At 41.3% G+C, this 115343-nt stretch carries 124 protein-coding genes, 1 tRNA gene, 2 pseudogenes, 2 riboswitches and 1 other annotated feature (2 of these 130 cut by a window edge); of the genes and pseudogenes, 91 read left to right on the forward strand and 36 right to left on the reverse strand.

Annotated features, from left to right (window positions below; all coding sequences use genetic code 11):
- From CHH58_RS00815 to addA, 4 genes are all read left to right on the forward strand, one after another.
- Positions 1-258, forward strand: partial view of a TVP38/TMEM64 family protein gene (locus CHH58_RS00815; RefSeq protein ID WP_095233117.1) — the end only. 390 nt of this gene lie to the left of the window's left edge; the window shows 258 of its 648 coding nt (coding positions 391-648); its start codon lies beyond the left edge, outside the window; the stop codon is at positions 256-258.
- Positions 259-312: 54 nt separating this feature from the next.
- A complete protein-coding gene (gene lepB / locus CHH58_RS00820; protein WP_095229864.1) occupies positions 313-855 on the forward strand; it encodes a signal peptidase I in 543 nt (180 codons plus the stop codon).
- A gap of 128 nt (positions 856-983) precedes the next feature.
- Positions 984-4487, forward strand: coding sequence for a helicase-exonuclease AddAB subunit AddB (gene addB, locus CHH58_RS00825; protein ID WP_095234618.1), 3504 nt, complete (start codon positions 984-986; stop codon positions 4485-4487).
- A complete protein-coding gene (gene addA / locus CHH58_RS00830; RefSeq protein WP_095261843.1) occupies positions 4471-8196 on the forward strand; it encodes a helicase-exonuclease AddAB subunit AddA in 3726 nt (1241 codons plus the stop codon). The genes addB and addA overlap by 17 nt, the downstream gene beginning before the upstream one ends.
- Positions 8197-8227: 31 nt before the next feature.
- Here addA and CHH58_RS00835 read toward each other — a convergent pair whose 3' ends face one another.
- Positions 8228-9547, reverse strand: a complete 1320-nt coding sequence (locus tag CHH58_RS00835; RefSeq protein ID WP_170937468.1) for a DUF2254 domain-containing protein — start codon at positions 9545-9547, stop codon at positions 8228-8230.
- Between the two features lie 174 nt (positions 9548-9721).
- On the opposite strand from CHH58_RS00835, the gene CHH58_RS00840 reads away from it, so the two are divergent.
- Entirely contained in the window at positions 9722-9997 is a 276-nt protein-coding gene (locus tag CHH58_RS00840) for a GNAT family N-acetyltransferase (RefSeq protein ID WP_095233113.1), read from the forward strand.
- 36 nt (positions 9998-10033) lie between these two features.
- Here the strand turns inward: CHH58_RS00840 and CHH58_RS00845 are convergent, their stop codons facing one another.
- Positions 10034-10648 (reverse strand): PH domain-containing protein, encoded by a 615-nt coding sequence (locus tag CHH58_RS00845; protein WP_095229875.1) that lies wholly within the window; start codon positions 10646-10648, stop codon positions 10034-10036.
- Between the two features lie 115 nt (positions 10649-10763).
- Between CHH58_RS00845 and CHH58_RS00850 the strand changes: the two genes are divergently transcribed.
- The 4 genes from CHH58_RS00850 (at position 10764) to CHH58_RS00865 (ending at position 15372) form a co-directional block, all read left to right on the forward strand.
- On the forward strand, positions 10764-11969 hold the full coding sequence (locus CHH58_RS00850; RefSeq protein ID WP_095261845.1) for a DUF418 domain-containing protein: 1206 nt from the start codon (positions 10764-10766) through the stop codon (positions 11967-11969).
- A gap of 59 nt (positions 11970-12028) precedes the next feature.
- Positions 12029-12409: a DUF1516 family protein gene (locus CHH58_RS00855; RefSeq protein ID WP_245840377.1), complete on the forward strand. Its 381-nt coding sequence runs from the start codon at positions 12029-12031 to the stop codon at positions 12407-12409.
- 116 nt (positions 12410-12525) lie between these two features.
- A complete protein-coding gene (gene asnB, locus CHH58_RS00860; protein WP_095261846.1) occupies positions 12526-14373 on the forward strand; it encodes an asparagine synthase (glutamine-hydrolyzing) in 1848 nt (615 codons plus the stop codon).
- Positions 14374-14523: 150 nt separating this feature from the next.
- A complete protein-coding gene (locus CHH58_RS00865) occupies positions 14524-15372 on the forward strand; it encodes a YitT family protein (protein WP_038559323.1) in 849 nt (282 codons plus the stop codon).
- Positions 15373-15405: 33 nt separating this feature from the next.
- Here the strand turns inward: CHH58_RS00865 and CHH58_RS00870 are convergent, their stop codons facing one another.
- Positions 15406-15669, reverse strand: a complete 264-nt coding sequence (locus CHH58_RS00870) for a NifU N-terminal domain-containing protein (RefSeq protein WP_095261847.1) — start codon at positions 15667-15669, stop codon at positions 15406-15408.
- A gap of 129 nt (positions 15670-15798) precedes the next feature.
- Between CHH58_RS00870 and CHH58_RS00875 the strand changes: the two genes are divergently transcribed.
- The 5 genes and pseudogenes from CHH58_RS00875 to CHH58_RS00895 all read left to right on the forward strand — a co-directional run bounded on the left by CHH58_RS00875 (position 15799) and on the right by CHH58_RS00895 (position 21472).
- Positions 15799-16239 (forward strand): hypothetical protein, encoded by a 441-nt coding sequence (locus CHH58_RS00875; protein WP_095261848.1) that lies wholly within the window; start codon positions 15799-15801, stop codon positions 16237-16239.
- Between the two features lie 84 nt (positions 16240-16323).
- The gene (locus CHH58_RS00880) at positions 16324-17598 is read left to right on the forward strand and encodes a diguanylate cyclase (RefSeq protein ID WP_095261849.1); all 1275 of its coding nucleotides are present in this window, start codon (positions 16324-16326) and stop codon (positions 17596-17598) included.
- Positions 17599-17622: 24 nt separating this feature from the next.
- A pseudogene (locus CHH58_RS00885) lies at positions 17623-17892 on the forward strand (response regulator transcription factor); the annotation flags it as partial.
- Between the two features lie 15 nt (positions 17893-17907).
- Positions 17908-18270: a response regulator transcription factor gene (locus CHH58_RS00890; RefSeq protein WP_095229888.1), complete on the forward strand. Its 363-nt coding sequence runs from the start codon at positions 17908-17910 to the stop codon at positions 18268-18270.
- The gene (locus CHH58_RS00895) at positions 18263-21472 is read left to right on the forward strand and encodes an ATP-binding protein (RefSeq protein WP_095261851.1); all 3210 of its coding nucleotides are present in this window, start codon (positions 18263-18265) and stop codon (positions 21470-21472) included. Before CHH58_RS00890 ends, CHH58_RS00895 begins: the two co-directional genes overlap by 8 nt.
- Before the next feature lie 38 nt (positions 21473-21510).
- Here the strand turns inward: CHH58_RS00895 and CHH58_RS18125 are convergent, their stop codons facing one another.
- From CHH58_RS18125 to CHH58_RS00900, 3 genes are all read right to left on the reverse strand, one after another.
- On the reverse strand, positions 21511-21678 hold the full coding sequence (locus tag CHH58_RS18125; protein ID WP_141235010.1) for a DUF3813 family protein: 168 nt from the start codon (positions 21676-21678) through the stop codon (positions 21511-21513).
- Between the two features lies 1 nt (position 21679).
- On the reverse strand, positions 21680-21823 hold the full coding sequence (locus CHH58_RS18250; RefSeq protein WP_170937469.1) for a hypothetical protein: 144 nt from the start codon (positions 21821-21823) through the stop codon (positions 21680-21682).
- Positions 21824-21928: 105 nt separating this feature from the next.
- The gene (locus CHH58_RS00900) at positions 21929-22756 is read right to left on the reverse strand and encodes a Cof-type HAD-IIB family hydrolase (RefSeq protein WP_095229891.1); all 828 of its coding nucleotides are present in this window, start codon (positions 22754-22756) and stop codon (positions 21929-21931) included.
- Between the two features lie 155 nt (positions 22757-22911).
- Between CHH58_RS00900 and CHH58_RS00905 the strand changes: the two genes are divergently transcribed.
- The 3 genes from CHH58_RS00905 to CHH58_RS00915 all read left to right on the forward strand — a co-directional run bounded on the left by CHH58_RS00905 (position 22912) and on the right by CHH58_RS00915 (position 24485).
- Positions 22912-23676 carry a prolyl oligopeptidase family serine peptidase gene (locus tag CHH58_RS00905; protein ID WP_095229893.1) on the forward strand — a complete coding sequence of 255 codons (765 nt, stop codon included), beginning with the start codon at positions 22912-22914 and terminating at the stop codon, positions 23674-23676.
- Between the two features lie 83 nt (positions 23677-23759).
- Complete coding sequence (locus tag CHH58_RS00910; protein ID WP_038559343.1) at positions 23760-24071, forward strand: metal-sulfur cluster assembly factor; 312 nt, start codon at positions 23760-23762, stop codon at positions 24069-24071.
- A gap of 90 nt (positions 24072-24161) precedes the next feature.
- Complete coding sequence (locus CHH58_RS00915) at positions 24162-24485, forward strand: hypothetical protein (protein WP_249274995.1); 324 nt, start codon at positions 24162-24164, stop codon at positions 24483-24485.
- A gap of 29 nt (positions 24486-24514) precedes the next feature.
- Here the strand turns inward: CHH58_RS00915 and CHH58_RS00920 are convergent, their stop codons facing one another.
- The gene (locus tag CHH58_RS00920) at positions 24515-24694 is read right to left on the reverse strand and encodes a DUF2929 family protein (protein ID WP_095229894.1); all 180 of its coding nucleotides are present in this window, start codon (positions 24692-24694) and stop codon (positions 24515-24517) included.
- A 107-nt stretch (positions 24695-24801) separates the two neighbouring features.
- On the opposite strand from CHH58_RS00920, the gene CHH58_RS00925 reads away from it, so the two are divergent.
- Positions 24802-25395 carry a hypothetical protein gene (locus CHH58_RS00925; RefSeq protein WP_095261285.1) on the forward strand — a complete coding sequence of 198 codons (594 nt, stop codon included), beginning with the start codon at positions 24802-24804 and terminating at the stop codon, positions 25393-25395.
- Between the two features lie 23 nt (positions 25396-25418).
- Here CHH58_RS00925 and CHH58_RS00930 read toward each other — a convergent pair whose 3' ends face one another.
- Complete coding sequence (locus CHH58_RS00930) at positions 25419-25637, reverse strand: hypothetical protein (RefSeq protein ID WP_095229898.1); 219 nt, start codon at positions 25635-25637, stop codon at positions 25419-25421.
- A gap of 225 nt (positions 25638-25862) precedes the next feature.
- Between CHH58_RS00930 and fabF the strand changes: the two genes are divergently transcribed.
- Positions 25863-27101 carry a beta-ketoacyl-ACP synthase II gene (gene fabF / locus CHH58_RS00935; RefSeq protein WP_095229900.1) on the forward strand — a complete coding sequence of 413 codons (1239 nt, stop codon included), beginning with the start codon at positions 25863-25865 and terminating at the stop codon, positions 27099-27101.
- Between the two features lie 200 nt (positions 27102-27301).
- Positions 27302-28054 (forward strand): YjbA family protein, encoded by a 753-nt coding sequence (locus tag CHH58_RS00940; protein ID WP_095229902.1) that lies wholly within the window; start codon positions 27302-27304, stop codon positions 28052-28054.
- A 32-nt stretch (positions 28055-28086) separates the two neighbouring features.
- Here the strand turns inward: CHH58_RS00940 and trpS are convergent, their stop codons facing one another.
- Both trpS and CHH58_RS00950 read right to left on the reverse strand, forming a co-directional pair.
- Positions 28087-29073: a tryptophan--tRNA ligase gene (trpS, locus tag CHH58_RS00945; RefSeq protein WP_095261852.1), complete on the reverse strand. Its 987-nt coding sequence runs from the start codon at positions 29071-29073 to the stop codon at positions 28087-28089.
- 58 nt (positions 29074-29131) lie between these two features.
- Positions 29132-29337, reverse strand: a binding site (T-box leader).
- Between the two features lie 55 nt (positions 29338-29392).
- On the reverse strand, positions 29393-29749 hold the full coding sequence (locus CHH58_RS00950) for a DUF3899 domain-containing protein (RefSeq protein WP_170937470.1): 357 nt from the start codon (positions 29747-29749) through the stop codon (positions 29393-29395).
- A gap of 336 nt (positions 29750-30085) precedes the next feature.
- Between CHH58_RS00950 and CHH58_RS00955 the strand changes: the two genes are divergently transcribed.
- From CHH58_RS00955 to pepF, 11 genes are all read left to right on the forward strand, one after another.
- Positions 30086-31786, forward strand: a complete 1701-nt coding sequence (locus tag CHH58_RS00955; RefSeq protein ID WP_095261854.1) for a peptide ABC transporter substrate-binding protein — start codon at positions 30086-30088, stop codon at positions 31784-31786.
- Between the two features lie 137 nt (positions 31787-31923).
- Positions 31924-32850 carry an oligopeptide ABC transporter permease gene (gene opp3b, locus CHH58_RS00960; RefSeq protein WP_095261855.1) on the forward strand — a complete coding sequence of 309 codons (927 nt, stop codon included), beginning with the start codon at positions 31924-31926 and terminating at the stop codon, positions 32848-32850.
- Between the two features lie 4 nt (positions 32851-32854).
- The gene (gene opp3C, locus CHH58_RS00965) at positions 32855-34006 is read left to right on the forward strand and encodes an oligopeptide ABC transporter permease (RefSeq protein WP_095261938.1); all 1152 of its coding nucleotides are present in this window, start codon (positions 32855-32857) and stop codon (positions 34004-34006) included.
- Between the two features lie 18 nt (positions 34007-34024).
- Complete coding sequence (locus CHH58_RS00970) at positions 34025-35077, forward strand: ABC transporter ATP-binding protein (protein ID WP_095261856.1); 1053 nt, start codon at positions 34025-34027, stop codon at positions 35075-35077.
- Complete coding sequence (locus CHH58_RS00975; protein WP_095233104.1) at positions 35077-36021, forward strand: ABC transporter ATP-binding protein; 945 nt, start codon at positions 35077-35079, stop codon at positions 36019-36021. The genes CHH58_RS00970 and CHH58_RS00975 overlap by 1 nt, the downstream gene beginning before the upstream one ends.
- A gap of 198 nt (positions 36022-36219) precedes the next feature.
- Positions 36220-37419, forward strand: a complete 1200-nt coding sequence (locus CHH58_RS00980) for a putative glycoside hydrolase (protein WP_095229918.1) — start codon at positions 36220-36222, stop codon at positions 37417-37419.
- 92 nt (positions 37420-37511) lie between these two features.
- Complete coding sequence (locus tag CHH58_RS00985) at positions 37512-38102, forward strand: GNAT family N-acetyltransferase (protein WP_095261857.1); 591 nt, start codon at positions 37512-37514, stop codon at positions 38100-38102.
- 226 nt (positions 38103-38328) lie between these two features.
- Entirely contained in the window at positions 38329-38724 is a 396-nt protein-coding gene (spxA, locus tag CHH58_RS00990; protein WP_038559379.1) for a transcriptional regulator SpxA, read from the forward strand.
- Between the two features lie 284 nt (positions 38725-39008).
- The gene (mecA, locus tag CHH58_RS00995; RefSeq protein ID WP_095229922.1) at positions 39009-39680 is read left to right on the forward strand and encodes an adaptor protein MecA; all 672 of its coding nucleotides are present in this window, start codon (positions 39009-39011) and stop codon (positions 39678-39680) included.
- A 108-nt stretch (positions 39681-39788) separates the two neighbouring features.
- On the forward strand, positions 39789-40895 hold the full coding sequence (locus CHH58_RS01000; protein WP_095261858.1) for a competence protein CoiA: 1107 nt from the start codon (positions 39789-39791) through the stop codon (positions 40893-40895).
- A gap of 134 nt (positions 40896-41029) precedes the next feature.
- Complete coding sequence (gene pepF / locus CHH58_RS01005) at positions 41030-42847, forward strand: oligoendopeptidase F (protein ID WP_095261859.1); 1818 nt, start codon at positions 41030-41032, stop codon at positions 42845-42847.
- Between the two features lie 436 nt (positions 42848-43283).
- On the opposite strand, the gene CHH58_RS01015 is transcribed toward pepF, so the two are convergent.
- The 4 genes from CHH58_RS01015 to CHH58_RS01030 form a co-directional block, all read right to left on the reverse strand.
- A complete protein-coding gene (locus CHH58_RS01015; RefSeq protein WP_095229930.1) occupies positions 43284-44081 on the reverse strand; it encodes an alpha/beta fold hydrolase in 798 nt (265 codons plus the stop codon).
- Positions 44082-44183: 102 nt separating this feature from the next.
- Positions 44184-45062, reverse strand: coding sequence for a ClpXP adapter SpxH family protein (locus tag CHH58_RS01020; protein ID WP_095229932.1), 879 nt, complete (start codon positions 45060-45062; stop codon positions 44184-44186).
- Positions 45059-45460, reverse strand: a complete 402-nt coding sequence (locus tag CHH58_RS01025; protein ID WP_095229934.1) for a globin — start codon at positions 45458-45460, stop codon at positions 45059-45061. Before CHH58_RS01025 ends, CHH58_RS01020 begins: the two co-directional genes overlap by 4 nt.
- Positions 45461-45561: 101 nt before the next feature.
- Complete coding sequence (locus CHH58_RS01030) at positions 45562-46140, reverse strand: CYTH domain-containing protein (RefSeq protein WP_095229936.1); 579 nt, start codon at positions 46138-46140, stop codon at positions 45562-45564.
- 131 nt (positions 46141-46271) lie between these two features.
- On the opposite strand from CHH58_RS01030, the gene CHH58_RS01035 reads away from it, so the two are divergent.
- Genes CHH58_RS01035 through CHH58_RS01045 form a run of 3 tightly spaced genes read left to right on the forward strand, consistent with a single transcriptional unit; the run spans position 46272 to position 48582 of the window.
- Complete coding sequence (locus CHH58_RS01035; RefSeq protein ID WP_095229938.1) at positions 46272-46901, forward strand: GTP pyrophosphokinase; 630 nt, start codon at positions 46272-46274, stop codon at positions 46899-46901.
- A gap of 14 nt (positions 46902-46915) precedes the next feature.
- Positions 46916-47713 carry an NAD kinase gene (locus tag CHH58_RS01040; RefSeq protein WP_038559402.1) on the forward strand — a complete coding sequence of 266 codons (798 nt, stop codon included), beginning with the start codon at positions 46916-46918 and terminating at the stop codon, positions 47711-47713.
- 5 nt (positions 47714-47718) lie between these two features.
- The gene (locus CHH58_RS01045) at positions 47719-48582 is read left to right on the forward strand and encodes an RluA family pseudouridine synthase (RefSeq protein WP_170937471.1); all 864 of its coding nucleotides are present in this window, start codon (positions 47719-47721) and stop codon (positions 48580-48582) included.
- On the opposite strand, the gene prpE is transcribed toward CHH58_RS01045, so the two are convergent.
- The gene (gene prpE, locus CHH58_RS01050; protein ID WP_095229940.1) at positions 48571-49308 is read right to left on the reverse strand and encodes a bis(5'-nucleosyl)-tetraphosphatase PrpE; all 738 of its coding nucleotides are present in this window, start codon (positions 49306-49308) and stop codon (positions 48571-48573) included. The genes CHH58_RS01045 and prpE overlap by 12 nt on opposite strands.
- A gap of 62 nt (positions 49309-49370) precedes the next feature.
- Positions 49371-50549, reverse strand: coding sequence for an FtsW/RodA/SpoVE family cell cycle protein (locus tag CHH58_RS01055; RefSeq protein ID WP_095234605.1), 1179 nt, complete (start codon positions 50547-50549; stop codon positions 49371-49373).
- 229 nt (positions 50550-50778) lie between these two features.
- Here CHH58_RS01055 and mgtE point away from each other — a divergent pair, with 229 nt between their 5' ends.
- Positions 50779-52143, forward strand: coding sequence for a magnesium transporter (gene mgtE, locus CHH58_RS01060; RefSeq protein ID WP_095233100.1), 1365 nt, complete (start codon positions 50779-50781; stop codon positions 52141-52143).
- A gap of 123 nt (positions 52144-52266) precedes the next feature.
- Positions 52267-52725, forward strand: a complete 459-nt coding sequence (locus tag CHH58_RS01065; RefSeq protein ID WP_095229946.1) for a CotO family spore coat protein — start codon at positions 52267-52269, stop codon at positions 52723-52725.
- Positions 52726-52773: 48 nt separating this feature from the next.
- Here the strand turns inward: CHH58_RS01065 and CHH58_RS01070 are convergent, their stop codons facing one another.
- Positions 52774-53256, reverse strand: a complete 483-nt coding sequence (locus CHH58_RS01070) for a CotY/CotZ family spore coat protein (RefSeq protein WP_095229948.1) — start codon at positions 53254-53256, stop codon at positions 52774-52776.
- Positions 53257-53475: 219 nt separating this feature from the next.
- Between CHH58_RS01070 and CHH58_RS01075 the strand changes: the two genes are divergently transcribed.
- Both CHH58_RS01075 and CHH58_RS01080 read left to right on the forward strand, forming a co-directional pair.
- The gene (locus tag CHH58_RS01075) at positions 53476-53904 is read left to right on the forward strand and encodes a hypothetical protein (protein WP_095261860.1); all 429 of its coding nucleotides are present in this window, start codon (positions 53476-53478) and stop codon (positions 53902-53904) included.
- A gap of 88 nt (positions 53905-53992) precedes the next feature.
- On the forward strand, positions 53993-54271 hold the full coding sequence (locus tag CHH58_RS01080; protein ID WP_095229952.1) for a hypothetical protein: 279 nt from the start codon (positions 53993-53995) through the stop codon (positions 54269-54271).
- A gap of 1 nt (position 54272) precedes the next feature.
- On the opposite strand, the gene CHH58_RS01085 is transcribed toward CHH58_RS01080, so the two are convergent.
- The 9 genes from CHH58_RS01085 to CHH58_RS01125 all read right to left on the reverse strand — a co-directional run bounded on the left by CHH58_RS01085 (position 54273) and on the right by CHH58_RS01125 (position 60995).
- A complete protein-coding gene (locus CHH58_RS01085) occupies positions 54273-54950 on the reverse strand; it encodes a DUF421 domain-containing protein (RefSeq protein ID WP_249274996.1) in 678 nt (225 codons plus the stop codon).
- An 80-nt stretch (positions 54951-55030) separates the two neighbouring features.
- Entirely contained in the window at positions 55031-55453 is a 423-nt protein-coding gene (locus tag CHH58_RS01090; RefSeq protein ID WP_095261861.1) for a GNAT family N-acetyltransferase, read from the reverse strand.
- Between the two features lie 2 nt (positions 55454-55455).
- Positions 55456-55971, reverse strand: coding sequence for a 2'-5' RNA ligase family protein (locus tag CHH58_RS01095; RefSeq protein ID WP_095229958.1), 516 nt, complete (start codon positions 55969-55971; stop codon positions 55456-55458).
- Between the two features lie 96 nt (positions 55972-56067).
- Positions 56068-56793 (reverse strand): alpha/beta hydrolase, encoded by a 726-nt coding sequence (locus CHH58_RS01100; protein ID WP_095233097.1) that lies wholly within the window; start codon positions 56791-56793, stop codon positions 56068-56070.
- Positions 56794-57008: 215 nt separating this feature from the next.
- Entirely contained in the window at positions 57009-57392 is a 384-nt protein-coding gene (locus CHH58_RS01105) for a VOC family protein (protein WP_095261862.1), read from the reverse strand.
- A gap of 144 nt (positions 57393-57536) precedes the next feature.
- Positions 57537-58403, reverse strand: a complete 867-nt coding sequence (locus CHH58_RS01110; protein WP_095261863.1) for a metal ABC transporter permease — start codon at positions 58401-58403, stop codon at positions 57537-57539.
- Positions 58400-59308, reverse strand: a complete 909-nt coding sequence (locus CHH58_RS01115; RefSeq protein WP_095261864.1) for a metal ABC transporter permease — start codon at positions 59306-59308, stop codon at positions 58400-58402. Before CHH58_RS01115 ends, CHH58_RS01110 begins: the two co-directional genes overlap by 4 nt.
- Entirely contained in the window at positions 59305-60054 is a 750-nt protein-coding gene (locus CHH58_RS01120; RefSeq protein WP_095261865.1) for a metal ABC transporter ATP-binding protein, read from the reverse strand. The genes CHH58_RS01115 and CHH58_RS01120 overlap by 4 nt, the downstream gene beginning before the upstream one ends.
- An 11-nt stretch (positions 60055-60065) precedes the next feature.
- A complete protein-coding gene (locus tag CHH58_RS01125) occupies positions 60066-60995 on the reverse strand; it encodes a metal ABC transporter solute-binding protein, Zn/Mn family (protein ID WP_095233093.1) in 930 nt (309 codons plus the stop codon).
- A gap of 202 nt (positions 60996-61197) precedes the next feature.
- On the opposite strand from CHH58_RS01125, the gene CHH58_RS01130 reads away from it, so the two are divergent.
- Complete coding sequence (locus CHH58_RS01130; protein WP_095233092.1) at positions 61198-61809, forward strand: HD domain-containing protein; 612 nt, start codon at positions 61198-61200, stop codon at positions 61807-61809.
- Positions 61806-62216 carry a FosX/FosE/FosI family fosfomycin resistance hydrolase gene (gene fosX / locus CHH58_RS01135; RefSeq protein WP_095233091.1) on the forward strand — a complete coding sequence of 137 codons (411 nt, stop codon included), beginning with the start codon at positions 61806-61808 and terminating at the stop codon, positions 62214-62216. The genes CHH58_RS01130 and fosX overlap by 4 nt, the downstream gene beginning before the upstream one ends.
- 82 nt (positions 62217-62298) lie before the next feature.
- Here fosX and CHH58_RS18130 read toward each other — a convergent pair whose 3' ends face one another.
- Complete coding sequence (locus tag CHH58_RS18130) at positions 62299-62442, reverse strand: hypothetical protein (protein ID WP_249274997.1); 144 nt, start codon at positions 62440-62442, stop codon at positions 62299-62301.
- A gap of 491 nt (positions 62443-62933) precedes the next feature.
- Here CHH58_RS18130 and CHH58_RS01140 point away from each other — a divergent pair, with 491 nt between their 5' ends.
- The 9 genes from CHH58_RS01140 (at position 62934) to CHH58_RS01175 (ending at position 70510) form a co-directional block, all read left to right on the forward strand.
- Positions 62934-63134 carry a cold-shock protein gene (locus CHH58_RS01140; RefSeq protein WP_095219437.1) on the forward strand — a complete coding sequence of 67 codons (201 nt, stop codon included), beginning with the start codon at positions 62934-62936 and terminating at the stop codon, positions 63132-63134.
- A gap of 189 nt (positions 63135-63323) precedes the next feature.
- On the forward strand, positions 63324-63497 hold the full coding sequence (locus CHH58_RS18255) for a hypothetical protein (protein WP_170937472.1): 174 nt from the start codon (positions 63324-63326) through the stop codon (positions 63495-63497).
- 245 nt (positions 63498-63742) lie between these two features.
- Complete coding sequence (locus CHH58_RS01145; protein ID WP_170937473.1) at positions 63743-64153, forward strand: PTS sugar transporter subunit IIA; 411 nt, start codon at positions 63743-63745, stop codon at positions 64151-64153.
- A 15-nt stretch (positions 64154-64168) separates the two neighbouring features.
- Positions 64169-64639: a PTS sugar transporter subunit IIB gene (locus CHH58_RS01150; RefSeq protein WP_095219434.1), complete on the forward strand. Its 471-nt coding sequence runs from the start codon at positions 64169-64171 to the stop codon at positions 64637-64639.
- A gap of 18 nt (positions 64640-64657) precedes the next feature.
- Entirely contained in the window at positions 64658-65407 is a 750-nt protein-coding gene (locus tag CHH58_RS01155) for a PTS mannose/fructose/sorbose/N-acetylgalactosamine transporter subunit IIC (RefSeq protein ID WP_095261866.1), read from the forward strand.
- Positions 65407-66252, forward strand: a complete 846-nt coding sequence (locus CHH58_RS01160; RefSeq protein WP_095229982.1) for a PTS system mannose/fructose/sorbose family transporter subunit IID — start codon at positions 65407-65409, stop codon at positions 66250-66252. Before CHH58_RS01155 ends, CHH58_RS01160 begins: the two co-directional genes overlap by 1 nt.
- A gap of 27 nt (positions 66253-66279) precedes the next feature.
- Positions 66280-67347, forward strand: coding sequence for an SIS domain-containing protein (locus CHH58_RS01165; RefSeq protein WP_095229985.1), 1068 nt, complete (start codon positions 66280-66282; stop codon positions 67345-67347).
- An 81-nt stretch (positions 67348-67428) separates the two neighbouring features.
- Positions 67429-70206, forward strand: coding sequence for a sigma 54-interacting transcriptional regulator (locus CHH58_RS01170; protein WP_095261867.1), 2778 nt, complete (start codon positions 67429-67431; stop codon positions 70204-70206).
- A 19-nt stretch (positions 70207-70225) separates the two neighbouring features.
- Positions 70226-70510, forward strand: a complete 285-nt coding sequence (locus tag CHH58_RS01175; protein ID WP_095261868.1) for an HPr family phosphocarrier protein — start codon at positions 70226-70228, stop codon at positions 70508-70510.
- A gap of 38 nt (positions 70511-70548) precedes the next feature.
- Here CHH58_RS01175 and rpoN read toward each other — a convergent pair whose 3' ends face one another.
- Entirely contained in the window at positions 70549-71841 is a 1293-nt protein-coding gene (rpoN, locus tag CHH58_RS01180) for an RNA polymerase factor sigma-54 (protein WP_095261869.1), read from the reverse strand.
- A 275-nt stretch (positions 71842-72116) separates the two neighbouring features.
- On the opposite strand from rpoN, the gene CHH58_RS01185 reads away from it, so the two are divergent.
- The 8 genes and pseudogenes from CHH58_RS01185 (at position 72117) to CHH58_RS01225 (ending at position 78911) form a co-directional block, all read left to right on the forward strand.
- A tRNA-Val gene (locus CHH58_RS01185) sits at positions 72117-72189 on the forward strand.
- Positions 72190-73086: 897 nt separating this feature from the next.
- The gene (locus CHH58_RS01195) at positions 73087-73362 is read left to right on the forward strand and encodes a holin (RefSeq protein ID WP_095229998.1); all 276 of its coding nucleotides are present in this window, start codon (positions 73087-73089) and stop codon (positions 73360-73362) included.
- A 145-nt stretch (positions 73363-73507) separates the two neighbouring features.
- Positions 73508-74068 carry a peptidoglycan recognition protein family protein gene (locus tag CHH58_RS01200; RefSeq protein ID WP_095261871.1) on the forward strand — a complete coding sequence of 187 codons (561 nt, stop codon included), beginning with the start codon at positions 73508-73510 and terminating at the stop codon, positions 74066-74068.
- A gap of 52 nt (positions 74069-74120) precedes the next feature.
- Positions 74121-74629 (forward strand): annotated as a pseudogene (locus tag CHH58_RS01205) (SAR2788 family putative toxin); the annotation flags it as partial.
- Positions 74630-74632: 3 nt separating this feature from the next.
- Complete coding sequence (locus CHH58_RS01210) at positions 74633-75073, forward strand: hypothetical protein (RefSeq protein WP_095261872.1); 441 nt, start codon at positions 74633-74635, stop codon at positions 75071-75073.
- Between the two features lie 910 nt (positions 75074-75983).
- Positions 75984-76745 carry an MBL fold metallo-hydrolase gene (locus CHH58_RS01215; protein WP_095261873.1) on the forward strand — a complete coding sequence of 254 codons (762 nt, stop codon included), beginning with the start codon at positions 75984-75986 and terminating at the stop codon, positions 76743-76745.
- Between the two features lie 417 nt (positions 76746-77162).
- The gene (locus CHH58_RS01220; RefSeq protein ID WP_095261874.1) at positions 77163-77699 is read left to right on the forward strand and encodes a GNAT family N-acetyltransferase; all 537 of its coding nucleotides are present in this window, start codon (positions 77163-77165) and stop codon (positions 77697-77699) included.
- Positions 77700-77738: 39 nt separating this feature from the next.
- Positions 77739-78911, forward strand: coding sequence for an MFS transporter (locus CHH58_RS01225; RefSeq protein WP_095261875.1), 1173 nt, complete (start codon positions 77739-77741; stop codon positions 78909-78911).
- Positions 78912-78957: 46 nt separating this feature from the next.
- Here the strand turns inward: CHH58_RS01225 and CHH58_RS01230 are convergent, their stop codons facing one another.
- Positions 78958-79374 carry an Lrp/AsnC family transcriptional regulator gene (locus CHH58_RS01230; protein ID WP_095261876.1) on the reverse strand — a complete coding sequence of 139 codons (417 nt, stop codon included), beginning with the start codon at positions 79372-79374 and terminating at the stop codon, positions 78958-78960.
- A 446-nt stretch (positions 79375-79820) separates the two neighbouring features.
- Between CHH58_RS01230 and CHH58_RS01235 the strand changes: the two genes are divergently transcribed.
- The 3 genes from CHH58_RS01235 to CHH58_RS01245 all read left to right on the forward strand — a co-directional run bounded on the left by CHH58_RS01235 (position 79821) and on the right by CHH58_RS01245 (position 82404).
- Positions 79821-80273 carry a MarR family winged helix-turn-helix transcriptional regulator gene (locus CHH58_RS01235; protein WP_095231321.1) on the forward strand — a complete coding sequence of 151 codons (453 nt, stop codon included), beginning with the start codon at positions 79821-79823 and terminating at the stop codon, positions 80271-80273.
- Between the two features lie 23 nt (positions 80274-80296).
- Entirely contained in the window at positions 80297-80815 is a 519-nt protein-coding gene (locus CHH58_RS01240) for a GNAT family N-acetyltransferase (RefSeq protein ID WP_095261877.1), read from the forward strand.
- A 260-nt stretch (positions 80816-81075) separates the two neighbouring features.
- On the forward strand, positions 81076-82404 hold the full coding sequence (locus tag CHH58_RS01245; protein WP_095261878.1) for an LLM class flavin-dependent oxidoreductase: 1329 nt from the start codon (positions 81076-81078) through the stop codon (positions 82402-82404).
- Positions 82405-82460: 56 nt separating this feature from the next.
- Here the strand turns inward: CHH58_RS01245 and CHH58_RS01250 are convergent, their stop codons facing one another.
- On the reverse strand, positions 82461-83375 hold the full coding sequence (locus CHH58_RS01250; protein WP_095231295.1) for a LysR family transcriptional regulator: 915 nt from the start codon (positions 83373-83375) through the stop codon (positions 82461-82463).
- Positions 83376-83520: 145 nt separating this feature from the next.
- Here CHH58_RS01250 and ssuE point away from each other — a divergent pair, with 145 nt between their 5' ends.
- From ssuE to CHH58_RS01290, 8 genes are read left to right on the forward strand one after another with little or no spacing between them, the layout of a single operon-like run.
- Positions 83521-84081 (forward strand): NADPH-dependent FMN reductase, encoded by a 561-nt coding sequence (gene ssuE, locus CHH58_RS01255; RefSeq protein WP_095261879.1) that lies wholly within the window; start codon positions 83521-83523, stop codon positions 84079-84081.
- Positions 84056-85087: an LLM class flavin-dependent oxidoreductase gene (locus CHH58_RS01260; protein ID WP_095233061.1), complete on the forward strand. Its 1032-nt coding sequence runs from the start codon at positions 84056-84058 to the stop codon at positions 85085-85087. The genes ssuE and CHH58_RS01260 overlap by 26 nt, the downstream gene beginning before the upstream one ends.
- Complete coding sequence (locus tag CHH58_RS01265) at positions 85087-85341, forward strand: glutaredoxin family protein (RefSeq protein ID WP_095233060.1); 255 nt, start codon at positions 85087-85089, stop codon at positions 85339-85341. Before CHH58_RS01260 ends, CHH58_RS01265 begins: the two co-directional genes overlap by 1 nt.
- Positions 85342-85365: 24 nt before the next feature.
- Positions 85366-85932 carry a GNAT family N-acetyltransferase gene (locus CHH58_RS01270; protein ID WP_095234766.1) on the forward strand — a complete coding sequence of 189 codons (567 nt, stop codon included), beginning with the start codon at positions 85366-85368 and terminating at the stop codon, positions 85930-85932.
- 15 nt (positions 85933-85947) lie between these two features.
- A complete protein-coding gene (locus CHH58_RS01275) occupies positions 85948-86709 on the forward strand; it encodes an amino acid ABC transporter permease (RefSeq protein ID WP_095233058.1) in 762 nt (253 codons plus the stop codon).
- 23 nt (positions 86710-86732) lie between these two features.
- On the forward strand, positions 86733-87566 hold the full coding sequence (locus CHH58_RS01280; RefSeq protein WP_095234768.1) for a transporter substrate-binding domain-containing protein: 834 nt from the start codon (positions 86733-86735) through the stop codon (positions 87564-87566).
- 21 nt (positions 87567-87587) lie between these two features.
- Positions 87588-88298 (forward strand): amino acid ABC transporter permease, encoded by a 711-nt coding sequence (locus tag CHH58_RS01285; protein WP_095261880.1) that lies wholly within the window; start codon positions 87588-87590, stop codon positions 88296-88298.
- Complete coding sequence (locus CHH58_RS01290; protein ID WP_095261881.1) at positions 88295-89035, forward strand: amino acid ABC transporter ATP-binding protein; 741 nt, start codon at positions 88295-88297, stop codon at positions 89033-89035. Before CHH58_RS01285 ends, CHH58_RS01290 begins: the two co-directional genes overlap by 4 nt.
- Before the next feature lie 127 nt (positions 89036-89162).
- On the opposite strand, the gene CHH58_RS18260 is transcribed toward CHH58_RS01290, so the two are convergent.
- Positions 89163-89327 (reverse strand): hypothetical protein, encoded by a 165-nt coding sequence (locus CHH58_RS18260; RefSeq protein ID WP_170937474.1) that lies wholly within the window; start codon positions 89325-89327, stop codon positions 89163-89165.
- Between the two features lie 164 nt (positions 89328-89491).
- Here CHH58_RS18260 and CHH58_RS01295 point away from each other — a divergent pair, with 164 nt between their 5' ends.
- From CHH58_RS01295 to CHH58_RS01315, 5 genes are all read left to right on the forward strand, one after another.
- Positions 89492-90295, forward strand: coding sequence for an HAD-IIB family hydrolase (locus CHH58_RS01295; protein WP_095261254.1), 804 nt, complete (start codon positions 89492-89494; stop codon positions 90293-90295).
- A gap of 60 nt (positions 90296-90355) precedes the next feature.
- Positions 90356-90736 (forward strand): VOC family protein, encoded by a 381-nt coding sequence (locus tag CHH58_RS01300; protein ID WP_095261253.1) that lies wholly within the window; start codon positions 90356-90358, stop codon positions 90734-90736.
- Positions 90737-90752: 16 nt separating this feature from the next.
- Positions 90753-91316, forward strand: coding sequence for a maltose acetyltransferase domain-containing protein (locus tag CHH58_RS01305; RefSeq protein ID WP_095261882.1), 564 nt, complete (start codon positions 90753-90755; stop codon positions 91314-91316).
- A gap of 16 nt (positions 91317-91332) precedes the next feature.
- Positions 91333-92334: an ROK family transcriptional regulator gene (locus CHH58_RS01310; RefSeq protein WP_170937475.1), complete on the forward strand. Its 1002-nt coding sequence runs from the start codon at positions 91333-91335 to the stop codon at positions 92332-92334.
- 102 nt (positions 92335-92436) lie between these two features.
- Entirely contained in the window at positions 92437-92646 is a 210-nt protein-coding gene (locus CHH58_RS01315) for a TM2 domain-containing protein (RefSeq protein ID WP_095231307.1), read from the forward strand.
- Positions 92647-92719: 73 nt separating this feature from the next.
- Here the strand turns inward: CHH58_RS01315 and CHH58_RS01320 are convergent, their stop codons facing one another.
- Positions 92720-93064, reverse strand: a complete 345-nt coding sequence (locus CHH58_RS01320) for a winged helix-turn-helix transcriptional regulator (RefSeq protein WP_095231308.1) — start codon at positions 93062-93064, stop codon at positions 92720-92722.
- A 278-nt stretch (positions 93065-93342) separates the two neighbouring features.
- Between CHH58_RS01320 and CHH58_RS01325 the strand changes: the two genes are divergently transcribed.
- Together CHH58_RS01325 and CHH58_RS01330 are read left to right on the forward strand one after the other, a co-directional pair.
- Complete coding sequence (locus CHH58_RS01325; protein ID WP_095261884.1) at positions 93343-94185, forward strand: sulfurtransferase; 843 nt, start codon at positions 93343-93345, stop codon at positions 94183-94185.
- A 41-nt stretch (positions 94186-94226) separates the two neighbouring features.
- A complete protein-coding gene (locus CHH58_RS01330) occupies positions 94227-95204 on the forward strand; it encodes an aldo/keto reductase (protein WP_095234780.1) in 978 nt (325 codons plus the stop codon).
- A gap of 39 nt (positions 95205-95243) precedes the next feature.
- Here CHH58_RS01330 and CHH58_RS01335 read toward each other — a convergent pair whose 3' ends face one another.
- Positions 95244-96395 carry an acyl-CoA dehydrogenase family protein gene (locus CHH58_RS01335; RefSeq protein WP_249274998.1) on the reverse strand — a complete coding sequence of 384 codons (1152 nt, stop codon included), beginning with the start codon at positions 96393-96395 and terminating at the stop codon, positions 95244-95246.
- Positions 96396-96467: 72 nt separating this feature from the next.
- A riboswitch (SAM riboswitch) is annotated at positions 96468-96573 on the reverse strand.
- Between the two features lie 127 nt (positions 96574-96700).
- A riboswitch (SAM riboswitch) is annotated at positions 96701-96803 on the forward strand.
- A 92-nt stretch (positions 96804-96895) separates the two neighbouring features.
- Between CHH58_RS01335 and CHH58_RS01340 the strand changes: the two genes are divergently transcribed.
- From CHH58_RS01340 to CHH58_RS01375, 8 genes are all read left to right on the forward strand, one after another.
- The gene (locus tag CHH58_RS01340; RefSeq protein WP_095261886.1) at positions 96896-98299 is read left to right on the forward strand and encodes an LLM class flavin-dependent oxidoreductase; all 1404 of its coding nucleotides are present in this window, start codon (positions 96896-96898) and stop codon (positions 98297-98299) included.
- Positions 98296-99327 carry a methionine ABC transporter ATP-binding protein gene (locus CHH58_RS01345; RefSeq protein ID WP_095261887.1) on the forward strand — a complete coding sequence of 344 codons (1032 nt, stop codon included), beginning with the start codon at positions 98296-98298 and terminating at the stop codon, positions 99325-99327. The genes CHH58_RS01340 and CHH58_RS01345 overlap by 4 nt, the downstream gene beginning before the upstream one ends.
- Positions 99296-99958, forward strand: a complete 663-nt coding sequence (locus CHH58_RS01350) for a methionine ABC transporter permease (protein ID WP_095261246.1) — start codon at positions 99296-99298, stop codon at positions 99956-99958. The genes CHH58_RS01345 and CHH58_RS01350 overlap by 32 nt, the downstream gene beginning before the upstream one ends.
- 20 nt (positions 99959-99978) lie before the next feature.
- On the forward strand, positions 99979-100791 hold the full coding sequence (locus CHH58_RS01355; RefSeq protein WP_095233043.1) for a MetQ/NlpA family ABC transporter substrate-binding protein: 813 nt from the start codon (positions 99979-99981) through the stop codon (positions 100789-100791).
- 96 nt (positions 100792-100887) lie between these two features.
- A complete protein-coding gene (locus CHH58_RS01360; RefSeq protein ID WP_095261888.1) occupies positions 100888-101790 on the forward strand; it encodes a macrolide 2'-phosphotransferase in 903 nt (300 codons plus the stop codon).
- Between the two features lie 114 nt (positions 101791-101904).
- Positions 101905-102327 carry a MarR family winged helix-turn-helix transcriptional regulator gene (locus CHH58_RS01365; RefSeq protein ID WP_095233041.1) on the forward strand — a complete coding sequence of 141 codons (423 nt, stop codon included), beginning with the start codon at positions 101905-101907 and terminating at the stop codon, positions 102325-102327.
- Between the two features lie 127 nt (positions 102328-102454).
- Entirely contained in the window at positions 102455-103477 is a 1023-nt protein-coding gene (locus CHH58_RS01370) for an NADH:flavin oxidoreductase/NADH oxidase (protein ID WP_095261889.1), read from the forward strand.
- Between the two features lie 147 nt (positions 103478-103624).
- Complete coding sequence (locus CHH58_RS01375; RefSeq protein ID WP_095261890.1) at positions 103625-104458, forward strand: glycerophosphodiester phosphodiesterase family protein; 834 nt, start codon at positions 103625-103627, stop codon at positions 104456-104458.
- Positions 104459-104548: 90 nt separating this feature from the next.
- Here CHH58_RS01375 and CHH58_RS18530 read toward each other — a convergent pair whose 3' ends face one another.
- Entirely contained in the window at positions 104549-104821 is a 273-nt protein-coding gene (locus CHH58_RS18530) for a GNAT family N-acetyltransferase (protein ID WP_249274999.1), read from the reverse strand.
- A 352-nt stretch (positions 104822-105173) separates the two neighbouring features.
- On the opposite strand from CHH58_RS18530, the gene CHH58_RS01385 reads away from it, so the two are divergent.
- From CHH58_RS01385 to CHH58_RS01400, 4 genes are all read left to right on the forward strand, one after another.
- Positions 105174-105722, forward strand: a complete 549-nt coding sequence (locus tag CHH58_RS01385; RefSeq protein WP_095261891.1) for a class I SAM-dependent methyltransferase — start codon at positions 105174-105176, stop codon at positions 105720-105722.
- A gap of 96 nt (positions 105723-105818) precedes the next feature.
- Entirely contained in the window at positions 105819-106322 is a 504-nt protein-coding gene (locus CHH58_RS01390; RefSeq protein ID WP_095261939.1) for a DUF402 domain-containing protein, read from the forward strand.
- Positions 106323-106336: 14 nt separating this feature from the next.
- A complete protein-coding gene (locus tag CHH58_RS01395; protein WP_095231126.1) occupies positions 106337-107572 on the forward strand; it encodes a Zn-dependent hydrolase in 1236 nt (411 codons plus the stop codon).
- Between the two features lie 107 nt (positions 107573-107679).
- Positions 107680-108114, forward strand: a complete 435-nt coding sequence (locus CHH58_RS01400) for an NUDIX hydrolase (protein ID WP_095261892.1) — start codon at positions 107680-107682, stop codon at positions 108112-108114.
- Between the two features lie 67 nt (positions 108115-108181).
- Here the strand turns inward: CHH58_RS01400 and CHH58_RS01405 are convergent, their stop codons facing one another.
- Complete coding sequence (locus tag CHH58_RS01405; RefSeq protein ID WP_095261893.1) at positions 108182-109312, reverse strand: 2-methylaconitate cis-trans isomerase PrpF family protein; 1131 nt, start codon at positions 109310-109312, stop codon at positions 108182-108184.
- Between the two features lie 137 nt (positions 109313-109449).
- Here CHH58_RS01405 and CHH58_RS01410 point away from each other — a divergent pair, with 137 nt between their 5' ends.
- Both CHH58_RS01410 and CHH58_RS01415 read left to right on the forward strand, forming a co-directional pair.
- A complete protein-coding gene (locus tag CHH58_RS01410) occupies positions 109450-110319 on the forward strand; it encodes a LysR family transcriptional regulator (protein WP_095231123.1) in 870 nt (289 codons plus the stop codon).
- Between the two features lie 122 nt (positions 110320-110441).
- Positions 110442-111749 carry a CitMHS family transporter gene (locus tag CHH58_RS01415; RefSeq protein WP_095261894.1) on the forward strand — a complete coding sequence of 436 codons (1308 nt, stop codon included), beginning with the start codon at positions 110442-110444 and terminating at the stop codon, positions 111747-111749.
- Positions 111750-111984: 235 nt separating this feature from the next.
- Here CHH58_RS01415 and CHH58_RS18265 read toward each other — a convergent pair whose 3' ends face one another.
- Positions 111985-112152 (reverse strand): hypothetical protein, encoded by a 168-nt coding sequence (locus CHH58_RS18265; RefSeq protein WP_170937478.1) that lies wholly within the window; start codon positions 112150-112152, stop codon positions 111985-111987.
- Positions 112153-112337: 185 nt separating this feature from the next.
- On the opposite strand from CHH58_RS18265, the gene CHH58_RS01420 reads away from it, so the two are divergent.
- Complete coding sequence (locus CHH58_RS01420) at positions 112338-113822, forward strand: response regulator transcription factor (protein WP_095261895.1); 1485 nt, start codon at positions 112338-112340, stop codon at positions 113820-113822.
- A gap of 13 nt (positions 113823-113835) precedes the next feature.
- A protein-coding gene (locus tag CHH58_RS01425; RefSeq protein ID WP_095261896.1) for a sensor histidine kinase crosses the window boundary here: on the forward strand, positions 113836-115343 show its 5' portion. 256 nt of this gene lie beyond the right edge of the window; the window shows 1508 of its 1764 coding nt (coding positions 1-1508); its start codon is at positions 113836-113838; its stop codon lies off the right edge, out of view.

Consider the following 115343-nt stretch of genomic DNA (forward strand, 5'->3'; position numbering starts at 1 on the left):
CCCTCGGCTATCATCAATGTAGTCGCAGGATTATCAAGAATCAGTGTGCAGCAATTCGCTTTAGCGGTATTTCTCGGTAAAGCACTGATGATCTTCTCAATTGCTTACGTCGGTGACAGTCTGACTTCTTTTGCAGAGAACCCGATCAAGACGGTCGTCGTAGCTGTTGCTATCATCCTGTTTTGGATGATAGGTAAGTATGTAGAAGGAAGATTGAAGAAGAAGAACGGGAAGCAGGAGCAATCACATAAGGATTAAAGCTATTCAAGCCGGGGTAAAGTGTTGCAAAACACTTACACCGGAGGAAAGCACATGAAAAAGAAAAAACGTTGGAAGTTTTTCTTCCTGTTTGCTGGCATCGTGCTTTTGATATTCTGTTCCAGAGGATTAATCTTTGCGGATTATCGAGTGGAAGGGGAGTCAATGGAGCCGACCTTGCAGGACGGTAACTTCCTGATGGTGAACAAGTTCATGAACGATGCAGATAGTATCCAGCGTTTTGATGTTATCGTCTTTCACGCAACAGAGGATGAGGATTATGTAAAACGAATCATCGGAATGCCAGGGGATACAGTGGAAGTAAGAAATGACAGACTGTTCGTAAACGGTGAATACAGACCAGAACATTATCTGGAAACGTATAAGGATGATGTCGATGGTCAGCTGACGTATGATTTTACGTTGGAAGACGTCACAGGGCGAACGACAGTGCCCGAAGGAATGCTGTTCGTAATGGGTGATAATCGAAGGGACAGCCTTGATAGCCGCTCATTTGGCTTCATCCCAATCGAACAAGTTGTTGGAAAGGTGGATGCCCATTTCTGGCCAATGTCCGCATCTGGACTTGCGGTTTAGCTCCTTATCTTTGATAAGGAGCTTTTCCAATATATACAAGCGAACAAACGTGCGCATCTGTTTTCCCATAAACCGCTGAACATGATAGAATAAGATTACTAGTTTGGAAGACAGGAGTGGAGCTTAGAATGGGTGTACGTTTTATCATCGGCCGTTCCGGAGCGGGAAAAAGCCGTGCATGTCTCGATGAGATTGCAGCTAAATTAAAAAGTGATCCAATGGGATCGAATATATTTTATCTGGTTCCAGATCAGATGACCTTCCAGCAGGAGCAGGCGTTGATCAGACAAACCGGTGTAGAAGGAAGCATTCGTGCACAGGTATACAGTCTGTCGCGGCTGGCTTGGTATGTCCTGCAGGAGACAGGCGGTGCGACCAAGCAGTTCATTACCTCAACAGGTGTTCAGATGATGCTCCGGAAGATTACCGAGGAACGTAAATCTGACTGGAATGTCTTCCAGAAAGCGATCGAGAAGAACGGCTTTATGGAGCAGCTGGAAAGCATGATCACAGAGCTGAAGCGCTATCGTGTGACGCCGGAGCTTCTTCATGCTCAAATCCGAGAGATGGAACAGTTTCAACAGCAGCATTCCCCTGAGGTTACACTTCGGGATAAGCTGGAGGATATTAGCTATATTTACGATCGTTTGACCGCGCTTTTACGGGATAAGTATATTGACAGCGAGGATCAGCTGCATTTGTTAGCGTCTAAAATACCATTGTCGCGTTCTGTCAAAGGATCGGAGATTTACCTGGACGGGTTTAACCAGTTCACGCCGCAGGAGCTGGAGGTAATCGGTGCACTGATGACAGAAGCGGAACAAGTGACAGTGACACTTACATTGGACGGGGCGAACCGTCAAGATGTCGACGAGCTGGATTTGTTTGCGCGCACACATGATACATTCCTTCAGATTAAACAGACGGCGCAGGAAAGGAATGTGCCGATCACTTCAATCGAGCAGCTCAATCCTGCGGATGGGCGTTTTGGGCATAACCCAGCTTTCCTTCATTTAGAGAAGCACTTGGAGACACGTCCAGCTCCAACGTTGAAGCAGGAAGTACCAATCACCTTGGCGCAGGCAGTCCACCCAAGAGCGGAGGTCGAAGGTGCGGCGCAGGAAATTGTCACACTTGTACGGGAAAAAGGCTACCGTTATCAAGATATCGCTTTGCTTCTTAGGCAAGCCGATGTATATCATGAGCTAATTGAAACAGTATTTGCGGATTATCATATTCCTGTTTTCATCGATCAGAAGAAGCCGATGATCCATCACCCGCTGCTGGAACTGATTCGCTCAGGGATGGAAGTTATTGATGGGAATTGGCGATATGAAGCTGTTTTCCGCGTATTGAAGACAGGTTTCGTCCCATCGACCGATGAAGTTTATCCACTGACAGAGGAAGCAATTGATGAATTAGAGAACTATTGTCTTGAATATGGTATTCGTTCCAGGGACCGCTGGCTGCAGAAAGAAGACTGGATTTTCCAGCGGTTCCGTGGATTTGATACAACACGGCAAACTGATAAGGAATTGGAAACACAGAAACGGATCAATCATTATCGACGTCAAGTTGCGGATGCGATGAAGAAATTTGATCGGAAGCTGCGGGAAGGTAAGACATTCCGTGAGCGCTCGATTGCTGTTTACAATTGGCTGGAACAGCTGCAAGTACCTCAGCGCCTTGAGGGAATGCAAGTTATTTTCGACGATCGCGGTGAACTGGAAAGAGCAAGAGAGCAGGATCAAGTGTGGGATAGTGTACTTCAGCTGTTGGATGAAGCAGTGGAGATTGTTGGGGACGAACGCGTTTCCCTGCAAGTTTTCCGCCACACAATGGAGACGGGTTTTGAATCGCTTGAATTCGCCCATATCCCGCCAAGTTTAGATCAGGTGATTGTCGGAACGATCGACCATAGTAAGGTAAGCGGATTGAAATGTGCTTTCCTGCTTGGCGTCAACGAAGGCGTATGGCCAATGAAACCGAAGCCCGATGGACTTATTAGCGAGGAGGACCGGGAAGTACTGGCGGTATACGGCTTACAGCTTGCGGCCGGAAGCAAGCGCCAGCTGCTGGATGAGAGCTTTTATATGTACCTTGCATTCACGGCAGCAAGTGAACGGCTTTGGGTAAGCTATCCAATCAGTGACCAGGAAGGAAAAGCGAAGATGGCTTCTTCACTCGTGCAGCGCATGAAAGATTTATTCGACTGGTGCTGTGACGAGCGTATGCTTCAGGATCCGGAGGACAGTCTTGATACGGCTCGTTTTGTTGCTACTATCGATCAGAGTCGTTCTGCTCTTACAACTCAGCTGGCCCGTAAAATGCGGGGTTATCCAGTGCATCCTGTCTGGGATAGCGTACTCAACTGGTTCATCAGTCATGAGAGCGAGGAAGAGCTGACAGGCAGGATACTGCAAAGCCTCTTCTATCGGAACGAAACAGAGGATTTGGCGGAAGAGACAAAGGAGCAGCTTTTCCCGAAAAAGGTAAAAGCAAGTGTATCACGCTTGGAAACCTACTATCGCTGTTCTTATCAGCATTTTGCCAAGTACAGTCTTGGGTTAGAAAACAGACGGACTTATAAGCTGGATGCGCCGGATATCGGACAGCTTTTCCATGAAGCATTGAAGCAGATTACAGATTGGGTACAGCTGGATGGCCGGAATTATGCGCAGCTTAACCGGGAAGATGCAACAGGATATGCGAAACGAGCGATGGGCAACCTCGCACCTGTATTGCAGAATCAGATTCTCCATAGCTCCAACCGGTTCAAGTATATCCAGCAAAAGCTTCAGGAAATTATCGCACGTGCCGCCTACACGCTGAGTGAGCAGGCGCGGCAAAGCAAGTTCTCTCCAGTCGGGCTTGAGCTTGACTTCGGGGAAAATCAGACACTGCCGCCAATTGAGATCACGCTGCCAAATGGCTATGAGGTACAGCTGAGAGGGCGTATCGACCGCGTCGACAAAGCAATCGATCAGGAAGATCTGTTTCTTCGTATTATCGATTATAAATCCTCCAGCAAAGCGCTGAACCTGACAGAAGTCTACTATGGTCTCGCGCTCCAGATGCTCGCTTATCTGGATGTTGTTCTGTCCCATTCGGAGCAGTGGCTCGGGCTCCAGGCGACCCCGGCAGGTGTATTGTACTTCCATGTGCATAATCCACTGATTTCGCAATCTAGCAGATCGCAGGTGGATATCGAGGACGAGATATTCAAGAAGTTTAAGATGCAAGGCATGCTGCTGGAAAACGAATCAGTTGCCCGGATGATGGATACGTCACTGGAATCAGGTATGAGTAAGATTATTCCAGCAGGCCTGAAAAAAGATGGTGCATTCCGAGCTGGTTCCCAAACGGCAGATCAAGACACTTTCCATGCTTTGCAGCAGCATACTAGATTTTTAATGGAGCAAGCTGGACTGGATATAACCAATGGCGGTGTGCATTTGAATCCATATCGCCATCATGATAGAAGTGCTTGTACGTTTTGTGATTTCAAGGCAGTGTGCCAATTCGACGCATCACTTGCCGGTAATAAATATCGTGCAATAAAAGATATGAAGGATGAAGATGTACTGAATAGCATCAAGAAGGAGGTGGAACGACATGGTAAAGTGGACTGACGAACAGCAGCTGGCTATTGACGCCAAAGGACATGATATCTTAGTCGCAGCTGCAGCAGGTTCAGGTAAGACGGCTGTTCTTGTTGAACGGATTATCCAAAAGCTAGTGAATCAAAACGATCCGGTTGATATCGATCAGCTGCTAGTTGTGACTTTCACGAATGCAGCTGCACAAGAGATGCGCAGCCGGATTGGAACGGCTCTTGAAAAGGCTTTGGAGGCAAACCCTTCTTCTCAGCATCTTCGCAAGCAGCTGTCATTGCTGCAGAATGCGTCTATTTCCACGCTCCACTCGTTCTGCCTGGATGTTGTACGCAAATATGCGTATATGCTGGATTTGGATCCAGGTTTCCGTATTGCAGATGACTTGGAAGCAGATCTAATCCGCCAAGAAGTAATTGGGGACCTGCTGGAAGAATGGTACGGTAAGGAAGGCGAGGAGCAAGCAGCTTTCTTTGGCGTAGTTGATCGTTTCAGCAATGACCGCAATGACCTGGAAGTAGAAGATCTTATTCTGAAGTTATATGATTTCGCTACCCAAAATCCATATCCAGAGGCTTGGCTGGATCAAATGGCAGAGCTGTATAATGTGTCTGCTATCCAGGATGAGAATGAACTGCCATGGCTGCAAGTGTTGAAGCGTGAAGCAAATGATCAGCTGCAGGCAATGCTGCAGGAAGCAGATCAGGGACTCGCGCTGACACGCGAACCGGATGGGCCGCATCATTACGCAGAAACCTTCGAGGCTGAAAGGAAGTTCATTGCCGAAGCGAAGCTCCTTGTGGAAGGCAGCTGGAATGACGCTGTAAGTTTCATCAAAGAGCAATCGTTCGGCAGACTTTCCGGCAAAAAGGTTGAATGTGATGACATGAAAAAATCACAGGCAAAAGCACTGCGTGATTCTTATAAAAAGAGATGGGGCAAGCTTGCCGGCGATTGGTTTGCTCGAAAGCTTGAAGTCTATTTAACGGATATGCTGGAGCTTTATCCGTCTATCCAGCAACTTACATTGCTAGTCAAGCAATTCCGCAGCCGTTATCAATTGGAGAAACGAGAACGGGCATTAGTCGATTTCTCTGATTTGGAGCATTTTTGTCTGGAGGTGCTGATCGATGAAAACAGCACACCGGAACAAATCATTCCCTCAAGCATTGCCGAAAGCTATCAGAACCGTTTCAAGGAATTATTATTGGATGAGTACCAGGATACAAACCTGGTGCAGGAAACACTTGTTACATTGATTTCTGACCGTTCAGGAAGCGGCAATATGTTTATGGTTGGAGATGTAAAACAGAGCATCTATCGCTTCCGTCATGCTGAACCGACATTATTCTTGAATAAATATAAGGCTTTTTCTAATCCTCAACATCCAGCGATGCGCATTGATTTAGCCAGCAACTTCCGCAGCCGGCAGCAAGTGCTCGATGGAGCGAACTATATTTTTCGACAGCTCTTTTCAGAAGATGTTGGGGAAATGCAGTACGAAAAAGAAGCAGAGCTCATCTATGCAAACAAAATGTATGATGACCTGAAACAAGATGATACCGACGTTGAACTAGTTATTATCAATCGCGACGGTACGGAGGAAGCAGAAGATGCTGACACCGACACCGAAATGGTAGAGGATCTGGAGAAAGCACAGCTGGAAGGACGCGCATACAGCAGGATGATTCAGCAATGGATTGGTCACGATGGCCATGGTGCAATGAAGGTTGTCGATAAATCTACACAGCAGCAGCGCGATATTCAATATCGTGATATCGTTATCCTGCTGCGTTCTATGACGTGGGCGCCGGCAATTGTAGAAGAATTGAAGCAGCAAGGAATTCCGGTATACGCAGAGCTTTCGACAGGCTATCTGGAGGCAATTGAGATCAAAGTGATGATGAGTGTGCTGAAGATCATCGATAATCCGCTTCAGGACATACCATTCGCTGCCGTTTTACGTTCTCCTATTATTGGTCTCAAGGAAGATGACCTTGCCAAAGTAAGACTAGCAGATCAGCGAAGCAGCTATTACGAAGCGGCGAGGGCCTATGTTCGAACAACGAATGATGAGATTTCTATCAAAATAGAACGACTGCTGGAGTGGCTTCGCTCCTGGAGAATGGAAGCAAGACAGGGAGCATTATCAGCATTGATTTGGTCGATCATGAGGGAAACAGGCTACTACGACTTTGTTGGCGGTATACCAGGCGGCCGACAGCGTCAGGCGAACCTGCGTGCTCTTTATGATAGGGCCCGAAACTATGAAAATACATCTTTCCGCGGATTGTTCCGCTTTGTGAAGTTTATTGAGCGTATGGAAGAACGCGGAGACGATCTTGGTGCTGCGAAGGCTTTAGGTGAACAGGAAGACGTCGTTCGAATCATGACCATCCATAAAAGTAAGGGACTTGAGTTTCCTGTCGTCATCACTGGTGCGATGGATAAAACATTCAATCAGCAGGATCTTCGCAACCGCTATTTGCTGCATAAAGATCTAGGATTTGGCAGTAAATATATCGATCCATTGAAACGGCTTATGTATCCAACTTTGATCTACCATGCATTAAAGGCAGAGAAACAGCGGGAATCACTAGCTGAAGAGATGCGAGTCCTTTATGTTGCTTTGACACGTGCAAAGGAAAAACTAGTCATGGTCGGCAATGTCGCATCATTGGAGAAGAAGCTGCAAAAGTGGCGTCAAATTGCTGATCACCCGTCATGGGTACTGCCTTCGCATTATCGACTGGAAGCAACATCCTATTTGGATTGGGTGGCACCTGCATTGTTGCGGCATGAACAAGCAATAGAACTGAGGACTGAAGAGCTATCCCAGCAGCTGCCGACAGAAATCACGGCGGACAGTTCTCAGTGGCGAATTCGTCTCCAAGAAAGCAGAGACTATCTGATTTCTGAGGAACAGGAAGAAGAAGCAAACCAAGAGCTGCTTCAACGTATTACTGACTGGCATCCAGGTGAAGAAGATCCAGATTGGAAGGAAGAAGTGGAAAACCGTCTGACTTATCATTATCTGCATACAGAAGCGACAAAGTTCCGGGCAAAGCAGACTGTGACAGAAATTAAGCGTCAGCGGGAAATACGGGACAGCTACAGTGATAGTGGTATAATGAACCGTATTCAGCAAAGAGCTCCGATCGCCAGCAGACCACGTTTCCTGCAAGAATCAAAGGAACTTACACCGGCAGAACGAGGTAGTGCAGTCCATGCTGTCTTGCAGCAGCTTGATATCCGAAAGGAATGGGATAAGAAGAAGCTTGAGGAGTTCCTGCTAGAATTGGTAGATAAGGAATTTTTACAGCAGGATGCTGCAGCATCAATTGATGTGGAGCGGATACTTGATTTTCTAGAGTCTTCAATAGCAGATCGCATACGCCAAGCGGAACACTTCTATCGGGAAACTCCTTTTACACTGGCGCTTCCTGCAAATGAACTGTACAACGACTGGACAGGTGCGGCTTCTGACAAGGTAGTCGTTCAGGGAGTGGTCGATCAGATTCTAGTGGAGGAAGATGGACTTGTGCTCCTGGATTACAAAACGGATACACTTTACGGAGAAGATCCGAATAGAAGAGCTGAAATTCTCACAGAGAAGTATCGGGTACAGATTGAGCTTTATGCTAAGGCAATTGAACGTATATGGAAGAAACCGGTCAAAGAAAGCTATCTATACTTCTTTGATAAAGGCTTCTTGAGACGAGTATAAGAAAAGGAGACGGCGAATGCTGTCTCCTTTTTCAATTTGGCTGCAAATGACGTTCCAACTCATAATAGTCCATTTTATGACCTGTGACATCCGCCAACTGCTTCAGATAATCAAGTAAACGGATCCTGTCTGCGCGGAAGAAAGCTGAATATGAAATGTGGAGGATTGTATCTTGGGCAAATTCCCATATGATCGGGAAGTTCTTTTCCGATATAGAATCAGTCATCCGGATAAAAACCTGTATCATTTCCACAATCAAAAGATAATCCTTCTGCGTATAGTGTCGAATTCGCCCAAAGCCCTCATGCAAATAGGTAGAAAAAGTCACGGTATTATAAACGACGCGTGTCTGTTCCTCTTCATCCTGTAAATAAGGATGGAGTGTGGTAGATGCATCGATATTAATCATCAGATCTGCCATTTGATGAAACGTATTGATAGCGGAGGTTGGGTCATCATTTCCAATCGACTTGATAGCAATTTCACTTAGTTTGTTCATACTCATATCTACGTCTTGTATCTCGGATCGTTTATGCCCGATTTGGATGAGCTTGCTGTACTTCTCGATTTGTACATCCTGCGCGCCTGGTCCGCGATAGCTGAACAAACGGTTGCCTTTCAACACGAAATCACCTGCTTTGGCATCCATCCTTACAACAACATCATCTTCCTTGGCCTGCTTGATCATGTCTACAAAGTTGATTAGCTGGACATAACCAGAACTAGAAGCTTTGCATGTGTAACCGGTATAATCCTCAAATGTATAACCAGGTTCATCACTGCGGTACGGCTCAAGCTCATCGATTAAAGTCGACTGGATTATCCTTTCTGACTCGGTCTTCATGGCTTCCACAATATTGTGCATCTGCATCCATGTTGTCGTATGGTTCACAAATATAGCAAAACCGATAACGGCCGCAAGTGTGACAAGCGTACAGGCAATTGGTACAGCGGTAAAATAATCGCGGGAACTGTTCGTGACGAACAGGAAGGATACGAGCATAAATACAAAGCTTCCATAAAATAGTCCGAGAATATGCTGTGTTGTCCGATCGGAGATAAAGTTGAAAAGCATTCGTGGTGAATACTCTGAACTGAAACTAGTTAAGACTACTAGGATTGAGTTCAACGTATAAGCTGCTAATAGCAGCGTGCCGCTGACAAGTACGCTGACAAGCGTCCCTGTATTCGAAGCGGAAGCATTGAAGAATCCAGTCGTCATCGTTGGCAAATCCAAATAGAGATCTAGTAAAAGTGGAATTGAAACAAGCACGAGAGTTCCAGCTATATAGATGGTCGGCATAACCCAAAGATTAAGCTGCGCCTCATGCTTGCGCTGACGCTTTGTCATATGTAGATATTTTCGTATGGGTCTTGGTAAAAGTTTGATAAGCATATAGGACGCCTTTCTGCTTGAGTTTGATCATTGAATTTTACCCTACATTTAGAAGCGGCAAACACCTAGTTTCTACATGAATACCTAGCTGATCATGCGGGTAGAGTAAGGAAAGGAAGGAGTGGTACGATGGCTGACATCAAACAAGAAAATGGGCGATTTTATATCGGGAATAGTGACCAGCCTGATGCAGAGGTGACATTCACAGAATCTGATGATATTGTCATTGAACATACAATGGTAATAGAAGATAAGCAGGGCGCAGGTATTGGAAAGCAATTGATAGACCGAGTTGTAGATTATGCAAAGAAACAAGAGAAACAAATTGTGCCGGTATGTACATTTGCACATGAGATATTGAGTACTGACAAAAAATACGACGGTGTCTGGGAAGGCCCGTTATAAGAAAAAGTGACTCGAATAATACGAGTCACTCTTTTTTTAGTTGTTGATATATTTTTCGTAAACTGCACCGAAATCATGTGCATGATATTTATCTTTTGTAGAAGTCAGCCACTCGAAGCCGAATTCTGTTAACTTCTTGTATGTCTCATCCAGCGTACCGTCTGTATAACGAGATTGTTGAAGTATGGCCGCTGCTTTATCCAGGCTTGTATGCGCCATATCTGTATACAAGCTGTTTTCATAATTGATTTCTGCAATACGCAGCAGAGCTTTATACAAATCCTTCAGCTGATCAATCTGATCCTTCTTTACGTCGATACTGATTACCTGATTGTCGATGGAAAATTTTATTTCGATATCCAGATCCACTTTACCTGCTGTTTCCAAATAGACATTGCTGATACGGTGCTGCATGTACGGGTAACGGCGGAGAGTACGTTTGGAAGAAACGGCACTTTCACCGTCTACATGAATGATAGCAAGATTCGTAAAGCAATACTCATCCTGCTTCGTTTTAATTAGAAAGTAGATTTTTTCGTTATCTTCATTCATGACATAATCATCAGCATCCGTCTTATCGTAATCACTTGGAGGAATGATTTTGCCGATATCAGAGAGACCCAGAGCATCAGAAGCTAGTTTCTTAAACATAATTTAACCCTTTCCGCTATGTAGCATGTGATATACTAATTTTAGCAATTTTGACAGAGAGCATCCATCTTTTTTCTGTAAATGATGCATCTGTACTAATGAAAGGCGGAATGAGATGAAAGAAAAGATAAGACCTATGCCACAGACAAAACGGCTGCATTGGATCGACGCAGCAAGAGGGGCAGCCATACTGGGTATCTTCATGGTAAATGCACCTTCATTCGGTTCTCCCTATTTTATGCCAGGAATTGATTCACCTGAATGGGATTCACCACTTGATACCTTTCTGCTAGGCGGTATCGATATATTCTTCCAAGCTAGTTTCTATACGTTATTTTCCATATTATTCGGGTTTGGCATGCAGCTTATATTCGATAGCCGGAAACGCGACGGCATCAAGCCCGGCTGGTTCCTAAGTAGAAGGATGTTAGTGCTGCTGGGACTTGGAGCAATCCATGCATTTCTTATTTGGCATGGCGATATTCTTTTTACATATGCGATTATTGGATTATTGCTTATTCCGTTTCTTTACACACCGAGATGGGTTTTGTTGACGATGATTCCTGTTTTAATTGTTCCTGGGCTTCTATTCAATCTGTTATCCGTATGGTTGGCTTCACTGGCGGACTTAGATATAGGAGAATTGATGTTCAATATGAGTGACATACAGAGTAAGCTTGCTGCTTACGGGAATGGCACCTATATAGATATTTTGCAGCAGAATCACATGGATTGGTCTACTAACAGTGGGGTTTTAGGTATCATAAGCGGTATATTCACTCTGCTGCCATTAATGATGCTCGGTACCTATCTTGCTCGCGTGAAGCTGTTTCATGATCCTGTGGCGAACCGCCGCAAGCTAATTTGGTTTACAGTGATTACCGGGTTTCTTTTCCTTGTATTCAAGGCAGGACCATATCTGATCGGTGCTCCGCTTTGGCTGACCATTATCCAAGATTCAATCGGGGGACCAGCAAGTGCGCTATTTTATCTTTCTGTTATAACACTTGTTGCAAATCTCCCTGTATTCAATTGGTTTGCGCGTCAGCTAAGTTACGTCGGGCGCATGACTTTGTCCAATTACTTATTCCAGTCTGTATTGATGTTCGTCTTGTTCTACGGTATCGGCTTCGGCTTATATGGCGAATTCTCCTTGCTGAGCTTTGTTTGCTTTGTCATTGGCGTCTTTGTAATTCAAGTTGTCCTAAGCCGTATTTGGTTCCGATATTTCACCTTTGGACCTATTGAATGGCTGTGGCGCATACTGACGTATGGGAAAATTCAACCGCTTCGGAAGAAAAATGAGCAGCGTGTGTCTTGATGCGGCAATAATGGGAAACATGGTATGATGTACGGGTACATAATAAAAGGAGGCGCACCATGGACGGAATGATACTTACACATATAATCGGCTGGGGACTCGGTCTTCTGCTCTTCTTCTTTGCGCTTGTTCTTTATAGCGAGAAGAAAGTAAAGCAGGCAACAATTCCGCATATGATTCTGCGGCTTGATTATCTGCTCATCCTGTATACTGGATTTGTTCTATTATGGAGATATTTTGACGCATCTGGATCTTCCTTTACTGTCCAGGCGGTCATTAAGGGGATTGCCGGACTGATCGTTATCGTCTGCATGGAGATGATTCTCGTGAAACTGAAGAAGGAAAAGTCCGCAAAAGCTTGGTGGATTATCTTCTTTATCGCGCTCGTCATTACATTATTGCTTGGCTTCGGTATCCTTCCGATGGGATTCCTGCCGTAAACCTGCCTACTAAGGCAGGTTTTTTTCTTTTGCTCACGTTTAGCGCCACTTTTCATATGTTGTAGAAGTAACGGCTTAATATATGACATAGGCGAGAAAAGGAGTAGAGCGGGCATATGTGCGGTATAACCGGGTGGGTTAATTTCAAACGTAATCTGGAGCAGGAGAAACCTGTGATCCAAAAAATGGCTCAGACATTATCGAAACGAGGTCCGGATGAGTACAACGATTGGGGCGCACCACATGTCCTGTTCGGTCACCGGCGACTGATTGTAGTAGATGCTGCAGGAGGCAAACAGCCGATGCAGTATACTGATGAGCGCGGGACTTATACATTGATTTACAATGGTGAGCTATACAACACAGAAGATATTCGGAAGGAATTGAAGCAGCGTGGATGGTCCTTTCAAGGGCATTCTGACACGGAAGTGCTGCTTAAGAGCTATGTTGAGTGGCAGGAAGCATGTGTTGAGAAATTCAATGGGATATTTGCATTCGCCATTTGGCATGACAAAACGGAAACCCTCTTTTTTGCAAGAGATAGATTAGGAGTAAAACCACTCTTCTATATGGAACAAGATGGCGGGCTGTTGATCGGTTCAGAACTAAAAGCAATCCTTGCTCATCCAGAAGTGGAAGCAGTGCTTGACGATGAAGGGGTTTCTGAGATCTTGGCGCTTGGTCCGTCACGTACACCGGGCCATGGCGTTTTCAAAGACATAAAGGAATTGCGGGCAGCTCACATAGGGAAATTCGATCGGAACGGTTTGAAGCTGACTCGTTATTGGAATGTGGAAAGTAGAGAGCATACAGATTCTATAGAAGGAACTGCTGCAAAAGTAAGGGAACTGCTGACAGATTCCGTCATACGGCAGCTTGTATCAGATGTACCGCTCGGCACCTTTCTTTCAGGCGGAGTTGATTCCAGCGCAATAACCGCTATTGCAGCGAATCACTATAAGGAAACAGGCAAAGGGCAGCTTTCGACATTCTCGATCGATTTTGATGGTAACGATACTTTTTTCAAGAAAAGCGATTTCCAACCGGCGAGCGACCAGACATTTGTTATGAAAATGCAAAAAGCATTTGGTACTAATCATCAGACACATGTGATGGATAATCTATTATTAGCTGGCTCACTAAAAGAAGCGACCATTCTCCGTGATCTGCCTGGTATGGCGGATGTCGACGCCTCTTTGTTCTGGTTCTGTGAACGAATCAAAGAGAACGTGACGGTAGCATTATCAGGCGAATGTGCAGATGAAATCTTCGGCGGCTACCCGTGGTTTTACAGAGAGGATGACTTGAACAGAGAAGGCTTCCCTTGGATTCGCTCGGCTCAAGTCCGTAACAGTCTGCTAAAGAAGGAATGGCAGCATGACCTTGATTTGCATGGCTATATGCTTGATAGATATCAAGATACAATTGATGAAACACCACTGCTGCCTGGTGAGGAAGCAGAAGCAGCAAAACGAAGGCAAATGTTTTATTTGAATATGCATTGGTTCATGCCGACATTGCTCGATCGAAAGGACCGGATGAGCATGGGAGCAAGTTTTGAAGCCCGAGTTCCGTTCAGTGATCATCGATTGGTGGAATATGTTTGGAACATCCCGTGGGAAATAAAGACGTATGGCAATAAGGAAAAGGGCATACTTCGAAAAGCACTCGAAGGGATTCTGCCAGATGAAGTACTTTATCGAAAGAAAAGTCCATATCCAAAAACACATAATCCGGTTTATATGGCTGCTGTCGTTCAGTGGATGGAAGAAATCCTTCGGGATGATGATGCACGGTTATTCGATTTATTTGACCGGAAATCCATTGACGCACTTGTCAAAAGCAAAGGTCAGGATGTGACTGCTCCGTGGTTCGGTCAATTGATGACCGGTCCGCAGTTGCTGGCGCATCTGGGACAGATTGACTTTTGGCTGCGGCATCATGATGTGAAGATCCGTGTATGACTTTTGGAGCTATCTTAGCTCCTTACATAATAAAACTATTTTCATTCAGAGTGATTTCGGCTATAATGATTCGCGGGCTTAGCGCAGGAATAGCTTTCAGCCGTTCTGCGCAAGCTTTTTAATGTATGGGACTTTTGAGGAGGTACATAATTGTTCTATTTTGAAGTAAAACGTATTGTGGTAGTTATATTCGGAGCCTTGCTCAATGCGGTGGCGCTGAATTTCTTCCTGATACCTGCAAGTGTATATGGCAGCGGCTTTACCGGAGCTGCACAGCTCTTATTCGATTTCTTTGCGCAAGTTCTAGGCATTACCTCAATCGGTACAGGGATCTGGCTTTTCCTATTGAATATCCCCGTAGCTATTCTAGGTTGGATGAAAGTGGGCAAAGGCTTTACCATTTATAGTCTCTTTTCAGTTGCTTGTATGACAGTTATGCTTGAGCTGCTTCCGATTCATGCCCTATCGGATGATATTATCCTAAATGCTGTATTCGGCGGCGTTATTGCCGGTGTCGGTGTTGGACTGACACTTAAATGGGGTGCTTCTACTGGAGGAATGGATATTGTCGTCATGATTCTATCCCGTCTGAAGGATAGACCTGTTGGCACGTATTTCCTACTGTTGAACGGGATCATCATTATTTTGGCAGGTGTCCTCAATGAACCAGCGAATGCCTTGTATACGCTGGTCACCTTGTATGTCTCGACTCGAGTAATTGATGCGATTCATACCCGCTATGAGAAGGTGACTGCAATGATTGTCACAACAAAGGCGGACGAGCTATCAAAAGCGATTTATAATAAAATGGTACGAGGCATTACGATTATTCCCGTCCGAGGTGGTTACACTCAGCAGGATAAAAATATGCTGATGCTCGTTATCACCCGATATGAATTATATGATTTGGAACATATTATTAAAGAAGTGGATCCATCAGCTTTCATGAACGTCGTAGAAACAGCTGGTATCTATGGATTCTTCCGTAAAGATAAATAAAAGCTGAGGAGCATTCTGGCTCCTCAGCTTTTTTTAACAGCCTGCTTCTTCCATGACAGTGACGACTTTCGCAGAAAGCGCGTCCCAATCTGCGTTCGGCAGCTTGTTAATTGTAATGAAATTTTGGAAACCGAAAACATTATCGACACCTTCAACTGTCATTAGCTGATTCATGATAGCGTACTCGCTCGTTTGTCCAGGCATAACAGACACACTGCCGTTGCCTTCAAAGATAATTTTATCAGTAGTGAATTTCTTCGCATTCGGATTCGGGGTATTTTCCACTCTTATACTCATGCTATTGGCCTCCTAGCGTCCATACTTACCACTATCATAGCAGATAGAGAACGATTTAAAAAGCGGGAAATAACTTGCTTAAGCAAAAACGGGGGTGGGTAGTGAATAGGGAAAGAGGAGGAATATTCGATGGTGATTCGTATTTTGTGCATTGGTGGTATATCTGGTATTGCGCTGTCAGCCTGGATGTATCTTTGGCAGCAAATAACGGCTATTAAGGTTTATACATTATTGCTTAATGTCGATTTTATTCCCTTTATTCGATACGTCGATTGGAATGAATATATGCTCAATTTCTTTCACATTATTATTTCCTGGGCAATTGTCCTTGTTTACTACTTGTGGAAAAAGAAGATTGGGAGAAACAGATGGTTAATCGCTATTGGTTTAAGCCTCTGCACTGCCTGTGTTTATTTTCCCTTATCACTTCTTGCCAACCAGCCCGTACCAGCTGTAGATGATTGGCTGGCTATTATTATCTGGTTTTCTGGTCACATACTATACGGTCTCTTGGTAGTAAAACTTACTAATTTATTTTACAAAAGTAAATTTTTAGGGAAACAAAGCTGAAGGTTGCTGTTGTGATATAATCAACCTGCAATCTTAGCTATTACACCAAGAGTTAAGTGCTTAATAAAAATAGAGGTGTACAGATTGAAGAAATACCAGGAGATATTTACGACAAAAATTAATGAAAGTTTTGCGATGTTCAAGCAGCAGGACACGATACGAAAAGGAGATTTGTATCAGATAGTCCATCAAATTAAAGGCACAGGAGCATCCATAGGTCTGAACACCTTGTCTGAAGTCGCAGAAGAAGAGTTACGTCTTATAGCGGAACTAGAAGGGGAACGTCTGCCAAAGGCTACTTGGATGCCGATAATAGAAGCTATTGAAGCAGAATTGCAGCAGCAGGCTAAACTTCCTGCCAGGCCGCGGGAATTTATAAGGCAAGAGCCTGTGCTGCTGATTTCCAGTAATAATGATTGGCTTATGCGAGCCAGAGAGCGTATCGAAAAGGAAGGGCTCCAAGTAATTGTAGCTGCAGACAAGGAACGTGCGATTGCAAATCTATATGATGCACATCCGCTTATTACACTTATAGATGGCAGTTGGAGAAAACATATTTCGAAGGAAGATACGGCCTATGTTCAGCAGAAAGTGTTTTCCTTTGTTATGTTCATTGGCGGTAATCTGGATTTCGAGGAAAAGCAGCGTTATTTTCGGAATGGCATCACAGATATAATTGATCAGCATGAAGTGGATGAGTTGGTAATCGAAATCATTTTTAATCGTTTGAAACTTTTGGATACGATGGAGCAGCGAGTCGTCGTCGATCCACTAACACAAGTATATAACCGCTCATTCTTAGCTGGCTTCCCGGCTGGTCGTGAGTCGGAGCTTACATGTGCAGTGCTTGATATCGATAATTTTAAACAAGTGAATGATACATATGGTCATGCTAGCGGTGATATTGTCCTGCGGAATTTTGCTGCCTATTTGAAAGGTGCTTTGAGAGAAGAGGATTATGTCATCAGATATGGAGGAGAAGAGTTTCTTTTGCTCTTGCCAGGCATTAAGGGTGAGCTCGCAGCAAGCCGTTTGCGCGAAATCCTAGAAGGCTACATACACCAGCCGCATGAATTGGCACAGACAACCATCTATACATCCTTTACAGCAGGAGTTGCATCAATAGTAAGTGATGAACGATTATTGCTGGAACAGCTGATCGAACAAGCAGACCAAGCACTATATTTCGGGAAACGTAACGGAAAGCAGCAAGTAAATGTTTACGAATCTTGTCATCATAATATGGGTGAGGAGCCTTACAAATCTCTTTATCTATCGGTAGTAGATGATGATACTATCATTCGTTCATTGCTTCAGGATAGTCTAGAAGGTTTGCAGATGGATGGCTATCGTGTATAGTTAAAGGCTTTTGCAGATGGCAGCTCCTTGCTTGACTCCGATTGGATCAGACAAGCGGGCAAGCACATTGTTCTGCTTGATGGAGTCATGCCGGATATGGATGGGCTCGAAGTGCTGACAGCTTTACGTACATATTCAAACGAAAAGAATTTGTTTGTCATGATGCTGACAGGCAGACAAGATAACCAGGATGTAGTAAAAGCACTGGAGCTTGGAGCGGACGACTATATGACCAAGCCATTCCATGTCGAAGAAGTGGCAGCCAGAATCAAAAGGCTGACGCTCCGCACCTAAGAGGAGGAAAATAAGATGGCAAAGATATTAGTGGCGGATGATGAAGAGGTATTGCGTATGTTAATCACGGATACTTTGGAAGATGAAGGTCATGAGATTGAGAATGCAGCTAATGGAAACGAAGCGCTAAAGAAAATGCAATCAGATAACTATGACTTGGTGATTCTGGATAATATGATGCCCGGCATGACAGGTATCGAGGTGGCAAAGTCGCTGTCTGCGGATTGGAAGCAGAAATGCCCGCTAATTATGCTGACGGCAAAAACACAGCAATCTGATATCGAGGAGACGAAAAAAGCGGGCATTGCCTATTATATGGCGAAACCATTTAGTCCGGCTCAATTGATTTTGTTAGTAGAGGACATTCTCGATGCCTAATTACTTTCGAAAAACGATCAGGCGTCAGTTCCTTTATATTCTCTTCTTTGTTCTGCTGGCCACGATGCTAGGTATTGCTGCTTTCTTTTATATGCATTATTCGACTAATAAGCAATATGAAAAGGAGCGGGATGACCTTGTTGAAAAGCGGGGAGTTCTGCAGAATATTAAATCTGACTTAAGTGATATGGTATTCCATATGCGAGGCTATGCTCTTTATACAAATGACCAGGAAAGGCAAAATGCAGAAAACTCTCATGCGTCATTGGAGGATAACCTGGCCAAGCTGGAAGTGTTCGATCTTTCTTTGGAGGAAAGAGATAACCTGACACGTCTCCAAAGTTTTGAGGATATTTATTGGGGTACGTATTATCCGGAGCTGCAGGAAGCTATCGAGTCAGATAATCTGCAAGGATTTGCGGATGATGTAGTCGATGAACGGATAGATGAAATCAATGATATTCTGCGTGTAACGGAAAACTTAAGACAGCATAACGAAGATGCTATATCCGAATTGCACAATGATTTCATGCAGGATAACACGTGGGAATCTTATATGCTGTTGCTCTTTGTCCTGCTCATCTTCGGTATTTTATTATTCTTTAACCGACAGTTCACGCGGAACATCGGAAAGCCTTTGTATGATTTATCAACTGCTTCCTATGATGTAGCACAAGGAAAAAATGTGACCATTGCGCCCCTTGAGCGAAATGATGAAATCGGTATTCTATCGGATGCTTTCCGTGATATGACAAAACGTATTCAAAATCGAGAGCAAAATCTTTCTAAACAGAATGCTCAGCTGACGGAACAGCAAGAACAGCTGGAGAGCTATGTTAATGATCTGCGTAATTTGAATTGGGCATTGAATGAATCTTCGATGGTGATAGTTCTGGATAACAAAGGGATTGTCAAACAAATAAATGAGAATTTTAGTTCCATTTCCATGTATCCGGAGAAAGAGCTTATCGGAAAGAATTTTCTTGGTATTATCGCGCATGAAGCGATTATCACAGATATCAGTACAGTTTTTCCTGAGCTGTTTAAAGGGCAGGCTTGGAGCGGAACACTGGAGCACCGGAAGAAAGATGGAACAAGCTATTGGGTGCATGCAACAATTGTGCCGTATTCAAATGAAGATCAGGTTATGGAACAGCTTATCGTAATCGAACAGGATATTACGCGAATCGTAGAGTCAGAAAGGATGCTTCGCGATTCTTTGCGTGAGACCGAGGAAACAAAACAAAGCATCGAACGAATGAATCGTATGAATAACACATTATCCGTTACGATGGAAAAGCAAGTCCTTCTGGATACAACAATAAAAGAACTGGCCGCTCTTTATCAATATGATAAAGGCGTCATTTTCATGGCAGAGACGTCGGAATATGCTGCAATCGGAATAACAAAACAATTTAAAGGACCAGTAGCTGCACATTTCCAGACAGTGGTACAGCGTCTGGAAGAAAATCCAGAACCATATGTACTTGAAAGGCAGGCAGACAAAGGGGAAGTGGGTTATCGTGAAAGGGGAATGAGTGAAGATTTGCATATCCCTGTGCATAACTCGGCTGGTGAATTAGTTGCTGTATTTATATGTACGAGATTACAGCGGCCTTTCCGGGAGTCAGAAAAGAAAGAACTGAATTGGATTTTGAAACGACTCAGCTTATTCTTGGATAAGATTGAATCATATGAGCTCACAGAATACAATAGACAACTTAATCAGGATATTATCGATAATGTGAATGAGGGTATCCAATTTGTCAGTAACACTGGGGATTTACTGCAGTACAATGCCAATTGGCAGGTATACCTGCAGCTGGCTGCCGTGCAATCCCGCCGGGACGCTTGCAATGATTATGCTAGTTGGATGGGATTTAGTAAAACATACATTGAAAATCAAGAAGCATACGAGGCATACGTGAAACAAGCCATTTTCGAAGAGGAACAGCCAGAGGGCGGTTTGAGGCTTCGTGTCAGCGGAATACAGAATAAAGTGCTGCTACTATATCATGTAAGCATTACGCGTCGTGATGAGAAAATTGGTACCCTTTTTGTTTATCGTGATATAACAGCGGAGTACGAAGTGGATCAGATGAAATCTAATCTGGTCAGTACGGTCAGCCATGAATTAAGAACGCCGCTGGCAAGCGTACTTGGGTATACAGAGCTGATGATCACCAAGGATTTAAAGCCGGAGCGCCAAGCGCGATACTTGCAGACTATTCATCAGGAAGCGACAAGGCTGACGAATTTGATCAATGACTTCCTCGATTTGCAGCGCATGGAAGCCGGGAAGCAGGAATATGTGAAAGAAAAACAACCTTTCACGCCGATTGCGGAGCAGGTGATCGAGAACTTCCAGTCTATGAACACCAATCATAATCTCGTCCTTCAGCAGAATAGTGTTTATGATTATGTGAGTGTGGATCACGACAAAATGATTCAGGTACTGACGAACCTGGTCAGTAATGCCATCAAGTTCTCACCGGAAGGCGGAGATGTGGTCGTTTCTGTTCAACAGCAGAAGCATCAACTTTATGTCCATATTTCTGACGAAGGAATCGGAATTCCAGATCAAGAACTAGGACGACTGTTCCAGAAATTCAATCGGCTCGATAATTCCAGCAGTCGCAAAATCGGCGGTACTGGATTGGGACTGGCTATTTGTAAAGAAATCGTCGAAGCCCATGACGGGAAAATCATGGTCAGATCCGCCGAGGGTGAGGGCAGTGTCTTTTCTATAGTATTGCCTTTGGTTGAGGCAGATGTGCATGTCTTGCCCGAAGTTGAACAAAGCCGCCAAATAATTCTTCTGGAGGATGATCGCAGCTTAGCAATTCTTCTGGAGGATGAGCTGAAGGATGCCGGCTTTGCTGTGAACCGCTTCATCACTGGAGAGGGGCTGATCAAACAGCTGCCGCAACTAAAACCAGCAGCATTTGTAATCGATTTGATGCTTGGCGAGGGTGTGGATGGCTGGGATGTTATACATGAAATCAAACAGCATCCAGAGCTGCAGCATATACCGATTTTCATTTCTAGTGCTATACAAGAAACGGAAAAAGCGAAGCACTATCAGATCAATCATTATTTGATCAAACCCTATCCGCCGAATAAGCTGTCGACTGTTATTTTGCAGTCAATCTTACAACATGGGAACAAAGGGATTATTGCATTTGAAAAGGAAGAGGAATAAGAAAGAGGCAGATCCGAAACCGGATCTGCCTCTTGTTGTTACTGGTCGAGCTTCTGCTCGAAGTCCTGCAATTGCTGCTTTTCTTCTGCAGTCGCATCGTTATATGCAGATTGGATGGCCTCTTGCGCTGTTGCAGAGTCATCCTGGCTTGGTTTATTAGTCAAGCCCTGCACTGTTTTTTTGGCTCTTTCGAAGAAGTTTTCCATCCTAAAACCCTCCATTATGGCTTTCTGATTGATGCTTCTTCACACTATCGCTGAAACGTTCGCGGTAGACGAAAACATCGTCATGCTGCCTCACCGATTGCGCTCCTTGACTTGTGAACCGTTTAGATTTACTTCTCTTACTCATTCGTTACCCCTCCGAACGTCTAAAGAAGTAAAAGCATAACCGGCTTTACCCGATTACGCTTTTATTTTGCTCCATGCACGCAGGAATTATGATTTGTAAAAATTGTTAATTTGCCGGAACTTCCAGCTTTAGATAAGAATGAAGGAATGATGCAATGCCATCCTCCATATTCGATCCTGTTGTATAGTTGGCGATTTCCTTCAATGGGCCGATTGCATTACCCATTGCAACTCCTGCACCAGCATACTCAATCATTTCTAAATCATTGTCTTCGTCACCGAAGGCGATGATGTTTTTCTGCGGTATATCATAGTAATGGGAAATTTTCTGCAGTCCGACTGCTTTACTCAGGCCTTTGCGAATGATCTCGATGATGTGGTATGGTGCACCCCAGCGTCGATGCTCAATTATTTCAGCATGCTCTTTTTCGAGCGATTCCCGTATGGAAGCAACTTGGTTTTCGTGCGGATAAATGAGCAAGGAAGTTGGATCATCCTGCAATGCCTGCTTCAAGCTGCCGACTTTAATCGGATCTTCTTCTTCCTCCAAGTGGAACAAATCAAGTAAGTATTGGTCGAAGCGATCGATATATACATCATCCATCACTTCTGCAATGATATTTTTCACATCAAGTTTATTGCATGTGTCCACGATTTTACGTGCAGTACGGACTGGCATAGGGGAGTGGACAGCGTCCCATTTTTTATCATCCGGATGATGGATGAGCGCTCCGTTGAAATTCACCATTGGGGTAGTAAGCCCGAGTTCACGGTAATATGCCAAGGAAGCACGGTGGGGTCTTCCTGTTGCGATAACGACAACATGACCAGCATGTATTGCTGCCGCTATGGCTTGCTTGTTCTTTTGTGAGATGTGTTTATCATCTGTTAAAAGTGTTCCATCTAAATCAAGTGCTATCAAATGTTTTTCCATTTATTATCACCTCTATATTGTACATTATAGTGTATCCTTCTCTTCCTCATCTGTAAAGAAATCGTCAAGACGAAGGAGTATCGATTTACAAAAGCTGCCTTGACATACTAAGATTGAGCAGTAGGTAATGGAAAACGTTGAAGAGGATGAAGCAAATGATCGTTATTATAGAAGAAGTTTGGAACGAGGTGCCATTGCTTCGCATAGAGCAAGCAGGTGCCGAAGATCAAGAACTTCCAGTGTTTACATATTTCCATGGTTTCACAAGTGCCAGGGAACATAATCTTCCAATTGCGTACATGCTGGCTGAAAAAGGCTATCGCGTCCTATTGCCTGAGGCTCTCCACCATGGTATTCGTGAAGATAACGTGAGCAGCAGCAAGCGTCAGATGGAGTTCTTTGCAATCGTAAAGGAGAATTTGCATGATCTGCGGCAGATTCATCAGTACGCATCCGAAAAAGGATTAATACAGAAAGATCGCTTTGCGATTGGCGGTACAAGCATGGGCGGTATCACGACATGTGCTGCGCTGACACAATTCGATTGGATCAAAGCTGGCATGGTCATGATGGGTTCGCCGAAGATTGCAGCATTTGCTCGCGGTATGGTGGATGCGGTAAAGAAATCCGGAGTCGAAATGAATATACCTGATGAAGAAATGGAGCAGTTGTTTACCTCTCTTGAAAAAATTGATCTATCTCTGCATCCAGAGGCAATTGGAGATCGGCCAATGTTCTTCTGGCACGGTGATCAAGATCCTGTTGTTCCGTATATACATTCCCGCAGTTTCTATGAGACGCTGGAATACGAAGCCGCAGATCAGGATCAGTTCACGTATGTTACGGAAGCGGGATCAGGCCACAAAGTTTCCAGAAAAGCGATGCTTGCTGGAACGGCATGGCTGGAGAAGGTACTGTAGCAGTTTATTTCTATTTTGACGAAAATATGTTTAAATAGATGCAGACAAACAGTTTCTTGAACTGGCATAAAGGAGGAGCAGGAATGGATCAAGCGTTGGAAGAGAATATGCTCGGTGCACTGGAAAACGTAATCGACCCTGAATTAGGAATTGATATCGTTAACCTTGGCCTAGTGTACGGAGTAGATATAGATGAAGATGGTACTGGTATTGTTACAATGACTTTGACTGCGATGGGCTGTCCGCTGGCTGGCCATATCGAACAAGATGTCAAACGGGTCCTTATGGATATACCGGAAGTGAAGGAAACGAAAGTGAATATTGTATGGAGTCCACCGTGGTCTAAGGACCGCATGTCCCGCTATGCGAAGATAGCGCTAGGGATTCCGGATTAAACCCTGCCCTCCTGTTTAAAGGAGGGCTTTTTTTTGCACATAGGACACTTTCTCGGCATAGGCTGTGGGTGTAAAGGGGGAAGGTTCATCGTGACGAATTCTTATGAACAATCACATCCGCAGTCCCATCATATGATGGATATGTGTAGGCAGCATAAAAATCAATATGTTCTTGTACAGCTTATGGATGGCTACCAGTTGGATGGCATCGTTTTGGATGTGGATGATGAGTATGTCCATCTCGCAATACCAGCAGATGAGCAGTACGATTATGTGGAAGAGGACGATGAAGATTATCGCAATCCATACGGATATCCGGGATACGGATACGGGTATGGATATCCCGGCGGACGTTTTCGCCGGCTTGTATTACCGCTTGTAGGCTTGGCAGCACTAAGTCTTATTCCGTGGTAAAAGAAAAAACCTTGCCAATTGGCAAGGTTTTATTCGTGTTCTTCTCCTTTTGGAAGAACAGCAGATAGAGTCCATACACCCAGACTGAAGATGATTGTCATGACGATAACTATTGACATATCGTATGGATCACCGGACATGCTCGACAGCACAAACGCTGCGACAGCACTAAGGACGAAAGCCCAAATAATTGTTGCGACAAAGCGCATTAGTATCACCTCTATTATTCACACATATACTTCTATCATAGCAGGTTCCGGTCAAAAAGAAAATGATTCTTGTGCAAATCCTCACATGGATAGGAGAAGTGATTTTCATGCATTTCCTCGTTAGTCAGTGTTATTCCTGGGAAGGGTATCATTTAGTCCAGGCATTATTGGAAGATGGCCATGAAGTGTCAGGCCTGCATGGGCAATCCTTATCAGATAGAGAGACGCATTTAAGTATGTATATAGGGCGTCATGCAATGTTCCGCGAAGGAGTACAGGACACAGATTATAAAGCGCATGTCAGTTTCTTCGGCACTGAGGAAAGGAGTGCTGAAAGCCGACACCATGTGGATATTAGTTATGCTGCAGACAATACTCCTGAACTAGAAAAACAAATTCTGTTACCCATCTTATACGGCGAATGGATGCCAAGAGATGAAGAGGCAGTTCAATGGCATGGCAAACGGATTTTGTTTGATGACGAACATTTCCTTAGAAATGCGCTGCCAATCAAGCCCGTGATGCAAACGATTAGCAAGCTGTTATCAGGAGATGGAAGCATGAACAATTATCGCTTTTATACAAAAGAAGTATGTCCGGAGCAGGGAGATCGAGCAGCTATTGCTCTCACACGTAATATAAGGGATGATTTATCTGGTTTACACAAACACTATGCACAATACAGATTTTTTTATGAATAAGCCTGCTCCGTCCAGTCCATTCTTCATTTTTTCTTAATAAATTTTGTCGCGTGGTTTTTTAGGTGTTTTACATATGGAGAGAGCTGCTCATAAGTCTCCATGATTGTGCCTGCTGTCTCCATTAAATTGAATTCTTTTTTCGGTTCCTCTTTTTTAAATTCCTCTTTCAATTCCTCTTGTTCCGGCTCTGAATGCCTTCTCTTACCAAAAAGGAATTCATCCATACGATTGTCTCTTTTCATCACCGCACCTCCATAAGTTACAGTATGATTGCAGACAACGTCTTGTCTATGTCTTTACCTATTTATTGAGAGGTAAGATAGATTGTTTTTACTTAACAGCTTACAGAACATGAAAAATACGTTACAATATATCTCAGATTATGCACTTTATCATGGTCATTATTTTAATTAGACCAGTCAGAACAGCTTCAGCATGATTTCTGCTGAAGAAGGAGGAACAATTGTATGGAAAAGAAAAGAGTAGTTGTCACGGGACTAGGTGCGGTGACACCAGTTGGAAATGACGCCGCTACAACGTGGCAGAATCTCTTGGAAGGTAAATCGGGCGTTGATGTTTTAACCCGAGTAAATAAAGATGATTACCCTGCGAAGGTTGCAGCAGAAGTAAAAGACTTCAACCCTGAAGATTATATGGAAAAGAAAGATGCGAAACGCATGGATCTTTTCACACAATATGCGGTGGCAGCGAGTAAGATGGCTGTCGAAGATGCGAAACTCAATATTACAGACGAAAATGCAAATCGTATTGGAGTGTGGATCGGTTCTGGTATTGGCGGAATGGGCACATATGAAGAACAGTTCGAGAAGCTAATGACGAAAGGTCCTCGTCGAGTTAGTCCATTTTTTGTACCAATGATGATTCCAGATATGGCTTCTGGTCAAGTATCCATCCAGCTTGGTGCGAAAGGAATCAACTCTTGCTCTGTTACAGCGTGTGCATCTGGAGCGAACTCGATCGGAGATGCTTACAAGGTAATTGAACGCGGTGATGCAGATGCGATGATTACTGGCGGATCAGAAGCACCTTTAACAAAGATGGCTTTCGCAGGCTTTTCAGCTGCCAAAGCACTTTCCTTTAATGATGATCCGAAGACAGCCAGCCGCCCATTTGATGCAAACCGAGATGGTTTCGTAATGGGAGAAGGAGCGGGTATCTTAATTTTAGAATCACTTGATTCCGCTTTGGAACGCGGTGCAACGATTTATGCAGAGATTGTCGGCTACGGAGCATCTGGTGATGCCTATCATATCACTGCACCAGCTCCAGAAGGTGAAGGTGCTGTACGTGCGATGCGTCAGGCAATTGAGGATGCTGGGCTGCAGGCAGAGGAAATCGATTATGTTAATGCACATGGGACAAGCACAGAGCTAAACGATAAATTTGAAACAGCCGCTTTAAAACAGCTTCTAGGAGATCATGCTTATCAGACAGCTATATCTTCGACGAAGTCAATGACAGGACATATGCTTGGTGCTGCTGGAGCAGTAGAAGCGATTATTTGTGTCAAAGCAATTCAAGAGGGCATGATTCCTCCAACAATCAATCAGACGGAGAAAGATCCGCTTTGTGATTTGGATTATGTACCAAACGTGAAACGTGAGAAGAAAGTTCGCGCCGCTTTAAGTAATTCCCTTGGTTTTGGCGGCCACAATGCTGCACTTGTATTCAAGCAATATCAGTGATTTAGAGAACCTCCTAATTCTTAGGGGGTTTTTTTATTTTTTCAATCATATAATACAAGAATAAATCTTTGCTGGTTGGTCATAATGTATCCTACTACAAGCCACACGGCACGCGCTCCCTACACCCAATGGTTTCAGCTGCATGCAAGCGCGTACCGGAGTCGGATTAGCAGAATCGAAAAGCAAAGTGAGGGTTATCTATGTTATTTATGCATGATATTTGGGTGAACTGGTTTGAAGGAGAAGAGAATGGCTATAATGTATGCTCCTTTCATGAATGGCGAAAGGAAGACGGCATCGAACTGCTCGATCAGGTACCGCTGCTCTACATAGAAGATGCGCTGTTCGCATACATCGAGAATGACTTGAGGGAGCTTCCGAAGTCAATGTTGGACATGATTCACCGGAAAGCGTTTCTTCGCAAGAATCAAGAGCGAATCGCCATCGACTATGCTTGCATTGTAACGAACGGAAAAGCAATCCTTGCAATCGATACGATGGGGTATATCACGCCTGTCAGAAAAAGCAGGCTCATACCTCGGCAGGAGCGGCTTGTTTACCAGATGATTGAAGATGCTAAGCCCGAAATCTTTAACTGGCAGGAAGAAGAGGAAAAGAAAGAGTACCACATCCTATCCCTGAAGCCCGATTTAATGGTTGGACTCACAAGAAAAGAGAGACAACTGAAGCAGCTTCTAATGATGACAATGGATCAGCTCGAGACAAGTGAAAATTTGGAGCAGGTCAGATACTGGCTGACAGAATGGAAACCAGAGGAGTATCATCTGAATCGTTCACTAGCATTTCAGGAAGCATGGCAGAAGCTATACGACGGAGTTTCCGTAGGCTGGAGCAAGAAGCAAGAAGAGCTATGCGAAAAGATGGTAAAAGGCCAGCCTTTCTACGAAAAGCTATGGGAACTTGAACAAAATGATCAAGCAAAAACCTCATAAAAAATAACCGGCAGCTATCTGCCGGTTATTTTTTATTTTCCGCGACCTAATCCCATCGCTTTTTTCGCTTTGCGCAATGTTTTGTTTGCGACCGCTTGTGCGCGTTCTGCGCCCTTATCAAGCACTTCATCCAACGCATCGCTTTCCATCCATTCGTAATAACGCTGCTGGATAGGAGAGAGCATGTTAACGACTGCATCTGCAACCGCTTGTTTGAATTCACCATAACCGCTATCTGCAAATTCCTGTTCGCTTTCCTCGATTGTCTTATTTGTTGCAACTGAATAGATTGTTAGCAGGTTGCTGACACCTGGTTTGTTTTCTTTATCATAGCGAACGATGCCTTCAGAATCGGTAACTGCACTCTTGATTTTTTTCTCGATTTGCTTCGGTTCATCCAGGATGAAAATAGAAGCTTTTAAATTCGCATCGGATTTACTCATCTTCTTCGTCGGTTCTTGCAGGGACATGATCCGTGCACCGACTTTCGTGATTTTGATATCCGGTACAGTAAAGATATTATTGAAACGGTTGTTAAATCGTTCTGCTACATTGCGAGTCAGCTCCAAATGCTGCTTCTGATCATCACCGACAGGAACGATATCCGTATTGTATAGAAGAATATCGGCAGCCATAAGCGGTGGATATGTTAGCAGAGCAGCTGAAACACCATCTTTTCCATCAGATTTATCTTTGTACTGTGTCATGCGTTCCAATTCACCGATATAGCTGATCGATTGGATCATCCATCCTAGCTGCGTATGCGCAGGTACTTCGGATTGAATGAAGAGAACGGATTTCTCCGGATCGATTCCAGCAGCTAAATAGAGTGCTGCAAGAGAACGGATCTGTTGCTTCAGCTTCAATCTGTCCTGCGGTACAGTGATCGCATGCTCATCAACAATACAGAAGTAGCATTGGTTCTCTTCCTGCAGAGCAGGAAATTGGCTAAGTGCGCCGATGTAGTTGCCCAGTGTCAAGCTACCGCTTGGCTGGATACCCGAAAAAATTGTTTTCATCTTAAATCATCCTCCTAAAAAAAAGACACAAAAAAATCCATTCGCTGCCTGCATTTGCTGCAGGGACGAATAGACCGCGGTGCCACCCTAATTATCCTCCTAAATGAAGGATCACTTGATGCAGTTAACGCCTGCTTAAACGGCGGGAGACAAACCCGCAGCTCCAAAAACCCAATTTCCGCTACCCATGATGCTTGTTCACACCAGCCACAAGCTCTCTTTAACCAGAGGAGTACCGTACTATATTTTCTTCGTCGCTTTTATATTCCTGTTAATTATTCATTATATGCATGTTGCGACCGGTTTGCAAGCCGGCCTGTCAGATAAGGTAGTAGATCGCAAGAAAGATAAGCATCAGTCCTATTAAGACAGCAGCTTGAAGCTGCATATAGCTTAGGAAAGAACGATTTACCCATTCAGATGGCTCTCCATTCTCTTCTAAGTCAATCATACCTCTGCTCATATACTTACCAAATCTCCTGAAGCTTCTTGTTATCCCATCCAGTACTCTTCCTTTTATGACGAACAACAGCAGTGCTACGATAAAATAGAAGAAAGCTACATAGAATAGGGAGTTTATCAAAGAAAGAAGATTGTGCTGATCTGATAAGAAGAAAAGCAATCCTGTGATTGCTAAGTTAATTATTATTAGAATCAGATTTCTTTTACCAAACAATATACATTACCGCCTTCAAAAGATTATGAACAATTATAGCACAAGTATAAAAAGGATAATGGAGAACATTTCTTCCTATTACGTTTGATTGCTCATAGGGGTAATTATACTTGGATTTGTGTAAAAAGTATAAATATAAGTGTGGAATCCGTAAAATAAACTAGTAAATAAGACCTATTTTTTGTTATGAAAATGCAATGTTTTCGCACTTTTGTAAAATTCGTATAAAATTAGGGGTGCACAAATTGTGAGAAAACTTGTATAATTCTAATTGCGAACAAGTTGTTCGTAGAAAAGTGATAAAATTTAGAATTTTTGGGGAGGTCATGTTTTAACATGAGAAAGTCGAACTGGCTATTGCTTGCACTTGTTTTAGTACTTAGTTCATTCCTTGCTGCATGTTCCGGAGGCTCTGATAGCTCAGGTGGAAGCGGCGGAGAAGGCGGAAGCGGAGATAGCGCTTCAGGCTCTGCTAACGGTGATCAAATATTTAACCTATTAATCGGAGACGAGATTCCATCTATGGATTCTTCACTCGCGGATGACCAATACGGTATCCAGTGGACTTCCGAAATTCAAGAAGGTCTTTACCGTCTAGCAGAAGATGGTTCCCTATCTGAAGGTATTGCTACTGGTGATCCAGAAGTAAGCGAAGATGGTCTTACTTGGACATTCACACTTCGTGAAGATGCTGAGTGGGAAAACGGTGACCCTGTAACAGCAAACGATTTCGTTTATGCTTGGCAAAGAGCGATCAATCCTGATACAGGATCTGAATACGGTCCATATATGATGGGCGGCGTTATCGAGAACGCTACTGCTGTCAATACTGGCGAAGCAGAACTTGATGAACTAGGTGTTAAAGCAGTTGACGACTATACATTGGAAGTGCAGCTTGAAAAGCCAGTTCCATACTTCGAGTCACTAACTACATTCCCTACATTCATGCCTTTGAATCAGAAATTTGTTGAAGAGCAAGGCGATAGCTATGCACTTGAAGCAGATAACCTGCTTTCTAACGGTCCTTTCAAAATGACTGAATGGAACCACGGAAGCACAATGAAATTTGAAAAGAACGACACATACTGGGATGCTGAATCTGTTCAGCTAGAAGAAATTAACCTACAAGTAAGTAAAGATATCGCAACTGGTGTTAACCTATATGACACAGGTGCAGTTGATCGTGCTCCATTAACTGCTGAATTCGTTGATCAGCGTATCAATGATGAAGATTATGTTGCAGTTCCTGATATGGCTTCTTGGTACTTGAAATTGAACCAAAACCGCACAGGCGAGGAAACTCCTCTTGCAAATATCAATGCACGTAAAGCTGTTGCACAAGCAGTAGATAAAGATGGTCTTGTTAACGTAGTGTTGAACAACGGTTCTACTGTATCTAATGGACTAATGCCTAAAGACTTTGTTAAAGGTCCAGACGGTGAGGACTTCCGTGATGCAAATGGTGATCTATTGACTTATGACGCAGAAGCTGCAAAAGAAGCATGGGCTACTGCAAAAGAAGAGCTTGGTCAGGATGAAATTACACTTGAAATCCTTACAGGCGATACAGATACTTCTACACAAATCGTAGATTACTTGAAAGAACAGTTGGAAACTAACTTGGAAGGTCTTACTGTAGACGTATTACAAGTACCATTCCAACAAAGACTTGATCTTGATACTGCTGGAGACTTTGACATTCAAATCTCTGGTTGGGGTCCAGACTACATTGACCCTTACACTTTCATGAACCTATTCATTACTGATGGGGAAAACAACCGTATGGCTTACTCTAGCGAGGAATATGATTCTCTAAATCAACAGGCGGCTACTGAAAACGCGACTAACCCAGAAGCGCGCTGGCAGAATTTCCTAGATGCTGAGAAAGTATTGCTTGAAGATGCTGCAATTGCACCATTGTATCAAGCAGGTAACTCATTCCTTGTAAGTCCGAAAATGAAAGGCGTATTCTCTAACCCAGCTGGTAACGACTTCGAATACAAGTGGGCATACGCGGATAACGCTGCTGCAGAATAATAAGTTTAAAATAAACTTATATGAAGTGAATCAGGAGAAAGAGAGTATAGCCCGCTATGGCATATACTCTCTTTTCAATTGGTGATTATTATCAAATAATGGCGAATTTTGCGACAACTAATTTAGGAGGTGCTCATGTGGCGCGTTTCATAGGGCAGCGGATCATCTATATGATCATTACGCTTTTTCTAATAGCTACTATTTCATTCGTGTTAATGAAGCTATTGCCAGGATCTCCATTGGCAAATGCAGATAAATTAACAGAAGCACAGCAGGAAGTAATCTTTGAAAAATACGGATTGAATGATCCGATACCAGTACAATATGTTAATTATCTTGGCGGTCTAGTCCAAGGTGATCTTGGTATCTCTTTCAAATATGATAATCGTCCAGTATCTGATATTCTTAGTGATCGAATTGGGCCGTCCGCTCAACTCGGTATCCAAGCATTGATTATTGGGACAGTTGCCGGTATACTGCTAGGTTTAGTTTCGGCTATCTATCATAATGGTATAACGGATTATCTATCTACAATTATTGCGGTTTTAGGTACTTCTATTCCTTCATTCGTGTTTGCGGGACTGCTACAGTTCTTTGTGGCAGTAAAATGGGGTATCCTTCCAGTTGCGACATGGAATGGCTTTGAATACTCAATATTGCCAACAATAGCCTTAGCTATTTTCCCTATGGCTACTTGTGCGAGATTCATGCGTACAGAGATGATTGAAGTTTTAAATGAAGATTACATTACTACAGCAAGAGCGAAAGGCTTAGCGGGGTCTGCTATCATCTTCAAGCACGGTATCCGAAATGCTTTGATTCCTTTAATTACAATTCTAGGACCACTGGCTGTAGGATTGCTTACAGGTACGCTTGTTATTGAGCAAATCTTCTCAGTTCCTGGAATCGGCGAACAATTCGTAACATCTGTTACATCGAATGATTTCCCTATCATTATGGGTACGACAATGTTCTTCGCAGTCGTGTTTATTGTAATGATATTGATCATCGATATCTTGTACGGATTGATTGACCCTAGAATTAGGCTTTCTGGAAAGGATTGAGATGATGGAAAACCGAAAAAAAGAGCTGGATAAAAACCTTTTCCGTCCTGCCGACCGCACCGAAGAGCAAAGCGATGTCATAGCTCGTAAAAGTACTACACTCTTACAGGATGCAGTAAGAAGCCTGCGGAAAAATGTATTCTTCATGATTTCGCTGTTTTTATTGCTTGTTATCGTTTTGATGAGTATCTTCGCTCCGGTTGCCAGCGACTATACGTATAAAGAGCAGGATCTAAATCGTTCCTTGATGGGTCCGAGAATTCCTGTTTTGGAGGACATATCATTCCTAGGTTTGGATGGTACACAAACAAAGACATTCAACGGAAATAATGTTCAAGCTGCCGAAATGAAAGCGAATTTGCAGTTTGATAATCAAGAAGAATTTATTACATTTGAAACTGTCAGCGAGGGAGACGGTAGTCCTAACTCCGCTGAAGTAAAAGCTACTTATGATAAATATGCTGCTAAAGGTGTAGAAGATGAGTACTTCTATTTCGGTACTGACCGTTTAGGCCGTGATGTATGGACACGAGTTTGGGATGGTACGCGAGTTTCCCTTCTAATTGCATTTGCCGCTGCAATAATTGACTTGGTAATTGGAGTTGCTTACGGTGGTATCGCTGCTTATTATGGCGGCCGTGTCGATAACTACATGATGCGTTTCTTAGAAGTAATTATTGGTATACCGAACTTGGTAGTCGTAATTTTAATGATCCTGATTCTTGACCCAGGTATTTGGGCGATTATCATAGCACTTACGATAACAGGCTGGACAAGTATGGCCAGGATTGTACGTGGTGAGGTGCTGAAACTTAAAGGGCATGAGTTTGTTCTCGCAGCTCGTACATTAGGTGCACCTAACCGAAAAATTATTGCAAGACACTTAGTTCCAAACGTTATGGGTTTGATTATTGTTAATACAATGTTCTCGATCCCATCAGCTATCTTCTTCGAAGCGTTCTTAAGCTTCATTGGACTAGGTCTGCCTTCACCAGCAGCATCACTTGGTACTTTGATCAATGATGGATTCAAAACATTGTTGACTACCCCGTCGTTGCTTGTGTTCCCAGCAGTCTTAATTTCAGTCCTTATGATCGTGTTCAATATTCTTGGTGATGGACTACGTGACGCATTCGATCCTAAGATGAGGAAATAATTAAAGGAGGCGACTACCTTGAAAAAAGATAATATCCTTGAGGTGAATGACCTCAAAGTTTCATTTAAAACCCACAGTGGTGAAGTACAAGCAGTAAGGGGCGTTTCCTTTGATCTGAAAAAAGGGGAGACACTTGCAATCGTTGGAGAATCAGGTTCTGGTAAATCTGTAACGACAAAAGCATTGATGGGTTTGCTTCCTCAGCCACATGGTTTTGTTAAAGAAGGATCTATACTATTCGATGATAAAGATATTACGAAATTGAAAGAAAAAAATATGCAAGCTATCCGCGGTAAGGAGATGGCAATGATCTTCCAGGATCCGATGACATCTCTAAATCCGACGATGAAAGTCGGAACGCAGATTATGGAAGGTTTGCTTAAGCACCAAAATCTTGGCAAAGAAGAAGCGAAGATAAAAGCAATTGAATTAATGAATTTGGTTCAAATTCCAAATCCCGAATCACGCATGAAGCAATACCCCCACCAGTTTTCCGGTGGTATGCGTCAACGTGTTGTAATCGCTATGGCACTTGCATGTAATCCTCGTGTTTTGATTGCGGATGAACCTACAACTGCATTGGATGTAACTATTCAAGCTCAGATTCTAGAGCTTATGAAAGACATTCAAAAGAAAGTAGATACATCCATTATTTTCATTACCCACGATCTTGGTGTTGTTGCTAACGTAGCAGACCGAGTAGCGGTGATGTACGCTGGTAAAATCGTTGAGATTGGAACAGTTGATGAAGTATTCTACAATCCGAAGCACCCGTACACATGGGGTCTGCTTGGTTCCATGCCGACACTTGAAAGTGACGAAGAGGAACTGTTTGCAATTCCGGGTACACCTCCTGACTTGATTGCACCTCCAAAAGGGGATGCCTTTGCAGCGCGTAACAAATTCGCACTTGAAATTGACTTTGTCGAACAGCCGCCGATGTTCAAGGTGTCTGATACGCATTATGCAGCGACATGGCTGCTGCATGAAGACGCACCGAAAGTCGAGCCGCCTGAGTCAGTGAAGAAGCGGATCGAGTCAATGGACCATTCTGAGGAGGCGACGCGATAATGAGTCAGGAAAAATTACTTGAGATCAAGAATCTGAAGCAGCATTTCAAACTTGGAAGAAATAACGTCGTCAAAGCAGTAGATGGATTGACGTTTGATATTTATAAAGGGGAGACATTCGGACTTGTAGGCGAGTCAGGCTGTGGTAAATCTACAACTGGTCGCTCTATCATCCGTCTGTACAACTCCACAGATGGTGAAGTGCTTTTCAAAGGAGAAAACGTCCAAGGAAAGAAGAACAAATCTGAGTTGAAGAAATTCAACCGTCAGATGCAAATGATCTTCCAGGATCCGTATTCTTCCTTGAACCCACGTATGACAGTTATGGATATCATTGCAGAAGGTATCGATATTCATGGCCTAGCGAAAAACGCTGAAGAACGAAAAGCAAAAGTTTATGAATTGCTGGAAACAGTGGGCTTGAACAAAGAGCATGCCAACCGATATCCGCATGAATTCAGTGGCGGTCAGCGTCAGCGTCTTGGTATCGCCCGCGCCTTGGCAGTAGACCCAGAATTCATCATTGCTGATGAGCCGATTTCAGCGCTTGATGTATCAATCCAGGCACAGGTTGTTAACTTGATGAAACAGCTTCAAAAGGAAAAAGGACTCACTTACTTATTCATCGCCCATGACCTTTCCATGGTAAAATACATCAGTGACCGAATTGGTGTTATGTACTTCGGTAAGTTAGTTGAGCTTGCAGATGCAGAGGAGCTTTATAAAAATCCGGTGCATCCGTATACACGCTCCCTTCTTTCCGCGATTCCGCTTCCGGATCCAATTTACGAGCGCAATCGTAAACGTATCGTATATGATCCAAGTCAGCATGATACGAGCGAAGAGCCTGAATTCCGTGAAATCGGACCAAGACATTGGGTATTGTGCACCTCTAAGGAATTTGAGGAATACAAAAAAGAAAAACAAAACACTGTTACAAACTAATGTGCAAAACCGCAGCCATCGGCTGCGGTTTTTTATATGTTCATTTAGGTTTGCTACATGAAAAAATAGGTTAAGTAGGAAGAGGGAGTATAACCCGACATAAACTTGGCGATTTCATCAAAGACTTGGGAAAACCGGTTTCATCTGCCAAATATCTCCCTTATAATGAAACTAACTACCAAATAGGAGATTGATAGAATGGGAAAAATTAAGAAGTCGATGATGACTGCTGCACTTGCTGTTACAGCGCTGATGCCAACGGCTGTCTTTGCAGCAAATGAAGGGGAACATCTAGAAGGAAAACAGCTTTCTGCCCGCTCCTCAACTGTCGAAACGTATGAAGTACCTCAAGTAATGAAGCGATTTACATATTCATCAGATTTATCCTTTGACTATCCCGATGCTGTCAGAGGTATTTACGTTACCGGACCTAGTGCAGGGGGAGCGAAATTCGACAGCTTAGTAAAGTTGGTGGATGAGACAGATCTCAATGCAATGGTCATCGATATCAAAGACGATCATGGGAACATTACATACACTCCTGATGAAAAATCACCTTATTATGACATAGCACAAAACTACATAGACGACCCGCAAAAGATGCTGGAGGAATTAGAAAAGCATAAGATCTATCCTATTGCCCGTATTGTTGTTTTCAAAGATACGTTATTAGCCGAGAAGAAGCCTGAGCTTTCCTTCCGCAATGCGGACGGCAGCGTATGGAAAAATGGACGCGGAGAGGCATTCGTCAGCCCATTTCAGCATGAAGTATGGGAATATAATGTTGAGTTAGCAAAAGAAGCCGCTATGATGGGTTTCCAGGAGATACAGTTTGATTATGTTCGTTTCCCAGAAGGATTTGAGACGAAGGACGATGAATTGCAGTATGACCATGGTGATTATACCGATGAAAATACTGACAATGTGCAGAAACGTGTGAATGCCGTAACTGATTTTGTAGCATATGCAAAAGAGGAACTATCCAACTATGATGTGCAGACATCAGTTGATATATTTGGCTACGCAGCTACTTTGGAGGAAGCACCAGGAATAGGTCAGAACTTCTCCAAAATATCATCCAATGTTGATGTTATTTCCTCGATGATTTATCCAAGTCACTGGACGTCTTATTTCGGATTGGATGTTCCGAATGATCACCCATATGAGCTGACGGCTGAGTATGCCAAAGTGGAGAATGACGTGTTAGGCAAGCTTGAGAATAAACCGGTATCGAGACCGTGGATTCAGGATTTCGAAGCACCATGGGTATCTTCTAAACAGTATGGCAAACAAGAAGTAGAAGATCAAATTCGCGCGCTAAATGAGAATGGAATCGATGAATTTCTCATTTGGAATGCAGCCAACAACTATACAGAAGGTGTCGATTTTACACCATAATTCGAAACAGCCTCTCTTTTGGGAGGCTGTTTTGTTTATGTAGAGTGTTCGCGGGTATAACTATGATATACATTCGCTGAAGGAGCTGCCTTATGAATTGGTATGAGAAACTGAGCAAGTATTTTCCGATAGAAGAGATGAAATCGAAGGAGCATATGGAATTACTTTTGAAAGAGAAGGCAGATGTATATTTCAAGGATGAGAGCGAAGAGCATGTCCTGATGTACGCAGAATTCGACCATTTTCTATTTATCGATTATGTATATGTCGCCGCTAAAACTCGCGGACAAGGTATCGGAGGCAAGCTTATTGATAAGCTGAAGAAACGTGGGAAGCCAATTCTGCTGGAAGTGGAGCCGCTGCAGTATGATGATTCTGATTCCCAAAAACGTCTTCGTTTCTACGAGAAACAAGGATTCCAGCACGCCAAGACGATTGGCTATAACCGCCGTTCGCTGGCAACAGCAGAGGAGAATCCAATGGAAATCCTGTACTGGGCGCCAAATGGGGAGACAGAGGAGGAGATATTCGATGCAATGAGGGATATGTACGAACAGATTCATACTTACAAGGATAAACAGCTGTATGGAGAGTCCTATCAGGAATCTGATGAAGTATTGACATTTTCTAAAGATACAGAGAAGGATAGCATTTTTGATACATTGAAAGAAAAACAAAAATAACTTATTAAAATGGGTTTCAAACCTTGTATGCAGGGTAAATAGGAACTATAACAACGTTGCATACGTATATTTGTGTAAAAACTGTGGTATCTTTCAGGAAGTCTTTTAATAACTTGACCACTGTAGTATACTTGTACATAGAGAGATTAAATTAAAATTATTTTAAATAAAATCTTTCCATGGGCAAAGAAATAGAAACATATTCTGTATTGAGGAGTGAAGTTTAATGGTAACACTTTATACCTCACCAAGTTGTACATCTTGCCGCAAAGCTAAAGCTTGGTTAGAAGAGCACGATATTCCGTTCACAGAGAGGAACATCTTCTCCGAGACATTATCACTTGATGAAATCAAGGAAATCCTGCGTATGACAGAAGATGGTACAGATGAGATCATCTCTACACGCTCAAAGGTTTTCCAAAGCCTAAATATGAACTTAGATCAATTACCATTGAAGAAGTTATATAGCTTGATTCAAGAAAACCCAGGTCTATTGCGACGTCCGATCATCCTTGATGAGAAGCGCTTGCAGGTAGGCTACAATGAGGATGAAATTCGCCGCTTCTTGCCAAGAACTGTGCGTACTTTCCAGTTGCGTGAAGCACAGCGTATGGTCAACTGACCTTATACAGACAAAGGACGTGGATCCATTGGGATCTGCGTCTTTTTTCTTTCCAAATGCCCCTGGATGACAAATTATCTGAAATGCGCTACAATGGACAGAATCCTTATAAGGTCATTCGCCTTTTTTCGGCAATCTTAAGCCTTTCTGTTTTCCATACGGGAGGATTTATCATAAAATAGAAATACACACAGAAAAAGTTAGATTGAGGGTAAGGGAATACGGGAAGTGTAAAGGCAAGAGGGCGTTTTTCACCTGCCACTTTACTGGAGGGAGAGAAAACCATGGAAATAGAAAGAATAAATGAAAATACAATTAAATTTTTTATATCTTATATAGATATTGAAGATCGCGGCTTTGATAAAGAAGATATTTGGTATAACCGTGAACGAAGTGAGCAATTGTTCTGGCAGATGATGGATGAAGTCAATTATAAAGAGGACTTCAGTGTCGAGGGCCCGCTATGGATTCAAGTGCAGGCCATGGATAAAGGATTGGAAATTGTGGTAACAAAGGCTCAGCTATCTAAAGATGGAGAAAGCTTAGAGCTGAATGTTGATGATAAAACAATTCAATCCTCTGTAGAGGAGAAAGTCGATTCTGTCCTCGAGGAAAAATTCGGCTCACATCAGCAAGATGGGGAAGAAGAGGATGAAGAGGAATTGTCCTTCGTTATTCAATTCCGTGACTTTGAGGATGTAATCCAGCTTAGCCACTACTTTGAAGAGACGTATGGCATCGAAAACAGATTATTCCATTACAAAGACAGATATATGCTGTATGTAGAATTCGATGACACTATTCTTGGAGATGATGAGCAGGAAGATGTTCTAAGTCAGATTCTTGAATTCGGCTATGATTCCCAGACAACGATTTATCGATTGGAAGAATACGGCAAGGTGATATTCGCTGAAGACGCACTTACTAACGTGAAGCAATACTTCCCTCGTAAATAGACATTCATTACAGAATGTCTATTTTTTTGTGCTTAAAATTGCTTTTTTAATCAGTTTTTCAGCGCTGGCAATTTCTTGATATATACTAACCTCAAGGAGGTGATAGATATGTTGCAGGCGCAGTTAGAGGATGGCAGAATCATCCTGCTTGCTGCACATCAAAAAGAGCAAATCCATAATTTCAGAAAGCAGCGTTTTCTCTGTCCAGCTTGCAGAAAGTCAGTCATCATACGTGCTGGTAAGAAGGTTATTCCTCATTTCGCACATGAACAAATCCACGACTGCGAACTCGACAGAACCGGGGAAAGTTTATACCACATGCGAGGTAAGCTGCAGCTGTTTTATTGGCTGAAAAAGCAAGGCTATGCTGTCAGATTGGAGGAATGCGTAAAAGATTCGGCTAGGCGTCCAGACTTGCTGCTGCATACCCCTAGCGGAAGAGAGTTAGCTATTGAATATCAATGTGCATCCATATCTGATGAAGAGCTGCTGCGACGGAATGAAGCATATGAGCAAAATGGAATTGTTCCCATATGGATATTAGGAGGAAATCGTTTAAAACGTACATCTACTTATATGCTCGACCTGCCGAAACGAGAACAGCGCTTCCTAATGCAACACAAGCAGAACATGCCTTTACAGCTGCTGTATTATTGTTCGAACACTGAAACTTTGTGTAACGTCCAGCATATTCTCCTTACAGGTAAAAAACAGACTATCGGTCAGTTCTTTTTCCGTCCTCTCCAAAGATTACATTTCCCCCAACTATTCCAGACCCTCCCGAAGAAACTTCAAGAAATTAATCAGGCATGGCAAACTATCCAAGCAAGAGCGATAGCGAAGCCGCTGACATTTGCTTCTGCTCCTATAAAGCGCTGGATAACACGATTGTATGATAATGGATTGCTGCTGCAAGATATTCCATTATCCATTTTGCAGCCTGTTGAAGCCCAGTATCAAATGTCTGTACCACCATATATATGGCAGACTGATTTGTGGCTTGAGCAATTGGATCACTTACCTGTCATGGAAAGCGTATCTCTCAATCGGCTAGTGTATGTCGGCAGAAAATGGGAAGTCACTACAAAGCCGTTTGCCATTCCTTCCAATAAGCATCCGGTGGAATCTTATATGCAGAGTCTATGCCAGCAGGGCTGGTTCGACCAAATGGATTCTGACACCTTTGTGAAGAAAAAGGTGCCATCCTTATCCTGAGAGATATTCTTCGCATGATTCTCTTGCTTTTATATATAATATAAGAGAGAAAATGCTTATAGTTGAAGGATTTTCCCTGATAATATACGAAATAGTTAGTTGGAACAGAAAAAGGTAAGCAGCATTGGAGGAGGATGTTCGTGTCAAAATCAGCTAAATCTTTACCAAAACGAAGCGAGGTACCAGTAGAAAACACGTGGGACCTAGAGAATATATTCGCGACAGATGACTTGTGGGAAGAAGAGCGCAAAGCATTGGCTGAGGATGGAGATAAAATCTCTGTGTTCCAAGGCAAGCTTGAAGAGTCTGCAGACACATTGTATCAAATGTTTAAGCTGCAGGATGAGCTATCTGAACGTATCGGAAAGCTTTATACATACGCACATATGCGTTATGACCAAGATACGACAAACGGGCATTATCAGGCACTGCAATCAAAAGCAGAGCTATTGATAACGCAGATTTCAAGTAAAATGAGTTATATTGTTCCTGAATTACTCGCAATCGACGAGAGCCGCATACAATCGTTTCTGAAAGAGAATGATGATCTTAAAGTGTACGAGCATACTCTGAACGAAATCAGCCGTCAGCGCGCGCATGTGCTGTCTGAGAAGGAAGAGACATTACTTGCTCAAGCTTCCGAAGTGACCGATAATGGCTCTGCTACTTTTGGTATGCTTAACAACGCAGATTTAACTTTCCCGAGCATTAAGAATGAAGAAGGGGAAGAAGTAGATGTTACGCATGGCCGTTATGTCACATTTTTGGAATCGAAGGATCAGCGTGTACGCCGGGACGCATTCAAGTCCATGTATGACACATTCGGTCAATTCCGCAATACTTTTGCCTCTACACTTTCAGGTACAGTGAAGAAGAATAACTTTTACGCAAAAGTAAGGAATTATGAGTCAGCCCGTCAGTCTGCGCTGGATAATAATAAAATCCCTGAACAGGTTTATGATAACCTCGTAGAAGCAGTGAATGAGCGTCTGCCGTTGCTTCATCGTTATGTAGCACTCCGCAAGAAGGTGCTTGGTATTGATGACTTGCATATGTATGATCTTTACACACCGCTAGTGAAAGATGTCGACATGAATGTGTCATATAGCGAAGCGAAGGAATATGTTCTTAAAGGACTGGAGCCATTAGGAGAGGAATATCAGTCTATCCTGAAGGAAGGCTTCGATAACCGCTGGGTTGATGTAGAAGAGAACAAGGGTAAACGCAGTGGAGCGTACTCATCAGGTGCATATGGAACAAATCCTTATATCCTGATGAACTGGCAGGATAACGTCAATAATCTGTTCACGCTGGCCCATGAGTTTGGTCATTCGGTGCATAGCTATTATACGCGCAAAAATCAGCCATATCGATATGGTAACTATTCCATTTTTGTTGCCGAGGTTGCATCTACGTGTAATGAAGCTTTACTGAATGAATATATGATCAATAACGTGGATGATGAGCAAGAGAAGCTGTATTTGCTGAATCACTTTCTGGAAGGATTCCGCGGAACTGTTTTCCGTCAGACGATGTTTGCTGAGTTTGAGCATATGATTCATAAGCATCAGCAGGACGGTGAAGTGCTTACAGCAGAGAACCTGACGTCTATGTATTATGATTTAAACAAAAAATACTTCGGCGAAGGTTTGACAATCGATGAAGAAATCGGTTTGGAATGGGCACGCATTCCTCATTTCTACTACAATTACTATGTATATCAATATGCTACAGGCTACGCAGCTGCTACTGCACTATCTGCTAAGATTCTTGAAGAAGGACAGCCTGCTGTTGATAAATATGTAGGATTCCTTAAGGCTGGAAGCAGCGACTATCCAATTGAGGTGCTGAAGTCTGCTGGAGTAGATATGACGGATAAACAGACTATCCTATCTGCACTCGATGTATTCGAGGCGAAACTGGACGAAATGGAAAAACTATTGCAGAAATAAAAAGAAAACCGGCGCTAACGCGTCGGTTTTTTCATGCCTTTGAAAGTTCTTTTTCTGGTAAAGAAAAAGCATGTGGCTAGTAATGATAAAAATAGCAAAGGCAATGTAATCGCCAAGGAAACGAAATGAAGCATACCGAGAATATTAAAACATAAAGCGAAAATCACCCAGGCGATCAACAGGATTCCGATTCCTTTCATCATACCACCTCCGACTATCATCACTTTATGCAGGTATGGAAAAGACTAGACTAAGAGAGCTTGTGACTTTTTTGTGAAATTGTGCACATAATAGTTGCCATCTAATATTACCTTATGGTACATTATATTTGTGAGAAACATCACAAACAAGTCCCCTTTGTTTGGATTATTGTTCTCCCATCCCCTCAGTAGAAGTTATACATGCAAAAAGGTCTGCCGAAAGGCAGGCCTTTTTGCTATGCTTTCCACTTTTTTAAGAACTGGTGTACGGAACGGCTGAAGCTGTTCAAATCCTCAAAATGGATGCTATGACCGCACTTATCAAATTGTTTGGATTCTGCTTCCGGCCGCAGCTGCTTCATCTCTTCCCATACTTCTTCCGTCAAGATAGGGGAGTGGGCACCGCGCATAAGCAATATTGGACATGTAACGTTTTGATAGGTATCCGTATAATCGCCATTCAGAAAATCCTGCGATGCTTTTATACCTTGAGGATCGAAGCATAGCCTCCAGCCGTCATTTGCTTCATACGCACTCTCTGTGTAATAAAGGAAGTGGTTTTCATTCTGTACTTGTTCGATACTGTGAGATAAAGTTGCAAGCGTATCTGCAGGCTGCTGGAACTGCAAGGCATAGGTTAGTTCCCCGGAGACCTTATGACCCATGTCCTCTACAATCAGTCCATCTATAAGCTCTGGATACTTGGCTGCAAATTGATAAGCAGTCACACCGGATAAAGAATGACCGAGCAAGACGATACATTTCGTTTCGCCTATCTTTTCAAGTAAAGCCTTCAAATCATGAAGGTATGAGTCTCGGTCATACCCAGTTAGTTCCGCTGCATGCTCGCTCCTGCCGTGTCCCCTCAGATCAGGGGCGATAATTCGCCAACCTTTTGTTCTTTCCATAAATGGTTTATAAAGAGTCGCACGTGCAAATAAGCCATGCATGAGTACAAGGACATAATCTGAATCTGCACCGTTGTCCAAATAAGCTAGCTGCATGCCATTTGAATCGAAGTAATGCTGTTCCATATGTTTAGACCTCCTCTGTACATCTTTCTTCGATTCCCGATTCCAGACAATGAAAAACAGCCGCACATAAGTGCGACTGTCTGGGATAAGTGCTGCAAAAAGTTATTCAGCTTTTGAAGTAATATTATATTTCCAGAAAGTATCGTGTTTAATCGGGATGCGTTCTACCATCTGTTTCAGCTGTAGCTTTTTCATTTCCTTTTCTGTCTGCGCATTCGTCCAATCATAAATCAATGAAATCTCCCTGCTGCCAACAAATTTATAGCTGGAAAGGAATTCTTCCACAGGCGGTTTTGCAGCCGGCTGCGGATATCTCTGCAGCATCTGGTGCAGGACATTAACATAGACGTCGTAGCTATATAAACCAGAAATCTTAATACCGGAGTCTTCTTCGGATTCATTGAAGAAGACAATGGAAGGTGACTCGTCAATTTCCAGTTCCTTCGAAAGCTTCACATCGCATTGAAATGCTTTTTTCGCTGAAGCAGAATACATATCCTCGTGAAATTCTTCCAAATCGAGCTTAGCTATCTTAGCACATTCAATCAGGATATCATCTGCAGTAATATCTTGCCTATTCAAAAACAGTGCTTCCTGGATAGTTCGGAGGAAACGGGTACCCGCTTTTCTCCCTTGCAGTTCTGCTGCTTTTATTGCAAGCGACGTGCGCCATGGGAAAGACACGGCATTGTTCAACAAGACGTTATCTGGCTGCAGAACCGTTTTTGGGTAACTGCACTCGCTTCGCTCACGAACGAGCGGCTGATAATCTCCTGTCAGTATCGGGCGTAAAGTGAAATATTGACCATATTCCATCGTAAGTTTCTTGAGAAAAGGCTCGAGTGACCAGCAATCCTCGCAAAGCGGATCGATAAAAACGTAAATCTCCACGGGCTTTTTCGAGGAAGGAAACAACCCGCAAAATCCGCCACAGTCATCCTCAGGCCTTTGCTGTATTGAATTAGAAGATTCCCAGCTCATATCGATTCTCCTTTCTCTTCGTCTGGTGTATTCATCATATGATGTGCGGTTAACGCAAGTCGTTCATATATTATGCTTTTATAGGGTTCCTCTATGTCAGTTTCCGTTAGGGCAGCTGCCATGCAGGAAAGCCATGCATCCTTGCGCGTTGGTGTAATTTCGAAAGGGAGATGCCGGTATCTTAGCTTCGGGTGGCCGTGCTCTTCTGTATAGAGCGGCGGACCACCGAAGAATTGTGTCAGGAACTGCTGTTGTTTGCGGCGGGTCTCCGTCAAATCTTCCGGAAAAATCGGCTTTAAATCTGGATGCTCTGCCACGCGTCGGTAGAAAACATCTACCAGCTGCTCTAATATGGCTTGTCCGCCAATACCATCGTACAATGTTTCAGCTTGATTCATTGATTCTTCCTTTCTTATGCAAGAGCAATCAACTTAACATCTGCCCCAAGTAGGGATTGACTGTAAATTTATTTTATCAGCCACCTGCTAAGTTGGGCAACTTATCTGTTTCGGAGGCTGTCATAGAAGCGCTGGATTTTGTTGGGAGTCTTTCGTTTTGTTATACCATTTTCGGTAAGAATGGAGCTGAAAACATGCTCTCCATGTGCATAGCTCTGGGCTTCGAGTTCCAATTCATAATCAGTTACATTACTGTATTTACTTCTATCGAGAACGATGATTGTATCATTATATGACAGTTCCCGGCGGACAGTTTCCAAAGATCCGCCATAAATCAATTCAGCAGTTGAAATACCCATTTCCTGCAGCTGCTTACTGATTTCAGGACCAAGCGTAATATAACCTTGCAGCCAGGAATTTGCTTCCTGCTCTGTCAGAAAGTCATGCGTTTCCAAGAGCCCTTCACCTTGCGGCTGTTTTAGCGTAGATTGATATTTTCCGTTCTTTTCTCTAATTCGCAGTGCAGCACCATGCTGCTTCAGTTGAAAATCTTTTGTTTCGAAATAGTGGTTAACCTGCTGTATTTCAGGCACGCTTTTCATATTAAACACTTCATATAATTTGAGGAATTCCGCTTCTGTAAGCAGATTCTTAAATTCTATTTCAATCTCTTGCGGCATACTGATACCCCCTGTGCGTTCATTGTTGTATTCCATTGTTATGCCAAGCTGCTTTTATGATACACTGAAAGCAGATATAATGCATCTGGAACAACTAGACGCTGCTGGGAAGAAAAGGGGCTACGAAGAGTATGAATTGGGATGTATTTTTAGCACCATATGTACAGGTAGTAGAAGAACTGAAAGTGAAACTGAAGGGGATGCGTTCTCAATTCGAAAATGAATCACGCCATTCCCCGATTGAATTCATCACTGGTCGAGTAAAGCCAGTACGCAGTATCCTCCAAAAAGCAGCCACTAAGCAGGTCACCGTCGACCTATTGCATCAAGAAATCCAGGATATTGCAGGCTTACGAATCGTGACGCAGTTCGTCGATGATATCTATACAGTTGTGGGCATGCTAAAAGCACGGAATGACTTTACTATCGTAAATGAAATTGACTATATCGTTGAAACGAAGGAAAGCGGCTATCGGTCGTATCATATGATCATTGAATATCCGGTCGAGACGATTCACGGTGAAAGGAAAGTACTAGCCGAGATCCAGATCCGAACACTTGCCATGAATTTTTGGGCTACAAATGAGCATTCGCTCAATTATAAATACGATAGCCAAATACCGGCAGAATTGAAGACAAGATTGAAAACGGCGGCAGAAGCTGCATTCCGACTGGACGAGGAGATGTCCAAAATTCGGGATGAAGTACAGGAAGCGCAGCGAATTTATCATGATCAGCAGCAAATCAAAAAGCATAAATAGGGGTGTAAGCTGGGATGAAATATACGGTTCTTTCACGGGGAGATGAGAAGTCGAATGCGATCAAGGAAACAATTGTCGAACATTTGGCGCATTTCAATTTCGAGTATGATGATAAGGAGCCGGCTCTCGCGATATCTGTCGGGGGAGACGGGACTTTCCTAGAGAATTTCCATACATATGTCCATCGTTTGGACAGTACAGCATTTATTGGCATCCATACCGGACATCTAGGATTCTACGCAGATTGGGTTCCTGAGGAATTGGAGAAACTTCTGCTGCAGATCGCCAATAAACCGTACCATATCGTGGAGTATCCTTTGCTCGATATATCCATTACCCACAAAGATGGAAGAGTGGACGAGCATCTGGCACTGAATGAATGCTCCGTCAAAACACCTGATGGATCAGTTGTACTTGATGTTTCGATAAAGGGAGAGCATTTCGAAACATTCCGAGGAGATGGACTTGTCATCTCAACGCCTTCGGGCAGTACAGCCTATAACAAGGCGCTGAATGGAGCTATCATTCACCCTTCTTTGGCATCCATACAAGTGACGGAGCTTGCTTCGATTAATAATCGTGTATTTCGGACGATAGGTTCTCCGCTCATTTTGCCGAGCCATCATCCATGTACACTAAGACCTACGTTGGACAAGAGTTTCCTGATTGCCATTGATCATATGACAGAAAATCATTCAGATATCGAGTCCATCACCTGTTCAGTTGCGAAGCAGCGCGTTCGGTTTGCGCGCTTCCGTCCGTTCCCATTCTGGAAACGAGTGCACGACTCATTCATTGCAGATAAGAGGTAAAAGCTATGAAATTAAGCTGGACCTTGCAGGAGGAAATCGTCATCAAGGATTTCCTTAAACAGCAAGGAGTATCAAGAAGACTATTTAAGACATTCAAGGAGGAGTCGCAGCTGGTAACACTCAACCAGCAGCCGGCGCCTCTTTGGCATATCGGTAAAATTAATGATTGCTTGGAAGTAGAGCTTCCACACGAGGAAGCCGGTGCTTATATGGAGGCAGAGCCGCTCGAGCTGCCTATTGTTTTTGAGGATGAGCATGTACTTGTTCTGGATAAGCAGCCTGGAGTGGCAGTAATTCCATCAATGAACCAGCCGTCAGGCACAATTGCTAATGGTTTGCTTTGGCATTACCAAAAACAAGGACTTGCCTATACAGTCCACATACTGACAAGGCTGGATCGTGATACTTCAGGACTGATGCTTGTCGCTAAACATCGTTATGCCCATACGCTTTTGGCTGCTGACCAAAAGCAAGGGAGAATCCAGCGTTCTTATGCAGCACTTGTGGAAGGTCGTATGGCAGAACAGTCAGGTACAATCAGCAAATCAATCGGCAGGAAGGAAGGCTCAATCATTGAACGGGAAGTGCGACCTGATGGTCAGACAGCCATCACACACTTTCGCGGGCAGATAAGCTTTGCTAATCATACGTTGGTTGAAATTAAGCTTGCTACTGGTAGGACACATCAAATCCGTGTACATATGGCATCGCTCTGCCATCCGCTGGCTGGTGATACACTCTATGGTGGTAATACAGATGTTATCAACCGTCAGGCACTGCATTCACAGCAGCTGCGCTTTATTCATCCGTTTACAAAGCGTGTCCTAACCTTTCATTCACCGATTCCGGCTGACTTTCTAATCGAATGAACGGAATTTCTCTTCGACGAACGGCTGCTGCGACGGAACGCTGTGCAAGGATTGTTCTGGAAAGCGGCAGGCAGTAAGCTTGTTGCCGAATACGCAGCCTGTATCGATATTGATTGTATGATGAATGATACGAGCTTCGAGAACCGGTGTATGACCATAAATGATCCAATCTTTCCCATGATAATGCTTGGCCCAGTCCAGTCTGACTGGACGGCCCAGTTCGTCAATTTCACCAGTCGTATCTCCATAAAGAACAAAGCTTTTCACTTTTTTTCCTTCTTTGCCGATAAGTGATTCTTTGATACCTGCATGTGCTGCAACGGCCCCTAGTTCAGTGATTTGTTTGTAGAGAGGGGCTTTTTTGTAGAGCTGCATGAACATATTGGATAGCTTCCTGCGCTTGTTTGGCTCACAGTTTTGCAATTCTGCTACCGTCGTCTCCAATCCGTGCTTCACCTGAACATTGTTGCCGAGCAAATAACGGTAAAGCTTATCGCAATGATTGCCTGGTACGTAAAATCCGAGCTCTTCTTCTACAAGACGATAGACGAGCTCAATCACTCCTAATGAATCGGGACCGCGGTCCGTTAGATCTCCGATGAAAAATGGCCGGCGGTTTTCTGGATGAACAGGCAAGCCATCTTTCACTTCATAACCTAGTTTGCTAAAAATCTCTAGAAGCTCCGGCAAGCAGCCATGCACATCTCCGATAAAATCTATTTTCATATAAATCACTCCTATATACAAAAAGGGAAAGCTTATAATAGCTTTCCCTTTTTTCGTAAGGCTTATTTCTGTGTTTCGAACATGAATGTACGTGTTCGCGAATGTATATTGAGCACGATACCAATCGCAATCATATAGGCAAGTGTCGAGCTTCCTCCGTAGCTGAGGAATGGAAGCGGAAGTCCGGTAATTGGTACGAGTCCTACTGACATCCCGATGTTCTGGAAAATCTGATACGTGAACATTCCGATGAACCCTGCTGCCAAATAACTGCCGAATGGTTCATTACTCTCCAGTCCCACTTGAATCATCCGATAGATAAGGATGAAGAATAGGAAGAGCACAATAGCAGATCCGATAAAACCAAATTGTTCAGCAATGGCAGAGAAAATATAATCCGTATGTCGTTCAGGTATAGAAACCTGGAAGTTGGAGGCTCCTTTTCCAACGAGAATTCCTGATCCAATCGCCATCAGTCCCAATCGGTACTGGTAACTGGAATCTGGATATTTTTCTGGATAAAGCCAGCCGAGGAAGCGACTTTCAACGTGCTTGAAAATAGTTTCCTGCAAGAAACCACCAACCTGGTTGGGAAAGATAAACGACAGAATAGCCACAAGTACACCAATACCTAACATAATCCCGAGAATAGTCAATAAGAGACGCCAGCTTATTCCAGAGACTAAAATAGTTGCGCCAAGGATTGCGCTTAATACTAAGAAACCTCCAAGGTCCGGCTGTGATGCAACCAATAGCATAGGTGGAAGTGCAACTGCAAACAGTTTTCCGAGAAGGAACAAATCCGTTTTATTTGTGCGGACAGTATTCTTCTCGTTATGTGACATGATGACATGCGCCAAAGCAATGACGACAAATACTTTAACAAATTCAGATGGCTGCATTGTTCCGAAACCAGGCACGATGAACCAGCTGGTGGCACCATTTGCTTCATTGATGATAGCTGCTGGGAATTTGAAGAATAGCATCAAAAGCATTATGATGCCTATTCCATAGAAGATCCACACAAGCTGGCGAAGCCGGTCATAGTCGATCAGCATCATCACAGCAATGACAACTGCACCAAGACCGTACACCATAATCTGCCGCGGCATATATTGGGTCTGGGCTGCAATACCGGATAGTGTCGGCTGCAACTCATATAAAGTAAATGCAGAGACGATACCAAGCAGGATCAAAACTAATATAATTGTTAGATCTAACCGAAATTTGTTAGAATTCATACACAAAACCTTTCTTTCGTTCCTTCCGCATCTCTAGCTGCTATAAAAGCGATTAGATTTTGCAAATGAGTGGAATATAATCTTGTTACAGTTTACAACAAAATGACGGATAAATTAAGTGAACTCTATTAAAGTTTCTTAAACCTTTCACAGAACAGCCGTTATTACGTTGACAAAGAGCAAGATATTACTTACTATTGAGTGTTCTTGCATGCGAGGAGGAAAACGTATGGATCATTTGGAAAACCAAGAAATCTTACTATACCAAAATAAAATCAGGGAAGCACTAGCTAACCAGCAAATCGATCAATTTCGTGCAGAATACCTAGAATTGCACCCATATGATCAGGCTGCTGTTTTCGAGGAACAGCCTGAAGAAATACGTAAACAAATTTATTCCTATCTTTCCCCTGACGAGACCGCAGAAATCATGGAAAACGTTAACTGGGAAAATGCAGACCTGTATTTCACGGAAATGTACTCTCGCTATGCAGCGCAAGTGCTCGCTGAGATGTCCGCAGATGATGCAGTGGATATATTAAAGGAAATGGATAAAAACAAAGTTGCTAGTTTTATCACAATCATGGAAAAAGAAACTGCTGAAGAAATCAAGCATCTTTTGCATTATGAGGATAAAACGGCCGGTAGTATTATGACGACGGAATTCGTCAGTGTCAGTGCCACTGATACGGTACGGGAAGCGATGCTGCACCTGAGAGCAGAAGCGCCTGATGCTGAAACTATCTACTATACGTATGTTGTAGACCAAGATAAGAAGCTGGTCGGAGTCATTTCTTTACGAAATCTCATTATAGCTGAGAAAGACTGGCTTATCTCCGAAGTGATGAGCGACAGAATCGTTAGTGTTGCTGTTGGTGATGACCAAGAGCATGCTGCCCAAATGATGCGTGATTATGACTTCTTGGCATTGCCGGTAGTCGATTTTCAAAATCATATCCTCGGTATCATCACGGTCGATGATATCTTGGATGTTATGGAAGAAGAAGCAGACGAGGATTACAGCCGTCTAGCCGGTGTCAGTGATACCGAAAGGGGAGAAGACAGTGCATTTGTGTCTGCTCGCAAACGGCTGCCATGGCTCGTGGTGCTCCTTTTCCTCGGTATGATTACGGCCAGTTTGATTAGTCGTTTCGAGAATACGCTCAGCCAAGTGGCGATACTCGCGAGCTTTATCCCGCTTATCGGCGGAATGGGAGGAAATACCGGCACCCAGGCATTGGCAGTTGCAGTCCGCGGTATGGCGACAGGGGATGTTGCTAAGCGCGGTAAGATGCGGATGGTGATGCGTGAAGGACTGACAGGTATTATAACTGGACTTAGCTGCGGTATTGTCATTACTGTAGTAGTTGCCTTCTGGCAGCAAGACTTTTTCCTAGGTCTGCTCGTTGGACTATCTATCTTTGCAACCTTGATTATTGCTACGCTGGCGGGAGCGATAATTCCGCTGCTCATGCATAAACTGAACATCGACCCAGCCATTGCTTCAGGTCCGTTCATCACGACAATCAATGATATTATATCCATCTTGATTTATTTCGGGCTGGCAACAGCCTTCATGGGACTGCTGACATAAGTTATGATACGACAAAGAAAAAGACTGTCTACGGATAGTCTTTTTCTTTTGGTGAAATTGGGCACCCCCTCTTGTCAGCTGCATATAATGGGTAGGAATCCTATGTAAAGGAGGGCGTTGCGCGTGTCCAAAGAAAAGGTAAGGCGCCAGCAGCCAATGCTGTTTATTGCCCAGCCGAAGCTTGATCTGCCGATAGCAGAAATGCAGCAGGCTTATCGTACGACAAAAGGAAAAAAGAAAGAAGTAGTAGCAGAAGTAGTAACGGAAGAAAAAAAACCAGAAGTAAAACAAGAAGCTGTTGTACCTAAAGAAGAATTATCACCAGCAGCGAAAAAGATAGCTCCGTCCAATAGAAAAGTGAGTTTCAAAGATTTACCGACGGCAGAAAAGGTTGATTATTTTCTGAATCTCCCTTCTCAGCTTCCTCGTATGAAATGTGAACTTGTTACGACAGAGGGCAGCTTGATCGGCATCATTTCAAGTATAGAAGGAGACCTTATCCAATTCAAATCAATTCGTCGTCCGTTTAGACGTGAAGTAAAACTAGAGGATATTCGAGATATCAAAATACTTGGCTTCTAAAAAAAAAGTTCAATCTTGTAATCAAGATTGAACTTTTCTTGTTAAGACTTAGTTTGTAGGCGGAGTGCCTGTAACGAATGCAGAAATAGCTGGCAAAGTAGTGATATGGGCGAATGCGTTCAAATCAACTGTGAAGCAAATTGCTGTAGCTGTTAGGTTAGTAACCTGCTGTTCAGCAATTCCATCAGGAACTAGTATTAGATCTGCTGGGCTGCGAAGCAATTCCAGCACAGCGCTGTTATCGTCGTAGACTGCTTTCACACGGAAGTAGTAGCTTCCAGCTACTGGCCCAAGTGTTCCTGGAGTTGCTCCTGGTGCAACTCCATATCCACGGAAAATAGCTCCGAGGTCGTTATATAGGCAGATTGGTACTGTATCGAAACCAGTAGATCCTCCGAAGTTGCCTAGAAGATCATTGATGGATTGTTCCGCACTTGTTGCGCAGCACTCGGAATGGATATCTTTTTGTGCATTGGCAATTTCTCTTACGATATCCACGACGACTGTTGAACGTGTTTCTTCGTTGCTCATGATTTAACCCCTCTCGAAATGATAAAGTAATGACGTTTCGTCTTTAATAAGATATGAGGAGCCCTTTGTTATGTGTGGGCACTTAACCGGATAATCCAAGAAGTTCGTAGGTATTTACAGGTGAGGAAAAAACACATGAATAGGCGTACATAGCACACCTTTCCAAGTAGGTCACATAAACTATCAAGACTTGAGTCTAAGGAAAAGGGAGTGAAAGACATGTCTGAGGAAAAAAAGGTTATCCATGTGAAGAACCTGATCATTAAAGCTGATAAAGTTGTGTTGGATGCGGACGATATAGACAAAGGCAAGCATGATCATGACAATAAAAAGCACGATCATGACGATAAAAGGCATGATCATGATGATAAAAAGCATGATCATGATGATAAGAAACATGATCAAGACAATGATTACAATCTGTTCTTCGGTTCCCGCCGAAAGAAAGATGATGATAATCATGAAGAAAATTCCAATCATGATGATAAGCACGGTCATGATGATAAACATAAAGATGATAAAAAAGATGATCGTAAATTTGATTTTGATCCAATCTTCGGTTTCCGCCGGAAGAATGATGATAATCATGACGATAAACAGAAAGACGATGATGACAAAGAGAAAAGCCCCCGAAACTTCTGGTTCTGATAAAAAGCAGCCTCGGCTGCTTTTTTATATGGTTAGACAAGGAGAGAAGCGGGGTAAAGAAGAATAAGATAATAAAGGAGGAGATTACATGAGTTGGACCGTACCAGTTTCATCCTATCAGTATATGGATTATCAAAACAGGATCAACAGCCCAAAAAGCGACCGTTATGTGATTGAAAGGACCAATCCAATAATGTCTAACAGAACAAAGGATACGTTTGAACAGCGCGTTCAGGATCGGCTGGACTACCAAGCTGCCGCTATACCCCGCCAAAAGCGACATCAAACAACCAATGAGACACAATTTGACGGGAAGACATATAGCTTATTAACCGGAAAAGGTCGTTATATCAACACAGTTTGTTAGTTTAATACGATCTGGTAAATAGCCCGTCAACGGGCGTCCATTCCGCATAAACTACCTCAGAAACAGTGCTGAAACCTTGTTTCTTTATTTCATTCTCCAGCCATTCCAATGTTTGGCCGCTATTAACAATGTTATCCTTTATGATTTCACCGTCTAGTATGAACGAAACAGGTAGAGGGTTGGGCTGTTCTTTTAGATCAAGATCATTTCGTGTGGGATTTTGATAAGCGCTTTTTTTCAAGACGCTCAGACTGCCATCAGCTTCGATGATTGCATAATCTACTTCAGAGAGTGAAAAAATGCTGTTGGATCGTAGCTGGTGCATAAGCTGATTGAAATCCATCTTGTTGGCTTTCATATCCTCATACCGAAGTTCGCCTTTGGAGATGATCACAGTAGGTTTCCCTTCCAGAAAACCGCGTGTTCCTTTGAATCGCTGGGTGGTTTTTTCGATGATGACCATCAGTAAGCCCCATGTGATGATTGCGACTGCAATATGCAAAATACCAGCTTCAGGATCAAAAATAGCATTACCGAATAGCTCTCCGACAGCGATTGCAGCGATAAAGTCAAAGGCTGTAATCTGATTCATTTGGGTTTTTCCAAGCACCTTTGTTAATACAAACAGCCCCAAAAAGCCGAAAATGACTTCCGCAATGATATGTCCATATTCTCCCACGTGCAACACACCCCTTCTAAGAGAAAGCATGCCCAAAGGAAACTTGACTATACAAAAAAAGAGACCTCCAAAAGGAAGTCTCACAGCTGTTTTGTCATTGTTTTATGCGGAATGCCAGCATCCATGAATTCTTCTGAAACGACTGTATAACCAAGTCGTTCGTAGAAAGGTATTGCCTGTGTCTGCGCGTTTAGTTTCGCTTTCAGCATACCGCGTTTTTTCGCTTCCTCTTCCATGGCCCACATTAGGTCATTTCCGTAATGCTTGCCTCGGAATTCTTTCAGGATGCAAATGCGTTCCATCTTTGCATACTCATCGACCAAACGCATTCTCGCAGCCGCTCCCGGAGTTCCATCCTCGTATCCGACGAAGTGGATACTTTCATTCTCCAGTTCATCAATTTCATGATCTGCCGGTACTTTTTGTTCCTCAACGAATACTAGTGTTCTTACTTGGAAAGCATCTTGCTGTTGAATACTGTTTTCTGCTACGGTTATTTCCATGTTTATTCCTCACCTAACGTAAAAGTTTCTTTCACAGTCCATTTCCCGTCTTCTTGCTCTTGGAGCAAATGGAACTGTGTGGCTTGTTCTTCATATTGAAATTGCTTCAGTTTCAGTGTACCGTGCAAATCAGCATATTCCCCATTCGAAAGGTTTTGCGCAATCGTAATATGCGGAATGAATGCATATGCTTTCTCACCTTCAAAGAAACCATGATATAACTTTTCGTGCAGTGTTTTTAATTCCTCTGAAGGAGTCACCTTAAAATAGAGTGTATTATGAGCAGGTGCAAACGTACTTACTTTCTCAATTTGATAAGAGAAAGGAGCTGTTTCGCGTGCAATTCGTTTCAGCTCACTTACAGCGTCGATAAGATCATCTTCTTCATTCAAAGGGAATGGCTGCCGTACCTTCATATGCGGTTTGATGAGTGCGTAAGCAGAGTCGTATCGTTTACGATACGAATTGGCTTCTTGCTGCACTTGCTCAGATGGGAAAATTGCTACAGAGTAGTTCATCTCAATACCTCCAATTAAGAATGAATAGCATGCGTACCGTTTGCTTTATGCGTCTTATTATACCAAAGATGGGGCGTGCTGTATGCGGCCGAAGGTTCAGCCGAATACGTCAGTCAGTACCTGTTTCATATCACGTTGCCAATACTTCCATGTATGATCCGCATCCTCCAGTTCCCGATACGTATAATCAACAGTCTTCGTGCTGAAATATTCTTGTAAGCTGCGATTCGGTTCCACAAAGTCCATCTCTTTCTCGAAGCTAGTAGGAACTTTAGTCTCATTCGTGCCGATTGTATGATAAATGGACAAACTATCCAGCTGCTTTGCATCTCTTACTTCCCGCATGACAGCTTCATCGACTAATGGGGACTGCATCACAACTCCACCAAATGTATGCGGGAAGCGAAGGGCAGCCACAAGGGAGAGGGTACCAGCCAGAGAATCGCCCATCAATGTCCTGGTGGCTCCCATATGTAATGTCGGCAAATCATCCTCCAGAACCGGCAGCACTTCATGCAGAAGGAACTGCAGAAAGGCTTCATGTTTCTTTCCATCAGGATAGTATTTATCGATTCGGTCGTGACGGTCACGGTAATGAATGCCGGCGAAGACCGTATTCTGAATCTCGCCGTCACTATGCAGCTGATCACTTAACGTCGCGATGCGCCCCATTTGGAAATAATCGTTACCATCTTGCATAATGCATAGCTGGTACTTATACAAAGGAGAAAATGACTTCGGTTTATACCAGCGTACTTCCAAGCTCTCATCCAAATAGATGCTGTCTATGATGGCACTTTCCATCTTACCATTTCGTTTCATCTGTTAAACCTCGCTTTGTGAAAGGGTTGTGATGTCATTTTACCATGAATGGAAGGAAGAGTATGAATAATACAGGCCGTCAAGGTAAACCTTACAGCCTAATAACTGCTCTTACAGTGAAATAAGTTGGTTTATTCTTTGATTCCATAAAAAAGGATCCATCTCAATTAATCGAAATGGATCTATTAGTGCTGTATTTAATCTATGATAAAGAATCAATCGTTTTTCTCCATGATTGCAAAGTAATTTCCTTCATAATCTGCAAAGTTGAATACTCTTCCAGTTGGCATTGCGACTATTTCTCCGACCGTGACATGATCAATTAATAAATCATTATGTAGTTTATCGAGATTATCTGAGAAAAACATTAAAGAAGGGGTCCCAAGATTTAGTTCAGGCTCCATTTTGGAAATGAATGCTTTGTTGTGTAGAATGATACTTGTTTCTGCACCTTTTGAAGGTGCAATTTCAATCCATCTCATACCCTGACCATCGTCTTCTTTAGCGAGCACTTGAAACCCCAGTTTTTCTGTCCAAAAGTGGACTGCCTGATCCTGATCGCTTACATATAACATAATTTGACCAACGTGATTAATCAATTTTATTCTCCTTTATTTTGGACGTGCCTATACATTCTACAGTCTCGCGGATTTTACCTTCTAGAAGCGCTCATTTAATGAAACAGGCCACGCACTATTAAATATAGAGCGCGGCCGGTCTAATGGACGATACGAAGTCTAAGTTCAAGACGTTTTCATCGTCCGAAAACGTCGCAACAGTCCATACCTTGGTGAGAAAAACCAAGTCAGCAGAAATAAAATACCTCCAGCGGCACTCATCGATCCAGAGATCGAAGCATCCAGTAACAGCGCGCCATAATAACCGAAGACGGCACTTGCGGCACCAAACAAACAGCTGTAAAGCAGCATTACGGATAACCTATCGGTCATAAGGTAAGCGCAGGCGCCCGGCACGACTAGCATGCTGACAACAAGGACGGCACCAACAGCATCAAAGGAGCCGACAGCCGTAATGGATACAAGGCCCATTAATAAGTAATGGATCAAAGCAACCGGAAGGCCTAGCGTTACCGCTAGTGCAGCATCGAAACTAGTGAGCTTTAATTCCTTGTAGAACATTGAAATGACGAGCGTTGCGAATAGGGTGATACATAGGAGCATTCCTGTTGCTTTCGGTATTTCAATTCCAAAGACAGTGTACGTATTCCATGGAATAAAGGCGATTTCTCCCATTAAGGCGTGTTCCACATCGAGGTGGACATCTCTGGCGAAAAGCGAAATAAGTATGACACCGATGGCAAAGAAAGTCGTGAACACAATACCGATACTGGCATCTTCTTGAACACCCGAATTATGAAGTGATTGGATAGCAAATGTCGTCACCAATCCGATAATTGTTGCGCCGATTAGCATATAGATGCCGTTCAAACTGTTTGCAACAAGAAATGCGAGTACGATTCCAAGCAATACACTATGACTAATCGCATCAGCGAGCATCGTCATTCGCCGAACAATCAGGAAACAACCTACCATACCGCAGCTGATTCCGACGAGACAAGCAGTCAGCAGAATCCAACCCTCATATGTCATAAACTTTCCTCCTTCAAGCGTTCAGCACTTACACGATGCGCCATCAGCTTTTGAATAAGACCACGCTTTGGTCCGACAATGAAGGAGACAATAAAACAGCCGGCAGCAGTTACAACGATAAGCGGACCTGTTGCCAAACCGGTGCTGATTGTACTGATTAAAGCACCAACTATCCCAGAGCAAGCCCCAATAGCTCCAGCGATGACCACCATCCAGCCAAGCCGATCCGTCCAGTACCTGGCGCTAATAGCTGGGATGATAAGCAATGCAGCCATCAGAATAACGCCAACCGCTTGGATGCCAATTACGACCGTAATTACAAGCAGGGTAGAGAAGAGTGTTTCAAGTAAACCAACTGGCAGCCCACTGTTTTTGGCAAAGTCAGGATCGAATATAAGCAGCTTCCATTCTTTAAATAGAAGAAAGGCGATGAGAATCAGTCCGCCGGCAGCACCAGCCATTGTATAGACATCTTCCCGGGTCATAGCTGCAGCCTGACCGAAGATGAAGTGGTCGAGTCCGCTTTTATTTCCTCCTGCCTGCTGCGTAATTCGGCTCAGCAAAACAATTCCTGAACCAAAAAAGACGCTTAATATAAGACAGATGGCAGCATCTTTTTTGATCCTCGTCGTTGTAGTGATAAGCTGGATGAGATAGGTTGCCAGTAGTCCCGTTGCAGTCGCACCGAGCAGTAGGACAAGCAACTGCTTCTCACCAATAAGGAGGTAAGCAATACATATGCCTGGCAGAGCTGCGTGAGCAACGGCGTCACCAATAAGACTCTGTTTTTTTAAGAGAGCAAAGCTTCCAAGAACTCCGCTGGCAATCCCAAGCAGCATTGTGCTCAGCACGACCCATTGCGTATTCGGCTGATGCAGCAATGCATTCCACATATCCTGTATCATGACATAACTCGCTTATCGCCGGTTGGTGAGAAGAAAGCCAACGTACCGCCATAGGTTTTTTGAAGCAGGTCTTTTGTAAATACTTGCTCGGTGGGCCCGTTAGCTATCACAGTGCGATTTAATAGAAGTGTGTGATCGAAGTATTCCAGCACTGTCTGTAAATCGTGATGCACAACGATGACCGTTTTGCCTTTATGCTTTAATTCCCGTAACAGATCGATAATCGCTTTTTCTGTTTTAGCATCCACTCCGACGAAGGGCTCATCCATGAAATATACTTCCGCATCTTGCACCAATGCGCGTGCCAAAAAGATACGCTGCTGCTGTCCGCCGGAAAGCTGACGGATCTGCCTATCTGCGTAATCTGCCATTCCGAGCTTGTGTAATGCCTCTTTCGCAAGCGCAATATCCCCCTTTGAAGGCCGTTTGAACCAGCCGATATGTCCATACCGACCCATCAGGATGACATCAAGTGCATTCGTTGGAAAGTCCCAATCAACTGATCCACGCTGGGGTACATACCCTACATTACGATTTTTTGGATTGTAAGGCTTACCCAGAATAGAGATGTGTCCTGATGAACGCTTCAGCATTCCAAGAATGGCTTTGATTAATGTCGATTTTCCTGCGCCATTTGGTCCAACGATGGCTGTAAGACTTCCTTGAGGTATAGAGAGTTCCACTTGATCGAGTACAGCTTTTCTATCATATGCAACTTGTAAATCCTTTACATTCAAGGCTTCCATTCGTCATCCTCCTATTTTAAAGCGTCAACGATCGTGTCTACATTGTGACGATACATGCCGATATATGTGCCTTCATCCGTGCCTTCCTCACCCATAGCATCAGAATAAAGTTCGCCGCCAATTTCAACTTCGTGTCCAGCTTCCTTAGCTCCATCAATCACAGCATTGATAGATTTCTCCGACACACTCGACTCGACGAATACAGCACCAATTTTACGTTCAGTCAGCGTATCCACCAGTCTCTGGATATCAGCCAGACCGAATTCGGAATCAGTAGACAACCCCAGCAGTCCCATCACTTCCATATCATATGCCTCGCCGAAATATTGAAAGGCATCATGCGCTGTAATGAGAACCCGTTGTTCTTCTGGAATGGAGGCTATCTGTTCTTCGGCATAAGCCTTCAGCTCATCCAGTTCCTTTAAATAAGCAGCTTCGTTTTTTTCATAGTCTGCTTTGTTATCAGGATCTTCTTCGATGAATGTGTCTGTAATACTGCCAATTGCATCTTTCCAGATTGCAACGTCAAACCAGATATGAGGATCGGACAATGTGTTATCCTCCGCATCAGTAAGCAGACCCGAACCGTCGATTTTCTCTCCGATTGCTACTGTTGGAGTCTTATCCTGCATATTTTTGAACACTTCCAGCATCTGGCCCTCCAGATGAAGCCCGTTATAAAGAATGACATCGGCATCCTGAAGCTTTTGCATATCGCTTTGCGTTGCTTTGTACAAATGCGGATCAATTCCTGGACCCATTAGACTTTCAACCACCACATGTTCGCCGCCAATCTGTTCGGCAGCATCGGCAATTTGAGCAATAGTCGTGGTCACCTGCAATTTGTTTTCCTCAGAACCCGAAGCAGAATCGGAAGCACCACAGCCAGCAAGTAAGAAGACAGCAAACAAAGGGGAAACAAAGTAAAGCAGCTTCTTCACACAAAACACTCCTTTTCAGTAAATTCAATTCTTTAGGCGTACGCACTTATTTTGCCTTAGTGCAAAATTATATTATGTACATGGGAAAGTCAAGTGCATGTTTGCAAAAAATAATCAATTAAGAAAATAAATTTACCTAGGGCAAAAAACGACATGTACTGCATGAGAATTATGGTAATATGGTCGGAAGGGGATGATACCAATGGAACATATGAGAGGAATCATGCAAGTATTGAGACTTGCTGAAAAGCTCAAATTTGAGATGCGACACAGCTGGCTGTCAAACGGCAGACAGGAAAGTGTAGCCGAACATACATGGCGCGTAGGCCTGATGGCAGTACTTATAGAACCATACATAGAAGAAAAATTAGACATGGCAAAAATGTTGAAGATGATCATGATTCACGATCTAGTAGAAGCGGAGGCAAAGGATGTTCCTGCTTTTGATACGCTGTTTGATGCGGGGAGAAAAGAACAAAAGCAGCTGGCAGAGCAACAAGCAATGGATAACATAAGAGCAATGCTGGAAGAAGAGCCAGGAAAGGAGATGCAGGCACTTTGGCTGGAATTCGAAGCAAAAGAAACATTCGAGGCAAAAGTAGCCAACGCTTTAGATAAGCTGGAAGCACAGCTGCAGCATAATGAAGCTTCGATGGATACGTGGCTGGAGATAGAAAAGGAAATGGTTTACTTGCTAAAGCCTCATACGGAATTCCATTCAGTACTAGATGATCTGCGGCAAGTCATTGTTGCCGAGGCAGAAGAAAAATTGAAAGCGCATGGTTCTATTCAAAGCGTGGGACTTTCGGAATGATTAAGGGGATTAGCCATATCACGTTTGTTGTCAGAAATCTCGATCAAACAGCTTCTCTTTTCAAGGAGATTTTAGATGCGGAAGAAGTATACGACAGCGGGAATGAAAGACATTCATTATATCCGGAGAAGTTTTTCTTGATAGGCGGTCAATGGATTGCTGTCATGCAAGCAGATGATGTTGTGAACCGGACATATCATCACGTCGCTTTTCAAGTAACAGCAACTGACCTCGACACGTACAGAGATAGGATAGAGAAGGCTGGCCTAGAAATAAGACACTCCCGCTCCCGGATTGCCGGAGAAGGGGAGTCCATTTATTTCTATGATTTTGATAATAACCTGTTTGAATTGCATGCGGGCACGCTGGCGGAACGGTTAAAAGCATACAAAAAGGGTGAAGCTTAGGCCAAGCTTCACCCTTTTTCCTATTTCTCTAAGTAAGGCAATATGATAGTTTCAAATGTTTCTGGATTGGTGACGATTCGATTCAAATAATAGGATCATCTTTTACAGTCATCGATTGCGGCGCAAGTATGGCCGCTTGTTCGAAGCCAGCGTCTTTCACAACTTGAGCAACCTTGTCATTCGTATTTCCATAAGGATAGGCGAAGGTGACAGGATCAATATTCAAATGCTTCTCAATCGAGCTTTACTTTTCTCTAAGTCAATGTCATTCAGCCCTGGTACGAAAATAATATTGAACATGTCTTGCCCACCTTTGTGTATTACGCAACTGGGCTATCAAAGTATAATAGATTACACATGAAAAGCACTAGGGGTTTTGTATATATATGTAAAAGAAAGTGAAAAATAGAGAGGTTTTTAGGCTGTCTATAAGCTGCAATTTTCGATTGTTATTTGGATAATTTCTACCATATAATGGGGTTGCTTGATCAGACGAAAAGACAAATAGAGGTGGATATAACTGAGTAAAACCAGGTTTTTACACTTTTAAAATTTTCTGCTTTTATGTATTTGCTATATTCAGTTCTATATGTTATGATGAATTTAGTTATTTTTGTTCGGTGTAAAATTTGCAAGAATGAATTTTATCTTGAGATAGTATGTTTGAACAAGGGTAGTAATACATTTGTGGACAACCCACAACAGGAGGCAATTATTATGGAACAAGGTACAGTAAAATGGTTTAACGCAGACAAAGGATTCGGTTTCATCGAAGTTGAAGGCGGAGAAGATGTATTCGTACATTTCAGCGCTATCCAAGGCGAAGGCTTCAAATCTTTAGACGAAGGTCAAAAAGTATCTTTCGATATCGAACAAGGTCAACGCGGAGCACAAGCTGCTAACGTTAACAAAATCTAATTATAGATAAAAAAGACTCCTTCGGGAGTCTTTTTTCTTTTGGCTAAATTAGCTAGCAAAAACAAAACATATTGTAACGACTTTTAAAATCGCGGTATAAAAATACCAGAGTTGACAGAACTTCTTTAGGGAATCATACAAAAGATCGGCATAAATAATTTTGAATTGATACCTGAGAGGATGAGAGCTATGAGCGCAGGAACTTTTCGTAATGGAGAAATAGTAAAAATAAGAGAATCGAATGAATTAGTAACAGTCTTAAAAAGTCATTATGTGAAAAATATGAAAAAATACTCTTATGTAGTCAATAAATATCCCAGTACTTTTTTCTTTGAAGAAGAATTAATGAAGCATGAAGAATAGTGATTAAAGCTGACTTAACTTAAATAATTAGAACCGACCGGCAGCTGCCAGTCGGTTTTTTCTTTTTTGGGGCCCTTGAATTTACTTAGTACTGACAGCTACTCACACACATCCTTCTTAATCCCAAAAGAGAGAGCTGTACTGTGACACAGTAAAATAAATTATCTGAATATAACGTTAATTAAAAAGCAACACACTAATTGGCATGAAACTTGCTTATAAGTTAAGTGAGGAGGTGAATGTGGATGAAAAAGTTCATCATCGCATCACATGGCAATTTAGCAAAGGAACTTAAGAACTCTGTTCATATGATCATGGGAAACACATATGAAATGGATGCTGTATGTATGGATCCCGAGAGAACAATGAAATCGATCAAAGAAGAGATCAGTGAAAAACTGAACAATGAGGATACCAATGCTGAATACATCATTTTAACGGATGTACTCGGTGGAAGTATCGCTAATTTAAGTGCTGAGTTTACCCGTTATTCCCATGTTCATGTTGTAACTGGGTTCAATTTATCGCTCGTATTGGAAATGCTTAGTTTGAAAGATGCGATGTCAACGAAAGATTTGATAGAGCATTGTGTACATCAAGCAAAAAACGGGATTGTGTATGTCAATGAAGTGTTATCTAAAAGTATACCCAAATAGATAGGAGGAACATAAATGATTAAACTTGTAAGAATTGATGATCGACTATTACACGGCCAAGTAGCTTTTGCCTGGTCCCGTCATCTTGATGTAAATACAGTTATTATTGCAAATGATCTAGCGGCAAATGATCCATTAAAGAAGATGACGTTAAATCTAGCCAAAGCACCGGGCAGCACACTATACATCAAAACAGTAACAGAAACCATCGAAATACTTCCAAAATTAGAGGATCCCAAATTTAAAGCATTGATTCTTGTTGATAATTCCAAGGATGCCCTAGCTCTAGTTGAAAGCTATAACGGTATAAAAAGTATTAATCTTGGCGGGATGCGGATGGCTGAGGGTAAGAAACTAATTTCCAGAGCTATCGCTGTAGATGAAAACGATAAAGAAAATCTGAACGAAATAATCAGCCGCGGGATAGAAGTGGAAATCCGGCAGGTCCCAACTGATAGTAAAAAATTATTTGAATCTGTCGTGTAAATGGGAGGGGGAAATCCTATGATATTAGAAGCCATACTAATCGGGTTGCTCGGAGCGATTGGGATTTTAGATGGAAGAATATTTGGGCAGATGATGTTTGAACGTCCACTTGTCATGGGGCCGTTGGTAGGAATAGTACTGGGAGACTTCACTACCGGAATCATTGTCGGAGCTACATTAGAGCTGGTATGGATGGGGATCGTTGGTGTTGGATCAGCAACACCACCTGACGTAACAACTGGAGGTATCTTAGGAACGGCTTTTGCCATTATGACGGACAGCGGAGCTGAGGTTGCCTTAGCATTGGCGGTTCCTATTGCCATTCTTGCTCAATCTCTAGGAATCCTCGTACGGACAATTAACACTTCTTTTATACATCGTGCAGATAAATATGCCGAAGAAGGAAATGCAAGAAAAATTGTACTGATGCACTGGCTTGCAGTGGGACTATTTTTCCTTAACGGTTTTGTTCCGAACTTCTTGGGGATTCTTTTAGGTTCTGAAGTAGTCGAGGGCATCGTCAATGCTATTCCTCAAACGATCACCGAAGGGCTGCAAGTTGCAGCGAATATGTTCCCAGCACTCGGTTTTGCACTCTTGCTTCAAATGACATTCACTAAAAAATTATCGCCTTTCTATTTTCTCGGCTTTGGTTTAGCTGTCTTTTTCGGACTCGATATCACACCTGTTGCTGTAATTGGAGCCATTATTGCAGTCGTTATCTATCAGCTTATGCCAACAGATAAGGACAAGGAGGTGCTTCTCTAATGGAGGAACAGCAAATAAATCACCAAGTGAGTGCTGATCAAGATCAAATAGTAGATAAAAAAACATTAAGAAGGGTCTTTTGGAGATCTTTTCACCTACAAGGATCATTCAACTATGAGCGGATGCAGGCTTTAGGCTATCTGTATGCGATGATTCCTATACTATTAAAGCTCTATCCGAAGAAGAGTGATTTGGCCGCAGCCTTAAAAAGGCATTTGGAGTTTTTCAATACTACTCCTGCTGTTTCCAGTTTCGTCATGGGAATCTCAACGGCAATGGAAGAAAAGAATGCAAGGGAAAAAGGAGTTTTCGATTCTTCTTCTATTAACGCGATAAAGGTAGCCTTGATGGGACCGTTAGCCGGTATTGGTGACTCTTTCTTCTGGGGAACTTTTCGTGTTATTGCAGCTGGTATTGGAATATCGCTTGCCAGTCAAGGAAACATTCTTGGAGCGATTCTCTTCCTGGTACTCTACAATATCCCTCACTTTTTCTTACGTTACAAAGGTACGTTTTGGGGTTATAACCAGGGAACTACGCTTCTAAGTTCTTTATATGAAAAGGGAAATATGGAAAAAGTCTCATATTGTGCGGGCATACTTGGATTGATCGTAATAGGTGCTATGACCGGTACACTGGTACAATTTACAACTCCATTGGAAATCAGCATTCAGGGAGCAACTGTTAACTTACAGGAAACACTAGATCAAATCATGCCAAATATCTTGCCGCTTGGACTTACCCTGCTACTATTTTTGATGCTGAAAAAAGGTGTCAAAGTGAACTATATAATGATTGGTATCATTGCTGTTGGTATTTTAGGTAAATGGGCTGGAATTCTATAAAATTTATAATTTGAAAGGGGAAGCATTATGCAAACAAATCTAATGAATCAATTTATCCATGAGGAAAAGGAAGTTCTCACATCTATCTTACAAGGGAAGGAAGATATTATTGGGGACAGTTTGCAAGCTTATACAAATAACGAAATCGAGAACGTTTATGTGATAGGTTCCGGAACTTCCTATCATGCAGCATTAGTGGCGAAAGATACGATATCAAGATTGCTAAATAAACAGGTATTTGTTATGTATCCAACACATTTCGAGCGGGAGCAGCTGCATTTAGGCGGAAAACAGCTTGTAATTGGTATCTCTCAAGGCGGCAGGAGCCTATCGACAATTCATGGAATTGAGAAAGCAAAGCAATGGGGTTTTCCTACTATCGGAATTTCCGAGTATGCAGAAAGTGATTTAGCAGGCACAGTTGACTATTTTATTCCTTTATCCATCGGTTCGGTTGAGAAAGCAGGAGCTAAGACAAAAGGATATGTTGGGACGATTCTTACTTTGATTCTTTTCGCCATGCAGGCTTCAGGGCAGCAAGATAAACAATTGTTAGATAGCCTGCAAACTACTTTCACCAGCCTTGATACTTTGGCTCATGCTTCGGAAGAATGGTATCAAAAGATTAAGGATGATTTCTATCATGCGAGGGATATTGCTGTGATAGGATATGGCACAAATTATGCTACAGCTCTTGAAGGGGCATTGAAACTCCTGGAAACTGCAAGAGTTCCTGTAGTCGGTTATGAAATGGAAGAGTACATGCACGGCGTTTATAACTGTATTAGCTCAGACAGCTTCATTATATTTTTGGCCTCAGAGCACAAAGATAAGGAAAGGCTGCTCAATATGAAAGAGTTCTTGGGAAATATAACTGATCATTGTTACGTGATAGGTAAAGTTGGTACCTTTGAAGCTTCTGATCAGGATTTAGCCTTTGCCTTCCAAGAGCAGGAAGACTTCTCTGCCTTCGAGTATATAGTGCCGCTTCAAATCTTATCATCGTTGTTATCTGCTGATAAAGGAATAGATGCAGCAATTCCGAAGTTCCCTAATTTCCATACAATGATGGGAAGTAAGGTGGCTAACGTCTAAATAATTTCTAACTATTAAGAAAATTATAGATATAATATAAAGGTAGAGTTTCAGTAGGTCGGATAGGGAGATGAATTCGATATGATAAAAGATAACATAATCCAACAAATCTTACATCTGTCTGCTAATCTGCCAGATCAACATAGAGACCAGATTGGAATTGATGCAAGTCAAATTGCAGCATTGATGCAGATAAGTAGAAGTGCTGCAAGCAGGTATTTAAACGAACTTAATCGTTCTGGCGATATGGTTAAGGTTAACACTAGGCCAGTTTATTTTCACATGAAGAGACACTTGGAAGATCACTACAAAAAGTCTGTCGCCCAAACAAGCTTTTCAAGTTACGAAGAGTTATTTCACTATTTGCGTAAGGAAGATACCAATAAAAAGGATTCTTACTCTGTATTTATCGGTGCAGAAGGAAGCTTGTCCACTCAAATAGAGCAATTAAAAGCAGCTATAAGTTATCCTCCAAGAGGACTTCCAATCATGATTGCTGGAGAAACAGGTGTAGGAAAAAGCAATTTGGCGCGATTAACGTATGAATACGCATTGGAAAGCAATCTCATTGCTCCTGAGAGTCCTTTCCTTACAATGAACTGTGCGGAATTCGCAGATAATCCAGAGTTAGTCACAGCTAATCTCTTTGGTTATGTTAGCGGAGCATTTACCGGCGCTGTGAAAGATACAAAAGGCATTATCGAGGCCGCAGATGGGGGCATTCTCTTCTTAGATGAGGTACATCGATTATCTGCGGAAGGACAGGAGAAGTTGTTCTTGTTCATGGACCAAGGTGTTTTTCACCCATTAGGGGATAATCAAAAGTGGAAGAGATCAGATGTAAGACTTCTATTTGCAACTACAGAAGGAATAGAAGAAACTTTTCTGCCTACTTTCATTAGAAGAATTCCGATTATCACATCGATTCCTCCATTAAGGGAACGATCTGACGATGAGAAGTTTCGCTTAATTCACCTTTTCTATGAAAAAGAGAGCAGGAATATTGGTGTTAAATTAAGTATCCAGCATGATGTCATCCGAGCACTGATGGCCTATCGTCCCAAAGGAAATGTAGGAGAGTTAAAGAATGTAATTACAACCTCTTGTGCGAAAGCTTATCAGGAATCTATTTTAGTAGTAGATGATGGGATCCATATTCAACAACGTCATTTGCCTAAGGAAATTGTCGAGTATTATCTACTCAATAAACAAAAACATGTACTGGAACTGCCGGATGAATCTATATCCATACATCCGGCAGTAAAGATTGTAAATGATTTTCCCTTTTTGAACCAAGCAACAGGTAAATTGAATGGTATATACCAGTCGCTTATAGAACAATTTGCGAGTAACGCGGATCTTGAGGATGATATCTCAGAGCTCACTATCCTTGTCAATCAGGAAATTGATCGAATCATGTACAGCAATCAAAAAGTAGTTGGGGAGGTAGAATTTCTTAGTCTAAAACAACTGATCACTACTTACATGGAGTATAGACCGGTTGAAAAATCGATTTTCTTTCCGGGAAGCTTTATTATCGGGCTAACACATTATCTGTTCGAAGCCTGTAGCTCAGCTCTTCCAGCTACAGAAGAGGGCACTACCAAACAGGTGCTGGATGGCGTCCGATTATTGCTGCCGGATGAAGTGACCTACGCGAATAGGATAGTCAACAAAATTAGGGATACCTTTGATGTATACGTTAACAAGCTGGATATTGCTGTTATTGCTTTATATCTATCTGGGTTAAAGAAAAATAAGAGATCTGACAGAATCAGGTCGGTCATAGTTTCACATGGTTTTGCGACAGCCAGCAGTATAGCTCATGTAGCGAACAGCGTACTTGGCGAGAACATATTCGAAGCTTTCGATATGCCATTAGATGTGTCTCCTTTTGATATCATTCATAAAATAGAGGATTATATGGAAGCTATTGATACGACTAACGGTGTCATTTTTCTTGTTGATATGGGCTCACTTACAGACTTGCAAAACCATTTGCAACCTCAGGGTACAGGTCCTATTGGTTTATTAAATAATATTACAACATCCATGGCAATTGAAGTTGGAGAATCCATTTTGCGTGAAGATAAGATAGAGCAAATTCTTAAGCGTGTTACAGCATCTATCAAACCTACCTACAAACTAATCAAGGATGAGCAAAACAAGACCAATGCTATCATCACAACGTGTGGTACGGGTATGGGAACTGCAGTGAAAATTAAAGAACTCCTCATGAAAGGTATTGGCAACACGAGAAAAATCACAGTACTTCCCTATGATTTCTTGAGCTTAAAAAATAATGGGCTTAAGGAACATGTCTTTACTAGTTACAATGTTCTTGGTATTGTGGGTACCTTAGATCCAAAGGTACCGAATATTCCCTTTGTAGCTATGGAAGACATAATCTCAGAGAAAGACACGAATAAACTGAATGAAATATTTCGTGGGATACTCCCTCCTGCAAAAATTGAAGAATTGAATGAAACAATGCTAAAGCTTTTCTCTCTGGAAAGTGTAATTAATCATCTCACAATTCTTAATCCTGACAAGCTCATTGATAATCTTAGCGACATCCTCGGAAGAATTCAGCAAGAATTAAACATCACGTTCTCAAATCCTACTTTAATGAGTCTGTATATTCATATGAGTTGTCTCGTTGAACGGCTCGTCAAGAAAAGTCCTATTGAATATTACTCTGATATGGAGCAATTTGGTGAAGAACATAAAACGTTCGTGCATCTTATGAAGCGTATTTTCTATAGAATCGAAGAGAACTACGGTGTAGAAATTCCCTTATCGGAGATTGGATATATTTATGACATTATAAAAATCAGAAACGAATCCTTTGTTTATTGATAGAAGAGAGGGAGATAGTATGTTCTTAGAGAAATTTAGAATTACAGATATAATGGGTATTCATGCCCGGCCTGCAACAAAGCTAGTTCAAACAGCAAATAAATTTAAATCTAATATTTATCTTGGTTTTGAGGAGACACAAGTCAATATGAAATCTATAACTGGTATCATGACTCTTGGAATAGCGAATGGGATGATTGTTGAAGTTATGGCAGAAGGGGAGGATGAGAGGGAAGCGCTGCAGACTTTATGTGAGTTATTTGAAAAAGAATGTATAGGAGTAGCAGCGGAAGCTATAAGTTAAATCTAATGAAAGCATCAAGAGTCATCTCTTTGATGCTTTCATTTTTTTTTTCGATTTCTTGAATCCTCAAACCCTAATTCCATTCGATATTTCGCGACTGTTCTCCTGGATATGGCAATGGAATGCTTCTGGAGTAGGGTTGCAATTTTCTGATCTGATAAAGGTGAGGATTTCCTCTCTTTATCGATAATTTCTTTAATCTCTTTCTTAATCTTATAGACGGAATGATATGCATCTGTGCTTGTGCCAGAGACCCCTCTGGAGAAGAGTTGTTTGAATGTAAAGACTCCAAGTGGGGTCTGTATGTACTTATTGCTAGTTGCTCTGCTGACGGTTGATTCATGGACGTTCGCGGCAATTGCAATATTTTTCAGTGTCATGGACTTTAAGCTGATTGTACCTTCTTTAAGGAAATCTGGCTGGAACGCAAGTATCTCCTTCGTTATGTTGTAGAGAGTTTGTTGCCTTTGCTCCAGTCCTCTAATCAACTGATTGGCTTTATACATACTGTCCTTGGCGTATCGTTTTACTTCATTTGAAGAGTCGGTATGAAGCATGGCAGAGAAGGAAGAATCAAGTTGTACCGCTCGCAAGTGTGTTTGATTCACAATAATGCTGATTCCGCTGTCTGTTTGTTTAAGAATTACATCTGCTGCAATATATGGAGTAGGTTTCGTTTTGAAATTCATCGCTGGATAGGGATGTAGTGATTTGATTTGCAATTCTGTTTCGTAGATATCTGATGATTCCACACCCAGAATGGTTGAAAGTAATTCGTATTCTCTTTCTGCTAGTAGCCCTAGATGTTCGTCGACAATCTTATAAGCAAGGGAATTAGGACTCTTAATTTGTAGAAGCAAGCATTCGCGTAAGCTTCTAGCACCAACTCCAGGAGGATCTAAGCTTTGTAGTATAGTGATTGCTTCATTTAATTGGTTGTCATCGATACAAAGTGCTGTCATCGCATGAATACTATCCAGAACAAGATAACCCTTATCATCTATATTTCCTACTAGATAATGTAAAGCAGCTCTTAAATCAGGTGTAATAGATAATAGGGAAATTTGGTGGTCCAGGTGCTCTGTCAAAGATTCTTCTGATACCATCCAGTCGTATGTAGTAGATGCAGCAGAAACATTAGACCAGCCAGGTTCCCGCTCCTTGGAAGGAGCTACCTCTAATTGAAGGGCAGGATTGGTTTGAATCTGGTCCAATATGTATTCGTTAAGCTCAGCAGATGAAAACTGTAATATAGAAATGGATTGCCGAAGAGAAGGAGTTAGACTCAGGGTTTGTTGCTGCTTTTGACTGAGATTTACATGCAAATGCATTAAAACCACCCCTAATTGATTGATAATTCTAATTTTACACAGGTGAACTTAAGAAGGCTATATATAGCTGAACAAAAAACTATGTGCGTAAAAGGACTTTTATCTTTTAGATATTACTATTGGTGGAACTTGTTTTCGTAAAGGTCGACTTTGTATATATAACTTTCTTTTTAATGGAATTAAATCAATCAAATTAGTTGAAAAGACTTTTCCTAAAAGCGTTGACAAGGCTCTAGATCTTTAATAAAATAATACAAGACGTTACATTACATATCGATTCCGTAGCTCAGTTGGGAGAGCATTACCTTGACAGGGTAGGGGTCGCTGGTTCGAGTCCAGTCGGAATCACTAACTAAAACCTTAGAGCCGCAATGGTTCTAGGGTTTTTCTATGTTCCTTTAGAAATAAGAACACTAATATGACCGTTTGTCGACCAATTTAAGAAGGTTTGTATTTTTGTAACTGATTTATAGTTTGCTCCCGTCTCTTTGCAGTGAATTTTGAGCTTGTGTGTCGAGCTTGTTTAGAAATAGATAAAAGGTTTACGTCGTCTTCTTCCATAAGAAGGGCAACCATTGTATGCCGGAAATCGTGGTGTAACCTATTTTTCTTTACATTGTGCTTTGCTCGAATTTTCCTCCACTTCTTAGAAGGGCTGTCGGGATAGAGGTGATTACCAAACCTATCATGATAAAGGTATTCTTTATCCCCGCATTGCCAGGGGTCTCCAGCCAGTATTTTCTCTTTCAACCAATGGCGTCTGTATTCTTTCAGCATATCAGTTACAAACTTTGGAATTGTGATTGTTGCTGCTGAGGCTTCGGAATAACAATCCTGCGTTCATGATCTTGCACAACCTCATTCATGGTTTAGTTCACCTCCGATGGTTCCGGCATTTTCTTCTCCCCCATTTAATCTCTTTTTCAACTTTTTTCACCTCTCGAAAAGAACTTCGAGGAAATGAGAACGGAATGCTTAAAAGAAAATACAGTGCTGGCTGAAGGAAGAGAGCAGCGTGCAATTATTAGTCAGGTAATCCAGTATTCATTCGATGATCGGAAGCATAAGCGTGAGAACACAACAAAGTTGAAGCAACTAACTTGGACAACCTTATCCAGTATCTAGGGACTGGCGGGGTTGTCTTTTTAATTATCCAATGGATCTTGGGACATTTCTAAAAAAGAAGGAGAACCATGTAGTGCAGCTAGAAATTAATAAGAATAACTACAGGAGAGGTGATGAAATATGGAAGAGGTAATGACCTTTGCTTCAATCATTAGCCCTGTTGTAATTGCTTTAGTACAGCTAGTAAAAAAGACAGTCACAGTGAACAAGAGATATCTGCCATTGATTAGCTTATTAACAGGTCTGCTTGTGGGTTTCCTAGCATGGCCATTTACTGAATTAGATGTAGTTTTACGCTTATGGGCAGGGGGATTCGCTGGCCTGGCAGCATCAGGTTTGTATTCGTTAGGTAAGAGAACTATTTCACATAACAATAATAATGATAAGGCTGCCTAGTGGCGGCCTTTTTTAATGGGGAGGATATAAGATGGCTATTAAAGATAGATAAGTACACTCACTATTGAGCAGAAATACATTACAAACAAAGTTGCGCATCCGAGGAAGAAACTAACAGGTGGTAAACTAAGCTTCGTAGTGTCACATGAAACAGCAAACAATAGTGCTGATGCTGATCCATTACCGTTATTTTCAAGGGACAAAAATAGCTGCTTCCGCTCATACGTTTATTGATGATAACACTATATTGGAAATCATCCCATTGGACGAAGTTGCTTATCATGTTCAATACAAAAACCGATTGATAATCGTATGTTCGGAGATGATGCCAATGATGATGCTATCGGTATTGAACTATGGCCGGACAGGTAATTTCGCTAAAGCATATGACCGTTTCGTCTGGTATCATGCTTATCTGTGTAAGAAGTTTGGTATTGATCCGGGCAAACGTATTGTGTCTCATGAAACTCTAGATCCAGAGCGACGAAGCGATTCGGAAAGCTGGTTGAACCCAAACGGTGTTACGTGGTCTGACTTCATTTCTGACGTTAAATCTTATGTCAATGGATGGGAAGGCGATGCTAAGGTTAAGATCAAGCAACCGGCCAAGACAGCTTCAGCTGTTGCTTCAAATCTAGAGAAAGTGCTTCGTAAAGGCAGCTCAGGAGAAGCTATAGAGGTATCTTTGGAAGCGGCACAGAAGTAGCGGTAAGCTCAAAGGTTTAACTGTAGATTGGTTTTGTAGGGCCTGTGAAGTAATTGATGAAAATGGCGAGTCAATTTATCAAAATTATGACGTAATTGTGCATGATGTTGAAGGTGATAAGTTTATTGCAACTTTCATAGATACTGAATCTGGAGATATGGTAGAAGTTGATACTACTCAAATGACGGCATCAGCCCTACCAATCATTATTGTGGCAGCTGTAGCAAGGTATGGTATCAGCTATGCAATTAAAAAGTACGGTAAGAAAGCTGCACAAAATGCTGTGAAATCTAAAAGTTATGGTAAAGTACTTACATCTGTTAGTAGATTAGATGCTAATAAAAGAAAACATATCCTTGCAGGTAAACATAATTGGAGTAAGGTAACAGGTAACAATTGGAGTGATGTCTCTAAAGTAATGTCTCGCATATGCGTCATGGTAAAGAGAGTGCGTATAAAAAAGTCCGTAAAAAGATTATGAAAATGAGTGGGAAAACTGTTACAGTTACTTTTACAAGGAAGATTGGAAAAGTATACATTAGTAATGGGTGGGTAAGCTAACATATGTCTAATAACTTCAAAGAGCTAATATTAAAAGGCAAATTTGATGAAGCGAAAAAATTTGCGAGGAACTTATCACTTGAGAAACTTGATGGCGAATTAACGGAAATTGCTTTCGATCAACCTAGTATGTCTATCTACACTTTTATAATGGGTTTAATTATTGAAGAAGAAAAAGTAGAACTGCACGAGATTGCTTTTGATATGCTGGTTAATCCACTTTGCCATATTGAAGGTGCTTATTATGCCGCACTTTATCACGCAAGGCGTTGTATTGAATTGGCTGATCAACAAGAGTTGGCAGAGTATCTATCTTACTTGTTATTCTTGCATGATGTACCGGATAAGGTTGTCAGTGAAGATGAAGCACTTGCTACAGCTAATAGAATTATAGAATTAGATTCTGATAATGAAGTAGCTAAAGAATTTTTAGCAGAAAATTAAATGTTAAAGCCCTCCTAATTGAGGGCTTTTTTATATGATTTACTATCTATAATCGGGTATTCGCCAAATATGATTGAAGCATGATCCATATACATACCCTCAAACATTTCTCTTTCTTGCTCTGTAAACCTCAAAAATCTGTAATCCCCTCTAAAGCCCTTTCTAGGTCATAACCTTCCTCATGAACAATGAAATCATAAACTACCTTTTGTCTAACTAACAGATACTCTGGATACATGAATGGTCTAATACTATTTTCTCCTCCTTTTACTCATATAATCGTATTAAAGCATAAAAAGGTGGGATGAAAATTAATAAAAAGACCTTAGGCGTATGGGCTTTTTGTCATTATTTGGTCGTCTCTACTTCTTCGATAACTCCTGATCCGTTCTACTTCCTAGAGATCTTCTTTAAGAAACAAGTTTCGTTACAGAAAGCTTCCTTAATAAGAGGGTCTTCTAATCGACAATCCTTCCTTGTTGTAGAATTCTATCTTTGTTTGTTTTACGTCCATATTAGACAAGTTCTTTCCAAGTAAAATCCAAATTGTTTAATGAAGTACTTATTGATAACTTCTGCGGAGCATCTAACTGTAGCTTTTCTATATGGTGAGAAGGGGAGTTGCAACTCCTCTCTCTCAGAACAAGCATTGTATTGAATACATGCTGAAAACTTAGTTTTGAGTAAAGTTCAAATGCATCGACAAGTATAGTGAGTAAATGTAAATCACTTACAAGGAAAAGGCGTTTTTTAATTTTTGGATTATATGAGAATATACTCGACACCAGTGGGTAATTCACTTGAATAATTAAAGTGGATTGCAGTAAAGACTTTATTTAATCTATGTATTTATGAACTGATACCATCTAAACTTAACTTATACAAAATTCGATTTAAAGGAGAATTATTTATGAATATAAAACTAATTCGTAATGCAACACTTGTTGTGGAATATGCGGGGAAAAAAATCTTGGTTGATCCTATGCTGGCTGAAAAAGGAGCATATCCTCCATTCCCTAATGCTGCAAGACAAGATCAAAATAACCCGACAATGGAACTGCCATTTTCCGTTGAAGAGATTATTAAGGATATTGATGCGGTAATCGTAACACATTTGCATATCGATCATTGGGATGATGCTGCAAAAGAGGTATTGCCTAAAGACATTAAATTGTACGCACAAAACGAAGAAGATGCAGAACAGATTCGTAAGGATGGCTTCCAAAACGTAGAGGTGCTTACAAATGAGACAGTTTTCGAAGGCATACAGATGAGCAAGACAAAAGGTGAACATGGCAGAGGGGAAATCCTCAACATGACTGGTCTTGTCAGTGGTGTTGTTTTAAAACATCAAGATGAAAAATCATTGTATATTGCGGGAGACACTGTTTGGTATGAAGGTGTACAAGAAGAAATTGAAAAACATAAACCTGAAGTTATTGTCTTAAATGCAGGCGCTAATCAATTCTTTGAAGGTGGACCTATTGTGATGGATAAAGACGATGTTCATGAAGTATTCAAAGCTGCGCCAAGGTCTGAGATTATTTGTGTTCACATGGAAGCTGCTAATCACTGGGGCTTATCCAGAGTGGATTTGAAAGATTTCGTCAATGATAAAGGGATTTCTTCAAATGTGTTTGTACCTAATGATGGAGAATCAATTTCTTTTTAAACCTTAAGTACAATAGTACCTGGATTAATTAAAGTTTTATGAAAAGCCCTTTAAGTTTATAAAGGGCTTTTCGTACTTTAAAGAATATAGTCGTATCGATTATATTTATCCGCTCTGATCAAGATCCTATTCTATCTACCCTTATTTTCAGAAGAAAAAGTGAAAATGTAGGTTTAAAATCATTTTATTTCACGTCCGACATCTAATGGGTCAATCCCTTTTGAAGTTACCTTTCTTTGGTACTTGAGTGATGAGTTTGATATCGTTCTATGTCATTAAACGTCTTACAAAAAAACAGAAAAACATCAAGGTCATCTGTTAGCAGAATAGTGCTTTTAATAAGCTTTCCTTAATAAAAGAGTTCATTTTTTACAGGTGTACGATCCTGAGCATAAATAGAGATAGGGGAGACAAGATATGGCTTTAGAATTAAAGAAAGTTAATGAAGAGAATATGGAAGGGATTAAAAAAATCTACAACGATTCGTTCCCTATAGAAGAGATGGTTCCATTTAATAAATTGGTATCTATTAGTAATGATACCGATCACCTATTTTATGGATTGTATGATGACTCTACACTTGTTGGAATGAACTATCTTATCGTTAAAAAAGATATGCTTTATGTCTTGTATTTGGCAATTAGCAATGATTATCAAAATAAAGGATACGGACAAATGGCTATCAATGAGATACTAAAGAAATATTCTAGCTACCGTATTAGTCTAAATATCGAGGAAGTTTATCCCGAAAGCCTTAACTATAATCAACGAGTAAAAAGAAAGAATTTTTATCAATTTTTTGGGTTTGAGTCTCAAGATTATTTAATTTCAAATGAAGGTGTAACCTTTGAAACCATGGTAATAAACGGTGATGTATCCCATCAAGAGATTCGCGAGATATTTGATGAATTAATAGAACATAAATTAGCTTGGAACAGAGAATTAAATAAATAGTAAAAAATCTCATTATAGATTAAGGAAGGAGGGTAATAAATGACTACAAATAAGATTTGGACAAAAGATTTCATTAATCTTTCAGCTATGAACTTCTTTTTAATACTAGTCTATTTTCTTTTAAATGCTACGATCACCACTTATGCAGTTAATGAGTTTGATGCTACAGCAGGAGAGTCTGGTTTAATAGCAGGTATCTTTATTATTGGGGCATTAGTAGGTCGGATAATTACAGGTCGTCTAGTTTTATCCAAAAAGATATTAATGTTTGGATTATTCTTCTTTATACTAACTGTATTACTTTATTTCCTTAACTTAGGAATTTACTTTCTGATGCTAACCAGATTTCTAAACGGAATATCGGTGGGTATAGCTACAACTATAGTTGGAACAGTTGTAGCGCTTGTTATTCCCAACTCTCGAAGGGGGGAAGGGATTAGTTATTTTGCAGTTAGTACTGCACTTGCTACAGGTATAGGCCCATTTATTGGTCTTCTTCTAACTCAAAATGGTAACTACAATCTAATATTTTTATTTAGTTTAGTGCTTGGGTGTATCATTTTAGGGACATCTTTTATAATAAATGTTCCACAAGTGCCTCTAGAAAGTAACGTAGAAAAGAAATCAGTTTTCACTAATTTTATTGATTACAAAACAATACCTATTGCGATAATCCTTTTTATCATGACATTTTCATTTTCCAGCATTCTCTCTTATATTAACCTGTATGCAACGGAAATGAATTTAGTAAGCACAGCAAGTTTCTTTTTTATGGTATATACAGCATCGGTCCTGATATCACGACCATTTACAGGGCGATTAGTGGATAGAAAAGGCGCAAATATTATTATGTATCCAGCTATTGTTCTTTTTGGGCTTGGCATGATTCTGCTTAGCTTCACCGAGAGTAGTATGACTTTGCTATTATCTGGAGTATTGGTTGGACTGGGTTTTGGTAATATAGCTTCAATAACCCAAACGGTTGCGATTAGTCAAGCTACGCCACAACGTGTAGGTATGGCAACGGCCACTTTCATGATTTTTTATGATTTAGGAAATGGGTTTGGTCCAACCCTTCTTGGAGGGATAATACCTTTCACTGGCTATAGTGGTATGTATCAAATTCTAGCGGTCATTATTTTCTTATCATTAATCTTGTATTACTTTTTACATGGTAGAAAAGCAGGCATTAGACAAAAACAGGCAGTATAAAAAAACAGGGTTTCCAGTTAATTTTGGATGCCCTGTTTTTTTAACTTTAGGATTTCAAGCTCTTAATTACAGTTGATAATCTATAAGTGGCGTATTTGTTTAATTCAATTAGGAATTCATCCAAACATTCATTAGATTGAAATCTGCACTCAAGAAGATAACAGCTATCGCCGCTTACTTTAAAGCTATTTAATACTAAATGTTCTTTTGTTTTTAACCATTCAAGAAATGGCTTATGGCTAATGTCATTAAGATAAATGTTCATGAAGACATGCATGTGACAGTTCAATTTTGTTTGATCTATGTTAATTGAATATCCTGTAATAATTTTGTTATCCTCGAGCTTAGCCACTCGAATGGCGACGGCAGCTCCTGACATATTTACTTTTTCCCCTAATTCTTTCATAGAAATACGACCGTTTATGCTTAATTCTTCTAAGATTTTTTTATCTGTACTATCCAAATTATCAACCCTTACTATGTTAAATAAGATATTCAATATAGGTAATCATATATTAACACATAATTTAACGTCTACAAGTTGGATTAACTTATACCTTGCGAACAGAAAGCGTATCTTTATATTTTTTGAAGCAAGTAACATTATTTTAGAAGCAAAAAGTCTTCGGGAGAAGCATCTTTCCCTTATCAAAATGTCTGATTTTACATGAGTGTGATTTCATAACTCCCAATTGCTACTAGGTTGGTAAACTTCTAATTAATGAACGAATTAAAATTATTAAGTATCGAAAAGTAAGGGGATAGTAAGTAGTCTATATAGAAAAGAAATGCTCAATAAATCTCTTGTAACTATCAGCTACATTTTCCGGCCCATTAAAAAGGATTTTTGTTGCAAATGCAACAAAAATCCTTTACTATTTATGTATCAAAAAAAGTGGAGTTGTATATATGAAGGAGATTCTACGCGAGATAGGAATGATCGCCAGGGCATTAGATTCTATAAGTAATATAGAATTTAAAGAATATGATCTTGCCAGGGGGCAGTATTTGTACCTTGTGCGAGTTGTTGAAAACCCGGGAATTATTCAAGAAAAGTTAGCAGAGATGATTAAAGTAGATCGAACAACTGCAGCGCGCGCTATAAAAAAACTTGAAATCAATGGCTTTATCGAAAAGAGAGATGATGAATATAATCAAAAAATCAAGAAACTTTTCCCGACAGAGAAAGGGGAACATGTCTATCATTATATAAGAAGAGAAAATGATCATTCAGATAAGGTTGCATTAGCTGGATTATCTGAAGGAGAAGTAGAAAGCCTATACAATCTTCTGCAAAGAGTCAGAAAGAATATTGAAACAGACTGGGATTTTGTGAAAAAAGGGAACAAACGAAACTATTGATTATGTGAGGAGCTATACATTAAATGACGTCTATAAATATTAGAAAATGCAGCATAGAAGATCTACAGATACTTCAAGAAGTGAGCATCGAAACCTTCAGCGATACATTTAAGGAGCAGAACTCACCTGAAAATATGGCGGCTTACTTGGAGAAAGCATATACCTCAAAAAAGCTAGAAAATGAATTATCAAATGCCTCTTCACAATTCTTCTTCATTTATTTAAATGAAGAACTTGCTGGATACCTTAAGGTGAACACTGGTGATGCGCAGTCTGAAGAAATGGATGACGATACACTTGAAATTGAGAGGATTTATGTGAGAAGTAAATATCAAAAACAGGGTTTAGGAAAGTACCTGATGAACAAAGCAATAGAAATAGCGACTGAATTGAATAAGAAGGCTATTTGGCTGGGAGTGTGGGAAAAGAATCAAAACGCAATTGCGTTTTATAACAAAAATGGTTTTGTTAAAACTGGAGCTCATTCCTTTTATATGGGTGATGAAGAACAAATAGATTTCATATTGACCAAAACTTTATAAAGAACTCATGATTATTTAGCACTGCAAGAGAAGGCGTTAAAATCGCCTTCTCTTTTTTGTGTATTTTTAATGATACCTGCTTAGCTTTGGCACTGTATTCTAATTATATAAAGGGCTGTGAATCGTACAGGCATTCCCAACTATTAAAGATAATAAAGACACACTTTATAAATTCCAATTATACTTACCTGCTCATCTGCCTTATCATTAAAATAATTACAAAATTGGTTATCCATATAAATGAAAAGGAGCTGATATGTATGTCAGGAAAGAAACAGATACAGTTTGGATTAATGTTGCATGGACCAGGTGGCCATATGAATGCATGGAAGGATGAATCTGTTCCAGCAGATGCAAGTGTTAACATTGATTACTATCAATCGATGACCAAACAAGCGGAAGAGGCAGCTTTTCGTTTTGTTTTTGTTGCAGATGGTCTTTATATTAATGAAAAATCAATTCCGCATTTCTTAAATCGGTTTGAGCCGCTGACGATTTTATCTGCACTTGCGTCTGTTACAAAACATATTGGCCTTGTTGGTACTGTTTCAACTTCCTACAGTGAGCCTTTCACAATTGCCCGCCAATTTGCATCGTTAGATAAACTTAGTAAGGGGAGAGCTGGATGGAATGTGGTGACTTCACCACTTGAGGGATCAGCAGAAAATCATACAATCAGAAGTCATCCTAGTCATGCGCTGAGGTATGAGATTGCGGAGGAGTATCTTGAGGTAGTGAATGGACTTTGGAGTTCTTGGGAAGAAGATGCATTTGTGAGGAATCGTACAACAGGCGCTTTCTTCGATAAAGATAAGCTTCATACCTTGAATCACAAAGGTAAGCATTTTTCAGTTAAAGGTCCTCTGAATATTGAACGATCTAATCAAGGTCAGCCAGTTATTTTTCAAGCTGGAGCTTCCGAAGCAGGAAAAAATCTTGCGGCAAAGGGAGCAGATGCTGTCTTTACGAATTCTGATTCAATCGAAAAAGCTAAAGCGTTTTATAGTGATGTGAAAGACAGGGCCACCAAATTGGGAAGGGATAAGTCTGATATTAAGATATTCCCTGGTATACATCCAGTCGTTGGAAAGACGGTAGAAGAGGCAGAAGAAAAATATAATGCAATTAAAAATCTGGTGTCAATTGACGAAGCTCTTAATTATCTGGGGAGATTCTTTGATCATTATGATTTCAGTCAATTCCCTTTGGATGAGTCTTTTCCGGATATTGGAGACGTGGGTTCGAATAGCTTCAAATCAACAACAGATGCTATTAAAAAATCAGCAAAAGAAAATAATTTAACTCTGAGGGAGGTAGCGTTACAAGTAACTACCCCTAAGAGTGCATTTTTCGGAACGTACGAACAGGTTGCGAAACAGTTGATTGAATGGGTGGAAGAGGATGCTGCGGATGGCTTTATTTTTGGCGCTCCTATTCTTGCCAGCGGTCTGAATGAATGGGTGGAGCATGTGATTCCGATATTAGAAGATAAAGGTTATTACGAGAAGACTTATACAGCTGATACTCTGCGAGGGAATCTAGGATTGGCATACAAAGAAAATGCTTATCGCAAAGAAGCAGTTAAGTAATAAATTTCATGCAATATATAAGAGGTTAGCCGTTTTAGGCTAACCTCCTTTTTGGTTTATTTGGTGACAGCAGTAGCTATAACATTAGACGACTTTTTTTGGAATGCATCCTCAATCAAGTCTATTAATTTTAAAGTGGCTCTTCCTGGAGTGTCATTGGTTCTTCTGAGCAGTCCGACTGGCGGAGAAACATTAATGCCGTTTATTTCTATCATTTTTGTGCCTGGGAGTGAGAAGGAGTGGGCGGTACGTGTAAATAGGGAGACTCCCAACCCTGCCTGCACGTAGTGCTTATGTGACATACTGCTGGTAATCTCTAATTTTTTGTACTTTGTGCCGATTGCCTCTACTATATTTTGTTCGATTTGAATACGAATCGGACAATTATACGGAGTGAATAGAATAGTTTCATCTTGCAAATCGGTAACGTCGACCATATTTCTTTCTGCAAGTCGATGGGAAGAAGGCACTAACAAGACAATATCATCTTGATAAAGTGTTCTGAAAATATTCTTCATGGAAACTTCAGGGGCTCCGCAAATGGCAAAGTCAATTTCATCATGATAAAGCAGGGAACTCAATGTGTTGGCATCAGCTACTTGTATAGATAATTCTACATGCGGATACTTATCCTTAAAGTCGGCAATCATCGCAGGAAACTCTAAACTGGCAGTAGGTTCAGAGATGCCTATTCGAATCAATCCTGCAATACCAACCTCTAAATCTTGCAGCGTTTTCGTCAGTTTTTCGTATTCGTGTAATAATGTTTTGGCCCTCTCGTAGAAGACTCGTCCAGATTCAGTTAATTTTAAGGTTTTTCCTCTTTCAAGGAGTTTCTCACCGATTTCCTCTTCCAGATGTTTAATGTGTAGCGTGATTGTTGGCTGTGAATAATTCAAAGCTTCTGCAGCCTTTAAAAAGTTGCCGTGTTTAACGATTGTAGCAAAGGTTCGGATAGCACGGATCTCCATGATAACCCCTCTTTTCTTTGTGATTTTAAAATGCTGAATTTCGTGTTTATTATTACTAATTATACTTTTGCGATTGTTTGCCTTATTATAATTTACATTAGTAACTATTCCAAGAGGTTTAGGCGGAATTAGAAGGAGGTTTACCATGGCTAAAATTACAATAGTGACAGGCGGAAATTCTATTCATTCCCGGCTTACTGGTGTACTGAATCATGTACAAAGGGGTTTGGAAGAAGACGGTACGGAGCTGGATGTAATCCAAGTGCATCAGTTACCGAGTAATGCATTATTAACAGCAGATTTTTCGAACGAAGAAATTGTAGAAGCAATTGAACGTGTAAAAGTAAGTGATGGTGTGGTTTTCCTGACACCGGTCTACAAAGCAGCTTACTCAGGCATCCTAAAGACATTCCTGGATTTGCTTCCGCAGAAGGTGCTGCAAGGAAAGGCAGTGCTGCCACTTGCCTTAGGAGGCACCTATGGTCACCTGCTTGTCCTTGATTATGCACTTAAACCAGTCATTCAGAATCTGGGAGCAACTGTTATACATACAGGTGTCTTCGTATTAGATAAACAAGTCATGAAGCAAGAGGAGAATCAATACGCGCTGGATCTAGAAGCGGTAACCAGATTAAATAGCGCGCTTGCTCTATATAAAAAATCCATAGGAGGAAGAATTGATGTCTATCACACTCAGCATTCTTGATCAAAGTCCTGTTGGAGAAGGAGAACAAGGAGAACAAGCGGTCCGCAATACAGTCAGACTTGCAGAAGCTGCAGAGAAATTAGGCTACCACAGATTTTGGGTATCTGAGCATCATAACAGTAGTCAATTAGCCGGATCGGCTCCCGAAGCGCTCATCGGCTATCTATTGGCTAAGACGAGTACCCTGAAAATTGGATCGGGTGGAGTTATGCTGCAGCACTACAGTCCGTACAAGGTTGCAGAGATATTTCATGTTTTAGCATCGCTTGCCCCGAACAGAGTCGATCTTGGCGTAGGGAAAGCTCCTGGCGGTTTAAATTTATCCACGCAAGCTTTGCAGGAAGATTTCAAGCCGGGACATACAGACTTTTCACAAAAATTACTTGATCTGAAAGCTTATTTGGATAGTGATGAGCAGACAGAAAATTTAAAAGCAACTCCAATACCAAGCGTGGTACCGCAAATGTTTCTGTTAGGAGGAAGCGCCGAGAGCGCTGAACTTGCAGCGAAACTGGGAATATCCTTTGTTTTTGCCTATTTTATAAACGGTGAAGAAGCTGCATTAAAAGAAGCAAGGGATGCTTTTGATAAACACAATTTAGAAGGAGCAAATAATAAATTCTTACTCGCACTAACAGTTGCTGTAGCTGAAGACGAAGAAAAGGCGCTTTCTTACATTAAACATAAGGAATCTGTAAAAATATCATTTTCTGATGGAAGAAAGCTTAATGTTGGTTCTGTAGAAGATGCAAAAGAGCTAGTGAAAGACGCAAATAAGGCAGACTACTATATTAAAATCCAAAAAGCAGGCTATATCGCTGGGACGAAGGTGACTGTCAGTAAAAACATGATTGAATTATCTCGGGTGTATGACATTGATGAATTTATCGTACTATCTCCCATTGTAGATATCGAAGAAAAAATTTCATCGTTCAGATTGCTTAAAGAAGCGCTTGATACGGAACATAACTTTAATAAAAAAAATAATGATGAGGTGAGTGTGTGATGGCTGGGAATAAAAAGATTGTAGTATGGAGCAAACAAGGATGCAGTTATTGTGAGGAAGTTAAAGCGTATTTAACAGAAAAGGCTATCCCATATTCAACGATTGATGTAACAGAAAATGATATTTTTCGGGATATCTTAGAAGTGAAGTATGGCATTCGCTATGTCCCTGTTGTAGAAGTCGGTACTGGATCTGCAGCATATAAAGCAGTCTTGAAACCCGATATAGAAGCTTTGAAGGAAGCATTAGTTTAATACATTTGCGAATGGAGGTTAGTTATGAGTAAAGATATCTTTCGTATAGCTACTGAAGAGGATGCACCGGCTTTCTTGGAATTACTATCCGGTGCTTTTAAACCACTTGGGGAGATGGGAATCGATTGGCCATCAACGAATGCTACCCTGGAGATGGTAACAGATAACATAAAAAAATCAACAGCAGTCGTCCTGGAGCGTGATGGAAGATTGATATCGACTATTACCATTCGTTTCCCGTGGGAAAGCACAAATCCCGTATCAGGATATCCGTTTGTATGGTGGTTCGCAACAGCTCCTGAATTGGCGGGACAGGGTATTGGAAACAGATTACTAGAGTATGTAGAGAAAACCCTGTTAATAGAAACATTTAAAGCTCCCGCTTATACTCTGGGTACTTCTGGTCGTAAACATCCTTGGCTTCTAGAGATGTACGAGCGAAAGGGGTACAAGGGATATTTTGAGCATGAAAATGACAATGGAGACTTAGGTGTACTAATGTACAAAGTACTTATACCGGAACGGTTTGATGCCAATATATTAGGAACACCGCCATTTGAGAATAAAGAAGCCGAAAAGACTTCCAAATAGAGAGGAGGGACATGAGTGAATGAGTTTTTTAAATGGGAATATGTCATCACTTTATTCCCGAAAGTGTTGTCGGCACTGCCGACAACACTGTTAATTGTCTTATTCGCCACGCTGATTGGTAGTTTTCTTGGCCTAATAATCGCTTATTGCAGGATAGAAAGAATACCAGTTTTAAACCAGTTCAGTGCAGTCTACGTTTCGTTTATCCGAGGAACACCTATCTTAGTCCAAATGTTCATTGTATTTTATGGTCTGCCTAGCTTGCTTGGAGCAATAGGTATTGATATTTCGATGTGGGATAAGCTGTATTTCATTTACATTACTTATGGTTTGAGTACAGCAGCTTATTTTTCGGAAATTTTCCGTTCAGCTCTATCAAGTGTTCCGAATTCCCAGTACGAAGCCGCGGCATCAATTGGCTTAACCAAGTGGCAGACCTACCGTAGAACGTTAATACCGCAAGCAGGGAAAATCGCGTTTCCGAATCTTGGGGTTTCTATCGTGAATCTTCTGCAGAATACCTCTCTAGCCTTTTCCTTAGGTGTACTTGACATAATGGGAAAAGTACAGACTCTAGGGGCTTTGTATTATCGTGTGTTAGAAGGTTACTTTATAGCTGCTGTGATTTTTATTGTGCTAAGTATCTCCTTGGAAAAAGTGTTCGATATTTTAGAAAGAAGAATCAATGCACCAAAAAGAATCAAACAAAACAATGTGCAGCCTTTGCAGTTAGATAGAGCCGAAGCAGCCCTGACAGTTCAAAAGAACATTAAATAATTGTAAAAATGGGAGGTAATAGTATGAAAATTAATTCAATATTCAAAAAACAAAACTTTATTGGGATTCTCGTACTTATGACGCTACTGCTTTCTGCCTGTGGAAGTGCAGATATTGCAGAAGAAGCAAATGCTGCCAATAACGACCCAGATGCAAAAGAATTGGTTGTAGGAACAGGGAATGCATACCAGCCTTTTGTTTATTTAGATGAAAACGGAAAACTTACAGGGTATGAGAAAGCAGTCCTCGATGAAGTAGATAAACTGCTGCCACAGTACAAATTCAAATACGAATCATATGAGTTTAAGAATATCTTGCCCGCCTTGGATGCGGATAAAGTGGATTTAGCCGCTCATCAATATGAAACCAATGAGGAGAGGCAAGAAAAGTATTTGTTTGGAACAGTTGGGTACACGGATTATACAAGCTATGTTGTGGTAGACGAAGATTCAGGTAATGATTTTCAAACACTGGATGATCTGGCAGGACGGAAAGTACACACATCGGCAGGAAGCAATTTCGCCTACCTTTTGGAGCAATATAATGAAGAACATGACAATAAGATTGAAATTGTCTATGGAGATGGCGGTAATGAAGTGCTGATAAACAATCTCCAAAATGGCACAGTGGATGCGGCGCTATTGACCAAATATGATGTGGATAAACTCAATAAACAATTCAATGCTAATCTCGTTACATCAGGGGAACCCGTGAATGTTTCGAAAACGTATTATCTCTTCCAAAACGACAATACAAAACTTCAAGAGGAAATAGATGGTGCATTACAAGAGCTGATTGACAATGGGAAGTTGTCCGAGCTTTCCGAAGAATATCTTGGGGGAGACTTTACGAAATAATAAGGGAAGGGACCAGTGAGTATGGATTTTGACTTTGCTTTTATGTTTGAAGCTTTTCTAGCTGCGCTTCACTACTTACCTACTACACTGCTTTTAGGGTTTCTGCCGCTCGTATTTGGCTCTATTATTGGGTTGGGAATCGCATTGATACGTCACTATAAGATACCGATACTCTCCGTGCTTTTCAAATGGTTCGTGACAATATTCAAGGCTATACCTGTTGTTTTAATCCTGCTAGTTTCCTATCTTGTCTTCTCGGACTCCGTGGATAAAATTGCTGATTCTCTTTCCTGGTCTATTCGGTTCAGCGATTTAGATAGAAGATGGATTGCTATTTTTGCACTTACTTTATATGCTACAAGTGGTTTGTCGGAAATATTCAGAGGCGCTTTAGCTTCTATTCCAAAAGGGCAGATCGACGCAGCCTATTCCATTGGCTTGACTAACATACAAGTATTGCGCAGAGTAATGATCCCTCAAGTGATTCCACTGGCCCTGCCATTATTGAATAATACGCTAATCAGTCTTATCAAAGCTTCTTCACTCGTCTCAATGGTATCTGTTGTGGATATTCTTAATGGAGCGTTAATTGAAGCAAATGTGAATTATCGATATCTGGAAGCATATATAGCTGTATCACTCATTTACTGGGCAGTATGTGCTGCTATCGAAGCAGTAACAGCTGGATACGGAAAATATGCAAACAAGAGCAGAAGGAGACAATTTGCATGATTGAAATAAAAAATATATCTAAATCATTCGGTAAAAATAACATATTAAAGGGAATTGACTTAAGCATAAATAAAGGAGAAGTAGTAGTGATTCTAGGGCCGAGCGGTTCTGGAAAATCAACCTTTCTACGATGCCTCAACTTCTTGGAACGAGCTGATGCAGGTGAAATCAGCATAGATCAGACGAAAGTAGAATTCAACAAAGCAAAATCTAAAGAAATACTGGCGTTACGCAGAAAAACAGCGATGGTCTTTCAACAATACGATCTCTTTCATCACAAGTCAGCCATCGAAAATATTGTAGAAGGTTTAATTATTGCACGGAAAATCCCCAAGCATAAAGCTTATGAAATAGGCATGGATTTATTGGACAAAGTAGGGCTGAAAGAGAAAAGAGATGCATATCCACATCAATTATCTGGTGGACAGCAGCAGCGTATTGGCATAGCAAGAGCTCTTGCATTAACTCCGGAAGTGATCTTATTCGATGAACCTACTTCGGCATTAGATCCTGAATTAGTTGGAGAGACATTGGATGTGATAAAAAAAGTTGCCCAAACTGGAGTAACTATGATCATTGTCACCCATGAGATGAGTTTTGCGTATGAGATCGCGGATAGAGTGATTTTCATGGAAGACGGTGTAGTAGTAGAAGAAGGTACACCAAAAGAAGTTTTTGAACAAACGAGAGAAGAGAGGACAAAGCAATTCCTTGCAAGGTTTGCTTATGCTAGATAAATGAAAGTAAAAAAGCTGCTTTTCACTTTGGTGATTCGCAGCTTTTTTAGTGCTGTCAGCATAACCCCATTTTTGTTTTGCGTAACAACACATTCATGCTGCTTTTTACATTGTAATAAAAAAAGGATTAGTACTGGTTGTTGTTTCGATTGGAGATTATATATTTTTCAGCGTCTCTCTTAGCTTTTTGTGCGACGGCTGCAGAGATTTCATCAGGAGAATGGAAAAGATCTTTAGGAGTGGTAACAGTGATAACGACTACAACGAGAATGCCAATCAATAGCAATAACATCTTACGTCTCCTTTTGTTTTTTCTAAGTATTCTCATTATAAATAGCCCTTGTGTACATTATGTGTTGTCTTGTGATTCTTCTCGAATAAAAAATTATTGACATGAAATCGATCCCAGGATGTATGCTTCATTCGTACTTACTACAAGTGAAGGAGATACGATATATGCTGAAATTGGTTGTAACAGACTTAGACGGGACTTTCTTGAATAATGAGGGGAGTTTTGACAAAGAGCTTTTCGATGAAACACACAAAATGATGAAAGAAAATGGTGTTGTCTTTGCGGCTTGTACAGGAAAACAGTGTGAAAGGGTCGAAGAATTGTTTGATGGACATTCCGATATTTGGGTGTTGGGGGATAGTGCTACTCGCATTAAAAGAGATGGAGAACTGATAAAAGATTTCCCGCTCGATAAGGCGTTGGGAAATGAACTTATACGCGGTATAGAGGCTTATGATCACAGAGTAACTGTTATTGCGTGTACTGGGGAATCAGCATATGTAAGCTCAGATATATCAGAAATTGATTATCGTGTTGTCCGAGACTCCTATAAAGAATTAAGAAAGACAGACGATTTAACAGCCATAAAATCTGATCTTGTTAAAATCACGATTTATGATAAGTCACAAAGGTCAGCTCAAATAAAACAGCACTTGTTAGAGCAGGAGTATACTAAAACAGTTTATATGGTTGCTTCTGAACCAGCTTGGCTGGATATCACAGCAGCTGATGTTCATAAGGGAAAAACCGTTCAAAAGCTGCAAGAAATTGTGGGAGCAACGAAAGAAGAAACGATGTCATTTGGAGATGGAGAGAATGACGTAGAGTTAATGAGCATTGCTGCATATAACTTTGCAATGGCGAACGCATGTGAAAATACGAAAGCTGCTGCCAGCTTTATTACCAAAACAAATGAAGAGAATAGTGTACTGCTTACAATTCAAAAGATGATTAGATTGATGAAGTGAAATTTCTTTTGTAAACTTATTAAAGTAGTTTAATAAGTTCAGTGGAAGGAGAGGCTGACATTGAAAATTGAACACATTGCTATCTGGGTGAAAGATATCGAGCGTATGAAGGAATTTTACACACATTATTTTGCAGCAGAGAGTAACAGTCGGTATGTAAATGAAAAGAAGGGATTTGCCTCCTATTTTCTTACTTTTTCGAGTGGTTCCAGACTGGAACTAATGAAGAAGGTGGGGATCAATAAGGAAGCGCAACCTGATCAGTTAGGGTGGGCCCATGTAGCATTTTCTGTTGGCAGTAAGGAAGAGGTTGATAGATTAACTGAAAGAATCAGGGAGGACGGTTATATGATTCTTGGTGAACCTCGTACTACAGGAGATGGCTATTATGAGAGCGTCATAGAAGATCCTGAAGGAAACATAATCGAAATTACTATTTAGGAGGAATGATTGACGAATGCCTTTCACCGAGAAAGAGAAAATGGCAGCAGGTGAATTATACCTGTCTGCTGACAAAGAACTATTAGAGAACAGAGTAGAGGCGCAAGAACTTCTATATCAGTACAACTATACAAGAGGATACGAAGAGAAGCACCGCAAGGAAATATTGAAGCATCTTTTAGGGGCTTCCGATGAGACAACAACCATCATGCCAACTTTTCGCTGTGATTATGGATTTCATATCTTTGTCGGAAAGAATTTTTATGCGAATTTTGATTGTGTTATGCTTGATGTATGTAAAATACGAATAGGAGATAATTGCATGTTTGGGCCGGGGGTTCATATCTACACAGCAACACACCCGTTAGACCCAGCAGAACGCAATTCTGGACTGGAGTTTGGCAAGCCGGTCACCATTGGAGATAATGTATGGATAGGTGGACGTGCAGTAATCAATCCAGGAGTAGTTATCGGCAATAATGTTGTTGTAGCCTCGGGGTCTGTTGTGACAAAAAGTGTGCCTGACAATGTTGTGGTTGGAGGTAACCCTGCACGTATTCTCAAAGCTATTGAAGTATAGAAGGAAGGTATTAACGTTGGATGAACAGATGACAATGCAGGATCAGGTGAAAGCAAACATTATAAGAGGGATACGGAAATTGCTGCTGAACTCTCATAGTATGTCAAAAGCAGAAATCACAGAAGCGCTTTCGATAAGCTTTCCGACTGTCAGCAAGTTCATCCAGGAGATGGTAAATCGAGGAGAAGTGCTCTCCTTGGGCCTTTTACCATCTGCAGGAGGCAGGAGGGCTCGTAACTTTGCCTTTAATCCTGACTTTGTACATACATTGCTAGTTTACCTAGAAAAAGAGGAAACAAAGTATGTCATCACGGATGCCTTCAACAAAAAGATACAGGAAGATGCTGTAGAGAGCTTTTTAAAGCAGGATCCACGTGCATTATCTGCATTTCTGAGAACGAAATTGATAGATGACCCTTCCATACGGACTATCGCAATGGGCATACCAGGGGCTGTAAATGGAGACGTTATAAGCTACATACCAGGTTATCCTCTTTATGCAAATCAAAATATGAGAGACATTTTAAACCTGCCAGTTGAAATAATAATTGAGAACGACATGAATGCTGCAGTTATCGGTTACCAGAACAGAAAGGGTCTATCCAGTGATGCTTCCCTTGTTTACATATACATGGGGGCGAATGGACCAGGAGCGGGTATTCTAATTAATGGCAAACTAGTTAAAGGGCATACGATGTTCAGCGGGGAAATATCGTTTATTCCTATTAATGATAATAACCGATTCCTACCAGAAAGCGGCTTTGATCTAGAAGATGAGAGGTTTATAGCACTGATATCAAAATTAATTCAAACCATCAGCGCCTTGTTAAACCCGTCGCAAATTATTTTCCATCAGTCGGAAGTAAATGAGCTATTTCTAAATAAAGTTAACGAAAATGTAAGGCGATATTTCCCTTCAGAGCACCTACCTGAATTGTATGTAAGTGATTGGGATAAGGACTATAAAGAAGGGCTTTGGGATATTGCTAAGTCGAAGTTATGTGAGATGAGTTTCTAATATATTTCAAATAATACGTATATTTCCCAAAATTTAAATCTAATTTCTACTTTTGAGCTATACTATTAAAGTATTTATAATATAGTTTCTAAAGGGGTAGCCATGAAGAACAAGATTGTTGCTGGAGTACTTGGGATTTTATTGGGAAACTTAGGAATTCATAAATTTTATTTGGGTAATATAGGCTTGGGGATTTTGTATATATTATTTTCCTGGACAGTAATTCCAGGTATTATTGGGTTTGTTGAAGGGCTTATATATTTGTTTCAATCAGAAGAAGAATTCGATGCGAAACATAATCGAAACTGGTAATTGACTATAAAAAACCGGTGGCTGCAAAAAGGCAGTTGCCGGTTTTTGTTAATTAAAAGGCAGATTATAGATCTCATTCTGCTTCTTGCATATCTTTAAGCGTATTTAAATATTCTACTCCCCATGAATCCATTACGGAAATGATCGGGCGTAGTGAATTTCCTAATTCGCTAAGTTCATACTCTACTCTAGGCGGCACTTCTGCGTACACATACCGAACTAATATGCCGTCTTCTTCCATTGATCGAAGGTTCTGGGTCAAAACCTTTTGACTGATACCGTCTATGCTTCTGCGGAGTTCATTGAATCTTTTTCTTTCCTTTAATAGCTGCTGTAAAATAAGCAACTTCCACTTACTTCCTATCAAACCGACTGTCGTAGCAACCGGGCAAACTGGGAGATCTTTTTTTGCTATCAAACGTATATACCTCCATTAGTATTAAATGGGCTGTTGGTTTAAATAATATCCTTGGAGTCTTATTGTAACTTCGAGCTAGAAGAGCTGCAACTACAAAAAGCCTAATAAAAGGAACATTGTTAAGTGGAGAGTTTATGAATATCTAGGAATCTACAGGCATAGCTTCGAGATTCCTTGAAGGAAACTGCCGTATAAATCTAGTATATATAAGATGAGTGAGGGAACTTTTATAAAGAGATTATATGGTTTTATTCTAAATTTGTGAGGGGTTATATAAGGTGAATTTTGTAGTGGGTAAGGAATGGCTAAATGAAAATTTAAATAACGAACAGATTAAGATTGTAGATTGCCGGTTTGAATTAGGTAATCCAGATAAAGGAGCAGATCTTTACGAGGAAGGTCATATTCCTGGTGCTGTTTATTTTGATTTAGAAAAACAGCTTTCAGCTCCTGTTTCAAAACATGGCGGAAGACACCCGCTGCCAGAAATAGCTCGATTTAAATCTTATATTGAGAAAGCGGGAATCGACAATACAAAAACGGTTATCGCCTATGACGGTGGAGAAGGATCATATGCTTCTCGATTTTGGTGGCTGCTTCAATTTTTAGGGCATGAAAAAGTATTTGTATTGAATGAGGGTTTTAAAGGATGGATTGAAGCTAGATACATGACGACAAAGGATATACCTGAATATGAAGCAACTGAATTTGAAGTGAACATTAGAAAAGAGATGATGGCTTCTTATGAGGAAGTAAAAGAAGTTGTCGAACAAGAGAAAAAGTCTCCAATATTAATCGATTCAAGAGAGGAACGACGCTACATAGGCGAAGTGGAACCAATTGATAGAATACCTGGCCATATTCCTAGCGCCATTAATAAATTTTGGGCGGAAGGATTGGAACAGGGTTCATTTAAAGACAGCGAAGAACAGAAAAATAGATTTGCGGAGCTGGATACTAAAGATCCAGTTATCGTGTATTGCGGATCAGGTGTAACGGCTGCTTCTAACTACATTGCTTTAAAAATGGCTGGGTTCGAGAATGTAAAGTTATACGCGGGAAGCTATAGCGATTGGGTTTCGTATGAGCAAAATCCCGTTGCGAAGGGGAAAAATCAATAACAAGAAAAACCCTAAAAAATCATAGACTGGAGATCTTCATTATGAACTATCAATACCTTGGTAAATCTGGTTTGAAGGTAAGCAGACTTTGTTTAGGTACGATGAATTTTGGCACTACTACGGAAGAAAAGGATGCATTTAGAATTATGGATGCAGCACTTGATGCCGGTATTAATTTCTTTGATACGGCGAATGTATACGGTGCAGAAAATCGAGGCCTTACAGAATCAATTATCGGAAAATGGTTCAAGCAAGGCGGAGGTCGAAGAGAGAAAGTGGTCTTAGGTACAAAAGTATACGGAAGCATGCATAATGCTGCCGATGGTCCAAATGATGAGGCGGGGTTGTCAGCATATAAAATTCGGCGTCATCTTGAAGAATCTTTAAAGCGCTTGCAAACAGATCACATTGAGCTGTATCAAATGCATCATATTGATCCTGCCGTAACTTGGGAAGAGCTTTGGGGAGCTTTTGAATTAGGAATCAGCCAAGGAAAGATAGGTTATGTCGGCTCTAGTAACTTTGCTGCATGGCAGCTGGCTGTAGCACAAGGAGCAGCTAAAAACCGTCATTTCTTAGGGCTAGTATCAGAACAGCATAAATACAATCTCAACTGTCGATATGCTGAATTGGAAGTTTTGCCAGCGGCGAAACATCTTGGGATTGGCATTATCACTTGGAGTCCTTTGGATGGAGGTCTGCTTGGCCGGAATGCACTTAAAAAATTGCCAGGAAGCCGAAGTGATAAGATTGGTGATAAAATTAATGCGCAGCGAACACAATTGGAGCAATTCGGTCAACTATGTGAAGAAGTAGGAGAAACACAGGATAATATTGCCCTCGCATGGCAGCTTGCTAATCCTGCTGTAACAGCTCCAATTATTGGACCGCGTACGATTGAACAATTCGAGAGTACATTAACTGCACTCGAAATCAATCTTAATGAATCTGTTTTAAAACGACTGGACGAGATTTTCCCTGGTCCAGGTGGTTCAGCTCCATATGCATATGCTTGGTAAATAGGAAAACTCCTGAATCCACTATGGATTCAGGAGTTTTTACTGTCGAAAGACTGCATCGGCAAGCGAATAAACAACTGCATCATCAGTGGGCGGGTTATGTAAGCCAGCTCGCACATCACGAAAGTGACGCTGGAGCGGATTGTCAGCAGACAAACTTCTGGCTCCGACTATACGCATGCAGAGATCCACAACTTCATTCGCTTTATTGGTAACAATATGTTTAGCTGCAGCTAAATCAGGACTCATTTCCGATCTTTTTTCAGGATACTCAACCCACTTTCTGGCTGTAGCGTAAAGTACTTCTCTGGCATTAAAAAGAGCTAGTTCTATCTCGCCGATTTTTCTTCTGACTTCTGGTACATCTTTGATTGGACCCGGCAAGGAAACAGGCTGGAAATCTGAAGCAAATTGAATTGTATAATCTCTAGCAGCAACAGCTATACCAAGGTATACAGCCGCGATCTGCAAGTACCAGCCTCTTGGAGTGGAAGTGCCTTTATTCTCTTCTATAAGTAGTGTATCCTGGTCCACAATTACGTCTTCTAAAATCAAATCATCACTTCTTGTTCCTCTCATTGCGATACTATCCCATGTTTCTACTACAGATACTCCTTCTAGGGAATGATCGATCAAAAAGAAGCCTTTGTTCCCAGAAGGAAGTATAGTGGCTGTGGCAATGCTGTAGTCCAAAGCAGCAGCCATCGAAGCGAAGGATTTACGACCATTGATTCTCCATTTTGAACCTTCCAGTATTGCAGTTGTCCTCGGAGCTGCTCCTCGCGAAGGACTGCCGGTTGCGTTTTCTGTTTGAACCAAGTTAAGAAGAATTTTGTCATGTATGATTTTATTACTGAGATTTTTGAAGCTTTGTTCATCCCATTTTTTACTTTCTGCATTTTCCAGTACAACACCAAGCTGCCAGCCAAATGATAGAGCCGTAGGAGCATCGCCTTGAGCAAGTATCTCTTGAACGTGTAAGTACTCCACGAGGTTTAAACCTGTGCCTCCATATTCCGTCGGCACAGTAAGAGACAAAAAGTCGCTCTCCTTTAACGCTTGAAAGTTTTCATAGGGAAACTCCCCGCTGCTATCAATATGGGCTGCGCGTTGCTTAAATTTTTCAGAAAGGATCTTTGCTTTCTGAATCACTTGATCAAACACTTTTGTTTTCTCTGCGGTTTCTCGCATGAACATTCTCCTTATCCAATAAATTAAAAAACCTCTTTCATGAGAAAGAGGTGATGTTTATGTAAGCATTCTCTCTCATCTCTCAGACAAGTCTGTCTGCTGGAATTAGCACCTTGCTTCAAACAAGCGGTTGCTGCAGGGTCGTTGGACCAGTTCCTACCCTGACTCTAGATAAGTGTGTTTATTCGGTTGTCGGCATAAATATAAGTCATATACGGAATATTGTCAATTATATATTTAATTTCGAAAACTCAATTGACAGGCAATGGACTGTCCTGTATATTGAGCTTTAATTCAATAAGCATTTCTTATCCAGAGAGGTGGAGGGACTGGCCCTTTGAAGCCTCGGCAACAGACTGCTGCAGTACTGTGCCAATTCCAGCAAGCTACTAGCTTGAAAGATGAGAAGAGAGTGGACGTTGTACGCCTGCGTCGACTAAGTAAGACCTCTTCTTAATCTAAGAAGAGGTCTTTTATTTGTGAAAAATGGAGGGGTAAAAGTGGGAAAGCAAATTATTTTGAATGCATTTGATATGAATAGTGCGATGCATAACTCGCATGGGTTATGGAAGCACCCAGAGAGCAAGCGGCATCGGCAATATAAGGATTTGAATTATTGGATTGATCTGGCGAAGCTATTGGAACGCGGAAAATTTGATGCTATCTTCTTTGCCGATGTACTAGGTATCTATGATATTTACCGGAATAGTAAAGCTCCTTCTATCAGGGACGGTCTGCAGGTTCCGTTAAATGATCCGGCGTTATTGATTTCTGCAATGGCTAGTGTTACCGAAAATTTAGGGTTCGCAGTTACGGTAAGTACTACATATGAACCGCCATTCGGTAATGCGCGACGTTTTTCCACGCTGGATCATCTGACAAAGGGAAGAGTTGCTTGGAATGTCGTGACCTCCTATCTTCCAAACGCTGCCCGTAACTTTGGTTTGACTGACATGATCAAGCACGATGAGCGGTATGAGATTGCCGACGAATTCCTGGAGGTTTCTTATAAGTTATGGGAAAGCAGCTGGGAGGAGGATGCAGTTGTTGAAGATCTACAAAACCAAGTGCTCGTGAAGCCTGAAAAAGTGCATGAAATCAATCATGAAGGTCAGTACTTCCAGGTTGAGGGACCGCATTTGAGTGAGCCTTCTCCGCAGCGGACTCCTGTTATTTATCAAGCTGGTACGTCTGAAAAGGGACGGGAATTTGCTTCTAGGCATGCGGAATGTGTTTTTGTTGGAGGACCTACTGCTGAACGTATCCGTTATTATGCAGAGGATATAAGGGAGAGAGCTGCCAAGCATGGTCGAAATCCAGATCATGTTAAGATTTTCTCATTCCTTAGCGTCATTGTAGCGAAAACTACCGAAGAGGCACAGCAAAAGTATCAGGCATACACGAGTCATTGGAGCTCTGATGCAGCCAAAGCACAATTTGGGGCAAGCGGCTACGACATTTCCGAATATGAGGAGCTAGATCCTAACGAGCCGTTTACATATGGCAAAACAACAGAAGGCGGCCACTACAAAGCAGCCTCACTGACGAAGGATGCATCCAAGCAGCTGACAGTAGGCGAAGCGTTGAAACGATTTGATACACCTGACAAAAGTTTGATAGTTGGGAATCCAGAAGAGGTGGCAGATGCTATTCAGCATCAATTCGAGGTATCCGGAGTGGACGGTTTTAATTTGAACCATCTTGTTACACCTGGAGATTTAGAGTCTTTTGTTGATCTGGTTATCCCGATTCTTCAAGAACGCGGACTTTATAAACAATCCTATAAAACTGGTACATTGAGAGAAAAATTGTTTGATTATGAATCAAGCAGACTTCCATCAGGGCATCCTGCAAGTAACTATCGACTACGGAAAGTAGCGACAGGAGAGGGTGATCAAAGGTGATAAAACTGGAGAACATCTCAAAGAAGTACAACAGCAAGGGCAAGCAAATCATTGGCGTTGACGATGTGACACTAACTGTTGAAGCTGGGGAAGTTTTTGGGATTGTTGGGTACAGCGGTGCAGGCAAGAGTACGTTGCTGCGCTGCATTAATTTACTGGAAAAGCCAACGTCTGGGAAAGTATTTGTCGATGGAGTTAATTTGCATGAGCTCTCGCCAAAGGATCTGCGAAAAGCTAGGCAGTCAATTGGCATGATCTTTCAAGGCTTTCATCTTGTCTCCTCTAAAACGGTATTTGAAAATGTTGCATTTGCATTAAGAGCTGCAGGAGCAGACAAAAAGCAGATTAAACTGCGAGTAGAAGAGCTGCTAGCCTTGGTGGGATTGGAGGATCGAAGGGATCAGTATCCAGCACAGCTTAGTGGCGGCCAGAAGCAGAGGGTTAGTATTGCTCGAGCTCTTGCGAATCAGCCGAAGATCCTTTTATGTGATGAAGCTACTTCTGCCCTGGATCCTGGTACGACAAAATCGATTCTCTCTCTGTTAAAGAAAATTAATAGAGAACTGGGCCTGACTATCGTTGTCATTACACACGAGATGGAGGTTGTAAAAGAAATCTGCAGCCGCTGTGCGGTTATGCAGGATGGGAAGGTGGTCGAGCAAGGTTCAACCTATGACATCTTCTCAGACCCTGCTAATCCTCTGACAGTATCTTTTATCCAGACTGTACTTAATTTTGATCTTCCGAAAGAGTTATTGGAAGAGATAAACGGAAAGCTTGTCAGGCTGCAATTCAAAGGCAGTATTGCCGCAGAAGCAGTTGTATCAGACATGCTGCAGGCATTTCCAATTCGCGGTAATATTCTGCATGGCAAAGTAGAGTACATTCAAAGCAAGCCATTAGGAATTTTTATCATGGAATTGAACGGAAATGAAGCGGAAGTAAATAAAGCAATTGCTTATCTAAGAGACAAAGTAAGCAAGGTGGAGGTGTTGGATGATGGAACGCGTAATCGCCATCTTGCCTGAATTGAACCAAGCATTTCTTGAAACGCTTTTAATGGTCTCCATCGCTTTAGCTGTGGCGATCTTGATAGGGTTACCATTTGGGATACTGTTGTTTGTTACAGATCGCGGATTATTTTTGGAAAACGTACTAGTAAAAAGAGTGGCAGGATTGGTTATCAATCTCATTCGATCCGTTCCTTTCGTCATTCTGCTTGTCTTCTTACTGCCGTTTACGCAATTTCTTCTCAATACGACCATTGGGCCTTTAGCTGCCTCTGTATCCTTATCTGTTGCAGCTATACCGTTTTATGCAAGAATCGTAGAGTCCTCAGCTAGGGACATAGATAAGGGCGTGATAGAAGCAGCTATTGCTGTAGGTGCTTCTCCGTGGATGATTATCAAAAGCATCATCCTTCCAGAAGTAAAGCCGGGTTTAATAACAGGACTAACCATTACAGCAATCAGTCTTATTGGGTATTCTGCCATGGCGGGAACAATAGGTGGAGGCGGAATCGGCGATTTGGCAATAAGGTATGGATATTATCGCTACGATAATACAATTATGTTCACCACAGTTATCGTACTGATTGTACTCGTTCAAGTTGTTCAATACCTAGGTGATCTCGTAGCAAGAGTCGTATCAAAAAGATGAACTCACAGGGGGAACAAAAAGTGAAAAAAGCTATTTTAGTGTTAATTGCCGCAGTGTTTACAGCAGTTTTAGCAGGATGCGGTTCCGGAGAAAGCAGTGCCACATCAGATAAAAAGCTCGTTTTAGGTGCAACAATACCGTATAGCGACATGCTGGAAAAAGGGGTGAAACCGTACCTGGAGGATAAAGGTTATACAGTCGAAGTAAAGGAGTTCAACGACTATGTGCAGCCGAATAAATCTTTGGAGACCGGTTCACTAGATGCCAATCTTTTTCAGCACAAAGTTTATATGGACGCTTTCGCCGAGGAAAATAATATGGAGCTGACTAGTGTTATAACAGTTCCAACAGCACCTATCGGAATTTATTCAAATGAATTCAAGTCATTAGATGAAATAAAAGATGGAAGCACAGTTGCACTCGCTAATGATCCGACTAATCTCGGGCGGGGTCTGACAGTGCTGAGAGAGAATGGGCTAATTGAGATCGATGAAAATGCTGATCCATTGCGCGTCACTGAGAAAGACGTTACAAGCAATCCGAAGAATTTGAAATTTGAACCAGTCGAAGCAGCTCAGCTGCCACGTACATTGGAGTCAGTTGATTTGGCAGCTATTAACGGGAACTTCGCTATATCAGCTGGCATCGATTTAGCGACAGCACTCGCACTCGACGAATTGCCGGAGGATATCCAAAACCGAGTAGTTGTCTCAACAGAAAACAAAGATGAGCAATTTGTGCAAGATATAAAGGAAGCGGTAGAGTCGGAGGAGTTTGCTAAGGTGATTGAGGAAGATTTTAAAGAATTTCATAAGCCTGAGTGGATGAAGTAATAATTTAAAAGAGGGGAGATCCCTCTCTTTTTTGTGTATGTTTAATATAGGAAATCTTGAATTCTAAATCCGTCGATTAAAAAAAGAGGAGGAATAATTGTCTTGAAGAAACAGCAAGCTGTTGAGATTGCAAAGGGTTATGGTTTGGATGTAAAAGAAAACTCGATAATATTCAATGAGTCCGGTTTGGATTTTAAGGTTGCTTACGCTGAAGATAACAAAGGGAATGAATGGGTACTTAGGTTTCCAAGACGTGACGATGTCATGAAGAGGACGATCGTGGAAAAGAAAACACTGGATGTAATCAACAAACATGTCGATTTTGAGTTTCCTCTTTGGGTGGTCTATGAAGATGATTTGATTGCGTACAGAAAATTGACCGGTGTTCCAGCAGGTACGATTGATGCAGAGATTCAAAGCTATGTATGGGAGATGAATCACGAAAATGTCCCTGAAACATTTCATCAGACATTAGCTAAAACTTTAGCAACCTTACACACCATTCCGATAGATGAAGCATCTAAAGCTGGTTTATTAGTCCACACAGCAGAGGAAGCTAGAAAATCAATGAGAGAGCGTATGGAAAAGGTTAAAGGGACATTTGGTGTAGGAGAATCTTTATGGGAACGCTGGCAAAACTGGATCAATAATAAGGATTTATGGCCAGAAAAAACAGGTCTCATTCATGGAGATTTACATGCAGGTCACACGATGATTGATAAAGATGTAAAAGTAACTGGTTTGATTGACTGGACTGAAGCAAAAGTAACGGATGTAGCAAATGATTTTGTTTTCCAATATCGAACGTTCGGGGAACCAGAATTAGAGAAATTAATCGGCTATTACAAGCAAGCAGGAGGTATTTACTGGCCAAATATGAAAGAACACATCATTGAACTTAATGCTGCTTATCCAGTGGCAATTGCTGAGTTTGCAATCATCTCAGACTTGGAAGAGTATAAGCAAATGGCAAGAGAAGTATTAGAAATTAATAATTGATTTTAAAGCTGTTACTACTACCTATCTAATATCGATAAATAAATTTGAGCTCCCCTTTCAATTCCAGTATAGTAACATGTATAGCATTCGAGATTAGAATAGGTGGAATATCTTATGAATACAGACCATGAGTTTATGGATGAATGGTTGTCTCTTGATAATTTACAATTGAAAATAAAGAAAGAACTGGAAAACGTTCTGCAAAAAGAATATAGCTTATCAATTAAAGAGTTTTATGTATTGTATTATCTATCCAAGGCCCCCGAGAAGAAACTACGTTTGCAGCAGCTGCAAGAATTGATAGGGCTCAGTCAAAGCGCGCTATCTAGATTGGTTGCAAATATGGAAGCCGACAGCTGCGGTGCATTGCAGAAACATATGTGTACAGAAGACCGCAGAGGAACGTATACGCAGATGACAGACTTAGGGGAGAATAAGTTGCAGCGCGGTCTCCAATCGTTTCATGAAGTAATACGTACTAATTTTGCTCAAGTTGACTCTGAACAAGCACTTAAGCAATTACTGCAGAAATTATAAGATGTTTACAAAAAAGTACCTGACAGGGTACTTTTTTTATATGCCTTTCATTTGACAGAGTTAAATTAAAACGATAAATTAAATGCATGCGTTATGCATATAATTTGTTCGCTAAGGAGTTTTCAACATGCAAAATTTGTTTAGTACTTATAAAATAAAAAATCTAGAGCTGAAAAACAGAGTTGTCATGCCGCCGATGTGCCAGTATTCGGTAGAAAAGAAAGACGGAATTGCTAATGACTGGCATTATCTTCATTATGTCAGCAGAGCAGTTGGCGGTACAGGATTTATTATTGTTGAAATGACAGATGTAGAGCCGGATGGTAGAATCACGGATTATGATTTAGGTTTATGGTCTGATGAGCAAGTTCCAGCTCTTACAAAAATTGTAGAGGCTGTACATAGCCATGGAGCAAAAATCGGTATCCAAATCGCTCATGCGGGACGCAAAGCAGAAGATGCAGCTGAGCCAGTGGCACCATCCGCTATTCCATTCGACGAAAATTCCAAAACACCAAGAGCCCTTACAACAGAAGAAGTGAAGGGGATGGTCGAGAAATTCCGCTTAGCTGTAAGACGTGCGGTACAAGCTGGTTTCGATGCAATCGAAATTCATGGTGCTCACGGTTATCTTATTCACCAATTCCATTCTCCACTAACGAATAAGCGTGATGATGAATATGGTCAGGACCTGACTAAATTCGGTCGTGAAATTATTGAAGCAGCAAAAGCAGAAATGCCAGCTGATATGCCATTGATTATGCGAATTTCTGCAAGAGAATATGTCGAAGGCGGCTATGGTATAGAGGAAAGTATCGAATTCTCTAAAGCATACAAAGATGCAGGTGCGGATGTGTTTGATGTTTCTTCCGGCGGTGAAGGACAGATTGCAGCTTGGGGAAGACCAGGTACACATGCAGCTTACCAAGTACCATTAGCACGTCAAATAAAAGAAGCACTACAAGTTCCGGTTATGGCCGTCGGCAGACTAGATGATCCAATATTGGCCAATGCGGTTATCGGAAACGAAGAAGCAGATCTTGTCCAAGTTGGAAGAGGAATGCTTAGAAATCCTTACTGGACTTTGGAAGCTGCTAAGCAGTTGAGAAAAGAGAATATTGTACCGAAACAGTATGAAGCTGGATTCTAATCTAAATTAAATGGCCCCCTATATTTAGGGGGCTTATTTTATATAAAATGATGAATTTTATTACGTGTAATGAGCTAATATATAATATTTAAGAACAAGCAATAATATATTGTAATATTTCACCTGTTATGGTAGTTTAGTAAAGTTATGAAAAAAACATCTATTTTTTACTTATATTTATCCATTTTATTTATTCTTTCATCATGTACACCTGCTGTTAAAGAGGAAGGGGAGAATAATAATATACCTACATATAAACCATTAATTATCGCACACAGAGGGGCTTCTGAAATAGAGCCTGAGCATACTTTTTTATCTTATGACCGAGCGGAGAAAGACGGAGCGGATTATATTGAAATCGACTTGCGTCAGACTGAAGATGGGCAGCTAGTAGCAATCCATGATGAGGACGTGGATCGCATAACAGATGGTTCTGGAATGGTTGAAAACTTAACATTAGAAGAACTGAAACACCTTCATGTCGATAAAGATCAGGAGATTCTAACACTTCAGGAGATTGTAAATCATTACGGTGATTCCGTCCATTATTATATAGAAACGAGAACAGATAGCGAAGGCAATATAGGAATGGAGGAGCAGTTGGTCTCTATCCTCAATAGCAAGGATCTTATTAAATCGAAAAGAGTAATTATCGAATCATTTTCAGAAGAAAGCATGAAGAAAATCCACGAACTTAACAACGATATTCCTTTTGTTAGATTATTGCGTAAAGCAGAGGTTCAAGAACTTGATGATGATACTATGCAGCATATTAAAAATTATGCAATAGGTGTAGGGATATATGCGGGTAGTGTTGATGCTGATTTGGTTAGAAAAATTCATGACTATAATCTTCAGCTCCATGTCTATTACTATGATGATGAGAAAAATTTGACCGACAAAATGTTAGATTTAAGAGTCGACGGTATATTCACTAATAATCCAGATTATGCAATTTCAGAAGTGGGTTCATTAAATTAATGAGCCTGCTTTTTCATTAGATGTGAAACGGACCACTTTTATAATAAACTTGGTAACTAAACAAGAAACCTTCACGAGTTTCCTTCTTTATCAGTTCCAATCTTTTGCCATAATGATAAAGTTAAAAGAAGTTCCTCTAATTGTATCTTCAAATTCGCCTCTCTTTAAAAATCCTACTTTTTCATATGTTCTTATTGCTCGCTTATTAAAGTCTGCAGCAGCCAATTCAAGATGGTCATAATTAAACCGTTGTCTGCCTTGTTCAATGATTGCCTTGGAGAATTTTGAACCAAGACCTTCGCCAGTGAGAGAGGGCTTCATTTGCAGTCCAACTACTAAAATTTCAATTTCATCTTCTTGCACATTATAAAACTCGTAATTGACAGTCAAATTACCTTCTTCGTCAACAACAGAGAATGCTCGGTCTAGTGAATGCTTTGCTGGAAAGACTCAATCTTTTCTTTCTGTATATTGTTGTCGTAAAAGGAATAAAAGTCTTCATAAGTCCAAGTAACAAACTCTTTAATATCATTACGTGTTCGTTTTCTAATAAAGAATTCCATGCAATAATAGACCTCTTTCTACATAATTGTGTCCACTCGATATAAATTACGACCTTCACCTTATCATTTAAAACTATGATAGACTAACTTTATCAAATATTGCCAAAATTGTAACTACCATAAAAATCATAATCGAAAGGTGAAGTGATGCTATGAAGGAGATAAAAATAGTTATAGGGGCAGGTCCATACATGAATAACCCAGATTGGTTACATACACAGAAGGAAGAAATGAATTTATTGGACGAGAAAACATGGCAGATCAGGTTCAGCAAAGGTTCCGTAAAAGCAATACTAGCTGAGCATGTATGGGAACATCTCACTTATGAAGAAGGTTTAGAGGCCGCGAAGATCTGCTTACGTTATCTACAGTCTTCTGGCTATATTCGTTGTGCTGTTCCAGATGGGTATTTTCCGGATGAAGCTTACCAAAATATTGTGAAGGTTGGAGGGCCTGGACCAGAAGACCATTCGGCTGCCAGTCATAAAATAGTATATAACTATAAATCATTAACAGAAATGTTCGAAGCTGCCGGGCTTAAAGTTAAACTTCTTGAGTATTTTGATGAAAAGGGAAACTTTCATCAAAACCGCTGGGATGGAGCAGATGTAGTCATCTTTCGATCCAAGAAGTATGATCCTAGAAACCAAGGAGAAAAAATTGTTGCTCCTTCACTTATAATAGATGCTATTAAGTTGTGATAGAAGGTACCTTTGATATCCAGAAATAATAGGATCATGAGAATCTTATAGAAGGTAATATCACCAATAGACTAGGAGAGGGTACCTTTGAATAAAATGATACATATGAAATCATTGAAATATCCCGACATTCCGCACTATGAATGGAAAGGTCACTTATTGAGAAAAACGCCAAAGTATGTGATGGTGCTTTGTGAAAGTGGCAGAGAGATGAAACACCATACGAAAAATACAACCTTTACGATGAATGTCACGTCGCTTGAGTACTTCTTCTTGAAAGAAGGTTATACAATAGCCATGGAGATTGAGGAAGGAAAAATACATTCGTATTACTGCAATATTGCGATGCCTTCTGTGCTTAATGGGAATCAACTTAGTTTTGTGGATTTAGATCTGGATTTAGTGAAAGGAAGAAATGAAGACTGGATGGTTGTCGACGAAGATGAATTTGAGACCAACAGTGTAAAGTATGGTTATCCTGCTGAATTAAAAGAATATGCTTTAAAGTCATTGAATGTATTACAAAAGAAGATAAAGGCGGCTTCGTTTCCTTTTGATGGAAGTGGACTGGAAATAGTAAAAACATATTATCCATTATAATGCTGGAGGTAAATATGGATTTAAAACGTTTAGAGAAGACATTACATGACATTAATCAATTTGGTCATTCAAAAGAGGGAGTAACTCGTTTAGCTTATTCTAAAGAAGAGCGACAAGCAGCCGAACTTTTTAGCAACCTTTGTAGACAAGAAGGAATGAATGTTCGGATTGATAGTTGCGGAAATGTAATAGCACGGAGGGAAGGGACTAATCCTAATCTTCCTGTCGTGGCATGCGGTTCCCATTTAGATACAGTAATTCAAGGTGGGGAATATGATGGTACATTAGGTGTTATTGCTGCACTTGAGGTCGTTCGCAGCTTAAACGATAAAGGAATTAAAACAAAACATCCAATCGAGATTATTGCTTTTGCCTGTGAAGAATCCTCAAGATTTGGTGTTTCTACAATAGGAAGCAAGGCAATGGCAGGCTTATTGAAGAAGGAATCTGTGGCTGAACTTAGGGATAGTGAAGGGAAATCTATAACTGATTTATTTTCTGAATGTTCCCTTAACTTCAATGAAATAGAAAGAAGTATCCGTAAGAAAGAGGACTTTAAAGTATTCTTTGAATTGCATATTGAACAAGGACCTGTGTTAGAAAGGCAATTAAAACAGATTGGTATAGTTACAGGAATTGCTGCTCCTACACGGTTTGAAATAAATATAAAAGGGCAAGCATCGCACTCAGGAACAACACCAATGCACTATCGAAAGGACGCCTTTTTGGGTGCAGCAGAAATAGCCTTGCAGCTCGAGCAAGCAGCTATAATAGAAGCTAGTAACGGAACAGTGGCAACAGTAGGTGCATGTGAAGTAAAACCTGGATCAATGAATGTGATACCAGATTTGGCGACAATGAAAATCGACATACGAGGAACTTCACTTGATTCAAAGAATAGAGTCATTGAAGAATTATTTACTTCAATTAAGCAAGTAGAGGAGAAGCGCAATATTAGTATTGAATATAAAGAGTTGAGTAATGAGCGTCCTATCAATCTTGATAAAGTAGTAACTCAATCCTTGGCTGAAAGCTGTGAGCAAAAAGGATATGCATATATGCATATGGCGAGTGGAGCTGGGCATGATGCAATGAATATGGCAAAGCTTTGTGCTACAGGATTAATCTTTGTTCCTTCCAAGGATGGCTTAAGTCATCATCGTGACGAATATACAGCAATTGAGCAGATTGGTATAGGCGTTAGCTTATTGGAAATGGAAATTCTAAAATGGGCAGGTTATATTCATTGAGAAACTGTCTTAGGAATCTAATAGTTACGCCCTAAGTTTTCTTTTATATCATACTTGATAAATGGTATTACTTACAAAAAAAGAGAGAGTTATAAGGAGGATTCTCAATGTTTGTAGTCAATGTAGAAGGTGCCATTCACCGTGACGGTAAGTGGCTGATGATAACAAGAAGTGAAAAAGAAGAGCATGCAGCAGGGTGCCTTTCCATGGTTGGCGGTAAGTGTGATTTGGAAGGTGTATCTTCTGATATTCTGGAAAGGACTCTAAAGCGAGAGATCTACGAAGAAGTAGGCATTGAAGTGGAAGATTTTACTTATGTGAACAGCTCTTCTTTTGTTACGGATAAAGGGACTCATGTTATTGATATTGTTTTTCTTTGTCAGCATTTCACTGGTGAACCTTATGCAAAAAGTACAGAGGAAGTGGGAGAAGTGATGTGGATGACGACGGAGGAAATACTGATACATAAAGATACCCCTTCCTACTTAAAAGAGAATATTACACTAGCTGCGAACAAGTTCACTTTGATAAGAGGAGTCTGAGTTTCAAAGGGATTTGATTTTAAGTTGGATAAAGACCAAGAAAAAGCTGTCACAATGGACAGCTTTTTTAATTCTTTGCAGCCATAACTTCTTTCAAGTTATAGTTCTGCTTTACGTATGCAGTGCCCTCAAGAATCCTTCTGGCTGTACGGATTACCTTTATTTCTGACAAGCTGGCGTACGCAGTCTCAGTAATGCCGGATGGATGGGCAATGCGCAAGCTTCCCGTTGTATTAGTTGCAAGCTTATGAGGCAATGTTCCAGGAATAGCGCATGCTGCAGTGGTGCAAATTGCTCCAGTTATTGCAAGTGCTTCATGAGGTCTTTGCATCGATAGCATACGTACATGGATATCCATATCTTGAGTGGAGTAATTGTTCTCATTTGTATCAATAAAGGCTTTAGCTTTTCCTATCAATGTTAGTTTTGGTACTGCCGGGGATAGCTTAGTAGCTTTATCTCTAGTAGCAAATCCACAACGTTCAGCAGCGACTGAACGTATTTCCTCGCATCGTTGCAGGTCTGCGTCCGTGAAGGAATCTGGCAGAATGGTTCCTTCCAAACCAAGTTCAGCAGCTTCTACAAAAACTAAAGGATTGGCAGCATCAACGATAGAACAGACGATACTGCCAAAGCTCGTCTCAAGTAAATCAGTAGCATTTCCGGTAGGCAGTAACTCACCTGTTACGGATCCTTCGGCATGACAAAACGTTAAAGCTATTTCCGAGCCATAACCAGGTACTCCAGGTATGGCCGTCGAACCTGTTATTTGAACGTCACCATTTTTAACAGCTACTTCGGCAATGATTAACTTTTGAGTATTCGTATTCCATATTCTTACAGCGGTTGTTGGCTCGGTGGCAGTGACAAGTCCTTCCTGGATTGCAAAGGGACCAACGGCAGAAGATATATTGCCGCAGTTTCCGTTCATATCAACTGTTTCATCTGTAATACTTACCTGTGCGAAGGTATAGTAGACATCAAAGTCTTTGTCTGGCTCTGCTTTTCTTATAATGGCAGCTTTGCTGGTTAATGAATTTGCACCTCCCAATCCATCAATTTGCCGTTTGTCGGGGCTACCCATCAAATCGAGAAGAAAAGGCGTCCAGTTCTCCTTATCAGCAGGCATGTCTGTTTCATGAAGAAAAACTCCTTTACTTGTGCCGCCGCGCATGTAAACAATACGAATCTTTTCCATCTGCTCACGTCCTTTTGGGGATGAAGTAGTTTATACTGACAGCATAGTCCGGAGTATTGATAAAATAAAATACAATTATTTTTATTAAAGTTTAAATTTATTTTATAACTGTGAGAAAGTACCTAGGAGGGTGAGCAATGGATGAGAAAGATTGGATCTTATTAAAGCTATTAGGTGAAGAAAAGAGTGTAACGAAAGCCGCGGAACGATTATTCACTTCTCAGCCTTCATTGACATACCGGATTCAAAAGATTGAAGAGAACTTTCATGTGAAACTTTTTACCAAACGTAACAGAGGAATCACGTTGACAGCTGAGGGAGAGTATCTTTCTGAGTATGCCGTAGAGATGCTGCGAAAGCTTAAAGAAACGAAAGATGCATTAGCGAACCTAGGAGAAGAGGTTCAAGGCACGCTTCGTTTAGCGGTTTCCAGTAACTTTGCTCAATATAAGCTGCCAGGCTTGCTGGCGAAATTCTCTTCTGTCTATCCGAATGTCCAATACAATGTACAGACTGGTTGGAGTACAAGAGTGATGAAATTACTGGATGAGGGGGATGTACACTTGGGTATACTGCGTGGGAACCATCGCTGGCAAGGAGTGAAGGAAATTCTGACAAGAGAGCAACTGTATGTAATTTCTAAACAGCAAATCAGTATTGGGCAGCTGCCTCTTCTTCCTTTCATTAAATACAATACCGATACTTCCTTGAAAACGATCATTGATGGATGGATACATGAGCATTTACAGCATGCACCGCTTACAGCAATGGAAGTAGATCGGCAGGAAACGTGTAAAGAGATGGTTAAACACGGTTTAGGTTATTCGATAGTGCCTGAAATTTGTCTCCGTGAATCCGATCAGCTATACCGTATCGGTCTGACAAATGAAAAGAAAGAGCCTTTGCTTCGTGAAACATGGTTAATGTATGACCCTAAATCACTCGATCTTCAAGTGGTGAAGGCGTTCATCGGTTTTCTGAAACAGGAACAGCATGTATCAATATAAAAAATACTTATGAGTTTTGCAAAAATAGTTATATTTAACTTATCTCCTGCTATGTAATATGCTATGTCAAATGCTTCTTCACACAAGTAAATGAAAGCGTATTCAGAGAGAGGGGAATTAACATGCTGACGATACTAGGGTTTTCCATGATGATTGTGTTTACTGTACTGATTATGTCTAAAAAGCTTTCTCCTATTGTTGCCTTGACGATTACACCGATTTTCTTTGCTTTGATTGGAGGTTTTGGAGGAAGTCTTGGGGATATGATTTTAGAAGGACTGCAAACAGTCGCCAGTTCAGCAGCCTTACTGTTATTCGCTATCTTGTTTTTCGGAATCCTTATTGATGCTGGGCTATTCGATCCTTTGATTAAGAAGATTCTCGTACTTGTAAAGGGAGACCCAGTTAAGATTGCGATTGGGTCAGCTGTACTGGCAATGCTTATTGCACTAGACGGCGATGGGACGACCACTTATATGATTACCGTTTCTGCAATGCTGCCTTTGTATAAACGGATCGGTATGAATCCATTGGTTATGGCAACAGTTGCGATGCTTGCTTTGAGTATCATCAGTGGTATGACCCCTTGGGGAGGTCCTGCAACAAGAGCAATCGCGGTGCTAGGATTGGATCCTTCTGAATTCTTTGTTCCGCTACTGCCCACTATGCTTGGGGGTATAATTTTCGTCGTCTTTACTGCCTTTATGCTCGGTCTTAAAGAGCGGAAGCGCATAGGTGTAATGAAAATCGAGACCAATTCCTATGGATCTGAACCATATATGGCGGCGGCATTAGAAGGAGATTTATTGAAACGGCCAAAGCTGCGCTGGATTAATTTGTTTCTTGTTATAGCTATCTTGGTATTGCTAGTTATGGGGATCATGCATCCAGCTGTACTTTTCCTCATAGGTTTTGTGTTGGCTCTATCCATCAATTACCCAAATATGCAGATGCAAAAGGAGCGTATTGCTGAACACGCTAGCAATGCAATCACAGTTGTATTACTTGTATTTGCAGCAGGCGTATTCGCGGGAATTTTATCTGGAACAGAAATGGTCAATGCAATAGCAGGTTCTATTGTCGCAATCGTTCCGCCTTCCATGGGTGAATTTTTCCCAGTGGTCGTAGCTATCACAAGTCTTCCATTAACCTTTGTCCTTTCAAATGATGCTTATTACTTCGGAATGGTACCTATATTTGCTGAGGCTGCATCAGCTTACGGTGTTGATCCTGTCGAAATCGCAAGGGCATCCATCTTAGGGCAGCCAGTACATCTTATGAGTCCGCTTGTAGCCTCTACAATACTTCTTGTCAGCATGTTGAAAATTGATCTTGGTGCATTTCAGCGATATGCAGTAAAATGGGCTGTTTTGACTTCATTATTTATAATTCTTGTAGCGGTAATAACGGGTGCCATCACATTTAGATGAATAGACCTTTTAGTACAGGCCATTAAAGTCACCGTTTCACCAACGCATATAAGTGGAAGATGAAAGAAGCACCAGCCATTGGCTGGTGCTTCTTTTTTATGCAAAACACATGAGCAAAGCATTTACTTAGATCCGAAACGCCGTAGTAATGAACGGATACCGAAGTAAAATGTACTACCGATTGCTAAAATAATAATTAAGATTGTGATTGTATTTCCCATGAATGTTCTCCTTTTTAAGGTCCAATCTGAAATAAACGCAAAATGCCGCGGCCGATCCACAGGAGGAAACGCAAAGGTAAAAACAGCAGTTCTGGTACATAAAGAAGAATATCGATAATATCCCATTTGTGATTCGGATCAGCTTCCCTTTTTCGTTTTTTCCGTCGTTCACGCAGTGTCAACAGTCGTCTCTCCCTTTGGAAAAAATAGGTTATATTTATCTTATCATAATTTACTAACAAAACGTGTTATTTAGAGAATGTTCAAGCTATCTCATCTTGACAAATGTTAGGATCCGGAACACTATAAAAGAAAGCGCTTTCCAATTAGGGTCAAGCAGAGACTTGATAAAGGGGTGTCATGCATTTTGGATACAAAGGGATTGTGCAGAACATTAATTGTCGATGATGAAATTCTTATCCGACAAGGAATTAAACACTATCTGGATTGGGAGAAGGAAGGGTTCACAATAGTAGGGGAGGCTTCAAACGGAAAAGAAGCACTCGAACTGATTGAAAAGCTGAACCCACATATTGTTATCACAGATGTCGTCATGCCAATCATGGACGGAGAAGCTTTGACGAGGATTGTAAATGAAAAATACCCGCATATCGGACTGATCGTACTGAGCAGCTTCAGTGAATTTGATTATGTACGAAGTGCTTTTCAGAACGGCGTTATCGATTATATTCTCAAACCAAAACTGAATGCAGAAGTGCTGCTGAAGGCTCTGCGCCTGGCGGCAGGACAACTGGAAGATTTTCATCTCAGCAGCGAGGGGGAGCATGAGCAAACTTTAAAGGAAAAATTACGAGGTATTTATGAAGGAACAGATGTCCTTTTAGAAGAAGAAGATTCGGCATATTTTCCACATGCTCATTTTCAAGTACTAAGCTATAGATTGAAAGCTGATAAAACAGAGAAGCCGTTTCATGAATATTTAGCTGATGAAGATGGATTCCTAACACCGATATTATCAACTTCAAATCAGCACATATACTTGTGGAATGGGAACCAAATGTTTAGTGAAGATGTATTTTCACGATTACCTAAATCGAGTTCTGTTAGCAGTACTAGAGCTTTTGATAACCTTTTAGAACTGAAAGGAAAGCAAAAAGAACTGGATAAATTGGAGAGTTATCGGTTCTTCTTTCCAGAGAAATTGTATCTGTCTGAAGAGATCTTGCCGCTTCCGCCTGGTCAGAGAAAAGTATTTCAATTAGATCGCTTTATTGAAGAGTGCAAGAGGGACAATTTTCAGGAAGCTTTTTCTTATTTAGAGCAACATATCGGACAGATGATACTTGATTATCAACAGGATATCGTCGAATATAAAGCATTTCTCAATAATATTTTGTTCAATCTTATTGTACTGCTTGGCAATATGGATTATCAGACAGAGGAGCTGGAGAAGAGGAAGTATACGTATTTCCAACAAGTCGGCCAGTCAGCAGACGTTTATGCAGCCAATCAGACGGTTAAATCATTTTTGAACGAAGTAAAGCGGATTGTGGATACAGGGGAAGGACAGGGACATATGCGGAAACTGACAGACTATATTAAGGCGCATTATCATGAATCGTTATCATTATCTGATATTGCGAACCATTTTCATTTCAGCCCTTCTTATTTATCTAATTATTTTTCCACGCATAGTAAGGAGGGGTTCAGCGAGTATCTTAACCGTGTCCGGATTGAGGCGGCTATCACTTTGCTACGACAGAGCGATGTACCTATTTCAAAGATCAGTGAGCAAGTCGGTTTCTCAGATCATAGTTATTTTTGTCGTGTTTTTAAAAAGCAAACGAGCTATTCTCCTTCGCAATACCGACGAAAACGAATAATGAGCTGAGGAGGAATAGCTGATGAAGATTAAAGACCAGCTTCAGCCTAATGGCCTGTTTATGAAGATGTTCCTTATAACTGTTGCACTTATTATTCTAGTAGCTATCACCGTAATACTCACGACGATTCGAATGGCTGAACAATTTTTCGTTGAGAAGTTCAGCATCACCAATTCACAAATAATCGATCAAATTCAATATGATTTCGAGGAGTTGAATTACAGCATTGTAATGGCTGCTACTGATATCGGTCAGAGCAGCACAATCGAGGCTTTTTTATCAGAGGAAGAGCCGGATAATGAGCGTATCTATAGTCTTTACCTTGTGATGAGTCAAATTGATAATCTGCGAAAAGAGCTTGGAGATCAAAATGTGGAGATTGCAATCGCTGATCAAGATGCAATCTCATACAGGACGAACTTTACGTATTGGCCGGCAACCCCAACAGATATTCGTAATCATGACATTACGAAAACGATCACCAAGGAACCGAATAAGCTGCTTTATTTTCAGGATTCACGAGAAGCATCCGATAATTATGTGATTGCGGCGAAGGCTCTTCTTGATCGGGAAACAGATCAATCATATGGCGCGGTGTACTTTCCGATTAAAGAGGGGCAATTGCGTTCCTTTTACACAGACTATGTGAAGCCGGGTAATGATTTTTATGTGCTGGATCGAAACGGAAAAGTGGTCTCAAGCAGTTTAACGAATGTAATTGGACAATCGCTTCCGGAGCTTAGTCAGCAGGCAGAGAATATGCAAACTGACGGAGAAACATACCGGGAGGTCGAGTTTCAGAATACCAATCAAATCATGCTGGCAGAATATCTGCCTTATTTCGATATGTATCTTGTTAATATGGTGGACAAGCAGACCGCTGTAGGCAATCTTATTGATACAAAGCAGATTGCATTATTGCTTGCAGGTGTTGTTGTTCTTGCGCTAATCATTGTTTTCCTTGTTACGAAGCGGCTGACCAACTCCCTATCGAAACTTGTTAAAGATATTGAAGCAGTACCAAAGAAAGGACTTAAGCGGCGCCTCGTATATGAAGGTACATACGAAACAAACCAAATTGGTCTTGCTTTCAACAGCATGATGGATGAACTTCAAGTGTATGTAGAAAAACTCATCGAAGCGCAAAAACAGCAGCGTCATGCTGAGCTGGCTGCATTACAGCAGCAAATTAATCCGCATTTCCTCTATAATACAATGGCTTCCATCAAATTCCTGGTCATGATGGGGGAAAGAGAAGAAGCTGAGAAAACGATTGATGCATTCATTACGCTTTTGCAAAATACAATCGGCAATGTAGATGAGTCGGTTACCGTAGAGCTGGAACTACAAAATTTAAAAAACTATGTGCTAATCAATCAGAAACGTTACGGGGATAGGATTCAGGTACAGTTTATGGTGTCTCCGGATTGTTTGGACTATCTTATTCCGAAGCTGATATTGCAGCCTTTTATCGAGAACTCATTTTTTCATGCTTTCAATAAAACGGCTAAAGGCACAATTTCGGTGCT

Source organism: Terribacillus saccharophilus, from assembly GCF_002272745.1.
In the GTDB taxonomy this organism is placed as follows: Bacteria; Bacillota; Bacilli; order Bacillales; family Amphibacillaceae; genus Terribacillus; species Terribacillus saccharophilus_B.

Bases quoted from the DNA above. Each gene is read 5' to 3' on its own strand.
- asnB (WP_095261846.1), top strand. From the start codon at position 12,526: ATGTGCGGTATAACCGGGTGGGTTAATTTCAAACGTAATCTGGAGCAG.
- CHH58_RS18260 (WP_170937474.1), bottom strand. From the start codon at position 89,327: ATGTTATTGCTATTGATTGGCATTCTCGTTGTAGTCGTTATCACTGTT.
- CHH58_RS00890 (WP_095229888.1), top strand. From the start codon at position 17,908: ATGGCAAAGATATTAGTGGCGGATGATGAAGAGGTATTGCGTATGTTA.
- CHH58_RS01270 (WP_095234766.1), top strand. From the start codon at position 85,366: ATGAGTAAAGATATCTTTCGTATAGCTACTGAAGAGGATGCACCGGCT.
- CHH58_RS00895 (WP_095261851.1), top strand. From the start codon at position 18,263: ATGCCTAATTACTTTCGAAAAACGATCAGGCGTCAGTTCCTTTATATT.
- CHH58_RS01095 (WP_095229958.1), bottom strand. From the start codon at position 55,971: ATGAACTACTCTGTAGCAATTTTCCCATCTGAGCAAGTGCAGCAAGAA.
- CHH58_RS01295 (WP_095261254.1), top strand. From the start codon at position 89,492: ATGCTGAAATTGGTTGTAACAGACTTAGACGGGACTTTCTTGAATAAT.
- CHH58_RS01080 (WP_095229952.1), top strand. From the start codon at position 53,993: ATGAGTTGGACCGTACCAGTTTCATCCTATCAGTATATGGATTATCAA.
- CHH58_RS01000 (WP_095261858.1), top strand. From the start codon at position 39,789: ATGTTGCAGGCGCAGTTAGAGGATGGCAGAATCATCCTGCTTGCTGCA.
- CHH58_RS01290 (WP_095261881.1), top strand. From the start codon at position 88,295: ATGATTGAAATAAAAAATATATCTAAATCATTCGGTAAAAATAACATA.
- CHH58_RS00900 (WP_095229891.1), bottom strand. From the start codon at position 22,756: ATGGAAAAACATTTGATAGCACTTGATTTAGATGGAACACTTTTAACA.
- CHH58_RS01040 (WP_038559402.1), top strand. From the start codon at position 46,916: ATGAAATATACGGTTCTTTCACGGGGAGATGAGAAGTCGAATGCGATC.
- CHH58_RS01045 (WP_170937471.1), top strand. From the start codon at position 47,719: ATGAAATTAAGCTGGACCTTGCAGGAGGAAATCGTCATCAAGGATTTC.
- CHH58_RS01025 (WP_095229934.1), bottom strand. From the start codon at position 45,460: ATGAATCAAGCTGAAACATTGTACGATGGTATTGGCGGACAAGCCATA.
- CHH58_RS01165 (WP_095229985.1), top strand. From the start codon at position 66,280: ATGCAAACAAATCTAATGAATCAATTTATCCATGAGGAAAAGGAAGTT.
- CHH58_RS01250 (WP_095231295.1), bottom strand. From the start codon at position 83,375: ATGGAGATCCGTGCTATCCGAACCTTTGCTACAATCGTTAAACACGGC.
- CHH58_RS01390 (WP_095261939.1), top strand. From the start codon at position 105,819: ATGATACATATGAAATCATTGAAATATCCCGACATTCCGCACTATGAA.
- mecA (WP_095229922.1), top strand. From the start codon at position 39,009: ATGGAAATAGAAAGAATAAATGAAAATACAATTAAATTTTTTATATCT.
- CHH58_RS01365 (WP_095233041.1), top strand. From the start codon at position 101,905: ATGAATACAGACCATGAGTTTATGGATGAATGGTTGTCTCTTGATAAT.
- ssuE (WP_095261879.1), top strand. From the start codon at position 83,521: ATGGCTAAAATTACAATAGTGACAGGCGGAAATTCTATTCATTCCCGG.
- CHH58_RS01215 (WP_095261873.1), top strand. From the start codon at position 75,984: ATGAATATAAAACTAATTCGTAATGCAACACTTGTTGTGGAATATGCG.
- CHH58_RS01220 (WP_095261874.1), top strand. From the start codon at position 77,163: ATGGCTTTAGAATTAAAGAAAGTTAATGAAGAGAATATGGAAGGGATT.
- CHH58_RS01375 (WP_095261890.1), top strand. From the start codon at position 103,625: ATGAAAAAAACATCTATTTTTTACTTATATTTATCCATTTTATTTATT.
- CHH58_RS01145 (WP_170937473.1), top strand. From the start codon at position 63,743: ATGAAAAAGTTCATCATCGCATCACATGGCAATTTAGCAAAGGAACTT.
- CHH58_RS01235 (WP_095231321.1), top strand. From the start codon at position 79,821: ATGAAGGAGATTCTACGCGAGATAGGAATGATCGCCAGGGCATTAGAT.
- CHH58_RS01035 (WP_095229938.1), top strand. From the start codon at position 46,272: ATGAATTGGGATGTATTTTTAGCACCATATGTACAGGTAGTAGAAGAA.
- CHH58_RS01335 (WP_249274998.1), bottom strand. From the start codon at position 96,395: ATGCGAGAAACCGCAGAGAAAACAAAAGTGTTTGATCAAGTGATTCAG.
- CHH58_RS01115 (WP_095261864.1), bottom strand. From the start codon at position 59,308: ATGATACAGGATATGTGGAATGCATTGCTGCATCAGCCGAATACGCAA.
- CHH58_RS01265 (WP_095233060.1), top strand. From the start codon at position 85,087: ATGGCTGGGAATAAAAAGATTGTAGTATGGAGCAAACAAGGATGCAGT.
- CHH58_RS01260 (WP_095233061.1), top strand. From the start codon at position 84,056: ATGTCTATCACACTCAGCATTCTTGATCAAAGTCCTGTTGGAGAAGGA.
- CHH58_RS01285 (WP_095261880.1), top strand. From the start codon at position 87,588: ATGGATTTTGACTTTGCTTTTATGTTTGAAGCTTTTCTAGCTGCGCTT.
- CHH58_RS01155 (WP_095261866.1), top strand. From the start codon at position 64,658: ATGATATTAGAAGCCATACTAATCGGGTTGCTCGGAGCGATTGGGATT.
- CHH58_RS01140 (WP_095219437.1), top strand. From the start codon at position 62,934: ATGGAACAAGGTACAGTAAAATGGTTTAACGCAGACAAAGGATTCGGT.
- addA (WP_095261843.1), top strand. From the start codon at position 4,471: ATGGTAAAGTGGACTGACGAACAGCAGCTGGCTATTGACGCCAAAGGA.
- mgtE (WP_095233100.1), top strand. From the start codon at position 50,779: ATGGATCATTTGGAAAACCAAGAAATCTTACTATACCAAAATAAAATC.
- addB (WP_095234618.1), top strand. From the start codon at position 984: ATGGGTGTACGTTTTATCATCGGCCGTTCCGGAGCGGGAAAAAGCCGT.
- CHH58_RS01305 (WP_095261882.1), top strand. From the start codon at position 90,753: ATGCCTTTCACCGAGAAAGAGAAAATGGCAGCAGGTGAATTATACCTG.
- CHH58_RS00840 (WP_095233113.1), top strand. From the start codon at position 9,722: ATGGCTGACATCAAACAAGAAAATGGGCGATTTTATATCGGGAATAGT.
- CHH58_RS00905 (WP_095229893.1), top strand. From the start codon at position 22,912: ATGATCGTTATTATAGAAGAAGTTTGGAACGAGGTGCCATTGCTTCGC.
- CHH58_RS01175 (WP_095261868.1), top strand. From the start codon at position 70,226: ATGTTCTTAGAGAAATTTAGAATTACAGATATAATGGGTATTCATGCC.
- CHH58_RS18250 (WP_170937469.1), bottom strand. From the start codon at position 21,823: ATGAGTAAGAGAAGTAAATCTAAACGGTTCACAAGTCAAGGAGCGCAA.
- fabF (WP_095229900.1), top strand. From the start codon at position 25,863: ATGGAAAAGAAAAGAGTAGTTGTCACGGGACTAGGTGCGGTGACACCA.
- CHH58_RS00855 (WP_245840377.1), top strand. From the start codon at position 12,029: ATGGACGGAATGATACTTACACATATAATCGGCTGGGGACTCGGTCTT.
- CHH58_RS01070 (WP_095229948.1), bottom strand. From the start codon at position 53,256: ATGAGCAACGAAGAAACACGTTCAACAGTCGTCGTGGATATCGTAAGA.
- CHH58_RS01240 (WP_095261877.1), top strand. From the start codon at position 80,297: ATGACGTCTATAAATATTAGAAAATGCAGCATAGAAGATCTACAGATA.
- CHH58_RS00980 (WP_095229918.1), top strand. From the start codon at position 36,220: ATGGGAAAAATTAAGAAGTCGATGATGACTGCTGCACTTGCTGTTACA.
- CHH58_RS01225 (WP_095261875.1), top strand. From the start codon at position 77,739: ATGACTACAAATAAGATTTGGACAAAAGATTTCATTAATCTTTCAGCT.
- CHH58_RS01170 (WP_095261867.1), top strand. From the start codon at position 67,429: ATGATAAAAGATAACATAATCCAACAAATCTTACATCTGTCTGCTAAT.
- CHH58_RS01280 (WP_095234768.1), top strand. From the start codon at position 86,733: ATGAAAATTAATTCAATATTCAAAAAACAAAACTTTATTGGGATTCTC.
- CHH58_RS01055 (WP_095234605.1), bottom strand. From the start codon at position 50,549: ATGAATTCTAACAAATTTCGGTTAGATCTAACAATTATATTAGTTTTG.
- CHH58_RS01195 (WP_095229998.1), top strand. From the start codon at position 73,087: ATGGAAGAGGTAATGACCTTTGCTTCAATCATTAGCCCTGTTGTAATT.
- CHH58_RS00955 (WP_095261854.1), top strand. From the start codon at position 30,086: ATGAGAAAGTCGAACTGGCTATTGCTTGCACTTGTTTTAGTACTTAGT.
- CHH58_RS01370 (WP_095261889.1), top strand. From the start codon at position 102,455: ATGCAAAATTTGTTTAGTACTTATAAAATAAAAAATCTAGAGCTGAAA.
- CHH58_RS01030 (WP_095229936.1), bottom strand. From the start codon at position 46,140: ATGCCGCAAGAGATTGAAATAGAATTTAAGAATCTGCTTACAGAAGCG.
- lepB (WP_095229864.1), top strand. From the start codon at position 313: ATGAAAAAGAAAAAACGTTGGAAGTTTTTCTTCCTGTTTGCTGGCATC.
- CHH58_RS01100 (WP_095233097.1), bottom strand. From the start codon at position 56,793: ATGAAACGAAATGGTAAGATGGAAAGTGCCATCATAGACAGCATCTAT.
- CHH58_RS00870 (WP_095261847.1), bottom strand. From the start codon at position 15,669: ATGAGTATAAGAGTGGAAAATACCCCGAATCCGAATGCGAAGAAATTC.
- CHH58_RS01200 (WP_095261871.1), top strand. From the start codon at position 73,508: ATGAAACAGCAAACAATAGTGCTGATGCTGATCCATTACCGTTATTTT.
- pepF (WP_095261859.1), top strand. From the start codon at position 41,030: ATGTTCGTGTCAAAATCAGCTAAATCTTTACCAAAACGAAGCGAGGTA.
- spxA (WP_038559379.1), top strand. From the start codon at position 38,329: ATGGTAACACTTTATACCTCACCAAGTTGTACATCTTGCCGCAAAGCT.
- CHH58_RS01110 (WP_095261863.1), bottom strand. From the start codon at position 58,403: ATGACATATGAGGGTTGGATTCTGCTGACTGCTTGTCTCGTCGGAATC.
- CHH58_RS01075 (WP_095261860.1), top strand. From the start codon at position 53,476: ATGTCTGAGGAAAAAAAGGTTATCCATGTGAAGAACCTGATCATTAAA.
- CHH58_RS01410 (WP_095231123.1), top strand. From the start codon at position 109,450: ATGGATGAGAAAGATTGGATCTTATTAAAGCTATTAGGTGAAGAAAAG.
- CHH58_RS01015 (WP_095229930.1), bottom strand. From the start codon at position 44,081: ATGGAACAGCATTACTTCGATTCAAATGGCATGCAGCTAGCTTATTTG.
- CHH58_RS01130 (WP_095233092.1), top strand. From the start codon at position 61,198: ATGGAACATATGAGAGGAATCATGCAAGTATTGAGACTTGCTGAAAAG.
- trpS (WP_095261852.1), bottom strand. From the start codon at position 29,073: ATGAAAACAATTTTTTCGGGTATCCAGCCAAGCGGTAGCTTGACACTG.
- opp3C (WP_095261938.1), top strand. From the start codon at position 32,855: ATGGAAAACCGAAAAAAAGAGCTGGATAAAAACCTTTTCCGTCCTGCC.
- CHH58_RS01090 (WP_095261861.1), bottom strand. From the start codon at position 55,453: ATGGAAATAACCGTAGCAGAAAACAGTATTCAACAGCAAGATGCTTTC.
- CHH58_RS01315 (WP_095231307.1), top strand. From the start codon at position 92,437: ATGAAGAACAAGATTGTTGCTGGAGTACTTGGGATTTTATTGGGAAAC.
- CHH58_RS00850 (WP_095261845.1), top strand. From the start codon at position 10,764: ATGAAAGAAAAGATAAGACCTATGCCACAGACAAAACGGCTGCATTGG.
- CHH58_RS00835 (WP_170937468.1), bottom strand. From the start codon at position 9,547: ATGACAAAGCGTCAGCGCAAGCATGAGGCGCAGCTTAATCTTTGGGTT.
- prpE (WP_095229940.1), bottom strand. From the start codon at position 49,308: ATGAAAATAGATTTTATCGGAGATGTGCATGGCTGCTTGCCGGAGCTT.
- CHH58_RS00985 (WP_095261857.1), top strand. From the start codon at position 37,512: ATGAATTGGTATGAGAAACTGAGCAAGTATTTTCCGATAGAAGAGATG.
- CHH58_RS00940 (WP_095229902.1), top strand. From the start codon at position 27,302: ATGTTATTTATGCATGATATTTGGGTGAACTGGTTTGAAGGAGAAGAG.
- CHH58_RS01020 (WP_095229932.1), bottom strand. From the start codon at position 45,062: ATGAGCTGGGAATCTTCTAATTCAATACAGCAAAGGCCTGAGGATGAC.
- CHH58_RS01330 (WP_095234780.1), top strand. From the start codon at position 94,227: ATGAACTATCAATACCTTGGTAAATCTGGTTTGAAGGTAAGCAGACTT.
- CHH58_RS00875 (WP_095261848.1), top strand. From the start codon at position 15,799: ATGGTGATTCGTATTTTGTGCATTGGTGGTATATCTGGTATTGCGCTG.
- CHH58_RS01385 (WP_095261891.1), top strand. From the start codon at position 105,174: ATGAAGGAGATAAAAATAGTTATAGGGGCAGGTCCATACATGAATAAC.
- CHH58_RS01210 (WP_095261872.1), top strand. From the start codon at position 74,633: ATGTCTAATAACTTCAAAGAGCTAATATTAAAAGGCAAATTTGATGAA.
- CHH58_RS01245 (WP_095261878.1), top strand. From the start codon at position 81,076: ATGTCAGGAAAGAAACAGATACAGTTTGGATTAATGTTGCATGGACCA.
- CHH58_RS01120 (WP_095261865.1), bottom strand. From the start codon at position 60,054: ATGGAAGCCTTGAATGTAAAGGATTTACAAGTTGCATATGATAGAAAA.
- CHH58_RS01400 (WP_095261892.1), top strand. From the start codon at position 107,680: ATGTTTGTAGTCAATGTAGAAGGTGCCATTCACCGTGACGGTAAGTGG.
- CHH58_RS01150 (WP_095219434.1), top strand. From the start codon at position 64,169: ATGATTAAACTTGTAAGAATTGATGATCGACTATTACACGGCCAAGTA.
- CHH58_RS18125 (WP_141235010.1), bottom strand. From the start codon at position 21,678: ATGGAAAACTTCTTCGAAAGAGCCAAAAAAACAGTGCAGGGCTTGACT.
- rpoN (WP_095261869.1), bottom strand. From the start codon at position 71,841: ATGCATTTGCATGTAAATCTCAGTCAAAAGCAGCAACAAACCCTGAGT.
- CHH58_RS00975 (WP_095233104.1), top strand. From the start codon at position 35,077: ATGAGTCAGGAAAAATTACTTGAGATCAAGAATCTGAAGCAGCATTTC.
- CHH58_RS01415 (WP_095261894.1), top strand. From the start codon at position 110,442: ATGCTGACGATACTAGGGTTTTCCATGATGATTGTGTTTACTGTACTG.
- CHH58_RS00925 (WP_095261285.1), top strand. From the start codon at position 24,802: ATGCATTTCCTCGTTAGTCAGTGTTATTCCTGGGAAGGGTATCATTTA.
- CHH58_RS01395 (WP_095231126.1), top strand. From the start codon at position 106,337: ATGGATTTAAAACGTTTAGAGAAGACATTACATGACATTAATCAATTT.
- CHH58_RS01350 (WP_095261246.1), top strand. From the start codon at position 99,296: ATGATGGAACGCGTAATCGCCATCTTGCCTGAATTGAACCAAGCATTT.
- CHH58_RS00920 (WP_095229894.1), bottom strand. From the start codon at position 24,694: ATGCGCTTTGTCGCAACAATTATTTGGGCTTTCGTCCTTAGTGCTGTC.
- CHH58_RS00845 (WP_095229875.1), bottom strand. From the start codon at position 10,648: ATGTTTAAGAAACTAGCTTCTGATGCTCTGGGTCTCTCTGATATCGGC.
- CHH58_RS18255 (WP_170937472.1), top strand. From the start codon at position 63,324: ATGAGCGCAGGAACTTTTCGTAATGGAGAAATAGTAAAAATAAGAGAA.
- CHH58_RS01160 (WP_095229982.1), top strand. From the start codon at position 65,407: ATGGAGGAACAGCAAATAAATCACCAAGTGAGTGCTGATCAAGATCAA.
- CHH58_RS00930 (WP_095229898.1), bottom strand. From the start codon at position 25,637: ATGAAAAGAGACAATCGTATGGATGAATTCCTTTTTGGTAAGAGAAGG.
- fosX (WP_095233091.1), top strand. From the start codon at position 61,806: ATGATTAAGGGGATTAGCCATATCACGTTTGTTGTCAGAAATCTCGAT.
- CHH58_RS01405 (WP_095261893.1), bottom strand. From the start codon at position 109,312: ATGGAAAAGATTCGTATTGTTTACATGCGCGGCGGCACAAGTAAAGGA.
- CHH58_RS00910 (WP_038559343.1), top strand. From the start codon at position 23,760: ATGGATCAAGCGTTGGAAGAGAATATGCTCGGTGCACTGGAAAACGTA.